Genomic DNA, 113,028 nt, shown 5'->3' with positions numbered 1-113,028 from the left:
CGGCGGCCGGCAGCCCCGCCTCGCCCGGGATGTCGAAGCACCAGCGCAGGTCGATCCCGAAGTCGCCGGCGGCGCTGCGCCGGGCGTCCTCGATGGCCGCGCAGAACTCCGCCGCCGGGATGCCCCGCCGCACGTGCGAGTACGGCGTGATGGTCAGCTCGGCGTACCGGACCTGCTGGCGGGCCAGCTCCCGGGCCACCTCGTAGGTGAGCGTCCGGACGTCCTCGTCGTCCCGGATCAGGTCGACCACGCTGAGGTAGACCTCGATGAAGTGGCCGAAGTCGCGGAACGCGAAGTAGTCGGCGAGCGCCGCCGGATCGGCCGGCACCGGGCTCTCACCCTCGTGCCGGGCCGCCAGCTCGGCGACGATGCGCGGCGAGGCGGATCCGACGTGGTGCACGTGCAATTCGGCCTTGGGCAACCCGGCGATGAACGAGGTCAGATCGGTCAACTTCTCCCCCTAAAGTTCGGCAACCACGAAGATCCGGCGGAACGGGAACGCCACAAACCCGTTCTGCGCAGGGTATTCGGCCGCCAGCCGGGCGCCGAGCGCGGCACGGAGATCGCGCCACCGCGTGTCGTCCAGCGCCGCCTTCACCGGGCGCAGCGCGGTGCCCTCCATCCAGCGCAGGACCGGGTGGTCCGGGCCCGTCTCGGGCAGCAGGTGCACATAGGTGGTCTCCCAGGCGTCGACGGCCGCGCCGGCGCCGGTCAGCAGCGCGGCGTAGCCGCTCGGATCGTCCACCGGGGCCTCCCGCACGATCTCGCCGATCTCCGCCCGGTACTGCGGGCTGCGGGCGAGCTCCTGCAGGGCGCGGTGCGACGGCGCGCCGAAGTTGCCGGGCACCTGCATGGCGAACCGGGCGCCGGACGGCAGCTCCCGGGCCCACCGGCCGATCAGGTCACGGTGGTCGGGCACCCACTGGAGCGCGGCGTTGCTGACCACCACGTCGGTGTCCGGTCCGGGCCGCCAGTCGCGCAGATCGGCGACGGCGAACTCCACCGGCGCTTCCAGGCCCCGCGCCTTCCCGATCATCTCGGGCGAGGAGTCGAGGCCGGAGACCCGCGCGCCGGGCCAGCGCGCCGCGAGGGTCGCGGTGAGCTCGCCGGATCCGCAGCCGAGGTCGGTGACGGCCCGCGGCCGCTCGGCGCCGATCCGGGCGACCAGGTCGAAGAACGGGCGCGAGCGCTCGTTGCCGAAGCGGTGATAGACGGCGGGATCCCACATGCGAGCCTCCAAACCGTACGTACGTCTTTTTTGCACCGTACCACCGGACGGATAGGGTCACGACGTGGAGAATCGCACCTTCGACCGGATGGGCCGCAGCGTCGGCGTCATCGGGCTCGGCGCCTGGCAGCTCGGCGCCGACTGGGGCACCGTCAGCGAGGACGACGCGCACGCGACGCTCGCCGCGGCGGTCGACGCCGGCGTCACGTTCATCGACACCGCCGACGTCTACGGCGACGGCCGCAGCGAGCAGGTCATCGGCCGGTTCATCAAGGGCCGGCCGGAGCTGACCGTGGCGACCAAGATGGGCCGCCGGGTGCCGCAGGAGCCGGAGCACTACTCGCTCGACAACTTCCGGGCCTGGACCGACCGCTCCCGCGCCAACCTCGGCGTCGACACCCTCGACCTGGTGCAGCTGCACTGCCCGCCGACCCCGGTCTTCTCCACCGGCGCGGTCTACGACGCCCTGGACACGCTGGTCCAGGAGAAGCGCATCGCGGCCTACGGCGTGAGCGTGGAGAAGGCCGACGAGGCCCTGGCAGCGATCGAGCGGCCCGGCACCGCGAGCGTCCAGATCATCCTGAACGCGCTGCGGCTCAAGCCCCTGGAGCGGGTGCTGCCCGCCGCCGCGGCCGCCGGCGTGGGCATCATCGCCCGGGTGCCGCTGGCCAGCGGCCTGCTCTCCGGCCGCTACGACGAGCAGACCACGTTCGGCGCCGACGACCACCGCAACTACAACCGGCACGGCGAGGCCTTCGACGTCGGCGAGACCTTCTCCGGGGTGGACTTCGGCACCGGGCTCGAGGCCGTGCGCCGGCTGCGGCCGCACGTGCCGGCGGGCGCCACCATGGCGCAGTTCGCCCTGCGCTGGATCGCCGACCAGCCCGGCGTCACCGTGGTCATCCCCGGCGCACGCAGCCCGGAGCAGGCGCGCGGCAACGCGGCGGCCGCCGCGCTGGCGCCGCTGGACGCCGCGGCGAGCGAGGCGGTCCGGGCCGTCTACCACGAGTTGATCAGGCCGCAGGTCCATGACCGCTGGTGAGGGAGTGCAGATGAAGGGGTGGACCTGGCTCACCGCGGGCGCGCTCTGCGTCGTGGTCGGCGGGCTCTGGACGGCGCAGGGCCTCGACCTGCTCGGCGGCAGCGCGATGAGCGGCGTGACGCTCTGGGCCGTCATCGGGCCGATCGTCGTGGTCGCCGGGCTCTTGATGATCGTCACCGGCGTCCGGGTCCGCGCGCGGAGCAAGCAGCAGTAACCGGCACAGAAAAACCCCGCACCCCCTGAGGAGGGATGCGGGGTCACTCAAGCCGATCTCCGCCAGGCGATCGACGGCCGGCGTCGCCACCGGCAGGTTGGTCTCAGAGCGGGCGAACCTGCTCCGCCTGCGGGCCCTTCTGGCCCTGGGCGATCTCGAACTCGACCCGCTGGTTCTCTTCCAGAGTGCGGTAGCCGCTCGTCTGGATGGCCGAGAAGTGGACGAACACGTCAGCACCCCCGCCGTCGACGGTGATGAAGCCGAAGCCCTTGTCTGCGTTGAACCACTTCACGGTTCCTTGCGCCATGCTGAACTCTCCTTCTGAAAATGCCGGCCCGGTGATGCGGGGCCGATGGTCGTTTTCGAGCAGCGGCACCGCGAGGGGGCGGCTTTTCAGAAGGACTGGCCCCTGAACCACATACACAAAAACTGGCCACACTGTACCCGAAGAAGCAGTCCGAAGGCTGCCCCTAGAGCGAATCCAGTTCGGTCCCCACCGGGCCTTAATTGGCCTTCAGCAGCGCTCAGACGGGCGCCGGAGGCCTCGACCGGGGTCTATGCGAAGTCCGGTCGAGGCCTCCGGCCACGGTCTATACGAGTCGAAATGTCAGTCCGGCCACTCGCCGGTGATGCGCCGGATGCCGGCCGCGCCACCGCGATCGACGAGCGCCTTTACCGTCGCGAAGATCGCGCCCTGCAGCGCCGCCGCGGCGATGACCTCGCCCCAGCCCCGGTCCTCGTCGGTGGCGTTCGGCGCGTCGTCGTCGCCGGAGGCCAGCCGCCAGACCTCCTTGAAGACGAAGCCCGCCACCGCGCCGGCCGCGACGCCGAGCAGCAGCCCCACGGGCTTGTACGCCACCTTCCGCAGCACGTGGCTCACCTGCGCCTCCCCCGCACGATCAGGATGGCGCCGATCAGGGCGGCGCCCGCCACGAGCGCGGCGGCGAACGGCACCGCGTTGCGCCGCACCTTCACGGACGCTTCGTGCACCTGCGCCCGCGCCCGCTGCTTGGTCTGCTCGACCTGCTCCTTCGCCCGGGCCTTCACGTCCGCCTTGGCCGCGAGGGCCTGCACGGTCTCCCCGAGATCGGCACGAGTCTGCTTGATGTCCTCACGGAGCGCGGCCACATCGGGCCGCCCACCTGCCGATCCGTTCATGTTGCTCATGCCAGGCTCCTGGTCTTGATCGCGTGCTTGACCTCGTCGACGTCCGCCTTCGCGCTGGCCATGGCGGCCGACGGCTCCGGCGGGACGGCCTTGCCGACCTGCCGCTTGCCCAACAGCGCCAGGACACCGGCCGCGGCGAACAGCACCACGGTGATGATCAACGCGGCGAGCCACAGCGGCAGGAACAGGTCGAGGACGATGATCAGCGTGGCGAACAGCGCGCCGACGCCGTAGAACGCGAACGCCGCACCCCCGCCGAACAGGCCCGCACCGATTCCGGCGTGCTTAGCCTTCTCCGCGAGCTCCGCCTTCGCAAGGGTGATCTCGTCCCGCACCAGCCGGGACAGCTGCTCGGTCGCATGCTGTACCAGTTCCGAGGTGGACTGGTCGGTCACCGGACGGGCCGGGCTACCGTTCAGGACATCGGCCATGGTGTCCTCCTTCCCAATGACGGCTTAATGCCCTGCGCAGGGCCGGATCAATCCTCGCAAACCATGGCCCGGAATTACTGCCGCATACCGGACGTGGAGGCTCTCGAGGGGTCCTCGGGTCCACCGAAGGTGGCGGCCCGCTCGTCGCCGTCGCCCGCGCCGCCGAAGACCCGGCCGTCGTCGGGGGCGTCCGGACCGGGCTGCGCCGGTACCGCGGGCTCGGCGAGCTCGGCGGGCCCCGCGTTCGCCACGTCGGCGCGCAGCCGCGGCAGCGAGTCGCGCCGGTGCTCGTACACCCAGGCGACGAGCCGCTCCCGGACCAGGCAGCGCAGGTCCCACAGCGAGCCGGCGTCGCCGGCGCTGACCAGGGCCCGTAGCCGGATCATACCGCCGACCGCGTCGGTAACCTGCAGAACGCACACCCGGCCGTCCCACAGCTCGGTGCCCTCGCAGACCGCGCGCAGCTCGGCCCGCAGGGGCTCGACCGGCGCCGACCAGTCCACGTCGAGCTCGGCGGTCCCCAGCACGGCGGAGTCGGTACGCGTCCAGTTCTGGAACGGCTTGGTGGTGAAGTAGGACGTGGGCAGAATCAGGCGCCGGTCGTCCCAGATCTGCACCGCGACGTAGGTCAGGGTCATCTCCTCGATGCGGCCCCACTCGTTCTCGACGACGACCACGTCGTCGATGCGCACCGCGTCGCTGAAGGCGAGCTGCAGGCCGGCGATCAGGTTGCCCAGCGTGCTCTGCGCCGCCAGCGCGGCGATGACGCTGATCAGGCCGGCCGAGGCCAGCAGGCTCACCCCGACGGCGCGCACCTCGGGGAAGGTCATCAGCATCACGCCCGCGGTGACCACCACGATGCCGGCCACGGTGACCCGGCGCAGCATCACCACCTGGGTCCGAAGCCGCCGGGCCTTCAGGTTGTCCGGCACGTCGACCCGCCAGCGCGCCAGCGCGACGTCCTCGAACACCAGCAGGAGCGCGCCGACGAGCCAGGCCGCCGAGGCGATCACGAGCAGCACCAGGCCGTGCAGCACGAGCTCGCGGCCGGCGAAGTCGCCCGCGAAACCGCGGACCGCCTGCTGCACCGCGAACGCGGTCAGCAGCGCGACGAAGGGCCGGTGCGCGGTCGCCGCCAGCTCGCTCAGCAGGGTCGATCGCCGGCCGAGGCGCCTGACGATCCAGTGCACGGCCTCGGCGAGCAGAAGCGCCGAGCCCGCCGCGATGACGACGGCGAGCAGGGCGGTCAGAACGCTGGTCAAGGAGTCTCCCCTTCTGGGTGCCAGCGCCTAGGTATACACGTCACACCTTGCGGTAGCGCGACTGCGAGAAGCAGTAGACGCCGTACGCGGCGATACCCAGCGCCACCAGGCCCAGCAGCCACGGCCCGTACGGCTGGCCGGCCAGCAGCTTGAGCGCGGCGTCGAGGCCGCGTGCCTTCTCCGGGTCGTAGGTGAGCGCGGCGGCCACGATCAGGGCGCCGGAGATCGTGTAGGCCACGCCCTTGGCGGAGTAGCCGGCGACGCCGAGGCGCCGGGTCGTCTTGCGCACGGTGGCGTTCATCTGGTGGGTGTTGAGGTGCTTCTCGAACTTGCCGGTGACGCCGTAGACCACCAGGCCGATGCCGATGGCGGCGACCACGACACCGATGAGGCCGATGAGCAGACGGCCGCCGGAGCCGTCCATCATGGACGAGGCGTTCTGTTCCTGGCTGTCGCCGGTCGAGGCGTTCGCGCCCTGCAGCACCTTGATGCCGATCCAGGCGAAGTAGACGTACAGCACCGCCCGGAACGCGGAGACGACCCGCTCGGCCATCGCCGTCCGGCCCCGCGCGCCGCTCTCGCCGATGACGGCCTCGAAGGCCTGCCAGACGGCCAGGGCGAACATGCCGATGACGGAGACGATGACGAGGAACCGGCCGAACGGCTGCGCGGCGAGGTGCCGGATCGCGCCGGACTGGTCGCTCTCGGCCGAGTTGCCGAAGGCGACCTGCAGCGCGAGCCAGGCGAAGAGCAGGTGGATGACGCCGTACATGATGAAGCCGCCACGGGCGAGGAGCTCGAGGGGCTTGCTCTCGGCGGCCCGTGAGGCCGTGCCGCGGACTTGCTCGGTGGCAGACATGCGACCTGGTATCACCAGCGCCGCGAGAGTTGAAACCTGCCGCACCCGCTACTGGCGTGCCACCACGAAGCTGATGTTGTCGGCGGTGATGCTGTCCAGCGAGACCTGAAGGCCACCGACGTCGACGGCCTGCTGGCCCTTGGTCAGCTGGATCTGCTCACCGGCCACGTCGAGGGTCACCGTGTTCGCGTCGGCGCTGACGAACTTGGCCTCCACGCCGAGGACGCTGGCGCTCGCGCTGGTGCTGCGCTCCAGCGTGACCGTGCACTGGTCCAGGCTGCAGTCGACGTTGTCGCTGCTGCACCCGGCGAGCAGCGTCAGGCCGAGGGTTGCGGCGGTGAACAGGGCGGCGAGGCGGCGTACCGGGGCGTTTGTCACGGGCCTAGGGTACTTCTCGCGCACCAGCCCGGGCGCTCAGGCCGCGATCGCCTGCCGGGACGGGTGCGGCACCGAGGTGCCGGCGATGATCTCGGCGGCCGCCTGGCCGCACGCCCGGGTCGCCCCGAACGTCGCCAGGTGTATCCCGCCGCTGACCGCGACCGGCACGCCCATCTCCACCACGATCGCGTCGGGCCGCGCGGCGAGGGCGTGCTCGAGCGCGGCGGCGATCCACGGGTGCCGGTGCGCGTCCCGCACGACGAGCACCAGCGGGCGGGCGCCGACCCCGGCCAGGATCAGCGCCGCGACGTCGGCGACGCCCGCCAGGTCCTCGGCGCACAGCCGCACCGAGGTGGTGCCGGGCAGCAGCGTGCTCAGCGGCGCGCCGACGCCCCACGGCGTCTCGGCGCCGATCGCGATGTTGCGCTCCGGCGAGAACTCGACGACGTGCGGCGCCCGGGTGAGCGGCAGCTCGGGGGCCGCCGCGGCGGCGGTGACCCGGACCGCGCGGCGGGCGGCGGCCTGGCCGACGGCCGAGCCGCCGATGACCGCCACCTCGTGCGCGCCGGAGCCGGCGGCGTCGGCGACGGCACGGGCGCCGATCGCGGTCTGCGTCCGCTGCGTCCAGGCGGCCAGCCGGCGTACCCGTTCGGCGGCGTCCCGCAGCCGCGCCTCGGGCAGCTCGCCGTCGCGGACGGCGGCGACGATCGCGTCCCGCAGCCGGATCGCGGTGTGCTCGTCGGCGTGGTCGCCGCCGACGCAGATGGCGTCGGCGCCGGCGGCCAGGGCCCGCACCGTGGCGCCCTCGAGGCCGTACGTGCGGCGCACGCCCTGCATCTCGATGCCGTCGGTGACGATCAGCCCGTCGAAGCCCAGCTCCTCGCGGAGCAGCCCGGTGAGGATGCGCCGGCTCAGCGTCGCGGGCAGGTCCGGGTCGTAGGCGGGCACCAGCAGGTGGCCGGTCATCACCGACTGCACCCCGGCGGCGATGGCCGCCCGGAACGGCACCAGCTCGACCTCGGCGAGGCGCTTGCGGCTGCGATCGATCAGCGGTACGGCGTGGTGCGAGTCGACGGCGGTGTCACCGTGGCCCGGGAAGTGCTTGGCGCAGGCGGCCACGCCGGACTCCTGCAGACCGCGGATCCACGCCGCGCCGTGGCGGGCGACCAGATCGGGCTCGGCGCCGAACGCCCGTACCCCGATGACCGGATTGTCGGGGTTGCTGTTGACGTCGGTGTCCGGCGCGTAGTCGAGCGTGATGCCCGCGTGTGCCAGCTCGAGGCCCAGGTCCCGGGCGACGGCGCTGGTCAGCTCGGTGTCGTCGATCGCGCCCAGGCCCAGGTTGCCGGGGCGGGAGCTGCCGTGCCGCGACTCCATCCGGGTGACGTCGCCGGCCTCCTCGTCGATGGCGACGATGACGTCCGGGCGTTCGGCGCGCAGCTGCGCGGTCAGGGCGGCGACCTGCGCCGGCGTCTCGACGTTGCGGGCGAACAGCGCGACGCCGCCCAGCCCCTCGCCGAGCGCGCGGCGGACCCAGTCGGGCACCGTGGTGCCGACGAATCCCGGCTGAAGAACCGTCGCGGCCAGCTCCGGCAGTTCCCCATGATTCGGCATAAGTCCGCGTACCTCCGGTGACGACATACGCGCTCAGCGAGCACGTCCCCCAACGTGATCGACCGGGACCGTCATGGGCGCGGCGACGACTTATGGTCACCCACTTCCGGGTTTCAGTCAACAAACCTTTCTATTAAGCCTACTTAAAGTGTTCGGTCCATCGCTCGTCCGGATAGGCTTCGGCGCGTGCAGAACGACGCGATTTCCCCGGTCCTGGCCGCCTCCGGAGTGGACTGGTCGCAGGTGCACGCCGTGAAGCTGCTCGGCGTCGCGTTGGGGGCATTGATCCTGTTCTGGGCGATCCGCCGGATGTTCGGCGGTAAGTGACGGCGGTTTGCCTGTCGCACCCCTGGGGCACAATGGCCGCTCGATGAAGCTACCCATATACGGCCCCCGCCTGCGCAGGGTCGCCCGCCGGCACTTCGGCTGGCCCACCCTGCGCCCCGGCCAGTTCAAGCCCATGCGGGCCGTGCTGCGCCGCCGCGACGCGCTCGTCGTGCTGCCCACCGGCGCCGGCAAGTCGGCGATCTATCAGATCCCGGCGGTCCTGCTGCCCGGGCCGACGGTGGTGATCTCGCCGCTGCTCGCCCTTCAGCAGGACCAGATCGCCGCGCTCAACGAGCGCGCCGACCCCCGGGTCCGCGCGGTCCGGGTCAGCTCGGCCGAGACACCCCGCCAGCAGCGCGAGGCGATCCGGGAGGTCGCCGAGGGCCGCGCGGAGTTCCTCTTCATCACCCCGGAGCAGCTCAGCAATCCGGAGTGGACGGCCGAGGTGCGCGCGCTGCGGCCCGGGCTGGTCGCGATCGACGAGGCGCACTGCATCTCCGCCTGGGGACACGACTTCCGGCCCGACTACCTGTCGCTCGGGCACCTGATCAAGGGCATCGGCCGGCCGCCCGTGCTGGCGCTCACCGCCACCGCGTCGCCGCCGGTGCGCGACGACATCATCGCCCGGCTGGACCTGCACCGGCCCGAGATCCACGTGTCCGGCCTGGACCGGCGCAACCTCTTCCTCGAGGTGGCGCACTGCCCCGACGAGGACTACCGCTGGCGCCGGCTCGTCGCGCTGCTCGACTCCGTGCCGCGCCCCGGCATCATCTACGTCGCCACCCGCCGCGCCGCCGAGGAGCTGGCCGAGCGCCTCACCGGGGCCGGCTACCGGGCCGACTTCTACCACGGCGGCATGGCCGCGGGCCCCCGCGAGCAGCGGCACGTGGACTTCACCGCCGACAAGATCGACATCATGGTCGCCACGTCGGCCTTCGGCATGGGCATCGACAAGGCCAACATCCGCTGGGTGGCGCACATGGCCCTGCCGGACTCGCCGGACAGCTACTTCCAGGAGATCGGCCGGATGGGCCGCGACGGCGAGCCGGGCCGCGCGCTGCTGCTCTGGCGCGCCGAGGACGAGGCGATCCAGCGGTTCTTCAACGGCGGCGGCCCCGACCCGGTCGAGCTGCGCGAGCTGGCGGCCGCGCTGCGCGCCGGCCCGGCCACGAAGACCGCCCTGCAGAAGAAGAGCGGTCTCAGCCCTCGCCGGCTCGGCGCGCTGCTGGGGCTGCTCGAGCAGGTCGGCGCCGCCGTCGCCGGGCAGGGCAACAAGTGGACGGTCCCGGTCTTCGCGCCGCTGCCCGCCGCCGCGGCGGAGGCCGCCGCCGCGGAGCACGAGCGGCGCCAGGTCGTGCAGCGGTCCCGCATCGACATGATGCGGGCCTTCGCGCAGACCACCGCTTGCCGCACGCAGACCCTGCTGGCCTACTTCGGCGAGCACCTCGCGAAGCACTGCGGGCACTGCGACAACTGCGCCGGTGGCGCGACCGGGCGCACCGCGCGCGACCGCGCCGACGAGCCGTTCGCCGTGCACAGCACGGTCCGGCACGCCGAGTGGGGCCCGGGCATGGTGATGGGCTACGAGGCGGAGCGCATGACGGTGCTCTTCGAGACCGTCGGCTACAAGACCCTCTCCGTGCCGGTCGTCACCGAGCAGCGGCTCCTCACGGCCGGGTAGCCGGGTTCCCGGTGCGGCGTTCTGGGTAACGTCGACATTCTGTCGACAGCGAGAGAAGCGAGGATCAGTGACGGACGCACCGCAGTACGCCGAGTTCGGCTTCACCGACAGCGAGTGGGGGCTGCTAGTCGGCCTGCCGCAGTCGGTACTGACCGCCGCGAGCGTGGCGACACACGACAGCGCCCGCAAGACCCGCGCCGAGACGGCCGCGGGCCTCGACGAGATCGCCGACGCGCGCGGCTCGGCCAGCGCGCTGGTCGCCGCGATCGCCGGGGCCGTCCTGGACCTGACCGGCGACCCGGAACGCGGCGAGGTGCTGCCGGCGATCGAGCCGGCCGACCCGGTCGGCTACGCCCAGGACGTGCTCGAGCGGGCCGCGCAGGCGGCGGTCCTGCTCTCCGGCAAGGTCCCGGCGGCGGACGCGGAGACCTACAAGCACTGGCTGGTGGAGATCGCGGAGAGCGTGGTCGGCGCGGCGTCGACCGGCGGCGTCCTCGGCATCGGCGGCGACACCGTCACCGAGGACGAGCGCACCTTCCGCGACGAGCTGGCGAAGGTCCTGGCCGGCTGACACCCGCGACCGCGCCGGCGCCCGAGGCGCCGGCGCGGTGCAGGCTCGATCAGACGCGGAACCCGGCCACGAGGGCCTGCAGCGAGCGGCTCAGCTCGTCGAGCTCGCCCGACGCGCGCCGGGACTCGTCGACCGAGGCGGTCGTGTTCCGGGCCGCGTCGGCCACGCTGCCGATGTTCACGGCGATCTGCTCGGACGCGGCGGCCGCGTCGCCGACGCTGCGGTTCATCTCGTTGGTCGTCGCGGTCTGCTCCTCGACGGCCGAGGCGATCGTGGTCTGGTAGTCGCTGATCCGGGTGATGACCTCGGTGACGTCGGCGATGGCCGCGACGGCGCTCGCGGTGTCGGCCTGGATCGCCTCGACCCGCCGGGAGATGTCCTCGGTCGCCCGGGCGGTCTCCTGCGCCAGGTCCTTGACCTCACCGGCGACCACCGCGAAGCCCTTGCCGGCCTCGCCGGCCCGGGCCGCCTCGATGGTGGCGTTGAGCGCGAGCAGGTTGGTCTGCTCGGCGATGTTGGTGATCGCCTTGACCACGTCGCCGATCATGCGGCTCGAGTCGCCGAGGCGCGACACGGTCTCGGTGGTGATCCGGACCTGGTCGACGGCGCCGGCCGCGACGGTGGCCGCCTCGTGCGCGTTGTGCGAGATCTCGCTGATCGACGCGCCCATCTCCCCGGCGCCGGCCGCGACGGTCTGCACGTTGAGGGAGACCTCCTGCGCGGCGCCGGCGACGACGTTCGCCTGTGCCGAGGACTCCTCCGCGCCACGGGCGATCTGCCCGGACAGGCCGCCGATGCGGCGGCTGGTGTCCGCCAGCCCCTCGGCGCTGTGCGTCAGCTCCGAGATGACCTTGCTGACCAGGGTCAGCGCGGCGTTCGCCGACAGGCCGAGCCGGCCGACCTCGTCGGTGGAGGTCACGTTCACCCGATGGGTGAGGTCGCCGTCCGCGACCCCGGCCAGCACGCTCGCGGCGTCGTTGATGGGCCGGGTGATGCTGTGGGTGATCCGCCAGGCGAGTACGGCCGCGACGACGGCCGCCAGCAGGCAGCCGAGCACGAGCGTGGTCACGAGGCCGTCGGCGGCGTCACGGGCCCGCGCCGCCTCGGCCGTGTCGACGGCGGCCAGCCCCTCGCTGATCCCGCCCACCTTGAAGATCGCGATCGCGGTGAGCGCGATCATGCAGAGAATCACCACGAGGAAGCCGGCACCGAGCCGGCGTCCGACCTTGAGGTTCGACAACTTCACCTGATCACCTTCGGGCAACGGTTTGCGGCCCACGGTGGGCCTTACCGCAAGGTCGACCGGACGGGGTGATACGTGAGGCTTTTATGACTCTGCCGCGCCCCGTACGGGTGAGATGCTCGGAACATGGTGGTGGACGAGTCCGCGTGGGCACGGCCGTCCCCCGCGCTGCGGCCGTACGTCGCGCACTTCTCGGGCTGGCGGCAGGCCGGTGTGCCGTGCGTCACACACCGCGGGCTGCCGTCGCCGTACGTGACGCTGGTGCTGACCCTCGACGACCCGCTCGTGCTGTGCGCGCACCCCGACCGGCGGCAGCCGGCGCGGCGCTACGACGCGCTGGTCGGCGGCCTGCACCTGGCACCGACCCTGATCGCGCACGGCGGCCGGCAGTCCGGCGTGCAGGCCGCCGTGCATCCGCTGGGGTGCCGCGCCCTGTTCGGCCTGCCCGCGGGCGAGCTGGCGGGCCTCGACCTGGACCTGGCGGACGTGCTCGGCGCGGCCGCCGCCGAGGAGCTCCGCGAGCTGACGCGGGCCGCGCCGGACTGGCCGGGCCGGTTCGCGGCGGTGGACGCCGCGCTGCTCGCGCTCGCCCGCCGCCGCGCCGCCGAGGTTCACCCGGACGTGACGCACGCCTTCGGACGGCTGCTGGCGACCGGCGGCAACCTGGGCGTCCGGGCCCTGGCCGACGAGGTCGGCTGGAGCGCCCGCCATCTCACCGACCGGTTCCGGGTCGAGACCGGGCTGGGGCTCAAGGAGGCCGCCCGGGTGGTCCGCTTCGACCGGGCCCGGCGCCGGCTCGACCCGCGGACCCGGCTCGCCGACCTCGCCGCCGACGCCGGCTACTACGACCAGGCACACCTGAGCCGCGAGTTCCGGGCGCTGGCCGGCTGCTCGCCGTCGCGCTGGCTGGCCGACGAGTTCACTTTCGTCCAAGACTCATCCGCGCGGCGCAGCGAGGATGGCACCCATGGCTGAGACGAAAACGACCCCACCACCGCAGGTGTGGCCCACGCTGCGGGCCCGCGACGCGCGCGCCCTGATCCGCTTCCTGGTCGACGCGTTCGGCTTCACCGAGACCTCGGTGCACGGCGAGGGTGACCGCGTCGACCACGCCGAGCTGTCCTGGCCGCCCGGCGGCGGCATCATGCTCGGCTCGCACCGCGACGACCCGGACGACATCTGGGCGCTGAAGCCCGGCACCTTCGGCGCGTACGTGGTCACCGACGACCCGGACGGGCTGCACGACCGGGCGCTCAAGTGCGGCGCGACGATCGTCAGGGCGCCGGCGGACACCGACTACGGCTCGCGGGACTTCGCCGCCCGCGACCCGGAGGGCAACCTGTGGTCGTTCGGCACGTACCGCGGCGAGCCGCGTTAAGCGATCGCCTCGCCGGAGCGGTAGCCGGCCACGGCCGAGTACACCGAGCCCAACTGGGAGGCGACGCGCTTCCACGAGTACGCCTGCCGGGCCCGGTCCAGCGCCGCCGTCGCGTACGCGAATCGCCGGACCTTGTCGTTGACCAGCCGCCGCACTGCGCCGCCCAGGGCACGGGGGTCTCGGGCGGGCACCAGGTCTCCGGTGAGGCCGTCCACGACGGCCTCACCGAGGCCGCCGACGGCGGTGCCGATCACCGGCAGGCCGCAGGCCATCGCCTCCAGCGAGGTCAGCAGGGACTGCTCCTGCCAGGGCGCCGCGACCAGCAGGTCGGCGGAGCGGTACCAGCGCGGCATCTCGGCGCCCGGCACGCCGCCGACCAGGCGGAACCGGTCCGCGACCCGGAAGTGCTCGGCGATGGCCCGCAGCCGCTTGGCCTGCGGGTCGGTGGCGAGCCGGTCGGCGGGCGGGCCGCCGACGACGACGTACTCGGCGCCGGGCACGTAGCGCATGGCCTGGATGACGTCGCCGTGGCCCCTGCGCTCGGCCAGCCGTCCGACGGACAGGATGCGGGTCCGCCCCGGGTCGCGCTCGGCGGCCGGCCCCTCGGGGGTGAAGAGTTCGCTGTCGACGCCCGCGGGCACCACCGTCAGCTGCGCCCGGGGTACGCCGATGCGCACCAGGCCGCGCGCCTCGTCCTGGCTCTGGGCCACCACCCTGTCGACCGCGCGGCCCAGGGCGCGCTCGTAGCCGTTGCGCGACGGCCCGTCCTGATCGGCGGCGCCGGCGCCGCCGAGCTCGTGGAACGACTGCACGACCGGGATGCCGACCCGCCGGGCCGCGGTGACCGCGGCCAGGCCGCTGGTCCAGAAGTGCGCGTGCGCGACCTCGGGGACCCAGTCGTCCTCCTGCCATTCGGTACGCAGCCACTGCGCGAATTCGCCCATGTGCGCCAGCAGCCGTTCGGCCGGCAACTCCCGCGCCGGGCCGGCGGGCACATGCACGACGCGGACGCCCTCGCCCATCGGCACGGTCTCGGGCAGGCCGGGCGCGTCCCGGCGGGTGTACACCCGCACGTCATGACCGGCGGCGGCCAGCGCGGTGGACAGGTCGGCGACATGACGCTGCTGCGCGCCGGCGGCAGCGGTGGGCAGTGGGCTCGCCTGTTCGGAGATCATGGCGATGCGCACAGGGTCCTCCTCCGACAGGTGGGTTCCGGGAGAAGACCGGATTCGAGGCTGCGTCACCCGGCGAGTCATGCCCTACCCCCGAAACCGTAAACATCACGGGGTGCCCGGTATGTACTAGCTTGCGGCTATCGTCCAGCCTACCGCTCCGGCGCCGGAGATCAGTGGTAGATCGCCCGGTGCGCGGCGCCGACCGCGGCCTGGTACAGCCGCCCGGTCAGCGCCCGGTCCCTGGCCAGCGCCGCCCGGGCCGCGTTGGCGCCCGGCGCGCCGTGCACCCCGCCGCCCGGATGCGCCGACGCGCTCGCCAGGAACAACCGCTCCACCGGGGTGTCCGCGCGCCCGAGGCCCGGTATCGGCCGCAGGAACAGCTGCTGGAACGCCGCCGCCGTTCCACCGCCCAGCGCGCCGCCGACCAGCGACGGGTTCTCCCGCTCCAGACCGGCCGGCGAGAACACGTGGCGGCCGGTGACCAGCGCGCCGAAGCCCGGCGCGTACTCCTCCATCACCGCCTCCATCCGGGCCACCCGGGCGGCGATCTCGTCCGCCGTCCAGTGCCGGCGATGCGGCAGGTGGGTGTACGCCCAGGCCGACTCCGTGCCCGCCGGCGAGCGGGACTCGTCCGCCGTGGTCATCTGCCCCATCAGCAGGAACGGATCCGGCGGCGGCTCCCCGGTCGCCAGGTGCGCGGCGTAGCGGGTCAGCCCGTTCAGGTCGGCGCCGAGGTGCACGGTCCCGGAGCCGGCCGCGGCCGGGTTGCGCCACGGTATCCGGCCGTTCACCGCCCAGTCGACCTTGATGGTCGCGCCGTCCCAGCGGAAGAACTCCAGGTCCTGCGCGACCCGCGAGGGCAGCCACCGGGCGCCGACCAGGTCGAGATAGAGCGCCGGCGCCGGCACGTCGGCGAGCACCGCCCGGCGGGCCCGCCGATCACGCCCGTCCGCCGTGCGTACGCCCATGGCCCGGCCCCGCGCGACCAGCACGCGCGTCACCGGGGTCCGGTAGGTGATCCGGCCGCCGCGCTGCGTCAGGCGCCGGACCAGCGCCGAGGTGATCTGCCCGGCGCCGCCGACCGGCACCGGCCAGCCGACCTCCTGGCCGAGCATCGCCAGCAGCCAGCCGAAGACGCCGCCGCCGGCGTCCTCCGGCGACAGGTCGGTGTGCAGCGCGCAGCCCGCCAGCGCCAGCGTCGCGCCCTCGCCCCGGAACAGCTCCGAGCCCAGCCCGCGCGCCGACAGCAGCAGGCGGCGGGCCAGCCGCAGCGAGCCGCCGGCTCCCAGCCGCCGAGCCAGGCCCAGGCCCCCGCGCACCGGCGGGAAGGGCCGGAACAGCGCCTCCAGCAGCTGCGGGGAGACCTCGCGCCACTCCTGGTACGCGCGCCGCCAGCGCTCGCCGTCGCCCGGCGCGAACCGCTCCATCGAGGCCATCGTGGTCTCCAGGTCGCGGCTGACCGTCGCCGCCCGGCCGTCCGGGAGCAGATGGGTGAACACGTCCGGCGCGTGTGTCCACTCCAGCCCGTGCTCCCCCAGCTCCAGCGCCCTGAGCACCGGCGAGGCGTAGCCGAGCGGGTAGAAGGAGCTGAACAGGTCGCTGAGGTAGCCCGGCGCGGTGAGGTGTCCGGAGCGGACCGCGCCGCCCGCCTGCGGGGTCGCCTCGACGACCTCGACGCTCCAGCCGGCGTCCGCGAGCAGGTTCGCCGCGACCAGGCCGTTGTGCCCCGCCCCGATGACTATCGCGTCAACGGCTTCCACGCCGGTTGCCTCCCTGTCGTCAGCCCCAGACGGTCACGGTGCCGACCTCGGACTCCACGTCCACCGCGTACCTGTTGCGGGCGGTGACCCATCCGGCCGGGGCGACCAGCATCCCCGCCGCCGCCCGCGCCCGCCGGGTCCAGGGCACGGCCACCAGCGCCGCGCCGCCGCGCAGGCGCAGGCCGAGCGGGGTACCCGGCGGAATCGCCACCGCGATCTCGCCGACGCCGCCGGTCAGCTTGATCGGGACGGTACCGCGCGGCGCCGGCAGCCGCATGCTCACCAGCCCGGTCCCGGAGCCGAGCTCGACCCGGCGGATCCGCCCGGCGGCCAGGTCCAGGTGCTGCTCCCCCGCGCCGGCCGGCAGCCGGATGTCCCAGCGCACGGCCCGGTTGAGCAGGATCTCGACCGTGTCGGGGCCGTCCGCGCCGGTCGGCCGCAGCCCGAGCCGCACCCGGCCGGGCGTGCCGGTGACGGCGGGCGCCAGCCCGGAGTCGGCGGGCGTGCTGATCCGGTACAGCAGCCCCGGCAGGTCCGCGAGGCGCACCTCGACCCGGGAGGCGGCGTCCCGGACGACCAGGAAGGCGCCCGTACGGCCGTGCAGGGCGCCCGCGAGGACGTGCTGCTGCGGGCCGTCACCGGCCGGCATCTGCCGCGCGCCGAGCGTCGACACCGGTGCGCAACCGGCCAGGGTGCAGCTCGCAAGCAGGCCCGCGACCAGCAGAAACAAGGTTCGCGATCCGGCAGCTGGGTGACGGCGACGCTGCGCAATGGGCACCATCGGACAACCCGAGATCGGCTGAAAGGGTGACGGCGAAGCATCCAATTCCGGTCAGACTGTCCGAATGCGTTCTGCCGGTTTCCTCTCCGAGCCTCAGCGCCGCCTCGCCTGGCTGGGCTTCCTGCTCGCCGCCTTCCAGGCCCCGGTCGCGGCCCGGCTGGTGGACGACGCCACCTGGCTCTTCGCCGTCGTCGTCGCCCTCGTGGTCGCCACCGTCATCCTGGCCGACGACGCACAGCGCCGCCGCCCGCAGGCCGAGACCGAGGCCGAAACCGAGTAGGCCGGGTCAGCGGGCCTCGTGGCCCTCGCGGCCGTGCGTGCGGCGCCGCTCCTTGAGCTCGGCCTCGTAGAGGTGCCGCCGGCCGCCGGCCAGCTCGTCGCGGACGTCCCGCTCCACCGTGCGGAACTCGGCGTAGTACCCGTCGTCGAACTCCTCGACGAGCTGGAACGTCCAGTGGCCCGGCACGATGTTGCGGCCGATCAGCTCCCGCTGGATCCGCTGGGCGATCCCGGGCTGCCCGGCCTGCATGAACAGCGACACGGCCTCGTCGAGCTTGAAGTCGGCCTGCCCGGTCAGCTGGTGCACCTCGTAGAGGCACCCGCGCACCCGTTCGATCACCTCGAGCGCCTCGCTGAGCCGACCCAGCGCCTCGACCGTCGCGTCGCTCATCCCCTCCGGGCGCCGGTGCGCGTCATCGGGTTCCTCATGGTTCACAGCCGCCTCCGTCATCGCCGGTGTTCCGGCCTGCCACCGATCTGCAACGGTCGCGGGAACCCGTTGACTACCCCAGGATCCCTAACGTTCCCCCCATGAATGGCCTGTTCAGCGGCGCTGCCGCCCGCGCTGCCCTGCGTTCCGCCCACGCCTGCCTCGATGAGCTGATGAGCTCGGTCGGCGATACCGGCCTCGCGGCCGCGGCGGAGTCGCCGGGCCTGCTCGCCACCCTCGACCAGCACGTCGCGGGCGTCCGCGACAGCCTGTCGACGGACGTACGCCCGCTCACGGCCGTCATTCTCGCCGCGTACGCCGAGGGTGTCCGCGACGCCGCCTTCAAGCACGGCTGGGAGCCGCCGGCCGGCCCGGTCGACTGGACCGAGCAGGACTGGGTGCTGCACCGCCTGCTAGCGGTCTGCTCGCTCACCCGCACGCTGCCCAAGGACCGCTGACCGCCGGGCCGGCACCGGGACCCTCAGGTCTCGTCGTCGGCCCTCCGTGCCGGGATCACCTGGGTCCGGTCCGCGTCGTCGGCCGGTCCGCCCTGCCGGGGAATCACCTGCCGCCGCTCGGTCTCCGGAATGATCGCCGTCGTGTCCGGGTCGTCGGAGTCGTCCTTTACCGGCGTCGCGTCCTCGTCGCTGCCGTCAGGATCCGCGCCGGGCCGGGCCGGGCCGCCGCCGGTATCCGCGGTCGCGTCCGGATCATCGCCGGGCCGCGCGGGGTCGCCCCCGACATCCGCCGTCGCGTCCGGATCATCGCCGGGCTTCGCCGGGCCGCCCCCGGCGTCCGGCTCCGCCGCCGGGCGGGGCCGGGCGGGTACGCCGACCGTCAGCTGGGTCGTGGTCTCCGCGTCGGCGGGTGCGGTCTCCGCCGGCCGGAGTTCGCCGAATCCCGGTACCGGATGCGGCCGGTCGTCCTGGTCGCCGCGCCGCGGCAGCGGGATGATCTGCGTGGTCTCCGCGGCCGCCGCCTGCACGGCCCGCTGCCGCTCGGCCTCGGCCGCCGCGCGCTCCGCCTCCTGCCGGGCGGTCTCGGCGAGCGCCGCCTCCCGGGCGATCCGCTCCTGCTCGGCGACCCGCGCCTGCTCCGCGCGGCGCGCCTCCTCGGCCGCCAGCGCCGCCGCTGCCTCCTCGGCCGCCTTCTTCTCGGCGGCGGCCCGGGCCCGCTCGTCGGCGTAGTTGCGGGCGTGCTCGCGGATCGCCGCCGACTCGGCGCCGGCCCGCTCCAGCCAGATCTCCCACCGCTGCTGCATCGGCCGGATCAGCCCGCCGCCGACGCCGACGATGAGCACGCCCGCGACGGTGGCCAGCACGGCGATCAGGACCGGCTGGGTGACCGCCGTGGCGATCTGCACCTGCTCCAGCGCGGCGATGACGCCGAGCGCCACGATCAGCCAGTACGCGGCCTGCGCCAGCACCCGGCCGTAGGGCAGCCCGCCGAGCGCGCTGCCGATGAGGTCGCGGACGGCGCCGCCGATCGCCGCGGCGACCACGATGATGACGATCGCCACGAACGCCCGGGGCAGCCAGGCGACGAGCGCGGTGAGCAGGTCGCTGACCGCGTTCGGGCCCCAGATGCCGAAGGCCAGCTGCAGCGCGAACAGCAGTACCGCGTAGAAGGCGATCTTCGCGCAGAGGTCGCTCGGCTCGACCCGGCCGCCCAGGGCCCGGCCGATCGCGCCGCGCTCGACCGCGCGGTCGAAGCCGACCCGGCGCAGGGTCTTGCCGACCACCGTGCGGGCGATCCGGGCCAACACGTAGCCGACGATCAGGATGGCGATGAACGCCAGCGCGATCGGCACGAACAGCAGCACGGAACTCCACATGTCGCTCAGCGCATCGCTCAGATCGGGCCCGGTCATCCGCTCTCCTTCAACGCCCGCTACCCGCCCGGCGTGGACGGCCGGCCTGTGCCGACCATAGGTCGCCCGGGGCCGTACCGCAGCTCGGCGCGGCGATGTTTTCCCCGACCGGCCGGCGACGGTCGAACATGGATTCCGGTACGCCGGCCCTTGTCGACTATGCGACACCCTCGGCGGCCGGGGGCCGTCACGACGCCGCTGCGGAGAGTAGTCGCGCGAGGAGCCCTCACCGATGGCGACGGTCCCGGGCGCGAGCCGGATCATCGCAGCTCAGCAACGTGTCCGCGGCGGCAAGGGCCCGGCCGAGGTCGCCGCCGGGCGGGCGCACCGGGGCCGGATCTCACGCACCCGGACCACGCATCGTAAGATCTCGCCGGGACTGGTCCCGAGCGACACACCCAGTCCACCTACGCGTACCGGCCATAATCGGACGACCGTATGGTGCCCACATCGTCCGAACGGCCGAGGCGGGCTACGCTCATCTCATGGCCGGCATGGGGAGCCCTTCAGCGATGACCACGCTGCCCAACCAGACCGGCGCTCCGGCGGTGCCCGCCGTCGACTGCGCCGCGCGGGTCCGCGTCCACCCCTGGGCCGCCACCTCGCTGGGGCCGGCGCAGGCGTGGGATCCGGCCGTACGGGCGACGGTCGACGTGCTCCTCGCCTCCCCCGTGCCGATGGCGCTGGCCTACGGCGACGACCACGTGCTGGTCTACAACGACGCGTACGCGGAGCTGCTCGGCGACCGGCACCCCGACGCGCTGGGCCGGCCCGGCGCCGAGGTCTTCGGCGAGCAGTGGACCGCGCCCGGCGTCGGCGGCGTCGTCGAGGACGTCTACCGGACCGGCCAGCCGTTCCTCGAGGCCGAGACGCAGATCGCGGTGGCCCGCGGCAGCGCCGGCCAGGTCGAGCAGGCCTCGTTCACCCGCGGCCACTCGGTGGTCCGGGACGCGCACGACACCGTCGTCGGCGTGCTCACCGTCGCGGCCGAGACGACCCAGGTGACCCGCCGGCTGCAGAGCCTCGGCGACCTGACCGCCAAGCTGGCGACGGCGCTGACCATCGACGACGTGGCGCGCGTCGTCCTGGCCTACGCGATGGCCTCGTTCGACGTGGACCACTGCGTCTTCGCCGTCGACGACGGGCCGCAGTTCCGCTACGTGCGGCGCATCCGCGGCGAGATGATGGACGAGGCCGACGAGCGCCTGCCGCCGCTGTGGAAGCGGATCGGCACCGACGCCGCCTCGCCCCTGGTCGCCGCGGCGCAGACCGGCCGGCCCCTGTTCCAGCCGGACGGTTCGCCGCTCGCCAAGATCGCGACCGACCGGCACGAGCGCCGCATCCGGGCCCTGGCGGCCATGCCGCTGCGCACCGCCTCGCTGGTCGGCGCCCTGACCATGGGCTACCGCACGGCGCACACGTGGCTGCCGGCCGAGCGCGCGCTGCTCTACGCCGCCGCCGAACTGGTCGCCCAGGCCGCCGAGCGCGCCCGCCGATTCGAGGCGCAGCACGGCACGGCCCAGCTCCTGCAGCGCAGCATGCTGCCCGAGCACCTGCCGGAGCTGGAGCGGTTCCGGATCGCGGCCCGCTACGACGTCGGGGTGGACGGCAACGCCGCCGGCGGCGACTTCTACGACGCCTTCGAGCTCACCGACGGCCGCCTGGCCATCGTGCTGGGCGACGTGGCCGGCCACGACGTCCGCGCGGCCGCCGTGATGGGTCAGGTCCGGGCCGCGCTGCGCGCGCTGGCGCTGACCGACCCGGCGCCCGGCACGGTCCTCGCCGGGCTGGACCGCCTGGTCACCTCGCTCGGCGCGGAGTCGCGCAACGAGGAGATCTTCGTGACCGTCGTCTACGGCGTGCTGGACCTCGCCGACGGCACGATCACGGTGGCCAGCGCCGGCCACCCGCCGCCGGTGGTGCGCCGCCCGGGCCCGGCCGGCGGGCCGGCGACCGCGGAGCTCGTCGCGTTGCCGCCGGGCGCGCCGCTCGGCCTCGGCGGGCAGTGGCGCACGACGTCCCTGCGCCTCGAGCCGGGCGACTCGATCCTGCTGTTCAGCGACGGCGTGGTGGAGCGCCGCCACCGGCCGCTGAGCGACGGCCTCGCGGATCTGGTGGCCGCGGCCGCGGCGGCGAGCAGCGGCGACCCGCGCAACCTGTGCTCGCTGGCGACGGCGGCGGTGGCCGGCCGCACCGACGACGACGTGGCCGTGCTGGCCGTCGAGCGGGCGGTGGCCCTGAGCCGCTCGGCGACGATGCTGGTGCCGGCCGAGCCGACGGGCCCGAGCCGGGTACGCCAGTGGATGTCGGCCCGCCTGCGCGAGTGGTCGGTACCGGAGCCGGTGATCGGCGCCGCGATCCTGTGCACGAGCGAGCTGACCACGAACGCCCTGCTGCACGCGGGCACCCCGGCACAGGTGCACATCGACCTGAGCGCGGAGCGCCTGCTGGTCTCTGTTGCCGACACGGGTACCCGGGGCAGCGTCACCCGGGCCCGCACCGACACGCTGAGCAGCCGGGGCCGCGGCCTCGGCCTGATCGAGGAGCTGACCGACGCCTGGGGCACCGACCCGACGGTGCGCGGCTCGACGGTCTGGTTCGAAATGCTCATCCCGCCACGTTGATCCCGGCGGCGGGCGGCATGTTTTCGCCCGTCGCGGGGCAGTCTGACTGCCGTGCAGCTTTCCGATCTTCTGTTCGCCCTGTTCGGTGTGGCGGCCCTGCTGGCCGGCATCCTGCCGCGGGTCCTGGAACGCCGCCCGCTGTCCATGCCGATCGCCTTCCTCGCGCTCGGGATGCTCGTCTTCGCGCTGCCCATCGGGCTCCCGGAGATCGACCCGTTGGCCCGGCCGGAGCTGACCGAGCACCTCACCGAGGTGTGCGTGATCGTCGCGCTGATGGGCGCCGGCCTGAAGATCGACCGCCCGCTGGCCGGCCGCCGCTGGTCGTCGACGTGGCGGCTGCTGGCCGTCGCGATGCCGGCCACCATCGCGGCGATGGCGCTGCTCGGCTGGTGGTGGGCCGGCCTGGTGCCGGCGTCGGCGCTGCTGCTCGGCGCGGCCCTCGCGCCGACCGACCCGGTGCTGGCCGCGGAGGTCCAGGTCGGCGAGCCGACCGACGAGGAGGACTCCGAGGACGAGGTGCGGTTCGCCCTGACCTCGGAGGCGGGCCTCAACGACGGCCTGGCCTTCCCGTTCGTGTACGCGGCGATCGCGCTGGCCGCCGCCGCCGCGACCCACGAGAGCTGGCTGGCCGAGTGGATGCTGGTGGACGTGCTCTACAAGGGCGCGGTCGGCGTGGTCGGCGGACTGGTCATCGGCCGGCTGCTCGGCAAGCTCTTCTTCCGGGCGCCCCGCCACGAGCTGCGCCTGGCCCGGCACGCGGAGGGCTTCCTCGCCCTCGCCGCGACGTTCCTCGCGTACGGGCTGGTCGAGGTGGCGGGCGGGTACGGCTTCCTGGCCGTCTTCATCGCGGCGCGCGCCATCCGCTCGGCGCAGCGCTCGCACGAGTACCACCAGGTGCTGCACGACTTCGCGGAGCAGATCGAGCGGCTGCTGACCGTGCTGCTGCTCCTGCTGCTCGGCGGGGCCGTCGTCGGCGGCCTGCTGCTGCCGCTGACCTGGCCGGCCGCCCTCGCCGGCCTCGCGCTGATCCTGGTGATCCGCCCGCTGACCGGCTTCCTGTCCTTGCGGGGTGCGCCGGGCCGCACCTCCGAGCACTGGGTGATCGCCGCGTTCGGGATCCGCGGCATTGGTTCGTTTTATTACCTGGCCTATGCGATGAGCCATGCGACGTTCCCGAACGTGGATGTCATATGGGCGACAGTCGCATTAGTCGTGGTCGTGAGCGTGGTGTTGCACGGCGTTGCGGCCACGCCTGTGATGCGGCTTTTGGATAGGTCCAACGAACGATCCCGGACCCCGGAAGAACGACACTCTCAGTAATGATCGCCACGCTGAGTAATGCTTGCCTCGCGAACTCGTAGTTTATTTAGGACATTGAACCCGAGTATGGTGGCGGAGCGTATTCATACCTGTAAGGTGATCGGCACCTCCCCAGGCCGAGATTCCATGATGGAACGACAGGAAAGGTGCGGCCGATGCGAATTCGGGGCTTTGCGCCGGCGACCCCCTGCTGGGTCGAACTGGCGAGTGCGGATCCCGCACGGGCGGCGGATTTCTATGCCGGTCTTTTCGGCTGGGAACCGGCCGGCGACCGTTTCAAACTGGGCGGCCGCGCCGCGGCCGGCCTGACCCGGGCGCGCCCCGACCGGCCCGTCGGCTGGCTCACCTATCTCACCGAGCACAACCTCGAGGCGTCGATCACCCGGGTCCGCGAGGCCGGCGGCCGGCTGGTCACCCCGCCCGCGGACGGGCACGGCGGACGCTCGGCGCTGATCGCCGACCCGGCCGGCGCGCTGCTCGGCCTCTGGGAGAGCGGCGACTTCACCGGCGCGCAGGTGGGTGGCGAGCCGGGCACGATGACCTTCCCGGAGCTGCTCACCGACGACGCGGTCGCGGCGGCGGGCTTCTACGGCCGCGCCTTCGGCTGGCCGCTGCGCGACGAGTACGGCAGCGACGGCACCCGAGGCGAGTGGATCACCACCGCGCACGACGCGATGGCCGGCCTGGCGCCGAGCCGGGGCGGCAGCTGGTGGCGCGCGGCCTTCCAGGTCGCGGACTGCGCGGAGACCATCGAGCTGTGCCGCACCCTCGGCGGCGGCGTCATCGCGGGCCCGACGGACATGGGCTTCGGCAGCTACGCGGAGCTGCTCGACCCGTGGGGCGTCCCGTTCTCGGTGGCGGCGCCGGCGGCCCTGCCGGTCGAGCTCAGCATGTCGTTCACCCCGACGGCGGGCATGGAGCTGACGTTCGGGGCTTAGGTACAGGTCGGACGACAAGCAAGGCGCCGGACCCGGGTCCGGCGCCTTCTTCGTGTTCCGAGGTCGATGTCAACCATGGTTGACAGATCGGCTGTGTCAACATAGGTTGACAGCCATGACCGAAGCAACCGATCTCGCCGCGGCCGCGGGCAGCGCCGACCCACGGGTCGGCCTGCGCGCGGTGGTGGCGCTGCGCCGCCTCCTGGAGGGCCTCGAGCAGCTCCAGGTGGCCAACGCCCGCCGCAAGGGCTGGTCCTGGCAGGAGATCGCGGACGCCCTCGAGGTGACCCGCCAGGGCGTCCACAAGAAGCACGCCGGCCGCATGCCGATGCCGGACCCACGGGAGGGCTGAGATGTTCGAGCGATTCACCCACGCGGCACGAACCGCCGTCGTACGCGCCCAGGAGGAGGCCCGCGACCTGCGGCAGGCCCCGATCGGCACACAGCACGTGCTCCTGTCGCTGCTCGCGGACGCGGACGGCCCGGTGGCCTCGGCGCCGGCCCTGCGGGACCGCGGCGTCGACGCCGCCTACGTCCGGGCCGAGATCATCCGCCGCGTCGACGGTGGCGAGACGCCGTACCGGGACGTGCTGGCGGAGGCGGATGCGGAGGACGCGGCGGCCCTCAAGGCGATCGGCATCGACCTGGACGCGGTCCGACGGGCCATCGAGGAGAACTTCGGCCCCGGCGCGCTGCGCCTGCCGCGGGACACCGCGCCGAAGCGCCGGGGCCTGCTGCGCCGCTTCTACGGCAGCGGGCACACGCCGTTCTCGCCCCGGAGCAAGAAGGTCCTCGAGCTCTCGCTGCGCGAGGCGATCCGCCTCAAGCACAACTTCATCGCGCCGGAGCACATCATGCTCGGCATCCTGCGCGAGGGCGCGGGCCTGGCCGTGCAGATCCTGGCGGAGGCGGACGTCGACCTCGCCCGGCTGCGCGAGGACGTGACCCGCTCGCTGCGCGAGCAGGCGGCCTGAGCCCGAGCCGGGCGCGGGCAGGCCTATTCTGGCGGTCGCCTGGGTACTACCGCCGACCTGGGCGACCGCTGGAGGCAGGATGAACTACCGCGTCGAGTACAACGGCGACGACATCGATCTACCCACCCTCGACGCCGCGCTCGACAACGCCAAGCGCGTCATCGCCTCGGATCTCGGGCCGGTCAGCGGGTGGAGCGTCGAGCACGACGAGTCGATCAACGACTGGTTCATCCAGGGCGTCGTCGACGGCGAGGCCGTCGGCGCCACCGCCGTGATCACCGGACCGGAGCCGACGCTGACCGCGCACAGTTACCCCCGGCACGCGCCGGCACCGGCCGACGATCACGGCCGCCGGCGGGTCTTCACCGGCGGCACGCCCGCCGACGTGCTCGCCATGGCGGCGAACTGGCTCGCCGGGCGGCCCGAGGTGCGCGCCGTCGACGATCTGGGCTGGCGGTCCCGCGCCGACGGCTTCGAGCTGCGCCTCTACTACCGCGGCTGACCGGCGTGGATCCGGAAACCATCGCGGCGGTGCTCTTCGACATGGACGGCACCCTGGTCGACTCCGACGCGGCCGTCGAGCGCGCCTGGCGCAGCTGGGCCGCCGAGTTCGGTGCCGACCCCGACGCGGTGCTCGCGGTCGCGCACGGCGCGCCGGCCGAGCGCACCGTCCGGCTGATGCTGCCCGGCCTGCCCGAGGGCGACGTCGCGGGCGCCGCGGCCCGCCAGCTCGAGCTGCAGTACGACGACCTCTCCGACGTCGTGGCGACCCGCGGCGCGCTCGGGTTGCTGGCGGCCCTGCGGCTGCCCTGGGCGGTCGTGACCAGCGCCGACCTGCGGCTGGCCCGGGCCCGGCTGGGCGCGGCCGGCATCGAGGCGCCGGTGCTGGTCACGGTCGAGGACGTCCGGGCCGGCAAGCCGGATCCGGAGGGCTACCTGCGCGCGGCCGAGCTGCTCGGCGTCGCGGCGCGGCACTGCCTGGTGGTCGAGGACGCGGAGGTCGGCGTCGCCGCGGGCCGGGCGGCCGGCGCCCGGGTCGCCGCGCTCAAGGGCGTCGACGGCGACCTGCGCCTCGAGGACCTCGGCGGGCTGCACCGGCTGCTGAACCCGTGACGGCCGCCACCGCCGTACCGGTGGTATTTCAGATTTGAAAGAGTTATGGTCGTGCCATGACGCGACCGCTCAGCGACAGCCAGCAGCAGGCCTGGCGGGCCTTCGTGGAGAGCAGCTGGGCGCTGCACACCCGGCTGGAGGAGGACCTGCGCGCCGCCACCGGGCTGAGCATGGCGGACTTCCACGTCATGGTCGCGCTCTCCGAGGCGCCCGGGCGCCGGGTCCGGATGGGCGAGCTCGCCAGCCGGCTGGTCTTCTCGCCCAGCCGGTGCACCTACCAGATCACTTCGATGGCCAAGCGCGGCCTGGTCCGTAAGCAGAGCTGTTCCGACGACGGGCGCGGCCAGGAGGCCGTCCTGACCGAGGCCGGCCTGGCCGCGCTCACCGCCGCCGCGCCGCTGCATCTCGCCACCGTGCGGGAAACGTTCATCGACGACCTCGACGACGCCGAGATCGCCGCCATCACCCGCGTCTTCGGACGCCTGGGTCCGCGACTGCGCTCGCTGCCGGTCACAGCCTGAGGGAGAGAAATGCCCGCGATCACCGTCGACGACGTCCTGGTCCTGCCGCGCCTGCCGCGGCTCGACCCGGCCAACAGCAGGTTCCGGCCCGTGCACCGGCTCACCACGGCGCCGTCGGGCTACGAGGGCGAGGGCTTCCCCGTACGGCGCGCCTTCGCCGGGGTGCCGGCCAACGAGCTGGACCCGTTCATCCACCTCGACCAGATGGGCGAGGTCGACTACGCGCCGGGCGAGCCCAAGGGCACCGCGTGGCACCCGCACCGGGGCTTCGAGACCGTCACCTACATGATCGACGGCCAGATGGACCACCAGGACTCCAACGGCGGCGGCGGCTCGATCACCAACGGCGACACCCAGTGGATGACCGCGGGCGGCGGCATCCTGCACATCGAGGCGCCGCCGGAGCAGCTGGTCGCCAGCGGCGGGCTCTTCCACGGCCTGCAGCTCTGGGTGAACCTGCCCCGGGCGGCCAAGATGATCGCGCCGCGGTACCAGGACATCCGCGGCAACCAGGCGGCGCTGCTGACCAGCCCCGACGGCGGCAGCCTGATCCGGGTGATCGCGGGCGAGATCGCGGGGCACGCCGGTCCCGGGTCGACGCACACCCCGATCAACCTCGCCCACGTCACCCTCCAGCCGGGCGCCGAGCTCGACCTGCCCTGGCAGGCCGACTACAACGCGCTGGTCTACGTGCTCGCCGGCCGCGGCACGGTCGGCGTGGAGGCGCGCCCCATCCAGATCGGCCAGCTCGCCGCGCACGGCGCCGGAGACACGATCCGGGTCGCCGCCGCGAAGTCGCAGGACTCCAACGTCCCCGCGATGGAGCTGTTCATCATGGGCGGCCGGCCGATCCGCGAGCCGGTCGCGCAGTACGGCCCCTTCGTGATGAACACCCGCGAGGAGCTCATGCAGGCGTTCGAGGACTACCAGAAGGGCCGCCTGGGCGTCATCCCGGCGGACCGGCTCCCGCACACCGACTGACACCGCGCCGCCGGATCACCCGGGCCGTACCTGATCGCGCCCGGGTGCCCGGGACGGCCGCGGCCCGGCGAGCCCGGCGCCGACCAGCCGGGCGGCGGCCGCGGCGCGGCGCGTGACGCCGAGCTTGGCATAGACCCGGCCGACGTGGATCGACACCGTGCCGGGGCTCAGGAAGAGCCGGTGCGCGATCTCCTTGTTGGTCAGCCCCTCGGCGACCAGGGTGACGACCTCGGTCTCCCGCGCGGTCAGCGCGGCCAGCCCGCCGGCCTTGGCGCCGTCGCCCGCCGCCGACACCGCGGCGTCCAGCCGGCGCCGGGCCTCGCCGGCGCCGAGCCCGTCGCCCGCGCCGGCGAGCAGGTCGGCGGCGAGCCGGGCCGCGTCGGCCGCGGCCTCCGGGTCCGCGCCGAGGAGGGCGCGCGCCTCGGCCAGCGCCGCGTACCCCCGGATCCGGTGATCCGTGCTTCCCGCCGCCAGCCGCCGGGCCGACGCCGCGCACGCCGAGGCGGAGGCCGGGAACCCCCGCTCCGCGCAGGTCAGGGCGGCCAGTTCGAGCCAGCGGACCCGCACCAGCGGATCGCCGCCGGACGCGTCGAGGGCGCGGCCGAGCCGGTGTGCCGCGCTCGCGTCGTCGCCGAGCAGCCGCCAGGCCCGCAGCGCGGCGGCGCCGCCGCCGACCAGCCGGGACGCCACCGGGCCGTCCTGCTCGTGTGCCTGCGCGGCGAGCCGCGCCGCCGCCGCGGCGTCGCCCTGCCACATCGACGACCAGGCGAGGCACGCCGTCGCCTCGGCGAGGCACGCCGGGCTGCCGCTGCGCCCGGCGTCGGCGGCAGCCCGGTCCAGGCTCTCGACGGCACCTTGCAGGTCGCCGCCGAGCAGCCGCGCCCGCCCCGCGATCCCGTGCAGCGTGGCGAGCACGTCGTAACGGTTCGAGTACCGGGCGAGGGCCAGCATCCGCCCGGCGTGCCGCAGGGCGGCGCCGGACCGCCCAACCGCCAGCTCGGCCTCGGCCAGCCAGCGGACGTCCTCCAGCGCGGCGACGAGCCGGTCGTCGAGCATGGCGTCGACCAGGTCGGCCGCCTCGTCGAGCAGCGGGCCGGCCTCGGCCGCATCATCGAGCGACAGGCCGGTTCCAGCCGCCTCGTCGGCGCCCGCCGGGCCGGTGATGCGGCCGGCCAGCACGTGGATCGCCGCCGCCGCGACGTGAGGCGCGCCGCCGGCGGCCCGGTCAAGGACCTCGGCGGACCAGCGCCGCGCGGCCGCGGCGTCGCCGCGCAGCATCGCACCCGCAGCGAGCGCACCGGCCAAACCCACCTCCGCCGCGGCCGCGGCCGACTCTGCGGCGCCGGACGGCTCGGGGCACGGTTCCGGGCGCGCCGTGGCGCGCGTCGCCCGGAGTTCGCTGCGCAGCAGCGCGTCGGCCTCGGTGTGCCGGCCCAGCAGCTGCTCCGCACGGGCCGCGAGCACGACCGCCTCCGCCCGGCGCCCGGCGTCGGCGGCCGGCAGCTCGGCGAGCAGCCGGTGCAGCCGCCCGCGGCTCTCCGCCGGCCGGCCGGCCAGGCACAGTGCCCGCGCGCACCGCAGGCTCAGCCCGGCCCGCCGCTCCTCGGTCTGCGGCCCGGCCGGCAGCAGCCGCAGCGCCGCGGTGAGCCAGCGCGCCGCGTCGGCGGGCGCCCGGTCGGCCGCGCCGGCGGCGGCCCGGCTCAGCGTCTCGACGGCATCCTCGTCGCCGGGTGCGGCGCAGCGCTCGAGGTGCACGGCCCGCTCGGCCGCGCCGGCGCCGCGCTCGCGCAGCGCCGCGGCGGCCCGGCCGTGCGCGGCCAGCCGCCAGCCCGAGGGCGCCGACTCGTACGCGGCGGCGCGCACCACCTCGTGCCGGAACCGGAATCCGGCGCCGGTGTGTGCCGGGCGCAGCAGGTCGTCCGCGGCGAGCCGGTCCAGCGCGCGGTAGACCACGTCCGGCTCGCACTGGGCGACCGCGGCGATCAGTTCCGGGTCGGCCGGGTCGCCGGCCACCGCGGCGGCCCACACCACCAGCCGCTCGGTCGGCGAGCCGGCGAGCAGCTCCGGCTCGAGGGCGGTCCGGACGCGAATGGGCACGGCTCCGGGCGTACCGGCAGAGGCGAGCAGGTAGAGCGGGTTGCCCGCGGCCGCCTCGTGCAGCTCGGCCCGCCGGTGCGGTGGCGCCGAGGGCAGCAGGGCCGCCGACTCGGCCGGATTCAGCGGCCGCAGGGCGACCCGCCGCACCACCGCGGCGTCCGCGTCGGTGCGGGCCAGCGCCGCGGCGAGGTCGCCGGTGAGCTGCCGCGGCCGGTGCGCGAGGACGAGCAGCACCGGCCCGAGCGGCGGGTGCCGCAGCAGGTCGGCGAGCAGCCGCGCGGACGCCGGGTCGGCCCGGTGCACGTCGTCGACGATCAGCACGTGGCGCTGCCCGGCCGGCGGGCGCAGCACCTCGGCGAACGCCTCGCCCGGCGGCCGGTCGACGGGGACCTGCTGCCACGGCTGCGGGTGCCCGGCCGGCCCGGACCGCCAGGGCAGGACCCGCCAGCCGGCGTCGGCCGCGTGCCGGGCGAAGCGGGCCAGGAGCATGGACTTGCCCATCCCCGGATCACCGGCGACCTCGGCGACGACCCAGCGGCCGCCGGGCGCGCAACGGGCCAGCGCCCGGCGCAGCGCGCCCAGCTCGGCCTCCCGGATCTCGGTGTGGTCGTGCTTCTCGTCGGATCCGTTCCCGGTCATCTGTCCCCTGCCACCTGGCCGGACCGCCCGGCGCGGTCCGCGGAACACGCTGCCAGGCGGGCAGGGGCACGCACATCCGTAAGTACACGCATTCGCGCACACGTACGTGGGGGCGTCAGGGCCGGCCGCTAGGAAAAGGCTAGCGGCGGCGGCCACCGACCGGGATAGGGCGAATTACAGATGTTCAGTTCGGGAAGGAGTTCGGGTCGATCTCGCTCGTCTTCGCGTTGCCGCCGAGCACCGGGGTGAGCGTGACCTCCCAGATCGAGTACGTCCGGGACGTCGTGGCGTACTTGAACGTGTCGTCGATCCTGCTGAACGAGCAGTCCCGGGTGAAGCCCTTCTTGGCCGCGTTCCAGTCCGCGCCGGACGCGGTGTACACCCGGTAGGTACCGTCCCGGACGCCCTTGACCGTGTAGTTGTCGCCGCCGCGGACGTAGACCGTGAAGAGCGGCTTCGGCTTCTTGCCCTTGGCCGGCACCAGGCTGATCGCGGCGTCGTCGGCGCCGTTCTTGATCTTCAGGTGGCCGAGGCCGCCCGAGCTCGAGCGCTTGATGATCTTGCCGGTCTTCAGCCGGCGGTTGGTCTCCTTCGGCGCGGCCGGCAGGAACTCGCCGAACTTGTACCGCGGGTCGGCGACGGCGAGCTTCTTGGCGTCCTCGCGGACCCCCTCGGCCCAGCCGGACTGGAGCAGCGAGTTCCACGGCGAGGCGGCCGGGCAGTCGGGCTTCGCCGCGGCGGACTCCTCGATCATGTCGCCCATGCTGCCCAGCTCGAGCGTCAGCTGCTCGTGCGCCGTCTCGGCGCCCGACGGCGGTTCGATCGCGCGCAGCTTCTCGGTCTCGGCGCGGATCGTGGTCGCGGCGGCCGGTGCGGCCTTGGCGAAGGCCGCGCTGTCCGCGGTCTTCAGCGTGCCGAAGCTCGCGCCGATCGCCGTGTCGGCGGACGCCAGGGCCTGCACGTACTGCTCCGGGTTGACCTGGGTGGGCTCCGGCGCCGCGGTCGAGGTGCCGCCGGTGCGCTTGCCGGCCTGGTTGTCGTCGTCGCCGCCGAACACCCGGACCCCCACGCAGCAGCCCAGCACCAGGACGACGGCGAGCGTGCCACCGATCAGCGCGTTGCGCCAGGCGTGGCCCGGCGCGGCCGTCGGCGGCCCGGCGTACGCCTGCGGGCCACCGAACGGCTGGCCGGGCACCGGGTAGCCCGGCATGGGCTGGCCGGGCGCCGGATAGCCGGGCACGGGCTGGCCGGGCGGCGGATAGCCGGGCACGGGCTGGCCGGGCGGCGGATAGCCGGGCACGGGCTGGCCGGGCGGCGGGTAGCCCGGCATGGGCGGGCCGGAGGCGGGGACGCCGGCGAAGGGCGGCGGCGGCGGGAACGGCGCGGAGACCCGGACGGTGACCGCCACGTTTCCGGCCGCGGTCTGCACCCAGACGACCGCGCCGTCGACGGTGCCCGGCGGCACCACGACGTTGAGCGGACCGTGTGTCGGCGACCACACGACCTTGGTGGTGCCGGCGGCCGCCTCGGCCTGCGGGACCTCGATAATTGCGCTGCTGTAACCCGGATCCCCCGTCATGACGAAGAGTATGAATGAGGCCCTCGGGCCCCCGCTGCCCCCTATCCGTCACACGTCGGTATCGACTACGGGTGCGCGGCGCCGCGGTGCGGCTTACGGTGAGGCGACGACTACCCCGGGGGAGGCTACCCAGTGTCACTGGAGGACTGGTTCCTGTCCGCGGACGAGCGCGGCAACCCGGACTCCCGGATACCCGCCTGGTGCCCCGCGAACACGGTCGAGCCGCTCATTCACGGCAGCGCGTACTTCGACCGGCTGGTCGACGAGGTGGAGGCGCTCGGCGACGGCGACCACCTGTTCTTCACCGACTGGCGTGGCGACCCCGACGAGCGGATGCGCGACGGCGGGCCGGCCGTCGCCGAGCTGTTCGCCGCGGCGGCCCGGCGCGGCGTCGTGGTCAAGGGCCTGCTCTGGCGCTCACACCTGGACAAGCTGGCCTACAGCGAGGAGGAGAACCGCAGCCTCGGCGAGGACATCGCGGCCGCCGGCGGCGAGGTGCTGCTCGACCAGCGGGTCCGGCGCGGTGGCTCACATCACCAGAAGCTGGTCGTGTTGCGGCACATCGGCGCACCGGAGCGGGACATCGCGTTCGCCGGCGGCATCGACCTGTGCCACGGTCGGCGCGACGACGCGGACCATCGCGGCGACCGGCAGCCGATCGCCATGGCCGCGGCGTACGGCAAGAACCCGCCCTGGCACGACGTGCAGCTGGCGCTGCGCGGCCCGGTGGTCGGCGCCCTGGATCTGTCGTTCCGGGAGCGCTGGACCGACCGGGCGCCGCTGGACCAGCACGGCCCGATCGCCACGGTGCAGGACACGCTGCGCCACGCCGACCTGCACCCCGACCGGCTGCCGCCTCAGCCGCCGGACCCGCCCGAATGCGGCCCGCACGACATCCAGGTGCTGCGCACCTATCCGGCGATGCGGCCGGCCTACGGCTTCGCCCGGCTCGGCGAGCAGAGCATCGCCCGCGGTTACACGAAGGCCATCAAACGGGCACGTCGGCTGATCTACCTCGAGGACCAGTACCTGTGGTCGACGGAGGTGGCCCGGCTCTTCGCGGACGCCCTCAACGACAATCCGGAGCTGCACCTGGTCGCGGTGGTGCCGCGGCACCCGGACGTCGACGGCCGTTTCGCGCTGCCGCCCAACCAGGTCGGCCGCGAGAAGGCCATCGAGCTGTGCCGCCGGGCCGCGCCCGAGCGGGTGCACGTCTTCGACGTGGAGAACCACGAGGGCACCCCGGTCTACGTGCACGCCAAGGTCTGCGTCGTCGACGACGTCTGGGCGAGCACGGGCAGCGACAACTTCAACCGCCGTTCGTGGACCCACGACAGCGAGCTGTCCTGCGCCGTGCTGGATCGCACCGCCGACGACCGGGCGCCGGCGGATCCGGCCGGGCTCGGCGACGGCGCCCGCACCTACGCCCGCGACCTGCGGCTCGCGCTGCTGCGCGAGCACCTGGACCGCGCCGACGACAAGGACCTGGTCGACCCGGCCGCGGCGCTGCGGGTGATCAACGAGACCGCGGACGCCGTACGGGATTGGCATGCCGGCGGGCGACGGGGACCGCGCCCACCGGGGCGGCTCGTGCCGCACCGCACGACCCGGCTGCCCTGGTATCAGCGACTCTGGGCGGTACCGGCATATCGGTTGATCTACGACCCGGACGGACGGCCCCTGCGGGCCCGCCGGGCCGGCGAATGGTAGTGCCAGGCATACCCCGGAACTAGCCGTGGACGGCTGGGACCGGGCGGCCCGTGCTGGCTACCGTGACGCAGTGTCAACAAACGAGGAACCCTGGCAGGCCCGCTACCTGCTCTCCGCCGGTCCGTGGCGGGCGCTGCTCTACGTCATCACCACGCTGCCCTTCGCCGCGCTGACCGGGATGGCGGTGGGCACGCTGATCCTGCCGTGGCTGGCGGCCGTGCTGCGGCTGCACGACGGCCGGATGCTGGAGGGGCCGCTGCTGTTCCTGATGGTCACCGCCCTGGTCCTGTTCGCCGGGCTCGGCCCGCTGGTGGCGATCCCCCTGGCGGCGGTCGAGCGCGGGCGCCTGGCCGTGGTCGACCGGCGCCCGATCCGCTCGGCGCACCGCGTCGCCGCGCCGAACCCGGTGAGCTGGCTGCGGCTGCGGTACACCGAGGCGGCCACCTGGCGCGAGGTGCTCTACGCGGTCATCCTCGGCCTGGTCGTCCCGGTCGTCTACGGCGTGTACGCGCTGCTGGCACTGATCGACATCGGCTGCATCGTGAGCCCGCTGTTCGCGGCGACCGGCACCGACTCCTGGCAGTTCGGCGTGTTCACGGTGAACTCGACCGCCGAGGCGATCCCGTTGTCGATCTTCGGGCTGCTGTTCGTCCCGGTGCTCGCGCACCTGCTCGGGCTGATCGCGGCCGGCCAGGCGGCGACGGCCCGGGCCCTGCTCGGCGACCGGGACGGCGCCGCCCTGCGCGAGGTGGCGCAGTCGCGGGCCCGGCTGGCCGACGCGTTCGAGGCCGAGCGCCGCCGGATCGAGCGGGACCTGCACGACGGCGCCCAGCACCGGCTGACCAGCCTTACGCTGCAGATCGGCATGGCGCGCCTGGACGTGCCGGAGGACTCGCCGGCGGCGGCGCCGCTGGCCCAGGCGCACGACGAGGCGAAGGAGCTGATGGTGGTGCTGCGGGAGCTGATTCACGGCATCCGGCCGCAGTCGCTGGCCGACCTGGGGCTGCCCGCCGCGCTGCGCGAGCTCGGCGGCCGGTCGCCGCTGCCGGTGACGGTCACGGTGGCCGACGGGATGGCCCGCCCCGCGCCGCACGTCGAGGGCTGCGCCTACTTCGTGGCCTCCGAGGCGCTGGCCAACGTGGTCCGGCACAGCGGGGCGAACCGCGCCGACCTGCTGCTCGCGCAGACCGGCGGCATGCTGGTGCTGGAGGTCCGCGACGACGGCCACGGCGGCGCCGACCCGGCGGGCGGCACCGGCCTGACCGGGCTGGCCGACCGGGTGGCCGCGGTCGGCGGGCGAGTGCTGCTGGCCAGCCCCGCCGGCGGACCGACGCTGATCCGGGCGGAGCTGCCGTGCCGGAGCTGACCCGGGTGGTGCTGGCCGAGGACGGCGTGCTGCTGCGCGAGGGCCTGGCCGGGGTGCTGTCCCGCTTCGGCTTCGAGGTGGTGGCCGCGGTCGGCGACGGCCCGGCGCTGCTGGCGGCCGCCGCGGAACACCGGCCGGACCTGGTGATCACGGATATCCGGATGCCGCCGAGCAACACCGACGAGGGCCTGCGCGCGGCGGTCGCCCTGCGCAAGGAGCGGCCCGGGCTGGCGGTCGTCGTGCTGAGCCAGTACGTGCAGGAGGAGTACGCGTCGGCCCTGCTGGACACCGGCGACGGCCGGCGGGTCGGCTACCTGCTCAAGGACCGCGTCGTCGACGTGCAGGACTTCGTGACCGCCCTGCGCACCGTCCTCGGCGGCGGAACGGTCGTCGACCCGGAGGTGGTCCGCCGGCTGCTGCGCCGCACGCGGGACCCGCTGGCGACGCTGTCCGCCCGCGAGCGCGAGGTGCTGGCGCTGGTCGCGGAGGGCCACTCGAACTCGGCGATCGCCGCGCGGCTCTTCGTGACGGAGGCGGCGGTCGGCAAGCACGTCGGCAGCATCCTGGCGAAGCTGGACCTGCCGCCGGCCGAGGACACCAACCGGCGCGTCCTTGCGGTCCTGGCCTATCTGCGCGGTTAGCGGTCCAGCGTCCAGGTGGCGGGCGCCCAGATCGGCGCCGACTGGTCGCCGGTGAGCCGCAGGCCGATCCGCCAGGCCTGCATCGGCGGCCGCCCGGCCTTCTCCCAGCGGTCGACGATCTCCACCGCCCGCTCGCCGTACTCCGCCGCCCGCGCGCCGCCGGCCAGCACCGCGCCGTCGGGCAGGACCGCCGCGCCGCCGGTGCCGGTCTCGTCCAGCAGCACCAGGCAGCTCTGGTCGCGGCCGCGCACCGCGGCGTGGGTGGCGCGCTCGCTCCACACCCCCGCCGCGTACCAGAGGTCGCGGTAGACGATCGAGTCCAGCTGGGCGCCCCAGCGCGGCGGCGCGAACTCGGCGACCTCGGCGAGGGTCCCGGACGGCGCCGGGGCCGGATGCGAGCGGGGATGCGCGGCGGTGAGCGGGCCGGCGGCGCTCATGAAGCCGGACGGGCAGATCACCGTCGCGGTCACCGGGCCGACGGCGGGGCCCCGGACCGCCAGGACGGGATGGGTGCCGGCGTGCTCGACCGGCGCCACCACGGGACCGGGCTGCGCCTGCTCCAGCCACTGTGGAGAGATCCCGGCGACGCCGACGGTGACGATCGCGCGGTCGAAGCGCTCGCCCGGCGCGCCCGCGTAGCCGTCGCCGACGACGACCCGTACCCCGTCGAAGCCCGCCGCGGCCAGCGCGGACCGGGCCCGGTCGGCGACGTCGGGTTGCACGTCCACGCTGGTCACCAGCGCGCCGAGGGCCGCGAGCAGCGCGGCGTTGTAGCCGGTGCCGGCGCCGATCTCCAGGACCCGGTCGCCGGGGCGCACGTCCAGCGCGTCCAGCATGATCGCCATCAGGGAGGGCTGGCTGGACGAGCTGACCGGCACGCCGCCGTTCACCTTGGTGATCAGCACGTCGTCGCGGTAGACGGCATCGAGGAAGCCGGCCGAGCCGGGCCGGGCCCAGGAGCCGTCGCGGCGCTGGAAACCGGCGGCGACGAACGACTCCCGCGCCACGGCGGCGAAGGCCGCGGCGAGCCGCGGCGTCAGCGGTGCGCCGTGGCTCCGGATCTCCTCCACCAGGCGTCGGCGCCGGTCGCTCACGCCTCAACGGTACGGCCGCGGCGCACTCGGGGATACGGTGGCGACCGTGACCAACTCCCGAATCGGTGCGACCCTCGGCTTCGACGTGACCGAGCCGGCCGAGCTCGTCCTGCGGATCGCCGCCGCCCGGCCGCTCGCCGAGACCCTGACGGTCGTCGACGGCGCCGGCGCCGTCGACGCGGTCGAGCTGCCCGGCCGGCTGCACCTGATCCGGGCGCCCCGCGGCCCGCTGACGGTGACGTACACGGCCGAGGTCGCGGTGTCCGGCCCCGAGCCGGCCGGCGTCACCGACGTCGAGCGGATCGTCGCGCTGCGGCCCAGCCGGTACTGCCCGTCCGACCGGCTGGGCGGCTTCGCGGCCGCCGCGTTCGGCGGCGCCGGCGACCCGGCCGCCACCGTCCGGGCGATCACCACCTGGGTGTTCGAGCACCTGAGCTACGAGGCCGGCAGCAGCGGCCCGACCACCGACGCGGCGGAGACGCTGCTCGGCGGGCGCGGGGTCTGCCGGGACTACGCACACCTCGTCGCCACGCTCTGCCGGGCGCTGAACGTGCCCGCCCGGGTCACCGCGGTCTACGCGCCCGGACTGTCCCCGATGGACTTTCACCTGGTGACCGAGGCCGCGCTGGACGGCCGCTGGACGGTCTGGGACGCGACCCGGCTCGCGCCCCGGCAGAGCCTGATCCGCATCGCCACCGGCCGCGACGCCGCCGACACCGCGCTGGAGACGACCCTGTCCGGCCGGCTGACCATGCCGGAGCTGCTCATCACCGCGGTGGCCGGCGGCGACCTGCCGGCCGACGACCACCTCTCCCTGATCGAGCTCGCCTAGGGCGAGCCCGGCTACCGGCGCACGCGGTAGGTCAGGTGCGTGACCCCGGTGCCCTCGACGACCAGCGGGTCCTCCAGCCGGACCGGGGTCTTCGACAGGCCGGAGAAGAACGAAATGCCCGCGCCGAGCAGCACCGGCACCAGCGACACCACGATCTCGTCCAGCTCGCCGGCGTCGAGGTACTGCCGGGTCAGCGTCGGCGTCGACACCGCGACGATCCGGTCGCCGGCGACCCGCTTCGCGGCCTCCAGCGCGCGCAGCGCGTCGTCGTAGAACGTCGTCGTCGAGTCCGCGCGCGGCCAGCCCGGCGGTATCGAGTGGCTGACCACGAAGACCGGCGCGCCGACCGGGTGCGCGCCGCCCCAGCCCTGCGACGCCTCGAAGTTGCGCCGGCCGGTGAGCAGGGCGCCGACCGCGCCGGAGAACGCCGGCCGCAGGTGCCCGGCGCTCGCCTCGGAGACCCGGAAGGTCAGGTGCTCGTTCGCCGTCGGCACCTCGACGGGCCCGTTGCCGTACCAGCCGAACAGCTCGTCGACCTCGCCGTGCGGGTTGCCGATGAACCCGTCCAGCGACATGGACATCTCCGCGACCACCTTGGCCATGATCCTCAACTCCTTCACCGTGGATGCTTCACCCCTGGGTCGGAGCCGGCGCGCGGTTCTCTACGTCACCGCCTCGTACCGGGCGCGCAGGACCCCGGGGTCCGGGCGTCCGATCAGCCGCAGCCGGGCCATCCCGCCGTCCGGGAAGATGTCCAGCCGCGCGTGGGTCGCGGTCGGCACCGCCGGGATCGGGAAGCGGTGCCGGGTGTCCGGCGAGAGCCGCACCTGGGGCAGCAGCTCGAACCAGTCGCCCGGCTCCTCTAGCAGCCCGGTACGGGCGTCGATGCCGCGCAGCGTGGCGCTGCCGGGCGCGTTGCCCTTGAAGTGGCTGGTGTCCAGGTCGGCCAGCTCGATCACCGAGGGCACGGCGAGCTGCACGAGCACCCAGTCGTTGCCGTCGTCGCGGCGCCGCGAGGTCTCCCAGCCGTCGCCCATCGAGCCGGCCAGGCCGGGCAGGATGAGGTTCTGCGGGTGTCCGTAGAACATGTTGCTGCAGCCGGCGATCCGGCCGCCGTGCTCGGCCGCGGCCACGTCGAAGACGCTCGGCAGCAGGGCCGGGTCGGGCACGACCTCGCCGTGCACCCGCAGCCGGGCCACCCCGCCGTCCGGGTAGATGTTCAGCCGCACGTGGGTGAAGCGCTGGCGGGAGTCGACGTTGAACAGGTTCCGGCTGTCGCCGGAGAGCGGCGAGTGCGGCACGAGCGGCACCCAGTGCGCCTCGGCGAGCTGGATCGGGTCGGGATAGCCCTGCAGCGCGCAGCCGTCGACCGAGGCGTGCGGCGGGAAGTTGCCGGTGAAGAACGACGTGTCGATGTCGACGCCGTGCACCACGCCGGGCGCGCCGAGCCGGACGATCGCCGTGTCGTGGCCCGCCTGGCGCCGCCGGCGGGTCTCCCAGCCGTCGTACACCTGGCCCTTCTGCCCGAAGGTCTTCGGCGCGAAGACCGGCGCGGCGGGCTCGACCAGGTGGTCGGCGGCGGCGAACAGCTCGTCGTTGGCGAACACCACGCCGCCGCCGAACGTGCGCGACGCCAGGTCGGGCAGGAGCGTGAACTCTTCCATCAGGAGACCTCCCGGGTCAGAAAGACGCCGCGGGGTTCGTCGCCGGTCACGGCCCGCCCGCGCAGCCAGGTCGTGCGCACCACGCCCGTCAGGACCTTTCCCGCGTACGGCGTGACGGGGTTGCGGTGGTGCAGCGCGGCGGGGTCGACGGTGAAGCTCGCCTCGGGGTCGAAGGCGACCAGGTCGGCGTCGGCGCCGACGGCGATCCGGCCCTTGCCGGTGAGCCCGACCAGGTCGGCGGGGCGCCGGGCCATCCAGTTCACCACGTCGGCGAGGGTGTGCCCGCGCGCCCGTGCCGCGGTCCAGACCACCGGCAGGCCGAGCTGCACGGAGGCGATGCCGCCCCAGGCCGCCGCGAAGTCGCCGGTCTCCCGGCGCTTGAGCTCGGGCGTGCAGGGCGAGTGGTCGCTGACGACGCAGGTGATGAGGCCGGCGGCGAGCGCGGCCCAGAGCCGGTCGGCGTTGGCCCGGTCCCGGATCGGCGGGCAGCACTTGAACTCGGTCGCGCCGGACGGGATCTCGGCGGCGTCCAGGGTCAGGTAGTGCGGGCAGGTCTCGGCGGTGACCCGCAGGCCGTCGGCCCGGGCCGCCTCGATCAGCGGCAGGGCGCCGGCCGCGGACAGGTGCAGGATGTGCACCCGGGCGCCCGCCACCCGGGCGGCCTCGATCGCGGTCGCCACCGCCGCGTGCTCGGCGTCGGGCGGCCGGGAGGCGAGGAAGTCCGCGTACGCCGGGGAGGACGCGGCGGCGTGCAGGTGATCGGGGTCCTCTGCGTGCACCACGAACTGCGCGTCGACCGCGGCGAGCGCCTCGCCCAGCTGGTCGGGGCTCAGCGGCGGGAACTCGGGTACGCCGGAGTCCGCGAGGAAGGCCTTGAAGCCGTACACGCCGGCGGCGTGCAGGGCGGGCAGCGCGGCGGCGTTGCCGGGGATCGCGCCGCCCCAGAAGCCGACGTCGACGTGGATCCGGCCGCGCGCGGCGTCCTGTTTGACCGCCAGGGCGGCGGCGTCGACGGTCGGCGGCAGGCTGTTGAGCGGCATGTCCACGATGGCGGTCACCCCGCCCGCCGCGGCCGCCCGGGTCGCCGTGGCGAAGCCCTCCCACTCGGTGCGGCCGGGCTCGTTGACGTGCACGTGGGTGTCGACCAGCCCGGGCAGCAGGGCCAGGTCGCCCAGATCGACCTCCTCGGCGGCCTCGAGCGCCGCGCCGTGATCGTCGACGGCGACGATCCGGCCCCCGCTGATCGAGACCGCGGCGGGGCGCTCGCCGCCCGCGGCGACGACGCGGCGGGACCGCAGCACGAGATCGACCATGGGCCGAGCCTAACCGCCGCGCGTCCCCGGGCGGCCAGGTCGCCGGAAGCTGCCCCACTCCTCTGGCGGCGCTGTGGCACGATGCGCCAAGATCGCGGCCGCAGGGGCGGTTCCGGCACGGACGAGGGCGGAGCACGAAGAGCCATGACCCGACGGATGGCCTCCCGGAACGTGGCGCTGACCGCCGCGTTCCTCGCGCTCGCCGCCGGTGGCGCCGCCGCCTGCGACTCCGGGTACTCCGACGACTCGGACTACGACGACGGTCCGACGTACACCTCCAGCTCCGAATACGAGGGCTCGGCCTACGACAACGCCGGCCCCTCCGGCGACGACGACTACGTCGAGGAGTCCGGCGACGGGGAGCCGGCCGACGAGGTGTTCTACTGCGCCGACGGGGTCGGGGAGATCGTCGACGAGGAGTACTGCGCGGACAACGACTGGGGCCCGACGTACTTCTTCTGGCATTCGCCCGACTACACCAGGGGGCTGGCGCCGGGCGAGCAACTGGACGGTGGCGACTACTTCCCGGCGAGCGACACCGCGGCCCGGCGCGCCTTCAAGCTGCCGTCGGCCGGCAAGGTGTCCAACGGCACCGTCAAGACCAACGTCGTCGGCCGCGGCAGCACCGGCTCCGGGCTCAACAGCTCCTCGGGCGGTTAGCCGATCGCCTCCAGGGCCGTGCGGCACAGGCTCAACAGGTCCTCGTCGTCGCGTACCGGGGTGAGGCATCGGCGGCGCTCCCGCAGCTCGGCCAGCAGCAGTGGCCGGGCCGGCGCCGCCGCGGGTCCCATGCGTGCCAACACCTCGGCGGTCGCCCGGCGGGTGTCCGCGCTCTCCCGCCACCCGTACGCGAGCACGGGCACGGTGGCGTCGACGTCGCCGGCCGCGGACCACAGTGCGCGGGCGGCGTCCATCCGTACCCAGAAGTCCTCGTCCTGGAGCAGATCGCGCAGGTACGGCGCGAAGTCGGCCAGCGGGGCGCCCACCGTGGCGATCAGCGACGTCATGTCGCGCTTGCCGTACCGGTCGTCGCGGTACCGGTCGAGCACCTGCCGGGCCGCGGTGTCGTCGCCGCTCACCCGCCAGATCGCGGCGGCGGCGAAGGCCGCCTCGACCCGGTGCCCGGTCACGAGAATCTCCCTGAGTCGCGGCTCGGCCCGCCGCGCCGCCGGGCCGAAGCCGCCCAGCGCCCGGGTGGCGCCCCGGTCCAGCGGCTCGGCCAGCAGATCGTCGGTGGTCTCGGCGGCGGCCGGACCGATCCGGATCAGCGCATCGATCAGATCCGGCCGGCGCTGGTCGTCGCCGGGCAGCTCCCGCCGGCGGCGCACGATCAGCGGGGCGAGGTCGGCGGCGCGGGCGCCGTACCGGCCCACGAGGGCGCCGACGCCGCGGGGCACCACCTCCGTCTCGAGCACCCAGGCGAGCATGGGCAGCGCGCGCGGATCGCCGGTGCCGGCCAGCGCGGACAGCGCCGGGCCGACGACGGCACCGGAGCCCGAGGCGACGACCCACGCCGCCTTTGCGTCCCGGGCGGAATCCGGAACGATCCGGTCGGCGCTCATCAGCGCGGCGACGAGCGCGTCGGCCGCGGGCGCCGCGTGCACGTCCATCATCCCGAGCGCCTGACAGGCACCGGCCCGGGCGGCCGCGCGGCCACCGGTCACCTGTTCGGCGACGAGCGCGGCGAGCGGCGCGTAGTCGGCACGCCAGCAGTTGACCAGGTATCCCGCGGCGGGGACACCGCTCTCGCGGCGCTTGCGGTCGGGCGAGCGCAGCAGCGCGACCAGCAGGTCCATCCGCGCACCGAGCCGGTCACCCATCGAGTTGCTCAGGCCGATGACCAGCTCGCCCAGGTCGGCCCGGCGCCGCCGCGGGCCGGTGCCGTGCTGTGCCAGCAGGGCGAGCGCGGTCTCCACGTCGACCGGCGGTCCGCCGTGTTCGGTCAGCGTCATCGCCTGGGTCAGCGCGGCGGCGCGTACCCCGTGGTCCGGGTCGTCGGCGAGCACCTCGGCGAGCCAGGTTCCGGTCGCGGCGCCGTCGCCCGCCCGGCGGGCGAGCTCCGCGGCCGCGGCGACGACGGCCGCGCGGACGCCGGCGTCGGGCTCCTCGTCGAAGTGTCGCCGCAGCGCGGCGCGGGCCTGCGCCGGGCGGTCCCGGCAGGCGAGCAGCGCGGTGCAGGTAGCCGCGCGGACCGCCGGCGCGCGGTCGGTCAGCAGGTCGATGAAGATCGGGTACGCCGCGCCGACCGCCGCGCCGGCCCGCGCCTCCTGCCCGGTCAGCGCCCCGGCGTGCTCGGCGTTGCCGATGCCGGCCAGCAGCTCCACCACGGCGGCGCGTCCCGGCGGGCGCCGGTCGGCCGCCACGCGCAGCAGGAACGGGACGGCGGCCAGCGTGCTGTCGTAGATGTCGCCCTGGTGGTGGACGGAGCCGTACATGAAGTCCAGGGCCGCCTCGCGCACGGCCGGGTCGGCGTCGACGAGCCCGCGCAGGCCGGCCGGCACGTCGGTCGCGGCGCCGTACGCGTGGGTCATCGACTCCCACGCCACCTCGTCGAGACCGGCGAGAACATCCACGGAGCTGGCCATGACCCGCGATCATGCCATCCGCGCGCACCCGGTCAGCGGAAGGCGGACAGCTCCTCGCGGGTGAAGCCGACGTCGTCGAGCGCGCCGCAGTCCAGGCCGCGCAGCAGGAAGCCGGCCAGCGCGCGGGCCGTCGCCGGTTCGTCCAGGATGCCGCCCGACTGGCGGTCGAGGTAGCGGCGCAGGCGCGTCGCGGCCGCGTCCGCGCCGTCGGCGAAGAACGCGTAGGTGGCCGCGAACCGGGTCGGCAGCTGCGCCGGGTGCAGGTCCCAGCCCTGGTAGTAGCCGCGCTCCAGGGACCGGCGGACGAGGCGGTGGTGCAGCGCCCAGGCGCCGTGCACGGCCGCGTCGGTGCCGACCGGCAGGATGTTGGTCGAGCCGTCGGAGAGCCGCACCCCGGTGCCGGCCGCGGCGGCCTGGATGACCGCCTTGGCGTAGTCGGCGACCGGGTGGTCCATCGCCTGGTACGCCGCCGCGACCCCGGCCGCCGCGCTGTAGTCGTACGTGCCGTAGTGCAGGCCGGTGCAGCGGCCGTCGGCCGCCGTGATGAGCCGGGCCACCGTCGCGGTGCCGTCGGCGCCCAGCACCGCCGACGGCAGCTCGATCTGGATCTCGAACCGCAGCGTGCCGGCGCTCAGCCCGTACCCGCGTTCCAGCCGCTCGCAGAGCGAGACCATCGCGGCGACCTGGTCCGGGCCGCTGACCTTGGGCAGCGTGACGACGAACGGCTCCTGATAGTGCGACAGGAACAGGTCGAGGGTGCGCAGCGCCCGGCGCCGGGTCGCGGCCTCCAGCGACTTGATCCGGATGCCGACGAACGGCGGCCGGGCGCCGCCCGAGAGCACGGCGACGGCGGCCTTGACCGCGGCGTCCTCCTGGTCGTCGTCGCGGACGCCGTAGCCGTCCTCGAAGTCGACCCGCAGGTCCTCGATGGGCTCGGTGACGAGCTTGGCCCGGACGCGGCCGGCCAGCGCGGCCGGGAACGGCAGCGGCGGATGGTCGTCCAGCGCCGCCAGCGCGATCGCGCCCCAGTCCCGGAAGCCGTCGATGCGGTCGGCCGGGATGTAGACCGTGTGCACCGGCTGCCGGCCCGGGCGCTCGCCCGGGTACCGCGTGGCCAGGAACGCGTCGTGTGCGGCGAGCCGGCCGTCCAGGGCGGCGTAGTCGTCGTCACCGAGCCGCATCGTCAGTCGATCGAGTCGTAGGCGGCCGTCGTCAGGAAGTCCGCGAAGTCGTCGGCCAGGGCGACCCGCTCGAACAGCTTGCGGGCGTCGTCGAAGCGGCTGCCCGCCCAGGCCTGGTCGCCGAGCGCCTCACGGATCTTGACGAGCTCCTCGTCCTCGAGGCGCCCGACCAGGTCGGCGGTGATCGGGGTGCCGTCGTCGAGGCGCACCCCGTTGTGGATCCACTGCCAGACCTGGGAGCGGGAGATCTCCGCGGTGGCCGCGTCCTCCATCAGGTTGAAGATGGCGACCGCGCCGTTGCCGCGCAGCCAGGCCTCCAGGTACTGCAGCGCCACCGAGACGTTGCCGCGCAGGCCGGCCTCGGTCACCGCGCCGCCGGTCGCGGCGACGTCGAGCAGCTGCGCGGCGTCGACGGACACCTCGTCACGGCGGCGGTCGAGCTGGTTGGGGCGGTCGCCGAGCACCCGGTCGAAGATCTCCCGGCAGACCGGCACCAGGTCGGGGTGCGCGACCCAGGAGCCGTCGAAGCCGTCGCCGGCCTCCCGCTCCTTGTCCTCGCGGACCTTGGCGAGGGCGACCTCGTTGACCGCGGGGTCGCGGCGGCTCGGGATGAACGCGGCCATCCCGCCCATCGCGAAGGCGCCGCGCCGGTGGCAGGTCGAGACGAGCAGCTCGGTGTACGCCCGCATGAACGGCGCCGTCATGGTCACCGCGGCGCGGTCCGGCAGCACCATGTTCGGGTTGTCCCGGAAGTACTTGATGATGCTGAACAGGTAGTCCCAGCGGCCCGCGTTGAGGCCCGAGATGTGCGGTCGCAGCGCGTGCAGGATCTCGTCCATCTCGAACGCGGCCGGGATCGTCTCGATGAGCACGGTGGCCCGGATCGTGCCGACCGGGATGCCGAGCGCCTCCTGCGCGTAGGTGAAGACGTCGTTCCAGAGCGCGGCCTCGCGGTGCGACTCCATCTTGGGCAGGTAGAAGTAGGGCCCGCTGCCGCGGCTGAGCAGCTCGGCGGCGTTGTGGAAGAAGTAGAGCCCGAAGTCGACCAGCGCGCCGACGGCCGGCTCGTCGTCGACGGGCAGGTGCCGCTCGTCGAGGTGCCAGCCGCGCGGGCGCATCACGATGGTCGGGTACGGCCCGTCGCCGAGCGAGTAGGTCTTCGCCGGCGTCTCCAGCGAGATGGTGCGCCGGATCGCGTCGTAGAGGTTGCGCTGGCCGTCCACCACGTTCGCCCAGTGCGGGGTGTTCGCGTCCTCGAGGTCGGCGAGCCACACCTTGGCGCCGGAGTTGAGCGCGTTGATGGTCATCTTGCGCTCGGTCGGGCCCGTGATCTCCACCCGCCGGTCGGTGAGGTCGGCCGGCGCGGCGGGCACCGTCCAGTCACCGGCCCGGATGTCGGCCGTCTCGGGCAGGAACCCGAGCGTGCCGCCGGCGGCGATCTCGGCACGGCGGGCGGCGCGGGCAGCGAGCAGCTCGTTGCGGCGCGGCCGGAATCGCCGGTTAAGATCGGCGACGAACGCCACGGCCTCGTCGGACAGAATTTCGGTCACGGTCTGCGACTCCCCTCGAAACGCGAATCTCCGGTTACCGTATAGGCCCCAGGGCGTTCCGCACCTTACGGACTTTCACTATCCTTTTGCGTTGGGAAAGTTCTGCGGTTCTTCCCGCCTCCGGCGCTGTGCAACCGATCACAGATACCACTCTGCAGCGGCCGGCGGCACGTCGTCCCTGGTCACCGTGCCCTCGATGAGGCCGTACGGCCGGTCGCCGGCGATGAACACCTCGTTCGGATTCTCCAGCTCGAATGGGGACAAATCAACGAGGTAATGGTGCTTGTTGGGCAGCGCGAGCCGGATCTCGGCGATCTCGGAACGGCTGTCCAGCACCCGCGTGCCCATCGCGAACAGGGTCTGCTGCAACGAGTAGCTGTAGGTGTTCACGAACGCGTTGACCATCGAGTCCTTCGCGCCCTCGAACGACTCGTCCCAGTCGGCGGTGGCCGACCGGTGCCGCCAGCGGGCGTCGACCGCGGTGGACAGGATCCGTTCGGTGGTCTCCGGCAGCGTCGTGTACCGGTCGCGCGGGAAGCCGTGGAACTCCGAGGCGGTCGAGTTGAGCAGCACCAGGTCCTTGAGCCCGGACACCACCTGCTCACCGGCCGGCGAGACGGTGACCGTCGCCGTCCGGACGAAGTCGCCCGCCCGCCGGAACGAGTGCGGGCCCAGCCGCTCCCAGCCGAACGACTCCAGGCCGACCACCGCGGCGGTGACCTGCGGCTGGGTGGCGACGAAGTGCCGGGCGAGCAGCAGCCCGAACGCCTCGGGCGAGCCGACACCGTGCTCGCGGGCGAACGCGTACACCGTGTTCTTCATCGTGTCGGTGGGCAGCACGCCGGCGTTGTCGCCGGTCAGGTGGGTCGCCGCGAGCTCGCCGGACAGCGCGATGCTCACGTTCAGGTCGATCAGAGCGTGGGTGTCGCCGGTCCGGGTGACGCGGACCAGCCGCGTCTCCGCCTTGCCGTAGCGGTTGCCGCCCAACACGATCGCCACGCGTCAGCTCCCTCGATAGGTGGTGTAGCCGTAGCGGCTCAGCAGCAGTGGCACGTGGTAGTGCCGGTCCGGATCGTGCACGTGGAACGCGACGGTGATCTCCGGGAAGAACGCGTCGCCGCCCAGGTAGTGCTCCACCTGGAAGACGAACCGGTAGCCGCCCGCCTGCCAGTCGTGCGGCGGCACCCGGTGCCGCAGGCGGCCGTCGTCGTCGGTGCGGCCCTCCCCGATCGGCCGCCAGCCGTCCGAGTCGCGCCGCTCCAGCCGCACGGGCACGTCGCGGGCCGGATCGCCGGTGACCGTGTCCAGGATGTGCGTGGAGATCGTGCCGTCAGTCGAGGGCATCCAGCAGCCTCTCCAGCCGCAGCAGGGCGATCTTGCGAAGCTCGCCGGCGACGACGGCCCGCTCGGTCTGCTCGTCGTTGCCGATCCGGGCCAGCGCCGCCGCCAGGATCTCCTCCTGGGTCCGGCCGCTCGCGAAGATCAGGAAGACGTGGCCGAACCTGTCCTCATAGGCGTGATTCGCGGCGGTCAATGCGGCCCGGGTCTCGTCGTCCGCGCTGCTCGCGGCCGCCGACTGCTCGCGGCGCGACCACGCCGCCTCCTTCGAGTCGCCCTGCGCCCGCTCACCGATCCGCGGATGCGCGGAGAGCCCCAGCAGGACCTCGTCCCAGCTCAGCTCGCGCGCGGCCGCGTCGGCCGCGGCCAGCACCGCCGCGGTCGAGGGGTACGGGCGCCGCGCGACGACCGCTCTGCCCCAGGCGGGAGCGGCGCACACGGCGAGCAGATCCGCCTCGAGCTTCTCGGCGGGCAGGGAGTTGAGAACTTGGATCCGGTCCACCGCTCACCCCCTGTTTTCCCGGACGGCCAGTCAAGCAGTCCACCATCCGATCTTGCACTGCTTTCCGCAAATTAACACGACCGGCCCGCGCCGCCGCCCGGCCGGCCGCCGTGCGCGAGACTTGTCCGGTGCTGATCGCCCCGGAGTCCCTGCCCGACCTGCCGATCCGGGCCGTGCTGCCGGCGGTGGGCGCCGCCCTCGCGGACGCGGGCGCGGCGGTGCTGGTCGCGCCGCCCGGCACCGGCAAGACGACCCTGGTCCCGCTGGCCCTGGCCGGGCCGGAGCCGGCCGGCCGGGTGGTGGTGGCGGAGCCGCGCCGGGTCGCGGCCCGGGCGGCGGCCCGCCGCATGGCGGCCCTGCTCGGCGAGCAGGTCGGCGGCCGGGTGGGCTACACGGTCCGCGGCGACCGGCGGGTCAGCGCCGAGACCCGGGTCGAGGTCGTGACGACCGGCGTCCTGGTACGCCGGCTGCAGCGCGACCCGGAGCTGGCCGGCACGGCGGTCGTGGTGCTGGACGAGTGCCACGAACGCCACCTGGACACCGACCTCGCCCTGGCCTTCCTGATCGAGGTCCGCGCCGCGCTGCGGGAGGACCTGCGGGTCCTGGCGACCTCGGCGACGGCCGAGTCACACCGCCTGTCCGAGATCCTGGGCGGCGCACCCGTCGTCGAGGCGAAGGCGGCCCTGCACCCGGTCGACGTCAACTGGTGCCCGCCACCGCGGCCCGTCGCGCCGCCGCTCGGCCTGCGCGTCGATCCGAAGCTGCTCGACCACGTGGCCGCCACCGTCCGCCGGGCCCTGGCCGACGGCGAGGGCGACGTGCTGGTCTTCCTGCCCGGCGCCCGGGAGATCGAGACGGTCGCGTCCCGCCTGCGCGGCGCCGACGCCGAGGTGGTGAGCCTGCACGGCCGGCAGCCGGCGTCCGCACAGGACGCCGCGCTGCGGCCCAGCCCGGTGCGCCGGGTGGTGCTGGCCACCGCGGTCGCGGAGAGCAGCCTGACCGTGCCCGGCGTCCGCGCGGTGGTCGACGCGGGCCTGAGCCGGGTGCCCCGGATGGACCACGGCCGGGGCCTCGGCGCCCTGGTCACGGTCGCGGTGTCCCGCGCCTCGGCGACGCAGCGGGCCGGCCGCGCGGGCCGGGAGGCGCCGGGCCGGGTGTACCGCTGCTGGTCGCAGGCGCAGCACGACCGGCTGCCGGCGCAGCCCGAGCCGGAGGTGGCGGCCGCCGACCTGACCGGCTTCGCGCTGGACCTGGCGCTGTGGGGCCACCCCGACGGCGCCGGCCTGCGCCTGCCGGACCCGCCGCCCGCCGGCGCGATGCAGGCCGCGACGGGCACATTGCGGGCGCTCGGCGCCACCGACGCGCAGGGCCGGATCACCCGACGCGGCCGGGCGCTGGCGGACGCGGGCCTGCACCCCCGCCTCGCCCGCGCCCTGCTCGACGGCGCGCCGGCGGTCGGCGCCCGGCGGGCCGCCGAGGTGGTGGCGCTGCTGGACGCCGACCGGGCGGCGGACGATCTCGTCGCGGCCTGGCGCCGCGCCCGCGCCGACGACGACGGCGGCTGGCGCGCGGAGGTCCGCCGCCTCACCGCGGCGATCACCCGTAACCCGGAACCGCCCGGCGGGCCCGGCGGGCGCGGGCGGCTGCCGGACGACCTGGCGGCGGGGCTGATCATCGGGCTCGCGTACCCCGAGCGGGTCGCCCGGGCCCGCGAACCCGGCGGCAGCGCGTACCTGATGGCGGGCGGGACCGCCGCGGAGCTCGGCGGCGGCAGCGGCCTGGCGGGCACGCCCTGGCTGGCGGTCGCGGACGCGGACCGGGCACCGGGCGCGCGCACCGCCCGGATCCGCAGCGCCGCGCCGCTGGACGAGGCGAGCGCCGTCGAGGCCGCGGTCACCCTGCGCGAGACCGGCGACCAGATCGGCTGGATCGACGGCGACGTGGTCGCCCGGCGCGTCGACCGGCTCGGCGCGATCGTCCTGAGTGAACGCCGGATCGACCGCCCGGACCCCGCCGACGTGCAGGCGGCCGTCGTCGAGGGCCTGCGCCGCGAGGGCCTCGGCCTGCTCACCTGGTCGCGGCCGGCGACCGAGCTGCGCGAGCGGCTGGCGTTCGCACACGCCGCGCTCGGCGAGCCCTGGCCGGCCGTCGACGACGACGCCCTGCTCGCACGCCTCGACGACTGGCTGCCGCTCGGCCCGGTCCGCCGCCGCGCCGACCTGGCGAAGATCGACACCGCCGGGGCGCTGCGCCGTCTGCTGCCCTGGTCGGTGGCCGGGCGGCTGGACGAGGTGGCGCCGGAGCGGCTGCCGGTGCCCAGCGGCTCGAAGGTGCGGGTGGACTACGCCGACCCGGCGGCGCCGGTCCTGGCCGTCAAGGTGCAGGAGACCTTCGGCTGGCGGGAGGCGCCGCGGCTGGCCGACGGCCGGGTACCGGTCCTGCTGCATCTGCTCTCCCCCGCCGGCCGCCCGGTCGCGGTGACCCGGGACCTGGCGTCCTTCTGGTCGACCGGCTATCCCCAGGTCCGCGCGGAGTTGCGCGGGCGCTATCCCCGACATCCGTGGCCCGAGGATCCGACCACCGCCGAACCGACCCGGCGGGTCAACCGCCGCTCGCCCTGACCGGCCGCCCGGCGCCGGTCACAGCCCGAAGGCGCCGCCCTCGACCAGGATGACCAGGCCGATCGCGATGAGGACCACCGGCAGGACGAGGTGGCCCCAGCGCGACAGGACCTTCGCGACCGGCGGCCGGGTGGCGAGGAACCAGCCGGCCGCGCACCACACCGCGACGCCGATCAGGAAGACGGTCGCGTAGACGGTCATGCCGGCGACCCCGGCGACGGCGAACACCGGCACGTACACGCCGATGTTGTCGCCCCCGTTGGCGAAGGTCACGGCGGCGACCTGCCAGATTCCCGGTCCCGCCGCGTCGCCGGGCTCCGCCGCCTCGCCGTCGTCCGGCCGATGCCGGTCGCGCCACACCGTCCACGCCGCCCGGATGCCGAGCAGCAGCGGCAGCAGGCCGAGGTACGGAATCGCGGCGTCCGGCAGCAGCCCGGCGCCGAGGGCGCCGAGCACGGAGGCCGCGAGGATGGCGAGGAAGCCCGCGTACTGACCGACCACGATCCGCCAGGCGGCCGCGTGGTGGCCGGCGGTCCGGCCGAAGTACACCGCGAGCAGGAGCAGGTCGTCGACGTTGGTCACCGCGAACATGCCTGCCGCCTGGGCGAGCACCGACAGCTGCACGGGCGTCCTAGGAGGCCAGGTGGGTGCCCGAAGGCGCCGGCTGGGTGGGGATCATCGCGGTCAGCCGGTGCAGCGGGCCGGGCTGGCCGAAGTGGTAGCCCTGGCCGAAGTCGCAGCCCAGCGCCGCCAGCGCCCGGGCCTGGGCGTGCGTCTCGATGCCCTCGGCGACCACCGAGATGTTCAGCTCGGCGCAGATCGCCAGCACCGAGCGGCACAGCGCGCCCGCGCGCTCCGGCGAGACGTCCACATCGGTCAGCGTGGAGTCCAGCTTGACGATGTCGACCGGCAGCGAGTGCAGCTGGGCCAGCGCGTTGTAGCCGCTGCCGAAGTCGTCGAGCGCCACCCGCACCCCGCGCCGGCGCAGCCGCTCGGCGACCTCGACGGCCCGCGGCATGTCCGGGATGCGGCGGGTCTCGGTGATCTCGACGACCAGCCGGGACGGCCGGACCGAGTGCCGTTGCAGCGCCCGGTCCACCGCCTCCTCCAGCCCGTGCTGGCCCAGCCGGGCGGCGGACACGTTGACGTGCATGTCGATCGGCCGGCCGTAGGTGTCGGCCAGCGCCGCGGCGTCGGCGCAGGCCCGGTCGAGCACGAAGTCGTCGATCGCCGCGACCAGCCCGGTGCGCTCGGCGACCGTCACGAAGACGTCCGGATCCACCAGCCCCGCCACCGGGTCGGTCCAGCGCGCCAGCGCCTCGACCGCGACGATCGCGCCGTCCGACAGGCGCACGATCGGCTGGTAGTGCACCTCGAAGCCGGCCTGCGCCGGGTCGCCCGACAGCGCCCGGGCCAGCAGGTGTGGCAGGTCGGCGTTCGGTCCGCCGTCGGCGCCGCCGGAGTACCGGGCGAGCGCGTTCTTGCCGCGCCGCTTGCTCACGTACATGGCGGCGTCGGCCCGGCGCAGCAGGGCGTCGGCGGACAGGTCGGCGTCGCCCGGATCGGAGAGCACCAGGCCGAGGCTGGCGCTGATCCCGACGGTGTGCCCGTCGATCACGAACGGCTCGCGCAGCGCCGCGAGGATGCGCTGCGCCGCCGGCTCGGCCTCGTCCGCGGGCCGCTCGAGCAGCGCCGCGAACTCGTCGCCGCCGAGGCGGGCGACCAGATCGCCCGCGGGAACGCAGGCGACGAGCCGGTCGCCGATCGCGCGCAGCAGCCGGTCGCCCATCGCGTGGCCGAAGCTGTCGTTGATGAGCTTGAAGTCGTCCAGGTCGGCGAAGAGCAGCGCGACGGGCACGCCGGTGTCGCGGTGCTCCGCCAGCGCCCGCACCAGCCGCTCGCGGAACAGCGCGCGGTTGGCCAGGCCGGTCAGCGGATCGTGGTACGCCTGGTGGTGCAGCCGCTGCTGGCCCTCGGAGATCCGGGCGAGCAGGACCGTGTTGTCCACGATCGTGAACATCTGCCGGGCCACCACCAGGCCGAGCCCGAGCCAGCCCAGGTACGCCTCGTACGACGTCAGCTGCCCGCCCGCGCCGGTGCGCACCGCGATGACCACGCCCGTGGCGACCACCGGCAGGTACGGCAGCAGCAGGTGCAGCCAGTCCGCCTCGGCCCGCTCGAGGGTCGGGCCCGTCGTGAGGCCCGGGTTGCTCTGCGCCGCGAGCATGAGCAGCGCCGGGCCGAGCAGATAGCCGGCGGACTCGACCGGTGACAGCGCCCCGGTGCTCAGGTGCAGCAGCCGGAGCGTGTCGGAGACCCCGAACGCCAGCAGCGCCAGGCAGATCAGCCGCAGCGGCGTCCGCCCGGCCAGCGTCGTCGGCCGGGTGGTCAGCAGCAGCGCGACCATGACGGCCAGCCAGAGGTCGGCGATCGGGTAGGCCGCCGCGGTGCCGGCCACCCAGGGGCTCGCCGACACCTCGTCGAGGATCCGGCCGGGCAGCGCCGACCAGAGCAGGGCCAGCAGCGAGCCGGCGACCAGGAGGCTGTCGATGACCAGCACCATCCGGTCCCGGCGCAGCGACGCCTGCGCGGGCCGGGGCAGCGCCATCGAGCCGGCGATCAGGGCCAGGAACGTGAAGACCGGCAGGGTCAGGAAGCCGACGTCGGCGGGGGTGGCCGCCGGGCCCCGGTCGGGATCGATGAGGTCGCGGATCGCGAACCAGAGCCGGGTGCCGGCCCAGGTGGCCAGCCCCGCGCCGATCAGCAGCCGCCAGTTGCGCCGGTGACCGCTGCGCTGCCGGCCCGCGACGACGCAGACCACGGCCGCGACCGCGCCGACGGCGAACTGCGCGGCGTCGTTGAAGAGCCGCTGGCCGGGACCGGCGGGGACCGCGTACACGCCGATCGCCGTGACGGCGGCGACGAGCACCAGCGTCACGGCTGACCGTGCCGACAGCCGTTCCGTCGTCATCACCACCCGCAGCAGAGCCGCGGCTGGCCGTCCCGCGACCGGAGTAAGGTACCGCAGCCCAGGCCCCCTGCGGAAAGTCCGCGGGCGCGCGGTTCCGCGGCGCTCACTCCGGCTCAGTCGATGGCTGTCAGATCAGCGACGATTACCGTGATGTTGTCCGGGCCGCCGCCCTGCAGGGCGAGGTCGAGCAGGCGCTCGGCGCAGGCCTGCGGGCCGTCGCCGGCGAGCAGCTCCGCCTCGATCACCTCGGCGGGGACAACGGTGGTGAGACCGTCGCTGCACAGCAGCCAGCGGTCGCCGGCCTCCGGCTCGACGATGACGTAGGACGGGCTGACCGGCTCGCCCTGCAGCGCCTGGGTGACCACGGCGCGGCGGGGGTGGCTGCCCGCCTCCTCCGGCCGGATCAGGCCCTGGTCGACCAGCATCTGCACGTAGGTGTCGTCCTTGGTGAGCTGGTTCAGCCGGCCGTCGCGCAGCAGGTAGGCGCGGGAGTCGCCGACGTGTGCCAGCGCGGCACGGTCACCGGAGAAGATCACGGCGGTCAGGGTGGTGCCCATGCCCTGCATGGTGGGGTCGGCGGCGACGGTCTCGGCGATCCGGCCGTTCGCCACCTCCAGCGCCTTGTGCAGCGCGTCCATCTGACTCTCGTTGTCGATCGCGACGTCGAGCGAGACCATCGCCTCGACGGCGATGCGGCTCGCGACGTCACCGGCGGCCATGCCGCCCATGCCGTCGGCGACGACGAGCAGCCGGTCACCGGCGTAGTACGCGTCCTGGTTGTTGCTCCGGACGTGGCCTTTATCGGTGATGGCAGCCCACCGCAGGTGCAAGGTCATGGCGTGCAGCCTGCCAGGTCACGTCCAGCCTGTCTGCACGTGGTCCGTGGCGCGTCGCGACGAGGGGTGTGCAACCGGGCAAATCCGCAGCTCGACACGGTTACCGGGGCCGTCCGAGGCAGCGCGGGTCCACCTCCGTGGCGCGCCGGGTCGGCGCGACCCACTCGAGCGCGGACTCGTCGATCGCCCATCCGCGTACGGTGATGCGGCTCTTCTGGGTCCGGACCGGCTCGGGACACAGGGTCTTGGACCGCACCTCGGCGTTGGGGATGAACACCACCTCGCCGCCGCGCTGCAGGATCGTGGTCGCGGTGTCGTCGACGGTGATCAGCTGGCCGCGGATCACCCGGACCGGCGCGCCGTCGGCGCCGGCGACCTCGACCGCGCTGTTGGGCAGCACGGGCGCGCGCAGGAAGACCACCCCGATCACGAACGGCGCGGAGATCATCGCCGCGACCGCGGGCCAGTGCGTCGCGAGCCGCGCCGCGCGCGGCGGCACCGGGCCGGTGAGCAGCCAGCCGAGCAGCGGCGGCACGACCAGCAGCAGGGCGGTGGCGGTGTCGCCCGCGGCCAGCGCGGTCTCGACACCGGGCCGGACCCAGATCAGCACGACCACGCCGAGCGCGATCGGCACCACCAGCGTGACCACGGCCAGCATCCGGCGCTCGCCCGGATAGCGCTGCACCGCGGTCAACGCGACGATGACGGCGACCAGCATGACCAGCGCGGGCAGCAGGCGCAGCTGCCAGGTGAAGCCGGCGAGCACCACCGCGACGGCGACCACCCAGTCCGGCATCCGCAGGGCGGTCAGCGCCAGCAGCGAACGCCGCGCCGCGTCCTCCGGGTCCGGCGAGCTGACCAGCAGCAGGCCGCCGAGGGCGCGCAGCACCAGGACCACCGCCGGGACGGTCCAGATCAGCGTGATGATCAACGCGCTGATCATGCCGAGCGGGCTGATGTACTGCACCAGCAGCAGCATGGTCGGCAGGTCCTGGCGGCTCAGGTACCAGAGCCGCAGCACGAGCAGCACCAGCGGGAACGCCGGCAGGGCGGTGAGCAGCCAGTTGAGCTGGGCGCGACGGACCCGGCGCGGCGCCCGGGGCAGCGACGTCACGGTCACGGCGCAACCTCCTCCCAGGGCAGCTCGCGCACGTTCGGGCGTACCGTGTCGGGCTGCTGCGGGCGGGCCAGCGGGACGCGCTGGCCGTCGGCCGTCAGGTTGTCCGGGGTCTCGGGCAGGATGTTGGCCGCGTAGGCCTGCTCCCAGCGCGGGTCCTTCGGATCCTGGAAGGACCGGTAGAGGGTGAGGTTCACCAGGTCACGCAGGGCCTCGTTGGCGCCCACGCTCACGCCCCAGGCCTCGGTCTTGTCCAGCCCCAGGTCCCAGTGGTCGTACTTCTTCGGGTCACGGGCCTTGTAGCCGCCGAGGATCGCCGCGTCGGTGGTGATCGCGTCGACCTTCTCGTTGTTCAGCTCGACGAAGCACTCCGAGACGCGGTTGCGGCGCACCAGCCGCGCGCCGGCCTCGGACGCGGCCACCGCGCTGGTGGAGGCCGACAGCGTGCAGACGTTCTTGCCCTCGAACTCGCCGAGGCTGGCCACCTTGGCGTGACCCTTGAGCGTGATCACCGACTGCTCGGTGTGCAGGTACGACTGGGTGAACATGACGTTCGGCTCGGCCTCGCGTTCCCGCGTGATGCTGTAGCTGGCGATCACCATCTTGACCGGCACCGGACTGCCGTCGAGGTCGGTCGCCTCCATCCGGGCCCGGTCCTCGCTCTCGATCCCGTAGAACCGCACCTCGTCGCGGCGGAACCCGAGGTCCTCGGCGATCATGTAGGCGACGTCGATGTCGAATCCCCGCCAGGCGCCGGTCTCGGGATCACGCTCGGCGATGCCGGGCTGGTCGTCCTTGACGCCGATCGGCAGCGTCTTCCACTCGTCGACCCCGGCGGCCCGGCGCAGGTCCTCGACCGAGGGCGGCCCGATGTGGAACAGCCACACCCAGAAGAACGTGAGCGTCAGGACGAGGACCACGCCGACGGCCACCAGGCGCCATGGCGCCAGCGAGCCGCCCCAGGTGCGTACGAGCTGCTCGGGCTGGGTGAAGGTGCGGCGCAGCCCGTCCATGGCGCGCTGGGCCCGCGCCGAGCGGGGACGGCGCCGCACCGGCACCCGCCGGTGGATCACCGCCTTGCGAAACCGGGCGTCGCCGCTGTCCTGGTCCATCTTCGGCAATGCCCTCCGTTACCCGTTGCGGAGCGGCAATGATGCCCGATCAATGTCACGGAACGGGGTCCGCGGTCCCGAACACGACACCCGGCCGGCAGCGCCGCAGCCGGGCGGCGGTCAGCCGCAGCCCGTTGCCGGTGCCGTGGCGGCGCACCGCCTCCAGGCCGTATGCGCTGCACGTCGGCGTGTAACGGCAGCGGGTGGGCAGCCGGGGCGAGACCCTGCGGTAGCCGCGGATGGCGGCGGAGACGGCGGCGTCGGTGCGCCGCGACCGGCCACGCGCACCCAGGCCGGAGAAGGCGAGCAGCACCGTGCTCAGCAGGCCGAAGTCGCAGCACGGCAGGTCGCAGAAGTCGCCGCAGCCGTCGCAACTGTCGTACCACCTGCTGTTGCGCTTGCCGCGCCTCCGTCGTCCCCACATGGCGACCATGGTGACGTACGGGCGCGACCCGACTAGGCGAGGGCGACCACCGCGGCGGTCTCCGGGGGCAGGTCGACCCGGTCCCGCTGCAGGATCACGCCCGGCCCGGTCGCCAACAGGACGTCGCGCGGCGCCGCGGGGAGGCTGACCGTCCGCGGCACCCCCGCGAGGTTCGCGGCGACCGCGCAGCCGCCGCGGCGGATCACCACATACCGGTCGCCGTGCCGGACCTCGACCCGGTCCAGGCGCGGGTCCGACAGGTCGGCCCGCTCGCGGCGCAGCGCGATGAGCCGCCGGTACAGGTCGAGGATCTCCGCGTGGCCGGGCTTGTCCCGCTCGGACCAGTCCAGCTTCGAACGCCGGAACGTCGCCGGATCCTGCGGGTCCGGCACCTGCGCCTCGGCCCAGCCGTGCGTGGCGAACTCGCGCCGCCGGCCGTTCTGCACCGCCGCGGCCAGCTCGGGCTCGGGATGGCTGGTGAAGAACTGCCAGGGGCTGCTCGCCGCCCACTCCTCGCCCATGAACAGCATCGGCGTGAACGGCGCGGTGAACAGCAGCGTCGCGCCGACCTTGAGCAGGCCGGGCGACAGGTTCGCGGACAGCCGGTCGCCGGTCGCGCGGTTGCCGATCTGGTCGTGGTTCTGCAGGTACGCGACGAAGCGGTGCCCCGGCGTCCGGGCGCGGTCGACCGGGCGGCCGTGCCGGCGCCGGCGGAAGCTGGACCACGTGCCGGCGTGGAAGAACGCGCCGGTCAGCACCGTCTCCAGGCATTCGAGCGAGCCGAAGTCGCCGTAGTAGCCCTGCCGCTCGCCGGTGAGCAGCGCGTGCAGGGCGTGGTGCGCGTCGTCGTTCCACTGCGCCGGCAGGCCGTGACCGCCGGCCTCGCGCGGGGTGATCAGCCTCGGGTCGTTCAGGTCCGACTCGGCGATCAGCGACAGTGGGCGGTTGAGGTGGGTGGAGAGGGCCTCCACCTCCGCCGCCAGCTCCTCGAGCAGGTTGACCGCGCCGTGGTCGACCAGCGCGTGCACGGCGTCCAGGCGCAGGCCGTCGACGTGGTAGTCGCGCAGCCAGGCCAGGGCGCTGTCGATGACGTAGCGGCGGACCTCCTGCGACAGCGGGCCGTCGAGGTTGACCGAGTCGCCCCACGGGTTGGCGCCGGCGCTCAGATACGGCGCGAACATCGGCGCGTACGCGCCGCTCGGCCCGAAGTGGTTGTAGACGACGTCGAGCACGACGCCGATGCCCCGGCCGTGCGCGGCGTCGACGAACCGCTTCAGCCCGTCCGGGCCCCCGTACGCCTCGTGCGGCGCGTACCAGCAGACCCCGTCGTACCCCCAGTTGTACTCGCCGTTGAAGGAGCCGACGGGCAGCAGCTCGACCAGGTCGACGCCGAGGTCGGCGAGGTGGTCCAGGCGCGCGGCGGCGGCGTCGAACGTGCCCTCGGCGGTGAAGGTGCCGACGTGCAGCTCGTAGAGGACGGCGCCCGGCAGCTGGCGGCCGGTCCAGGCGCCGTCGGTCCAGGCGAAGGCCGAGTGGTCGTACACCCGGCTGGGGCCGTGCACGCCGTGCGGCTGCCACGGCGAGCGCGGGTCGGGCAGCGGCCCGTCGTGGCCGTCCAGCAGATAGCCGTAGTCAGTGCCGTGCACCGCCTCCGGCGCGTCCGCGCGCCACCAGCCGTCGTCGCCCCGCTCCATCTCCCGGTCCGTCCCGTCGATGCGCAGCCTCACGGCCCGCTCCGGCGCCCACACCGCGAAGCGCGTCACTGCTCTCGCACCAGCAGCGCGACGGGGTACGTGTGCAGGAGCTCGGCCACCGCCAGCCGGCTGCCGCCGTAGCTGGTATTGGTGAATACTTCCGTCCAGGTGTGGCCGTCCAGTGACAGCGACGTGTCGCGCCACCCGCCGTGGCGTGACAATCCGACCGGCAGGCGGGTCGCCACCGCCACCGCGCCGCCACGGTCGAAGGCCAGCACGTGTTCGCGGACCGAGCCGTCGGCGAAGGCCGGCCGGTAGCCGGTGAACAGCTCGGGCCGGCGCCGGCGCAGGCGCAGCGTCCGGCTGGTGACCAGCAGCTTCGCGGCGCCGGTCGCGTCGATCGGCGGCTGCCAGCCGTCGTCGATGCGGCCGAGCAGCTCGCGGCGCAGGCCGAAGTCGACCGGCCGCCGGTTGTCGGGGTCGACCAGGGAGAAGTCCCAGAGCTCGGTGCCCTGGTAGGTGTCCGGCACCCCGGGCATGGTGAGCTGGACCAGCTTCTGGCCCAGCGAGTTGGACCAGCCGGGCGGCGTGATCGAGGCCGCGAAGTCGGCGACCTCGCGGTGCAGGGCCGGGTCGTCGTAGATCCGGTCGACCATCTCCCGCAGCGCGGTCTCGAACTTCTCGTCGGGGCGCCGCCAGCTGGTGACGGCGCCGCTCTCCCGCGCGGCCTTGAGCGCGTACGCCCGCAGCCGGTCCCGCTCGATCGGCCAGGCGCCGACGGCCGCCTGCCAGATCAGGTGCGCCAGCGCCGGGTCGGGCAGCGGGGCGGTACGCACCCAGCGGCGTACCACCTCGGTCCAGTCGCCGGGCAGCTCGGAGAGCACGGCGAGCCGGGCCCGGACGTCCTCGCTGCGCTTGGTGTCGTGGGTGGAGAGCGTGGTCATGCCGGTCGGCCACCAGTGCTGCCGCTCCTGCGCGTGGTCGTGGAACCCGTCCGGGCGCACGCTGAACCGCGACGGGTCGTTGCCGACCTCGTTGCGGGCGGTGAACCGGGTCCACCGGTAGAACGCGGTGTCCTCGACGCCCTTGGCCATGACCGCGCCGGTGAACTGCTGGAACCGCACGGCCAGCTCGTCGCCCGGGTCCCGCAGCCGGGCGGTGAGCTGGTCGAGGACGCCGATGAGCCCGGGCTGGCGGCGGCCGGCCTCGGACCGGGCCTCGGCCAGGTGCCGGGTGCCGGTCGGCAGGTAGGAGCGGTAGACCGGGAAGCAGGCGGCGAGCTCGGCGAGCGCCCGCGGCGCGGCCTCGATCTCGGGCACCAGCCGGCACATCCGGTCCAGCTCGGCGGCGAGCTGCACGGTGGCGACCTGCAGCTTGGCCCGGTGCACCAGGTCCTGCCAGCTGGTCTCGCCCCCGATCAGGTGATGGTCGAGGGTGTCGAAGAACGCCTCGGTGCCCGGGTCGACGAAGACGCCGCAGACCTCGCTGAGCGCGTCGTAGCCGGTGGTGCCGGCGACCGGCCAGCGCGGCAGCTTCTCGCCCGGCTCGAGGACCTTCTCGATCACGATCCAGGCGTCCGGCGCGGCCTCGCGCAGCCGGTGCAGGTAGCCGCCCGGGTCGCGCAGGCCGTCCGGGTGGTCCACCCGGATGCCCTGCACGCCGCCGTCGGCGTACCAGCGCAGGATCTCGCGGTGGGTGGCCTCGAAGACCTCCGGGTCCTCGACCCGCAGCCCGGCGAGGTCGACGATCGCGAAGAACCGGCGGTAGCCCAGCTCCGAGTCGCCGCGGGTCCAGGCGACCAGCTCGTAGTGCTGACGGTCGTGCACCTCCCGCGGGGTGCCCTCGCCGGTGCCGTCGGCGATCGGGTAGCGCCGGTCGAAGTAGCGCAGCTCCCGCCCCTGCCCGGAGTCCTCGATGGTCAGCTTCTCGAGGGCGTCCGGCTCGTCGGCCAGCACCGGCAGCAGCAGCCGGCCCCGGGACCAGTCGATGTCGTAGAACTTCGCGAACTCCGAGGACCGCCCGTTGCGCAGCACGTCCCACCACGTGGGGTTCGCGGCGGGCATCGCGACGCCGGCGTGGTTGGGCACGATGTCGATCACCAGGCCCAGCCCGGCCGCGTCGAGGGCCGCCTTGAGCGCCAGCCGGCCCTGCTCGCCGCCGAGGGCGGGGCTGACCTGGCCGTGGTCGACCACGTCGTAGCCGTGCGTGGAGCCGGGCACCGCGGTGAGCAGCGGCGCGGTGTACAGGTGACTGACGCCGAGATCGGCCAGGTAGTCGACGAGCTCGGCGGTGTCCTTGAGGGGGAAGCCGGGGTGGACCTGGACGCGATACGTGGCAGAGGGGTGCAATTTAGACCATCCTGTCCAAGACGACTAGCGAGCGGTCCGGCACGAGGATGGCGGTCCCCGACTCCACGATCGACGGGCGATCCGGCGACGGCTCCGCCGTCTCGATCACCCGTTCCCACTTCTCGCCGTACTCCGCGGGCGGGGTGCGGAACTCGATCGGCGCGTCGTGCGCGTTGAAGAAGAGCAGGAACGAGCTGTCGACGTGGCGCTGGCCGTACTGGCCGCGCTCGCGGATGCCCTCGCCGTTGACGAACAGCGCCACCGCCCGGCCGAAGTCGTTGCCCCAGTCGTCGCCGGCCATCTGCCGCCCGTCCGGGGTGAACCACTCCAGGTCGGGCAGCGGGTCACCGCCGCCGCGCGCCGTCACCGGCAGCCCGGTGAAGAACCGGCGGCGCTGGAACACCTGGTGGCGGTGCCGGAACGCGGTCAGCTTGCAGGTGAACTCGAGCAGCGTCCGGTCGGCGTTCTCCCAGTCGATCCAGCTGATCTCGTTGTCCTGGCAGTACGCGTTGTTGTTGCCGAGCTGGCTGCGGCCCAGCTCGTCGCCGTGCGAGATCATCGGCACGCCCTGGCTGAGCATCAGCGTGGCCAGGAAGTTGCGCCGCTGCTTCGCCCGCAGCCGCAGGATCTGCTTGTCGTCCGTCGGTCCCTCGGTGCCGCAGTTCCAGGACCGGTTGTGGCTGTCGCCGTCCCGGTTCTCCTCGCCGTTGGCCTCGTTGTGCTTGTCGTTGTACGAGACCAGGTCGTTGAGGGTGAAGCCGTCGTGCGCGGTCACGAAGTTGATCGAGTGGAACGGCTTGCGGCCGTCGTCCTGGTACAGGTCGGCGGAGCCGGTGATGCGGCTGGCGAACTCCGCGAGGGTGGCGGGCTCGCCGCGCCAGAAGTCGCGGACCGTGTCGCGGTACTTGCCGTTCCACTCGGTCCAGTTCGGCGGGAAGTTGCCGACCTGGTAGCCGCCGGGCCCGACGTCCCACGGCTCGGCGATGAGCTTGACCTGCCCGACTACCGGGTCCTGCTGCACCACCTCGAAGAAGGTGGACAGCCGGTCGACGTCGTAGAACTCGCGGGCGAGGGTGGACGCCAGGTCGAAGCGGAAGCCGTCGACGTGCATCTCGGTCACCCAGTAGCGCAGCGAGTCCATGATCAGCTGAAGGCTCTGCGGGCTGCGCACGTTGAGGCTGTTTCCGGTGCCGGTGTAGTCCATGTAGAAGTTGGGCTGATCGTCGACGAGCCGGTAGTAGGTCCGGTTGTCGATGCCCTTGAGGCTCATCGTCGGCCCGAGGTGATTGCCCTCCGCCGTATGGTTGTAGACGACGTCGAGGATCACCTCCATCCCGGCCGCGTGCAGCGCCCGGACCATGCCCCGGAACTCCTGGGTCTGCTGGCCGAGCGAGCCCATCGCCGAATAGCCGTGGTACGGCGCGAAGAAGCCGATCGTGTTGTAGCCCCAGTAGTTGCGCAGGCCCAGGTCGGCGAGCCGGTTGTCGTGCACGAACTGGTGCACCGGCATCAGCTCGACCGCGGTGACGCCGAGCTTCTTGAAGTGCTCGATGATCGCCGGGTGGCCGATGGCCGCGTACGTGCCGCGCAGGTCGTCGGGCACGTCGGGATGCCGCTCGGTGAGGCCCTTGACGTGCGTCTCGTAGATCACCGAGTGGTGGTACGGAATGTCCGGCCGCCGGTCGTTGCCCCAGTCGAAGTACGGATTGACGACGACGCCCTTGGCCATGTGCGGCGCCGAGTCGAGATCCGACATCTCGTCGGGATTGTCGAAGTCGTAGGCGTAGAGCGACGGATGCCAGGCGACGTCGTCGTCGACGGCCCGCGCGTACGGGTCAAGGAGCAGTTTGTGCGGATTGCACCGCAGCCCCCGCGACGGGTCGTACGGCCCGTACACCCGGTAGCCGTACCGCTGCCCCGGCTCGACGCCCGGCAGATAGGCGTGCCACACGAAGGCGTCCTGCTCGTGCAGCTGGACCTTCCGCTCGTTGCCCGACGGATCGAAGAGGCACAGCTCGACCGCCTCGGCGACCTCGGAGAAGATCGCGAAGTTGGTGCCCGTGCCGTCGTACGTCGCGCCCAGTGGATACCGGTGACCCGGCCACACCTGCATGTGCCGCTCCCGCCCTCGACCGTCGGTGTGCCCGGCGGTCGCGAGGGCCTCGCCGCGGGCACGTCTGCGGTAATTCTTCCCGACGGCACCGGCGAGGGCCCCGCGACTGTCCGGTTACCCGCCGATACTTCCCGCTTAAGCCGTGAGCGCCGTCACTGCGCGGCGCGGCCCGGACCACTGTCGAGCATAGGGCCGTTCAGGCCTGCCTGCCGCGGGCGTAGATCGACAGGCCGGTGTACGCCGCCGCGAACAGCGGCGCGTCGACGCCCAGCCGCTGAGCGTGCGCCACCAGGTCGCCGACGATCTCGTCGGCCTCCACCGGCCGGCCCGCCCGCATGTCCCGGTACAGCGACGAGGTGGTCGGCACGTCGCGGGCCGTCAGGCCGGAGCGCAGGAACTCCGCCGCCGCCGGCCGTGGCGGGTGGCCGGCCGCCGTGCCGATCGCGATCGCCTCGTCCACCACCCGGTCGGCGTACTCGGGGCCACCGGGCGCCGCCGTGATGTCGCCGACAGTGCCGCGCAGCAGCGTCGTCGCCACCCCGAGTCCGGCCAGGAACAGCCACTTCTCCCACATCCGCGCGACGATGTCGGTCGCCGGCTCGGAGGCGAAGTCCGCACCCGACAGCGCCTCGCCCACCGCCGCCAGCCGCGGGTCCGCGCCGCCGTCCAGCGGCCCGTACGCGAGCCGGTGCAGGCCGGTGAGCTGCACGACGTCGCCGTCGTCGTCGAGCGTGCTCGCGATCATGCAGACGCCGCCGTACACGTGCCCGGCGCCGAACGCCGCCGTCAGGGCGTCGAGGTGCCGCATGCCGTTGAGCAGCGGCACGATCACCGTGTCCGGCCCGACCGCCGGCCGCAGGTCGGCGATCGCGGCGCCCAGCCCGTAGCCCTTCACCGCGACCACGACCAGGTCGAACGTCGTGTCGAGCGCGTCCGCGGTCACCGTGCGCGCCTTGACGACGCTCTCGCCGCCCGGCGAGTGGATCCGCAGGCCGCGCTCGGCGAGCACCGCCGCCCGGGCGGGCCGGACCAGGAACGTGACGTCCCGGCCGATCTCGGCCAGCCGGCCGCCGAAGTAGCCGCCGGTCGCGCCGGCGCCGACGAACAGCGTCCTCATCCGAGCGCCTCGTCGACGAAGCACCACCGCCAGGTCTCGCCCGGCTCGTACGAGCGCATCACCGGGTGGCCGTCGGTCTCGTGGTGCCGGGACATGTGCCGGCGCGGCGAGGAGTCGCAGCACGCCACGTACCCACAGCCGAGGCAGAGGCGCAGGTGCACCCAGTCGTGGTGGCCCTCGGCAACGCACTCCGGGCAGCCGCCGTCGTAGGGCGCCTCCGGTTCCGGCGCGCCGGCTTCCTTGAGATGCTGGCAGATCAATCGTCACTCCGGTTCAGCTGGGATTCCTCGAGGTCGAGCTCGCGCTGCGCGCGGTTGAGCACCTCTTCGGAGATGCGCCCCTCGTTGCGGGCGACCTTGAAGACGTGGCGCTCCGCGGAAATCATCTCCCGCCGCAGCCGACCGTACGCGGCCGACGGGGTCTCCTGGTCCTGATTGCCCAGCCGCTCCCAGGCGACGTTGGCCCGGCTGCCGGTCAGCGCCCGCAGCCGCTCGACCACCGAGCTCGGCGCGCCGCCGGCCTGCTCCTCGAGCCGCTCCAGCGCCGCCCGGCTGGCCGCGTGCTGCACGCCGGCCTCGGCCAGCGCGTCCGCGGCGCTGCTGTCCTCGACCACGCCGAGGCGGCGGGCCAGCATCGGCAGGGTGGTGCCGTGGATCAGCAGGGTGAGCACGATGATCGCGAACGCGACGAAGACGAACAGCTCGCGCGGCAGGCCGTGGCCCGCCTCCAGGGTCAGGGCGGCGGCCAGGGTGACCACGCCGCGCATGCCGGCCCAGGCGATGACCGTCGGCACCGCGATCGGCGGCCGCTCCTCCCGGGCCCGGATCCGGGGCACCAGCCGGGCCAGATAGGTGGCCGGATAGATGTAGGCGAACCGGACCACGACCAGGGTCACGAAGACCGCGACGGTGACCCTGATCGTCGTCGACCACTCCTCCTCGAGGTGGCCGATGATCTCGCGCAGCTGCAGGCCGACCAGAAGGAAGACGACGCCCTCCAGCAGGAAGATCACCAGCCGCCAGACCGCGTCCATCTGCAGCCGCGAGGTCGCCGACAGCAGGTACGGGATCCGGTGCCCGAGGTAGAGCCCGGCCACCACGACGGCCACCACACTGGAGGTCTCCAACCGCTCGGCGACGATCACCACGACGAACGGGGTGAGCAGCGAGACCGCGTCGTCCAGCAGCGGATCCTCGATCTTCTTGTGCAGCCACGCGGCGCCGAGCGCGAAGGCGAAACCGATCAGCAGCCCGCCGCCGGCCTTCAGAGCCACCTGGCCGGCGATGTCCCAGAAGCCGACGGCGGTACCGAGGACCGCACCGGTGGCGATCCGGAGCAGCACCAGCGCGGACGCGTCGTTGAGCAGGCTCTCCCCCTCCAGGATGGTCACCACCCGGCGGGGCAGGCCGATCCGGCGGGCGATCGCGGTCGCCGACACCGCGTCCGGCGGCGCCACCACCGCGCCGAGCGCGACGCAGGCCGCCAGCGGCACGCCGGGCAGCAGCGCGTGCACCACGAAGCCGACGGCGAACGCGGTGACCACCACGAGCCCGACCGCCAGCAGCAGGATCGGGCGCAGCGCGCTGCGGAACGCGATGACGCTGGTCTGCAGGGCCGCGACGTAGAGCAGCGGCGGCAAGATGCCGATCAGCACCAGCTCGGGTTCGACCTCGAAGTGCGGCAGCCCGGGCATGTAGGACAGACCGAGGCCGGCCACCAGCAGGACCAGGGGCGCGATGAAGCCGAGGCGCCGGGCCAGCGCGGCGCCGAGCACGGCGATCGCCACCAGCACCACCGTGTCGGCGATGGGTTCCATGGCTCGCAAGCTTAGAGACCATTCCGGTCGCGTCCTGTGGGATCAGCCACGTCCCGCGGCCCTGTGCCTGAGCGCCGGACCTCGAAAGAATGAGCAGCCCTACTCACGCCGCGGACCCCGGCATTCACGAAGGCTGGCGCCCATGACATCGATCGCTACCCGCGTGGGTATCACCCAGGTGGCCAGCTGGCTGCCGGAACAGCAGGTGACGACCGCCGAACTGCAGCGGCGCGTCACGGTCGCAAGTGGCCTGCCGCTGCCGGCCGGCATGTTCGCGCAGACCACCGGGATCAACACGCGCCGGGTCGCCGCCGACGACGAGTACGCGTCCGACCTGGCCATCGGCGCCGGCCGGCTGGTCCTCGAGCAGGCCGGCCTGGACGCGCTCGACGTCGACCTGCTGCTGTACGCCTCGGCGACGCGGGACATGATCGAGCCGGCCACCGCGCACGTCGTGCAGGCGGCGCTGGGCGGCCGGGCGCACGCGCTCGACGTGACGAACGCCTGCAACAGCTTCCTCAACGGCATCGACCTGGCCCGCTCGATGATCCTGGCCGGCCGGGCGCGCCGGGCGCTGGTGGTGACCGGCGAGACGCCGACCCGCGCGATGCGGCCGCGGCTGGACGGCATGGTCCAGGCCCGCCGCGCGTTCGCCGGCTACACGTTCGGCGACGCGGGCGCGGCCGTGCTGGTCGAGCCGGTGGCGACCGGCGGGATCCTGGACGTGGACGCCGAGACGCACTCGCGGCACTGGGAGGCCGGCGGCATCTTCGGCGGCGGGTCGCGGCATCCGCGCGGCGACGAGCACACCTACTTCACCGGCGACGGGCACCGGCTGCGCGGGGTCTTCGAGAAGATCGGGCTGGGCCTGATCGAGCGGGTGCACCACCGCACCGGCCTGAGCTGGGACGACTACGCCCGGGTGCTGGTGCACCAGGTGACGATGCCGTACCTGCAGCGGTTCGTGGAGGTCGCCGGGGTGCCGGCCGACAAGCTCGAGGTGACCGTCGGTGAGCTGGGCAACATGGCCAGCGCGACGCTCGGCGTGCAGCTCGCCCGGGTCCGTCCGCGGCTGCGGCCCGGCGACCGGGTCCTGCTGGTGGGCCTCGGCGGCGGGGTCAGCCTGATGACCATGGTCTGGGAGGTGTCATGACTGACCTGTGGGTGATCGTTCCGGCGTACAACGAGGCGGCGCGGATCCGGCAGACCCTCGACGCGCTCGCCGCGCAGACCGACCGCGCGTTCGAACTGCTGGTGGTCGACAACGGCTCGACGGACGGCACGGCCGGCATCGCCCGCGCGTTCGCCGCGCCGTTCCCCGTGCATGTGCTGGTCGAGCCGGAGAAGGGCGTCGGCTGCGCGGTCGACACCGGCTTCCGGCACGCGATCGCGGCCGGGGCGACGATGCTGGCCCGCACCGACGCGGACTGCCTGCCCCGGCCCGGCTGGGTAGCGGCCGCCCGGGCCGGGCTGGCCGGCGGTGCCGGGCTGATGTGCGGCCGGATCACCGCCCGCCGCGACGAACACGGCCCGCTCGGCCGGGCGTTCTTCCGCGCCCTGGTCGCGCTCGCCGCGGCCTTCGGCCGGCTGCGCCCGGCGCACCGCGGCGCGGGCTACCTGGCGCCCTACCGGATGCACGCGGGCAACAACATGGCCATCACCGCGCGGCTCTACCTGGCCTGCGGCGGGATGCCGCGGCGGCCGTCGCCGACGGACCGGGCCTTCCTCAACCGGGTACGCGCGAGCACGCCCGCGATCCGGCACAGCCGCGCCATGGTGGTCGAGAACTCCACCCGGCGGCTGGCCGCGTACGGGGTCGTCGGCACCGCGAAGTGGTATCTCGACGGTGGCAGCGGCGCGCTGACGGCGGACCCCCGCTGATGCTCGACGAACTCATCGCCGGCCTGCGCGACGACGACGACCGCCCGGCCGTTCTGTCCGCCCGGCGCAGCGGCCGGACCGTGGTGCGGGCGACCCGCGGCGACCTGTCCCGGCTGATCGGCGGCTACGCGACGGCCCTGCACGCCCGCGGGCTGACGGCCGGCGAGACGGTGGGCGTCGCCGTGCGCCCGGGGCCGCGCTCGCTGGCGGTGGTGCTGGCCGCGTACCGGCTGGGCCTGCGCGTCGCGGTGCTCGACCCGACCGCCGGGCCGGACGTGCTGCTGGCCCGCCTCGGCCTGGCGCGGCCGCGGCTGGTGCTGGCCGACGCGGCCGCGCAGGCGGTCGCCGGCTGGGCCGCGCCGCTGGCCCGCCGGGCGCACCTGGCCCTGCCCGACCTCGCGGCGCTGGCGCCGACCGTCACGATCGGACGGCGGCTGCCCGGCTCCGCGCCGGTCCTCGCGCCGGCGGGCGGCCCGCGGCCGCGTGATCACGACGGCGACGGCGACGCGGTCGTGGTCTTCACCTCCGGCACCACCAGCCGGCCGCGGGCGGTGGTGCACACCCGGGCGAGCGTCGCCGCGGGCATGCGCGCGGTCCGCGACCTGTTCGAGCCGGCGCCCGGCCGGGCCGTGCTGGGCGGCACGTTCTTCGTGCTGGTGCCGTCGCTGGCGGGCGGCGCGCCGGTGGCACTGCCCGCCCGCCGGCCCGCCGTCCTGGCCCGGCAGCTGGCCCGGCTGGCGCCGCAGGCGACCTACCTGACGCCGCCGGAGCTGCGCGCGGCCCTCGCCGCGTCGGCGCCGTTCACCGGCCGGGTGTACAGCGGATCCGCGCCGGTGAGCGCGAACCTGCTGGCGGCGGTCCGGCGGGCCGGCGCCGCGCAGGCCTGGTGCGTGTACGCCCTGACCGAGGCCTTCCCGGCCGCGGCGGTGGAGAGCGCCGCGAAGGGCGCCTTCACGGGCGAGGGTGACCTGGTCGGCGAGCTGCTGCCGGGCCTGCGCGCCCGGGTCGGCGCCGGCGGCGAGCTGCTGCTGGCCGGGCCGAACGCGGCGGACCGCTACCTGGGCGAGGAGCCGATGGAGTGGGTGGCGACCGGCGACATCGGCCGGGTGGCCGGCACCACGGTGGTGCTCGGCGGCCGGCTCAAGGACATGATCCTGCGCGGCGCCGAGAACATCTACCCCGGCCTGTACGAGCCGGGCCTGCACGTGCCCGGCGTCGAGCTGGCGGTGATCGTGGGCGTGCCCGCCGGCGACGGCGACGAGCGGGTCGTCGCCGTGGTGCAGCCCGCCGCGGGCGCCGCGCCGGACGCGGTCCGGGCCGCGCTGCGCGAGCCGCTGAGCCGGATGGGCTCGGCACGGCCGGACGCGGTGGTCCTGGCCGAGATCCCGCTCTCCGGCCGCTCCCGCAAGCCCGACCGCGCTGCCGCGTCCCGGCTGGCGGGGTCCGCGCCGTGAGGCACCTCGCGGTGATCCTGCCCGCCTACAACGAGGCCGCGCTGCTGCCGGGTGCGCTCGCCGCGCTCGCGGCACAGTCCGATCGGGACTTCACGCTGGTCGTCGTGGACAACGGGTCGACGGACGGCACCGCGGCGCTGGCTGCGGCGTTCCCCGGCGACGTCGAGGTGGTCCGCGAGCCCGAGCCGGGCGCGGGCACGGCGGCGGACACCGGCTTCCGGCACGCGATCGCGGGCGGCGCGACCCGGCTGCTGCGCACCGACGCCGACTGCCTGCCCGCCGCCGACTGGGTGGCGACCGGCCGGTCGTTGCTCGACGGCGCGGAGCTCGCCTGCGGCCGCAGCGTCCCCCGCCGCGACGAGCGGCCCGGCCTCGCGGAGCGCCGGCTCTACCCGGCCGTGGTCCGGCTCGCCGCCCGGTACGGCCGCCTGCGCCACCGCTCCCCCGCGTACCGATGCCCGTTCGTGCTGGTGCACGGCCACAACCTGGCGATCACGGCCGAGCTGTACGTGCGCTGCGGCGGCACCCCGCGCGAGGCCCTCGGCGACGGCTCGGAGGACGTGACGCTGCTGAACCGGGCGCGCCGGCACAGCGACCGGATCGTCCGCGCCGAGCACCTGGTGGTCGAGTCGAGCCTGCGCCGGCTGCGCGCCTGGGGACCACGCCGGACGCTGCTGTGGCACTGGGATCGGCGCTACCGCCCGGCCGACGAGGCGGTGCACGTCCGATGAGGGCCCGGGCCCGTGATCGGCGGGTTTATCTGGGCAGTCATCCGGTCCTGTTCGCGGTGCTCGCGGGCACCCGGCGGCGGGCGGTCCGGCGGCTCGGCGGCACCCTGCTGGTGCACGACCGGGCGGACTTCACCGCCGGGCTCACCCGGATACCACTGGACCGCACCGCCGAGGGCACCACCGGCGGCGCCGCCAACCGGCTGGCCGGCGACGGCCTGCTCTTCGACCAGCACGGCGAGGAACACCGGCGGGCCCGGCGCGGCGCCGCGGACTCGCTGGGCGCCGCCGCCGTCGCGCGGCTGCGTCCGATCTGGACGGAGATCCTGGACCGCGGCCTCAAGCCGCTGGCCGACGGCGACACCGTCGACCTGGTTCCGCTCGCCGCCGAACTGGCCGGCACGACGACGGCCGCGCTGCTCGGCATCGCGGCCGACGGCGTCGAGCTGGCGGCGGCGGCCCGGGCGGCGGCCGCCGCCGCGGCCCGCGCGCACCTGCCCGGCCTCGCCCGCCCCGGCGCCGCCCGCCGGGCCCGGGCGGCGGCCGACCGACTGTCCACCCTGGTCGCGCCGGACGGCGGCCCGGACGCGGGCCGGGCGACGATGCTGGCGGTCGCCGCGATCACCACGACGGTCGCGGCCCTGCCGCGCAGCGCGGCCTGGGCCGCCGACGCCGACCTCTGGGGGTACGCGGGGAGCCCGGCGCTGGTCGACGAGCTGCTCCGGGTGACCGCGCCGAGCCCGCTGCTGCCCCGGGTCGCCGCGGCGCCCGGCGTGCTGCCCGGCGGCTGCCCGGTGCGGTCCGGCGACCGGATGCTGCTGGTCGCGCGCCACGCCGTCGGCGCGCACAACCTCGACCCCGACCCGGTCTCGCCGGTGCCGCCGCGGATCGCGCACCTGGTCTTCGGCGCCGGCCCGCACGCCTGCCCCGGCGCCCGGCTCGCCCGCGCCCAGCTCGCCGACCTCCTGCTGGCCCTGGCCCCGCTGCGCCCTGCGGTGGTCCGGGCCCGCGTGGACCGCCGCGCCGCGCTGCCGGGCTGGCGTTCCCTGGAGGTGCGCGCGGCATGAGGCTCGTCGTCACCGGCGCGTCCGGCTTCTGCGGCGCGGCCGTCGCCCGGCTCGCCGCCGCCCGCGGGCACGACGTGCTCTGCCTCGGCCGGCGCCCCGGGCCGGTCGGCCGGCATGTCGGCTGGGACGCCACCGGTCCGGCGCCCGACCTGGCCGGCGCCGACGCGGTCGTGCACCTGGCGGCGGCCGTCGGCGACCCCCGGCCCGGTCGCCGTGCGCAGCGGCTCTTCCGCGCGGTGAACGTAGACGGCACCGCCCGGCTGCTCGACGCCGCGGCCGGGCGGCCGGTGGTGCTGGTGAGCAGCGCGAGCGTCTACCGGCCCGGCCCGTACCCCGAACCCGTCCGCGAGGACCACCCGGCCGACGGCCAGCGCGGCCCGTACGGGCGGACCAAGGCGGACGGGGAGCGGCTGGCGCTGGCGGCGGGCGCGGTGGCGCTGCGGCCGAGGGCGGTGTACGGCGACGGCGACCGGCACCTGCTGCCGCGGCTGGGCCGGGTGGTGCGCGGCGGCCGGGCCTGGCTGCCGGGTCCGGACGTGGCGATGAGCCTGACCGCGGTGGAGAACCTGGCGGCGGCCTGCCTGGACGCGCTGGGCTGGCCGGGCGGGGCGTACAACATCGCCGACGAGCGGCCGTACTCCCGCGACGAGGTCTTCGGGCAGGTGCTGGGCGTCGCGGTGCGGCACGTCCCGGCCGGGCTCGCCCGGGCGGCGGCCGCGGTGTCGCCGACCCTGACCCGGTACGCCGTCGACCAGCTGACCGACGGGATGGTCCTCGACCTGGGCCGGGCCCGGGCACGGGGCTACCGGCCGGTGCGCACGCTGGCGGACTACTTGGTGTCGATCGGGGACGAGCGGAAGACCGTCGCGGCGTGCGTGCCGTCGCCGCTGCGCCGGACCACGACCGCGTCCACCGAGATGACGTAGCTGGTCTTGCGCTCCAGGTTCGGCAGCGTCACGGTCACGTAGCCGCACGGCTTGCCCGGCTTGGTCACCACGGTGTCCACCTCGCGCTGCCGGCCGATGCGCAGGTCCTGGCTGATCGCCGTGACCCGGTACTCGACGAGGTTGTAACCGCCGACGTTGTACCAGCGCACCTTCGCGGAGGTGGTGCCGGGCGCGACCTGCAGGGCGTTGATCTTGTTGAAGTGCGGGGTGTCCCGGACGCAGGTCGCGGTCGGGGTCGGCCGGGGCGTCGCGGGTGGCAGCGGAAGGAAGCCGCTGCTCCTTGTCGGCTCGGGCCGCACGCCGCTGCTCGGCTTCGGCGTCGGCGTCGGGCTGCCCTGCGCGACGATCAGCCACTGGTCGCCGGCGGTCACGCCGGCGTCGCTCTCCCCGCCGGTGCCGCCCTTGGACGCGGTGAACATGGCGCAGCCGGAGAGCAGCAATGGGAGCGCGAGCAGCACGAGCCAGCGCCCGGGCGGCGTCCTGCCCCGGATCTGCGCCGACTCTCTGACCTTCACGCAGGACCCAATCGGCGCCGGAGCGGCGATTGTTAGGACCTTAGGCCTGCCGCACGTGCATATGCACGTGCTGGCCAAATTTTTCGAGTGAGTGACGCCCGCCGCGTGGCTTTCCGCTCATTCCGGACGCGCCTCGACCGATTGGCCCTGCGAGACAGGCAGGACACTCGGCGGGAGGACCACGCGACGATGACCACCGGCAACGAACGGCGGGTGGAGCGGCTGCGCCCGACTCCGCTGCTGATCGCGGCCGTCGCCGTGCTCGCCGGGTCCGTCATCCTGCTGGCCGTCAACGCCACCGAGCAGCGTACCCAGGCCGTCTGGGGCTGGCTGCCCGCGATCGCGGGCACCGCGATCGCCGGATGGGCCTGCTGGCGTGCGGCCTCCTCGCCCGGCCTGGACCCGAACACCCGCCGGGTGTGGCGCTCCCTGTCCGCCGTCTGCGTCCTGATCGTGCTCGGCGTCCTGGGCGACACCCGCCTGGCCGTGGCGAACCCGCCCCGGACGGACGGCCTGGACTACCTGCCGACCTCGATCTGCTACGTGCTGGCGATGATCGTCCTGCTCGGGGCCCTGCTGCGGGTGCCGATCCAGGACCGCGAGGAGCGCGACCGCATCGTGGTCCGCTTCGTCCTCGACGCCGGCATCGTCGCCGTCACCGCCACCATCTTCGTCTGGTATCTCGCCACCCAGGTGCGGGACCCGTGGAACTCGAGCGGCACGGCCGCCGTACCCATGATCATGCTGATGGCCCTCGGGCTGGTCGGCTCGCTCGCCTTCATCAAGGTCGCGATCAGCGGCTCCGGCGGCTCGGACCGCGTCGCGCTGCGGCTGCTGGCGACCGCCGCGGCCGTCGGCGTCGCCGGCGGCGCACTGTTCCCCCTGCTGTTCGACCTGGGCCCGGGTCAGAGCGGCTCGCAGATGTTCATTCCCGGCACCCTGCTCTTCGTGGTGTTCGCCGCCGACCGGCAGCGCCGGGCCGCCGGGGTTCCGCTGCCGGAGCAGCGCCGCCGAACCTTCAGCTACGTGCCCTATGTAGCCGTCGCCGCCACCGACGCGCTGCTGCTGATCATCGGCCACGCCGCCGGCGGCACCGTGTTCACCGTCGCGCTCGGCGCCGTCCTGCTCACCGCCCTGGTGGTGTTCCGGCAGGTCAACGCGCTCTGGGAGAACGGCCGGCTGCTGCGCCGGGTGGACGCCAACCTGGTGCAGCTCAACAGCTACCAGTCCCAGCTCACCCACCGCGCCAGCTACGACGACCTGACCGACCTGGCCAACCGGACCCTGTTCGAGCAGCAGACCGGCGACGCCCTGTACGCGATCGCCCCGGGCGAGACGCTCAGCCTGGCACTGATCGACCTCGACGACTTCAAGACGATCAACGACCGGCTCGGCCACGCCGTCGGCGACGCCCTCCTGATCGTGGTCGCGCAGCGGCTGCGCGAGGCCGTCCGCGAGGGCGACGTGGTGGCCCGCCTCGGCGGCGACGAGTTCGGCCTGCTGCTGCACGGCCTGCGCAGCGACGAGGCCACCGAGGTGCTGGACCGCATCGCCGAGTCCCTCACCCGCCCGGTGCACGCCCTCGGCCACGACCTGCTGGTCAACGCCAGCATCGGCCTGTCCGAGGTGTGGCCGGACGCCAGCCCCCAGGAGCTGCTGCGCCGCGCCGACCTCGCCATGTACGCCGCCAAGGAACGCGGCAAGGGCCGGCACGCCGTCTACGACGCCCGGCTCGAGCGGGACCAGGCGGCCGACGCCCAGCTCGGCGCCGAGCTGCGCCAGGCGCTCGACAACGGCGACTTCTCGCTGGTCTACCAGCCGATCGTCGCGCTGCCGGGCGGCGAGTGGACGTCGCTGGAGACCCTGATCCGCTGGAAGCACCCCGAGCGCGGCTTCATCGGCCCGGACGTGTTCATCCCGATCGCCGAGCGCACCGGCCAGATCGTGCCGCTGGGCGACTGGATCCTGCGCACCGCGCTGGCACAGGCCGCGCAGTGGCAGGCGACGTTCGGCGACCGCGCGCCCGGCGAGATCGGCGTCAACGTCTCGGCCCGTCAGCTGCGCGAGCCCGGCTTCGCCGCGGACGTGCGTGCGGCGCTCGCCGACACCGGCTTCGACCCGGAGAAGCTGGTCGTCGAGGTCACCGAGACCGCGGTGTTCGACGGCGGCATCGCCCTGGACACGCTGCAGAACCTGGTCACGCTGGGCGTACGCATCGCGCTGGACGACTTCGGCACCGGGCACTCCTCGCTGGGGCTGCTGCGCACCTGCCCGGCGGACATCCTCAAGGTGGACAAGTCGTTCGTCGACGGGATCGGCGGCCGCTCCGAGGAGGCGGTCATCGCCACCGCGATGATCCAGATCACCAACGGCCTGCACCTGCAGGCGATCGCCGAGGGCGTCGAGACCGCCGAGCAGGCGGAGACCCTGCACCGGCTGGGCTACCGGTACGCGCAGGGCTACCACTTCTCCCGGCCGCTCTCCCCCGAGCAGGTCAGCGAGCAGTTGCGGGCGGCGAGCGTCCTGCCGGTGTAGTCCTGAACATACGGATATCACCTCGGTGAACCCGTATGGCAGTCGATAGTGGGAAAGGGACGATCCGTTCCCGCCGGACTACTCACGAGGTTGCCCACCGATGACTGCCGACGCGCCCAAGCCCTCCGCCCGGAAGCGCTGGAAGAACCCGGCGAGGCGCTGGATCGCCAACCGGTCGCTGAACGCGAAGATCCTCATCATCGTCGGCACGACGACCCTCGTCACGGCGCTGGTCGGCGCGGCGGCGATCCTGGGCATGTCGACGCTGAACAAGGCGGTCAGTGACCTCTACGACGAGAGCTTCGTGGCGTCGCAGCAGCTGAACAGGATCACCTCGGACGTCGGCAGCCAACACTCCGCCGTTCTCAACTACGGACAGACCCCCGACGCGTCGTGGCTGCCGACCATCAAGGCGCTCGACGCGCAGATCGACGCCGACAACGCCGCCTACCGCGAGAACACCGTCAACCCGCAGCTGATGGACCAGACGATCCTGCTCTGGGACAAGTACACGGTCGCCCGGGACACCTATCTGCAGACGGCGCGCGGCGGCAACCCCGCCGCCACCATCGCCGTGCGCGACTCCCAGCTCACGCCGGCGATCATCCGGGCCAAGTACAACCTCGAACAGCTCGCCGCGCAGGAGAACGAGGCGGCGGCGGCGAACAAGGCCGACGCCGAGGCGGCGTACAAGTCGGGCCGCAACTTCGTCATCATCGTGCTGGTCGTCGGCCTCGTGCTCGCCACGGCGCTCGGCCTCGCGATCGCACGCGGCATCGTGAAGCGGGTCGGCACGGTCGCCGACGTCATCGACCGGATCGCCGAGGGCGACCTGACCGCCAAGATCGGCGCGACCAGCACCGACGAGATCGGGCGGATGGGCGCGCAGCTCGACCGGGCCACGGCGACCCTGAGCAGCACCATCTCGCAGATCAGCGGCAGCAGCCACACCCTGGCCGGCTCGGCGCAGGAGATGACCGAGCTCAGCGGCCGCATCGCGGTGAACTCCGAGCAGACCAGCACCCGGGCCGGACACGTGAGCACCGCCGCCGAGCAGGTCAGCGCCAACGTCGCGACGGTCGCCGCCGCCTCGGAGGAGATGAGCGCGTCGATCCGGGAGATCGCCACCAGCGCCGCCGACGCCGCCGACGTGGCCCGCGGCGCGGTCGAGGTGGCGCAGTCGGCCAACACCACCGTCGCCAAGCTCGGCGTCTCCTCCGCCGAGGTCGGCAACATCGTGAAGGTGATCACCTCGATCGCCGAGCAGACCAACCTGCTGGCCCTGAACGCGACCATCGAGGCGGCCCGCGCCGGCGAGGCCGGCAAGGGCTTCGCCGTGGTCGCCAGCGAGGTGAAGGACCTGGCACAGGAGACCGCGAAGGCCACCGAGGAGATCTCCAGCCGGATCCAGGCGATCCAGACCGACACCTCGGCCGCGGTCGACGCGATCGCCCAGATCGCCGAGGTCATCGAGCGGATCAACGCGTACTCCGACACCATCGCCTCGGCCGTCGAGGAGCAGACCGCGACCACGACCGAGATCGGGCGCAGCGTCTCCGAGGCGGCCGGCGGATCGACGGAGATCGCGCAGACCATCACCGCCGTCGCCGACGCCGCGCAGAGCACCAACGACAGCGTCGGCGAGTCCCGGCGTACGGCCGCGGAGCTGGCGCGCCTCGCCGACGAGCTGCAGAGCCTGGTAGCCCAGTTCCGGGTCTGAGACGCGTTTGCGAAGATCATCCGCAGCGGCCGGAGGCGGACGGGCAGGAATGAACGCGCGGGCTCCGGTGTTGACACCACATTGCCCGCCGATGGGCGGACGCATTCTGAGGAGGTCAAGAGCGTGCTCGACCCACACGGGCTCTACGAGTTGGCCGACGACCTGCCTGAGCTGGACGCCCCGGTGCTTCTGCAGGCGCTCACCGGCTTCGTCGACGCCGGGAGCGCGATCCAGCTTTCCCGTGAACACCTGCTGGAGCAGCTCGACGCCCGGGTCCTCGCGACCTTCGACGTCGACCAGCTGCTCGACTACCGCTCCCGCCGCCCCTCGATGATCTTCGTCGAGGACCACTGGGAGAGCTACGAGGAGCCGAGCCTCGCGCTGCACCTGCTGCGCGACCAGCTCGGCACGCCGTTCCTGATGCTCGCCGGCCCCGAGCCGGACCTGCAGTGGGAACGCTTCATCGGTGCCGTCACCGCCCTGATCGAGCGGCTCGGCGTGAAGCTCACCGTCGGCCTCAACGCCATCCCGATGGCGGTGCCGCACACCCGCCCGGTGAGCATCACCGCGCACGCCACCGACCAGCGCCTGCTCGGCGACCGCGAGTCGTGGCTGCAGCGCGTCCAGGTGCCGGCGAGCGTCGGCAACCTGCTGGAGTTCCGGCTCGGCAAGGCCGGCCACGACGCGATGGGCTACGCCGCACACGTGCCGCACTACCTGGCGCAGACCACCTACCCGGCGGCGGCCGAGCTGCTGCTGGACTCCGTGTCCCGCACGACCGGCCTGGCCCTGCCGACCGGTCAGCTGCGCGAGGCCGCGGAGCTGGTCCGCGAGGAGGTGGACAAGCAGATCGCCGCCGACGAGCAGGCGGGCCGGCTGGTGTCGTCGCTGGAGGCGCAGTACGACGCGTTCCTGCGCGGGCGCCGGGGCAACCTGCTGGCCGAGTCGGACGGTCCGCTGCCCACCGCCGAGGAGCTCGGCGCCGAGCTGGAGCGGTTCCTGGCCGAGCAGGCCCGCGACACCGACTGAGGCCGCCACAGCTTCGCCATTACGGCCCGTCACCGGCCCGCGCTGTCCCATGATTAGTGGATTGCGGTGTGGTGCCGGACATTGGAGCGACAGGGTGGCCCCTTTTCGATCACGGCCTGCGGCCGGCGCGACGGTGCGTCCCGTACCGCAGGACGTCGAGAGCCTCGAGAAGCTGATCACGGATCTCGAGCAGGTCACCGACGGGCCGTCCACCTGGCGGATCACCGTCGACAGCACCGTCGCCTCGCACAACTTCAGCTACGGCGCGGCCTGGCTGCCCGACGGCGACGGCAACCTCGTCGTGGCGTACGAGACCGGGCCGATCACGCCCGAGCTGCGGGCGGTCGTGGCGGACCGGCCCGTACCGGCCGACGTCGGCCTGGTCGGCAAGGCCTGGAGCACGAAGCGCTTCGTCTACCTCGGCGCGCTGGCGGGCTGCGAGGACTGCCTGCGCTGCCAGGCCGCCGGCCGGGCCGGCATGGCCGCCGCCGTCGTCATTCCCGTCCTGCACCGCGACCAGCAGATCGCGGTGCTGGAGTACTACTCCGCCGAGCCGCTCTACATCGACGGGCCGCGGGGCGAGAAGTGGGCGTCGATCGCCCGCATCGCCGAGCAGGCCCGGTTCAGCGCCGTCGCCGCCGCCGAGCTGCGGCAGGCCGCCGTCGACCGCGCCGCCGTCACCAACGTGGTCGCCGTGCTCGGCGACTCGGCCGACCTGGCGTCGGCGCTGCGCAACACGCTGGACTCGGTGCGCACGACGTTCGGCTGGTCCTACGGCTCCTACTGGCAGGTCGACGAGGAGCAGGAGGTGCTGCGCTTCAAGGTCGACTCGGGCACGGTCAGCGACGAGTTCCGCAAGGTGACGCTGGCCGCCACGTTCGCCGAGGGCGCCGGCCTCTCCGGCCGGGCCTGGCGCGCCGGTGACCTGGTCTTCGCCCGCGACATCGGCGAGCTCACCGATTGCGTACGGGCGCCGGCCGCCCAGCGCGCCGGGGTGTGCTCGGGCGTGTGCTTCCCGATCCACAGCAACGGCCGCATCGTCGGCACGATGGACTTCTTCACCAACGAGTTCATCGAACTGTCCGAGTCGCGCGCCTCGGCGCTGCGCAACGTGGCGCAGCTGGTGTCGCAGCGGCTCGAGATCGTCCGCGCGGTGGAGAACACCGCGGAGAACGCGCAGGCCCTGCTCGACACGGTCTCGCGGCTGCGCGCGGCCAGCGACGACGCGACCCGGGTCGCGCAGGACGCGGTGAACCGTGCCTCCGACATGACCAACGAGGTCGAGGCCCTGGGCAACGCGTCGACCGCCATCGGCGACGTCATCAAGATCATTTCGTCGATCGCCGAGCAGACCAACCTGCTGGCGCTCAACGCGACCATCGAGGCGGCCCGCGCCGGCGAGGCCGGCAAGGGCTTCGCCGTGGTGGCGGGCGAGGTCAAGGACCTGGCCCGGGAGACCGCCGAGGCCACCCAGCGGGTCTCGGAGCAGATCACCGGGATCCAGAACAGCGCGCGTACGGTCTCCGCCGGCATCCTCACCACGAGCGAGACGATCGGCCAGATGGACGCCGTCCAGGCACGCATGAACGAGGTCCTCGAGGAGCAGGCCCGGATGGCGAGCAGCCTGCGGTCTTAGTTCTTCAGGGGCAGCCAGTCGAGGACCGTGCGGATCTGGGCGTCCCAGTAGGACCACACGTGCTCGCCCGGGCCGAACGCGGCGTCGATCGCGACGCCGTGCTCGTGGCAGGCCGCCACGAAGCGCTCGTTCTGCGCGACCAGGTGGTCGCCGTCGCCGCAGCGCAGCAGCAGCCGCGGCAGGTCGCCTTGGTTGGTGGCGAGCAGGTGCAGCAGGTCGTCGTCGGTGCCGGCGACCGGGCGGCCGGCGAAGACCCGCGCGACGAGGGCGGTGATGTGCGGGCGCTTGTCCCACTGGCTCACATACGCCAGGTCCAGCGCGCCGGAGAGGCTGGCGGCGGCCGCGAACCGGCCCGGATCGCGCAGCGCCCACTTGAAGGCGCCGTAGCCGCCCATGGACAGGCCCGCCACGAACGTGTCCTCCCGGCGGGTCGAGACGCGGAAGAACGACGACACCACGGCCGGCAACTCCTCGGACAGGAACGTCCAGAACCGGGCGCCGTACACCTCGTCGGCGTAGAAGCTGCGGTGCACCTGGGGCATGACCACGGCCAGGCCGCGCTCGGCCGCGTACCGCTCGATGGAGGTGTAGCGGGTCCAGGCGGTGTCGTCGTCGGTCAGGCCGTGCAGCAGGTAGAGCACCGGCGGCGGCGCGTCGGTGTCGTGCCCGGTGAGCCCGATCTGGGCGCCCGCGCGCTCGGGCAGCAGCACGGTCATGGAGGTGCCGAGCTCGAGGGCCTCGGAGGAGAAGTCGCAGCGGATCAGTGCCATGGTCCCCAGTATTCATCGACCACGTTCCGGCGGCCGGGCGCGCTCTTCATACCCCGGCGCCGCGTGGCGACATCGTCAGCCGGTCCGGGCGCGCAGGCTCCGCGTCAGGGCGGGGATCATCACCGCCGCGGGGACGAGATGCAGCACGACGAGGGCGGCGACGGTGCCGGTGTCCGCCCCGGAGACGAGGGGCGGGACGAACGAGATCACGGTCAGCGACACCGCCGTCCACACGAACCGCGCGGCGGGGCGAGCGCTCCAGCGGAGCAGGACCGCCGCGATGACGACGCCGACGACCGAGAAGAAGCCGGTCACCACGGCGAACCCGGCCAGCGGGATGGTCTCGCCCCCATCGGGGATCTCGAAGTCGACGCCGACGCCCTTGGCGAGCGCGGCGGCGAGGGTGGTGGCGACCACCGCCACGAGCGTGGCGACCAGTCCGGTGACGGCCAGCCCGCGGAGCCTGCCCGGTGCCTGACCCGCCACGACCCCGGTGTCATCCCTGCCGTTCATGCCGTTCCTCCATGGTGGGGGTGTCCCTGCCTGCTGTTCATGTCGTTCCTCCGTAGTCGGGGTGTTCCTGGGCTTGGGCGTGATGATGCATACCGTCGCGGTGCGGCGGCCGGGGTTGCGCAGGGCGCGGACGCCGGTGCCGCGCAGCCAGAACCCGGCGTCGCGGCCGAGGACCGGCCCGGGCTCGCCGTCGCGCAGTTCCAGCTGCACCCGCCCGCGGGTGACGACGCCGAACGCGTCGCGCCACTGCGCCGCGACCACCGCGACGCGCGCGCCGCCGCGCAGCGCGAGCGTCCACACGGGGACTACTCGGTGCCGTACGCCGGCAGGCGCTCCGGCAGGCCGAGCCGCGGGAACCGGTCGGCGTGGAACGTGAAGATCTCGGCGATCGCCCCGCCGGCGACGCGCAGCACGTCGATGGTCAGCGGCAGGTAGGCGCCCTCCCGTTCCCGCCAGTGGTAGAAGGCGACGGCCGGCTGCCGGTTCACGGACGTGGGTACCGTGCGCAGGTTCGTCATCTCCCCGAAGCCGCTCTCGACCCAGTCGCTGACCACCGCGTCGCGGCCGACGAACAGTCCCGGCGTCGGCGGCATCGAGCAGCGGACGTCGTCCCGCAGCAGCGCGGCGACCCGGTCGATGTCCGTGGCGACGCTGGCGTCGGTGTAGCGGCGCACCAGCTCGCGCGTCTCGGCGTCCTGCTCGCCGCCGGTCCAGTCCTGCCGCTGCGCGGGCAGGTGCTCCCGCATGCCGGCGCGGGCCCGCTGCAGCGCGCTGTTCACCGAGTTGACGGAGTCTCCGAGAAGCTCCGCGACGTCCCTCGCCGGCCAGCCGAGCACGTCCCGCAGGATCAGCACGGCCCGCGGCCGCGGCGCCAGATGCTGGACCGCGACCAGGTACGCCAGCTCGATCGTCTCCCGCGCGAGCGCGACGGCCTCCGGCTCGTCCGCGCCGCCCGCGGGCAGCTCGTCGAGCAGCCGATCCGGGTACGGCTGAAGCCATTGCACCTCGCCGCCGGTAGCGGGCTCCGGCCGGCACTTGGCGAGCAGGTCCAGGCAGGCGTTGGTGGCGATCCGGTACAACCAGGCCCGGAACGTCGAGCGCCCCTCGAAGGTCTCCCGCCGCCGCCAGGCACGCAGGAACGTCTCCTGCACGGTGTCCTCGGCGTCCTCGAACGACCCGAGCATCCGGTAGCAGTGCACGTGCAGCTCCCGCCGGTGCCGCTCGACCAGCCCCGAGAACGCGAGCTCGCCCTCCTCGCCGAGACCGCTCACGCCCGTCTCCCCCAGCCGCGTGTCCGCACCCATCACGTCATCCTTCCGCCTTGTCATGTCCCGTCGTAGGTGTGACGGGTCCGGACCCGAAAACTCATCACCAACCGTTGATCACTCAGCGCATCCGCACGGTCACCGCAGCGTTTGGGGAATGTCGTACCCGTCGATTAGTATGTGTGTACTAAAACCAGCGCTGAGCTGCGGGGAGATCATTGTGACGACGCCTGTTTTGTCCACGATTCCGCCATACACCACGATGCTCGGGTTCACCCGCTATGTCGCGCGGACGGGCCCGGCCAAGGCCACCTTCGTCGGCGGACTCCGGCGCCAGCGCGAACGCCGCTCCGGCTTCAACCCGCACGGCCAGCTGGTGAAGGCGCTCAAGGCCGACATCGCCTTCCGCACCGGCGGCAGCTACCTGGGCGGCGTCCCCGATCTGGTCAAGCCGCGGTGGAAGCCGCTCTACGAGGCGGTCAGCGCCGGAGCGACGACCTACCTGCACTCGCTCGGCGACCCGGAGGAGATCAGTCTCGCGCAGACCCGGGATGCCCTGGCCTCCGTCGGCCCGCTCGCGGTGAAAATCAACCCTCACTTCGGGCTGCGCTACACGGACGGCCGCCGCGAGGCGGTCCGGCTGCACTTCGACGAGCAGCCGCCGACCACGGAGGCGATCACGGCGACGCTGCACCTGATGGCCCGGCACATGGACCAGGTCCTGCCCGGCGCGGAGCCGGTCCTGGTCGACCTGCGCCGCGGCGTCTCACACCGGATGGACCCGGGCGCGAAGGCCGGTGACGTCGAGCGCTGGCTGGCCGGCGAGGCGGCCGCGTTCATCGCGATGTGGGCGGCCACCGCCGCCTGATCAAGGCCCGCTGACCCGAACGGTTCCGATTTTTCTTGGTTTCGGCGTGGGAACTGCTTAGTTGCAGCCTGGTTGCGACGATCGTTGAGGTACAAGCAGGTACTACGTCGGGGGGCGTCGGTCATGAGGGCAGTCACGCGGTTCGCGGGCAACACGGTGGTGGCGATGGCGGGGGTCGCGGCGGGGGCGGCCTTCCAGGCGGCGCCCGCCGCGGCGGCCACCCCGACGACGCCGAGCCTGGTGGCATACGTCCGCTCCGGCGACGTGTACGCGAGCAGGGGCGCGACCGAGTCGCGGCTGACCACCGGCGGCGGCTGGTCGCGCCCCCGCTTCTCGCCCGACGGCAAGTCGATCGCCCTGCTCAAGGCCGGCCAGCTGTGGACCATGAAGGCCGACGGCAGCGCCAAGCGCCGGCTGACCACCCGGCCCGCCGCCGGCCCGTCGTGGGCGCCGGACGGCAGGACGATCGCCTTCGCGTCGCTGTCCTGCACCGGCGGCCCGGGCGTCTACCGGATCTCGGCGACCGGGACCGGCGCGAAGCCCGCGGTGGTCTTCCCCAGCTCCTGCAAGGAGCAGGACCTGCCGGACGAGTCCGCCGCCACGAAGGCCGCGGCGACCGGCTCGCTCATTGACCGGCTGCGCTACGACGACGCGGTGGCCTGGTCGCCGGACGGCGCGAGGGTCGCCTTCCGCGGCGGCGACTGCGAGTCGACGTACGACGCCTGCCTGAGCATCGGCACGGTGGCGACCGGCGCCGAGAAGACGGTCGCGGCCTACGGCGGCGGCAGCCTGCAGAACTCCGGCTTCGCGGTGGTGCCCAACTGGCGCCCGGACGGCGCGAAGCTGGCCTGGACCGCGTGGCAGCAGGGCGAGACCACGGCCGAGAACCAGCCGGTCCACGTGGTCGAATACGACGTCGCGACCGGCGCCAAGCGCAACCTCGGCGCCGTCCAGGACCGCGAGCTGGCGTACGTCGACAAGGCCCGCGGAGTCCTGACGGCCAACCACGGCGGCAGCTCCTGGGTCATGGTCATCAACCTGACCACGGGCACCCGCACCCCGTTCCACCCGGGCTCCCAGCCGACCGTCCAGCCGACGCGGTAACCCTTTCCCGAACGACCACGGGCCGACCCGGCACCCCGGGCCGGCCCGCACACCCACCTGAAGCAGCGACAACCGACAGCCGCAGCCCGTCCCGGCTCTCCCACACCAGCCCGGCACTCCGAGACCAGCCTGGCGCTCCCAGACCAGCCCGGGCTCCCACACCAGCCCGGCACTCCCACACCAGCCCGGCGCTCCCAGACCAGCCCGGGCTCCCAGACCAACCCGGCACTCCCAGACCAACCCGGGCTCCCACACCAGCCCGGCACTCCCACACCAGCCCGGCGCTCCCAGACCAGCCCGCACTTCTGGTTAAGACGGCGGCAACGTGACGGTCACGACCCGGCCTGGCATTCCCGGTCCGGGCCAACCGCCCAGCTCCCGCAGGTCGACCCAGCGGCCCGCTGGAGCTGGTGTGACCGACCGGTCGCGGGCTGGGCCGGGCCGGGCGTTCGGGTCGGCCTCCGCGTATCGTGGGCGGCCTGATGAGCGACACGACAGAACGCCCGATCCGGACGTTCCATCCCCGGCGCGGGCGGATGGGTGCCCGGCACGCGGACGCGATGACCGAGCTCTGGCCGGCATACGGCCTGACCGTGCTCGACGGCGACCGCGTGCCCCTCGACCTGGGGGAACTGTTCGGCCGCGAGGCGCCGCGGGTGTTGGAGATCGGCTTCGGGATGGGTGACTCGGCGGCGGCGATGGCCGAGGCCGACCCGGGTCGTGACCTGCTGGCGGTGGAGGTGCACACGCCGGGCATCGGCAACCTGCTCGCGCTGATCGGCGAGAAAGGTCTGACCAATGTGCGGGTCGTGCACGGCGACGCGATGGAGCTGGTCCGCAAGATCCAGCCGGGGGTCTTCGACGCGGTGCATGTCTTCTTCCCGGACCCCTGGCCCAAGGCGCGCCACCACAAGCGCCGCCTGATCCAGCCGGCCAACGTCGCCCTCCTGCGGGACCGCCTGCGCCCGGGCGGCACGCTGCACTGCGCGACGGACTGGGCGCACTACGCGGAGTCCATGGCGCAGACGCTGTCGGCGGATCCGGGCCTGATCAACGCACACGAGGGTTACGCCCCACGCCCGGCCTACCGCCCAGAGACCAAGTTCGAGCGGCGCGGGGTCACCGCGGGCCGCGAGGTCTTCGACCTGATCTATCGCCGCAGGTAGGCCTTAACCTCCGGTTTGCCGTTTTTACGGCTTTGCCGCCCGTAGGCTTGAGGGCGGAGGTCGGAGCATGCGGCAAAGTGATCTTGGCCTCGGGCGCCAGCCCGGTCCGGGAGCGCTGAGCGCCGGGTCCGCCGGACCGGATCCGGATCCGGATCCCTCGCCCGCACCGACCCCCGGACCCGGCCCGGCCGCGCCGGAATCACCCACGCCTGGCTCACCCACGCCCGGACCACCCACGCGCAGATCACCCGCGCCCGGTTCACCCCCGCCTGGCTCACTCACGCCCGAATCACCCACGCCCGGAACACCCACTTCCGGAACACCCACGGCCGGACCGCCCAAGCGCGGAACGCCCAAGCCCGAATTACCCACGCCCGAACCACCCGCGGCTGAACTGCCCACGGCCGGACCACCCAAGCCCGGACCACCCGCGCCCGGACCACCCGCCGCTGGACCGCCCACGGCCAGACCACCCAAGCCCGGACCACCCACGCCCGAACCACCCAAGCCCGGAACACCCACGGCCGTAACACCCGCCGCTGGACCGCCCACGCCCAAACCACCCACGGCCAGACCACCCAAGCCCGGACCGCCCAGGGCCGGAACGGCCAAGGCGGGAACACCCAATGCCGGGCCGCCCACACCCGGGCCGCCCGAGTCTGAATCACCCGTGGCTGGATCACCCACGCCCGGATCGCCCGAACCCGAGTCAACCCCGCCCGGATCACCCCAGCCTGCATCGCCCCAGGCTGGATCGCAGGCGGTGGGCTCGTGGACTCCGCGGACGGCGGGATGGCAGGGTGACTCGGCGCCGCGGCGGAATCTGCTTACCAGCGGTGCCGCCGATCAGCTTGCCGCGCTCATCGCCCGCGCCGCCAACGCGCCCGCCGGCCTGGTGCACTTCGTCGAGGGTGGTCGGCTGCGCAGCTACGGCGGCTACGGCATCAGCGTGCGGTGGGAGGACGTCGCCGACGTCAGCCTGGACGACACCCTGGCCGGCATCCTGATCACCAGCGGCCGGCCGCTGGTCATCGAGGATCTCCGCGCCGACCCCCGGGTCCCGGCGGGCTCCCCCATACACCGGGTCGGCATGACCGGCGCCTACCTGGGTCATCCGGTCCGGGACGAGGCCGGCGTCATCGTCGGCGTCTGTTGCGCCCTCGACACCGAGCCGCGGCCGTGGAGCGACGCTGACGTCGCCGCCGTCGGCGACGCGGCGTACGTCGCCAACCTGCTCATCACCGAGCAGCTCAGCCGGCTGGAGATCGATCGGCAGCACCGCTTTCTCGACGCCGTGGTCGACAGCCTGCACGACGGCGTCACCGCCTGCGACGCCGACGGGCGGATCGTGCTGGTCAACGCGCGCATGCACCGGCTGTGGGGCAGCGCGCCGTTCCCCGGCGACCTGGACGACGATGCGGCGTTCGCCGGGCTGACCGACGCGCAGGGCAACCCGCTGCGGCGCGAGGATCTCGCGTTGTTCCGGGCGCTGCGGGGCGAGCGGCTGCGCGACGAGGAGATGGCGTTCCAGCTCCGGGGGCGGCGCACCCGCCATTATCTGGTCGACGCGCAGCCCATTCTCGGGCCGGACGGGCGGACCGTCGGCGCGGTGCAGGCCATCCAGGACGTGACCCGGCGCAAGCGGGCCGAACGGTTCCGCACCTGCGAGCTCGCCGTGATCACCGCCCTGGCCGCCGAGCCCACCGTCGAGGCCGCCGGGCCGCGGGTGCTGGAGGCCGTGGTGACGACGCTGGGCTGGACGCATGCCGAGCTGTGGGTCGCCGACGACGCCGCCGGGGTGGTGCGCTCCGCCGCGAGCTGGCACTCCCCGAGCTGGCAGGCCGACATCGAGGTGCCCGGCGAGCTGGCGTACGGCACCGGCCTGGCCGGGCGGGCCTGGCAGGCCGGCAAGCCGCTGTGGATCCGGGACGTCGGGCGGCCGCAGAGCCTGATCTCGGCGGCGACCGCCGAGGCCTCGCAGCTGCACACGGCGTTGGCCGTGCCGGTCCGCAACGGGCTCGAGACGCTCGGCGTCCTGGTCGCGTTCGCCGACACCATCGAGGATCCCGAGGACGAGCTGGTCGCGCTGATGTCCGGCATCTCGGCGCAGATCGCCCAGTTCATCGAGCGGCGGCTCGTCGAGGACCTGCAGCGGCAGCTGGCCCGCAGCAAGAGCGAGTATCTGTCGCTGGTCGGCCACGAGCTGCGGACCCCGCTCACCTCGATCGCGGCGTACACCGAGCTGCTGCGCGACGCGGACGCCGAGGGGCTGGTCAAGGACGGGCCGCGGCTGCTCGAGGTCATCGACCGCAACGCCACCCAGCTGCGGCACATCATCAACGAGCTGCTCGAACTGTCCGCGCTGGACACCGGGCACGCCTCGGTGCGGCTGTCGCCGGTCGACCTGGCCCAGATCGTCCGCGAGTCGGTGGAGCGTACCCGGGAGGCGGTCGCCGACGAGCCGGTCACCATCGTGGACGAGCTGCCCGAGCGGCTGGTCGTGCCCGGCGACCGCGAGCGGCTGCGGCAGGTCGTCGACAATCTGCTGAGCAACGCCGTGAAGTACAGCCCGGACGGCGGGGAGATCGGCGTGACGCTGCGCAGCGTCGGCCGGACCGCGGAGCTCGCGGTCACCGACACCGGGATCGGCGTCTCGCAGGACGAGCGCGAGAAGATGTTCACCGGGCTCTACCGCACCAGCCGGGCCCGGGACCAGGCCGTAACCGGCAGCGGGCTGGGGCTGACCCTGAGCCGCGCCGTCGTGCAGCGCCACCACGGCAGCATCGAGGTCACCGAGCACGAGGGTCCAGGGACGACGGTGCTGGTCCGGCTGCCGTTGAACACCCGTTGACAGGTCCTTGACAGTTGTGACCCTGTTCACAGCCCGGCCGCGGTAGCAGGATTACGGACATGACCAGGTGGACCCCCGATCCGACGTTCTACCCGTCCGCACGCGATGCTGCCGGCGCGCCCGCCGAACAGCTGGCGTACGTCGCCGCGTTCGACCGCTCGGCCGAGCTGCCGGACGCCATCGCCGTCGTCGACACCGATCCCGACTCCGCCGCGTACGGCACGGTGGTCGGCTGGACCGACCTGCCGCACACGGGCGACGAGCTGCACCACTTCGGGTGGAACGCGTGCAGCAGCGCCCTGTGCCCCACCGCGCCGCACCCGCACGTCGAGCGGCGCTACCTCATCGTCCCCGGCCTGCGCTCCTCGCGGATCTACGTGCTGGACACCAAGGCGGACCCGCGCAATCCCGTACTGGTGAAGGAGATCCCGGCCGAGGAGCTGGCCGGCAAGGCCGGCTATTCGCGGCCGCACACGATCCACTGCGGCCCGGACGGCATCTACGTGTCCGCGCTCGGCGGCGGCTCGGCCGAGGGCCCGGGCGGCATCGCGGTGCTGGACCACACCACGTTCGAGGTACGCGGGCCGTGGGAGAACGACCGCGGCGACCAGTACCTGGCGTACGACTTCTGGTGGCACCTGACCCGCGACGTGCTGGTCTCCTCGGAGTGGGGCACGCCGTCCATGATCGAGGACGGGCTGGTACCGGAGCTGCTGCTGGGCCGCAAGTACGGCCACCGCCTGCACTTCTGGGACCTGGCCAAGCGCACCCTGGTGCAGACGGTCGACCTCGGCGACCAGTACCAGATGACCCTGGAGCTGCGCCCGGCGCACGATCCCCGCCGGGAGTACGGCTTCCTCGGCGTGGTCGTCAGCGTCGAGGACCTGTCGGCGTCGGTGTGGGTGTGGCAGCGCTCGGGCGGCGAGTTCACCGTCACCAAGGTCATCGACGTGCCGGCCGAGCCCGCCGACGCCGCGGACCTGCCGCCGGCGCTGCAGCCGTTCGGCGCCGTGCCGCCGCTGATCTCCGACATCGACCTCTCCGTCGACGACCGCTTCCTCTACGTCTCGTGCTGGGGCACCGGCGAGCTGAAGCAGTTCGACGTCTCCGACCCGCTGCATCCGGTGGAGACCGGCTCGATACGCCTCGGCGGCATCGTCGGCCGGGTGGCGCACCCGTCGTTCCCGCAGGAGCGGCTCGCCGGCGGCCCGCAGATGGTCGAGGTCTCCCGCGACGGCCGCCGCGTCTACGTGACCAACTCGCTCTACGGCGCGTGGGACGACCAGTTCTACCCGGACGGCGTGGGCGCCTGGATGGCGAAGATCGACGTGGATCCCGAGGCGGGCGGCATGACGCTGGATCCGCGCTTCTTCCCGCACGGCGACGACTTCAGGGGCCGGCGGGTGCACCAGACCCGGCTGCAGGGCGGGGACGCCTCGTCCGATTCGTACTGCTTCCCGTGACGGCGGGCCAGCTGGCGGTGCTCGCCGGGCTGGGTGCCTTCCACGGGCTGAACCCGGCGATGGGCTGGCTCTTCGCGGTGGCCCGCGGCATGCAGGAGCGCAGCCGGCCGGTGCTGCTGTACTCGCTGCCGCCGATCGCCGCCGGGCACCTGGCCTCGGTGGCGATCGTCGCGGCGGTGGTGTCGGCGACGGAGTCGGTGGTCGCCGGGAACGTGGTCGCGATCGTCGGCGGCGTCGTCCTGGTCGGCTTCGGGCTGTGGCGGCTGCTCTCGGCCCGGCACTTCCGGTGGGCCGGCATGCGCCTGTCCGCGGCGCAGCTGGCCGGCTGGTCGTTCCTGATGTCGTCGGCGCACGGCGCGGGGCTGATGCTGCTGCCCGTACTGGCGACGACGGCGCCGGCGGCGCGGCCGGCCGGGCACGGGGCGCACCTGGCCGCCGCCGCGCCGGCCGGCCTGGCGGGCACGCCCGCCGCGGCCCTGGACGGGCTGCTCGCGGCGGGCGTGCACACGGTGGCGATGTTCGCGGTGATGGCGGCCTGCGCGGTGCTGGTCTACGAGTTCGTCGGCCTCGGCGTGCTGCGCCGGGCCTGGTTCAACGTGGACAAGCTGTGGGCCGCGGTGATGGTCGCGGCGGGCGCCCTGACCATCGCCCTGACGACCTGACTCAGCCGCGGGGCCGGACCACCCCCGCGGCGCCGCCGCCGCGCCGGGCCGGCTCGGCGGCGGCGATCATCGCACCGCCCGGCCGGAACTCGATCGCGGTCGCCGCGCCCAGCTCCGGAACGTCGGCCGCGAAGCTGTGGCCGAGCTCGGTCAGCCCCGGCCCGTACCGCAGGTGGAAGGCCGGCTCGGACTGGATGCCGGCGGAGTTGCGCTGGGAGGCCCGCGGCGCGGCCATCGCCTCCGGCAGCGTCATGCCCAGGTCGACCCGGTTGATCAGCACCTGCAGCACGGTGGTGATGATCGTGGCGCCACCGGGCGAGCCGAGCGCCAGGAACGGCTTGCCGTCCTTGAGCACGATCGTCGGCGACATCGAGCTCCGCGGCCGCTTGTTGGGGCCGGGCAGGTTCGGGTCGGGCGCGCTGCCCTGCGTCGGCGTGAAGTTGAAGTCGGTCATCTCGTTGTTGAGCAGGAAGCCGCGGCCGGGCACGACCATCGCGTTGCCGCCGGTCTGCTCGATGGTCAGGGTGTACTCGACGACGTTGCCCCAGCGGTCGGCGACGGTGAGGTTGGTCGTGCTCTGGCCGTCCTCGACCGGCCCGCCGACGGCGGCCGGCGTGCACCCGGAGGCGTTGAGGTCGCCGGGCGGCACCGGCTTGACGAGCGCGTGCGCGGGATCGATCTGGCAGGCGCGCTGACCCGCCCACGCGTCACTGATCAGCCTGTTCAGGACGGACCGGGGGGTGTACGCGCCGACGTACCGGTTGCGGTCGGCGAACGAGAGCGCGGTCGCCTCGGCGTACTGGTGCAGCGCCTGGATCGTCGGCACCCGGGACAGGTCGGTCCGCTCGAGGATGTTGAGCGCCTCGCCGACGGCGGTGCCGCCGCTGGACGGCGTCGACATGCCGTAGACGTCGAGCCCGCGATAGCCGGACCGGGTCGGCGCCGGGAACCGCAGCCGGTAGCCGGCCAGGTCCGCCCGGCTCAGGCCGCCGGGGCGGATCGGGTAGGCCCAGGTGCCGGTCGGATGCTCGGAGACCGGCGGGCGCCGGACGGTCCGTACCAGGTCGGCGCCGATCGGGCCGCGGTAGAAGACGCCGGTGCCGCGCTCGCCGATCAGCCGGTAGGTGTCGGCCAGGTCGGGATTGCGCTGCGTCGAGCCGACCGCCGGCGGCGCGCCGCCGGGCAGGTAGAGCTCGCTGGTGGCGTCGAACTGGCCGAACGCGGCGGCGTTGTCGGCGATCTGCTGGCGGAAGGTGGCGTCGACCGCGAAGCCCCGCTCGGCGACCCGGGCGGCGGGCGCGAGCAGGCTGCGCAGCGACCGCGTGCCCCACCGGTCGGCGGCCGCCGCCCAGGTGGCGACGGTTCCCGGGGTGCCGACGGAGAGGCCGCTGACCCGGGCCTCCTGGAAGTCGTACGGCAGCCCGTCCGCGGGGTCGACGAAGATGTCCTCGGTCATCGTCGCCGGCCCGGACTCCCGGCCGTCGATGGTGTGCACCCGCCGCTGCCCGGCGTCGTAGTAGACGAAGAACCCGCCGCCGCCGATGCCGGCGGAGAACGGCTCGGTGACGCCGAGCGTCGCCGCCGCGGCCACGGCGGCGTCGACCGCGTTGCCGCCGCGCCGCAGGACGTCGAGCCCGACCGCGGTCGCGGTCGGATCAACCGTCGAGACGGCGCCGCCGTAGCCAGTTGCGGTGGGGTCCCGCGGCGGCGCGCCGGCCTGCGCGGTCGCCGCGGTGGGCACCAGCACGGCCGTGGTCAGGGTGAGCGTGGCCGCCATGGCCAGCGCGGACGGGCGCATCATGCCTCCGGGTGATAGACAGTGGACAGACCTATCCTGCCTACCGGCACGCGTCGCCGTGCACAACCCGAGACGCGGTCTTCACATCGGGTTACCGAACATCAGGGGTTGCACCAGCGCGATGGCGCCGATCCCGGCCGGCTTGGGCTCGATGCCCGGGCAGCTCGCCCCGGCGGGGGCCGGCCGTAGCTCGATCAGGTAGCGGTCGACGGCCGCGTTCACGCAGCCGCTGCGGCCGTACACGACGTGGCCCCAGCCCTCGTAGGTCAGCTGGGAGGCCTGCGGGCCGAGCTGGTCGGCGACGCTGCGGGCCCAGGCGTACGGGGTCGCCGGGTCGTGCCGGGCGCTGACCAGCAGCACCGGGCCGGTCCGCGCCGGCGGCAGCGGGGCCTGCGGGTTGGCGGTGCCCCGGTTCCAGCCCAGGCAGCCGTTGACCGAGGAGAGCGTCGACGGGGAGAACAGCATCCCCGGCGCCCGGGCCGCGGCCCGCTTCAGGTGCTTGCGCAGTTTCCGGTACCCGGTGACGGGCACCGCCCAGTCGTTGCAGAACACCGCCGGGTAGTTGTGCTCGCTGACCTCGACCGGGTCCAGCCGGCCGAGCAGGCCCAGGCCCAGGTCACCGCCCGCCTCCGCGTCCCGCAGATAGCGGCCGAGCGCGTGCCACTGCGGTTCGTACAGGGAGTCGACGGCGATCTTGACGAGCTCGTAGACGGTCAGCCGGTCCGTGCGCACGTACGGGTCCCACAGGGCGCCGTCGCGGGCGGCGGCCAGCAGGGAGCTCCAGAGCCCGCGCACGTCACGCCCGTGCGCCGCGCACTCGATGCTGCGCTCGCACCACCGGACGAACTGGTCGAAGGAGTCCTCCGCGGCGGCGGCGCCGCCGCCGAGGAAGCCGTCCACGTCGACGCTGTGGTCCACGACGCTGTCCAGGACCAGGGCGCGGATCCGGTGCGGGTAGCGGCCGGCGTACTGCTCGCCCAGCAGCGTGCCGTACGAGGTGCCGTAGAAGCTGATCTTCTCCTCGCCGAGCGCGGCCCGCAGCGCGTCCAGGTCCCGCACGACGCTGAGCGTGTCGACGTGGCCGTAGAGCGGGCCGGTGCGCTCGGCGCAGTCGTCGGCGAGCCGGCGGTTGTAGGCGACGGCCTCGCGGTACTGCCGGGCGTCGTCGACGGTGATCGGCGGGCCCGCGGCCAGCAGCGCGGTGGAGCAGACGATCGGGTTGCTGCGGGAGACGCCGCGCGGGTCGAAGCCGACGATGTCGAACCGGCGGAGCAGCTCCGGGCTGAAGAAGGTGACGCCGCCGAGGGCGAAGTCGACGCCCGAGCCGCCGGGACCGCCGGGGTTGACGATCAGCGTGCCGATCCGCGCACCCGGGTCGGCGGCCGGCCGGCGGGCGACAGCGACCCGGATCGTCGGCCCGTCGGGGTCCGCCCAGTCGACCGGGACCTCGAGCCAGGCGCACTGCGCGCTCGCGTCGTCGGCGCAGGCCGACCAGTCCGGCTCCGCACCCCGCACCGCGCGTGCGGGGGCGGCGGCCAGGGCCGATGCCGTCAGGACAGTCAGGAACGAGGCCAGGATCGGCCGCGTGATCGCTCGCACCGGTTGTCTCCGCCCTGCACGGCAGGCGCGCCGCGCGCCTCCTGTTTAGGGCAAGCGCGCGGCGCGGTCTGCAGTATCGGGCGATTTCCAGCCTAAAGTGATTAAACCTTCAGGTGACGCAGCACCCGGCGCATCAGGTCGGCCCGGTCCGCCTCGGGCAGCCCTTCCAGGCCGAAGCCCAGGTAGACGCTGTCCCGGGTGGTCACGGCCGCGCCCGAGTCGAAGGCGAGCTGGCTGCGCGCCCAGTCGGTGCTGTTCATGCCGGAGCCCGGCGGCGGCCCGGCGACGGCCCAGCCGCCGAGGTCGGCCTCGAACGAGGTCTGCTGCGACACGACGCCGTCGGTCTCGATCTGGACCGCGTCCAGGAAGACGCCCAGGCCCTGGGTGCCCCAGTCGGACATGTAGGAGATCGAGATCTCGACCTGCTTGCCCGCGTACGCGGACAGGTCGGCGTCGAACGCCTTCCAGCCCGCGCTGTTGCCGGTCGCCGCGTTCCACGTGCCGGTGGTGCCGGTCGGGGTGCAGTCGGCGCCCTGGTAGTGGGCCAGGAACGGGTGGATGGTGGTGATACCGGACTGGCAGCTGTCGCCGGTCTCGGTGGTGGTCAGCCCACCCGCGTCGGGCAGCGTCGTCCACTCGTCGGTCCCGACGACGTGCGCCTCGACGAACAGGAAGTCCCAGTTCGCCTCGACGTCGAACGACGTCTGGAACTTCAGGTGCGCGGCGCTCGCCGACGTGAGGTCGACGGTCTTGGTGAGCCGCTTGTAGGAGACGTCCGCCTGACCGCTCCACAGGTACCAGTCACCGTCGAACGGCTCGTACGGTGCGGCGCCAGGCAGCTGCCAGTCGAGCGGTGCCGAGCTGCGGAACTGTGGGAACTGTGAGCTCGGCAGGAAGCTCGAGGTGGACAGGAAGGCGGCGGTGTGGTCGCCGGTCGGGGTGGCCGAGAAGCCGGCGAAGGCCCCGCTGGTGCCGGTCAGCGGGTACGGCGTGCCGTCCGGTCCGGTGCCGCCGTCGCTGACGTAGGAGTACGCCCCCAGCCAGTACTGCTGGAAGTCGTTGAAGATCGGCAGACAGGTGGGGTCGGTCGCGTTGGTGCACTCGGCCGGGCCATTCGGCTGGTACACGTACGCCCCGTTCGCACCCTGCGCGAAGCCCGCGTACTTCCCGGCGAGCAGCAGCCTGCCGCCCTCGTTCAGGTAGTCGCGGACGGCGAGCTCGGTCTCCAGGGCCGAGCGGGCGATCGTGCCGCCGACCTGGCCGGTTGCGCGCGGGATGATGTCGTCGCCGGTCTCCCAGACGACGGCGTCGTAGTGCGACAGCACGCCCAGCGGGTGTGGTGCCTTGCGGCCGTTGGTGTCCATGTCGTACACGTCGGCCGTGCGGCCGGCGGCCCTGATGGCCGCGACGTGCTCGTCGGCGTACCGGGCGCTGGTCGCGCCGTCGGCGTTCGCCGGCGAGATGCCGGTGACGTCCTCGGCGGCGAGCACCAGCACGTCACCGCCGATCTTGTCGGCGACGGTGTAGGTGAACGCGGCAGACCGCACGGTCTCCCGGCCCTTGCGGGCGGTGAACCAGACCTCCACCTTGTCCTTCGCCTTGGCCTTGGCCGTGCCGCGGCGCTCGGCGAAGTACTGGTCGAGGCCGTCGCCATACCGCTCGCCGTCGTCCCACTCCCGGGTGCCGTCGGTCCGCTCCCGGCCGCCGTTCACCTTGTAGTGCAGGGTGACGTCGCGCAGGCTGCGCCGGGCGGTCACGGCGACCTGCTGGCGCGAGCCGTACGAGGTGTCGAACGCGTCGACGGTCAGGTCGGCGGTGCTGCGGCCGACGACCGAGACCGGGTTGTCCGGGTTCTGCGCCGACTTGCCGACCGAGAGCGCGAACGGCAGGTTCTTGAGGAACTCATCCTGGATCAGCTTCTCGTCGTCCGGGAAGTTGAAGCCGCTCTCGCAGTCCGCGGCGTTCCACTGGTCGTCCGGGTACAGGTTCGAGATGGTCTGGCACGTGCTCATCTCGGGCGTGAAGCCGATCGCTCCGGTACGCACCTGTGCGTGGAAGTCCGTGTCGCCGTTGGTGGTGTACAGCTCGGCCGAGATGTCCGGGTCGTAGCCGGGCACCGCCGGGTGCGCGTCGTCGCCGACCATGGCGATCGCGATCTGGTCGTCCGGGCTGGGCGTGCTGACCTGCCAGCCGATGCCGTAGAGCAGCAGCTCGGCGGCCGAGTGGTAGTTGATCAGGAACTCGAAGCCGACCCGCTTGAACAGGGCGTCGAGCGCCTTGGTCTCGGGCTCGGAGTTCGGCGCGGGGCCGCGGTAGGTCTCGCTGGCCGGGTCGGGCGACGAACCCTCGTTGTCGTAACCCCACTTCTCCGCGAAGTTGCGGTTGAGGTCGACGCCGTCGCCGGCGGTGATCTCGCCGTCGCCGTTGTTGTCGCGCAGGTTCTTGCGCCACAGCCGGTTGCCCTCGGTGAAGGTGAAGTCGTAGCCGTCCGGGTTGACCACCGGCAGGAACCACAGCTCGGTGGTGTTGATCAGCCGGGTCAGCTCCGGGTTCGTGCCGTAGCCGTCGATGACGTGGTGCAGCAGGCGCCGGTTCATCTCGGGCGTGATCCACTCCCGGGCGTGCTGGCCGCCCAGGTAGATCACCGCGGGGCGGCGGCCGTCGGGGACCACGCGCGCGTCGCGCGTGACCTTCACGGCCTGGATCGGCACGCCGCGCACCGTCTTGCCGACGGTGACCAGCTTGGCGATGCGCGGGTTGGCGGCGGCCGTCGCGGCATATTCTTCGCGGAGGCCGCCGGGCGCGTTGTACTGCCGGAACACCGTCGGCGCGGCGGCGGCCTGCCGGCGCATCGCCGTCGTGGCCCGCTTCTGGGTCAGCGGCACGCCCGCGGCGACGAGCCGTTCGGCCTGGCGCCGGCCGAGGATTGTCTCGACGGTGACCTTGCCTTCGGCGGCGGCGGTCACCGCGCTCTCGTCGTGGTCGATGCCGACCGCACGCAGTCGTTCGAGCTGTGGTGCGTCGAGGGTGCCGACGTACACCGCGAGGTTGTCCTCCGGTGCCGCGGCGGCCGCCGGCGTGATGCCGGACAGGACCGTGGCGGCCGCTGTCACGAGCGATAACGCGCCGGCGGTAACCCAGCGAATTGAGGTCATGGTTGGAGCCTCCATGGGTGGGAAGGTCGTGTGTGGACCCTCCCGGCCCGCGCGAGAGGCTGTCAAGGATGCAAATCAGTAGATCTCGTCACTGTTCAGGTTTTTCTCAGGACGGCAGGGCACGGTATGCGGATGTCAACCGCCATACGGACGAGGGCACGCCGGTCGATCGGGGTGGCTACGGCGAGTGCCGCGCTGCTGACCGGCTGTTCGGGCGACGCGCCGCCCACCGGACGACCCCCTCGGCCACGCCCACGACCGCGTCCGCCGCCCCCGCGCCGGCGGCACCCTCCGCGCGCGGGGGCGTACCGGATCTGAGCGCGCCCGAGACCGTCGCGACCGGCCTGGACGTGCCGTGGGGGCTGGCGTTCCTGCCCGACGGCGGCGCGCTGGTCGCCGAGCGGGACCGGGGGCGGGTGCTGCGGGTGGCGGCGGGCGGCGGCGCGCCGAGGCAGGTCTTCGAGGTGCCGGGCGTCGCCGCGGCCGGCGAGGGCGGCCTGCTCGGCCTCGCGGTGGCCCGGGACTACGCCGAGACCGGATGGGTCTACGCGTACCACACCGCGGCGGACGACAACCGGATCGTGCGCTTCAAGCTCGGCGGCGGCGACCCAGAGGTGATCTTCGACGGCATCGACAAGGCCGGCATCCACAACGGCGGCCGGATCGCCTTCGGCCCGGACGGAATGCTCTACGCCGGCACGGGCGACGCGGGCGAGGGCTCGGCCTCGCAGGACCCCGGCGACAGCAACGGCAAGATCCTGCGGCTCACCCCGGAGGGCCGGCCCGCGCCGGGCAACCCGACGCCGGGCTCGCCGGTCTGGAGCCTCGGGCACCGCAACGTGCAGGGCCTCGCCTGGGCGGCGGACGGCACGATGTACGGCATCGAGTTCGGACAGAACCGGTTCGACGAGGTCAACGTGATCAAGCCCGGCCGCAACTACGGCTGGCCCGAGGTCGAGGGCAAGGGCGGCGGCTCCCGGTACGCCGACCCGATCGTCACCTGGCGCACCGACGAGGCCTCACCGTCCGGAGCGGCGATCGCCGGCGACACCCTGTACGTCGCCGCGCTGCGGGGTCAGCGGCTGTGGACCGTGCCGCTCGGCGGCGGCAAGCCGAGGGCCGAGTTCACGGGGCGGTACGGGCGGCTCCGGACGGTGGCCGTCGCGCCGGACGGCGCGCTCTGGCTCACCACGTCGAACACCGACCGCGGCGAGGGGCGGGAGGGCGACGACAGAATTCTGCGCTTCACTGCTCGGCCCCGCCCGTGAGGGGTCACGGGCGGGGCCGGCGTGGGGGGATAAACGGGGATCTGAGGGGGGATCAGGCGTGGCTGGTGGGAGGCATCTCCGGCAACTGGCTGATCACTGCCGCATACTGGGCGACCTGCCTCCAGTTCGGCACGACGCCGACACTGCGAAGCTGTTCCTGAATGGCCTGGGCAACCGCATCCTCGGACTGACCGCGATGCGTCTGCATGACCCTGCTGACCGCGAAGTCAACACGTAGCTGCATCTGCCAGCCAGCGGGCCGCTGACCGGCACCGCTGGCGAGGCTTACAGAGGCGACGGGTTCCATGCATTGAGTATCGGTAGCACGTGATCAGATTCGGAAGGAACCGGGGGCCCGCGCAACCAGCTTGCACCCGAGCCGCACCGCCCTATCCATCAGACGGTCGGCCGGTGCGGCCGTTCAGTCCCCGGCGGGCTCCTCCGGGCCGGTCTCCGGCGCCGATCTCCCGTGTCGTCCGTGCACACCGGCAGGCCGCAGCCGGAGCCAGATCAGGAAAAAGGCACCCAGGGCCAGCATCGCCAGACCCATCCAGAGGTTGATCCGGACACCCTGTGCCTTGGCGATCTCCGCGCTGCCGTCGAAGACGCCCACCAGCGTGACGATGAGCCCGTACACCAGGAAGAGCCCGCCGATCACCCGGCGCACGTCGAACAGCCGGGCCGCCGCCGAGACCTTCTCCTCGTCCGGGCGGTTCCTGTCCTCGTCCATGACGCCTCCTTACCAGACGGGTATGTAGAGCAGCAGGGCGAGCGCGACGGCGGTGACGCCGAGCAGGACCGGGTTGCGCCACCAGACCTTGTCGGCCGCCAGGATCGTCTCGCCCGAGGTCGACGTGCCGGCCAGGCCGTAGACGAGCCCGCGCAGGTCGTCCTCCGGCTTAGGCCGGGTCAGCGGCGTGACCACGGCGGCGACCACGAGCGCGACGATGAAGGCCAGCCCGGCGCCCCAGAAGCTCTCCTCGAGATCGGAGTCGAACCTGGCCACGTCGCCGAGGTAGAGCAGGTAGAGCGTGAGCGACGACAGCGTGCCGAGCAGCAGCGACCAGAAGCCGGCCCAGGCGGTCATCCGCTTCCAGAACATGCCGACGATGAAGGTGGCGAACAGCGGGGCGTTGAAGACCGAGAACAGCGCCTGGATGTAGTTCATGATGTTGCTGTAGCCGGCCGCGATGAACGCGGTGCCGATGCCGATGATCACGCCGCCGACGGTGGCGATCCGGCCCACCCGCAGGTAGTAGGAGTCCGAGCGGTCCCGGCGCAGGTAGGCCTGCCAGATGTCGTAGGTGAAGACCGTGTTGAAGCCGCTGACGTTCGCCGCCATGCCGGCCATGAACGCCGCCAGCAGGCCGGTCACCGCGACCCCGAGCACGCCGTTGGGCAGCAGGTCGCGCATCAGCAGCGGGATCGCGTTGTTGTACATCAGGTCGCCCTCGTCGGCGCCGAGGCCCTGGATGGTGACGAGGGCGATCAGGCCCGGCACGACCGTGACGACCGGGATGAGCAGCTTCGGGTACGCGCCGATGATCGGGGTGCGCCGGGCCGCGCTCATGTCCTTGGCCGAGAGCGCCCGCTGCACCTCCGCGAAGTTCGTCGTCCAGTAGCCGAAGGAGAGCACGAACCCGAGGCCGAACACGATGCCGATCCAGCTCGCGCCCAGCGGGTTGTCCGAGGTGGCCGTGCCCTGCCAGGTGTGCAGGCCGGCCTCGCCGAGCTTGCTGTCGCGGACCGCGTCGAACAGGCCGTCGACGCCGCCGACCTTGACCAGGCCGACGATGGTGATCGGGATCAGGCCCGCGAGGATCACGAAGAACTGCAGCACCTCGTTGTAGATCGCCGAGGAGAGGCCGCCGATGGTGATGTAGGCCAGCACGATCGCGGCGCCCGTGACGATCGACACCCAGAGCGGCCAGCCGAGCAGCGCGTCCAGCACGAGCGCGAGCGCGTACAGGTTGACGCCGGCGATCAGCACCTGGGCGACCGCGAAGCTGAGCGCGTTGAACAGGTGGGTCGGCCGGTTGAAGCGCAGCCGCAGGAACTCCGGGACGCTGCGGACCTTCGAGCCGTAGTAGAACGGCATCATCACGATGCCGAGGAAGACCATGGCCGGCACCGCGCCGATCCAGTAGTAGTGCAGGGTCATCAGGCCGTACTGCGCGCCGTTGGCCGCCATGCCGATGATCTCGAGCGCGCCGAGGTTGGCCGAGATGAAGGCGAGGCCGGTGACCCAGGCGGGCATCGCCCGGCCCGACAGGAAGAAGTCCGCGCTGGTGCTGATCGCCCGCCGGGCGGCGACGCCCACGCCGAGCACGGTCACGAAGTAGATCGCCAGGATCAGGTAATCGAACACGTCGAGATCGAGCCGTAGTCCCTCGGCAGCTAGCGTCTCCACGGGCACCTCCGAAATGGTCGGAGAAGCCGATACCCCGCTGTGGCGGTGGTTACACCCGCCCGATCCGACGGACGATCAGGCTCTCCAGGCCGTCGAGGATGCGGTCCCGGCCGAACGCGAACGCCAGGTTCTGACCGCCCTCGGCCGCCGTCTCCATCATCGCCGCGGTGAGGTACGGGAAGCGGTCGCCGTGCTGCCGCATGACCTCACCCATCGCCGCGGTCATCTCCGCCTCGTCCGACTGCTGGGCCAGCATCCGGGCGTGGCCGGCCAGCACCGCGACGGCGTCGAGGCGCTCGGCGCCGGTGAGCCCGCAGTCGCGGCCGAGCCGGGCCAGCGCGCACTCCATCCAGCCGAGCTCGCGCGGGCCGAGCGGGCGGCTCCCGACGGTGGCCCCGATCGTCCACGGGTGCCGCAGGAAGGCCTCGTACAGCAGCTCGGACCATTCGGCGAGCGCCTCGCGCCAACCGCCCGCGCGCAGCTCCGGCGGCTCGCCGAGGGCGCGCTCCACCATCACCGCGACCAGCTCGGCCTTGCCGGGCAGGTAGCGGTAGAGCGACATCTTCGTGAATCCCAGCTCGCCGGCCACCCGCTGCATCGACACCGCGGCCAGGCCCTCGGCGTCGGCTACGGCGATGGCCGCGTCGGCGATGGCCGCGAGGCTCAACGCCGGCTTCGGCCCGCGCGTCGGCGCCGCGCGCTCCCCCCACAGGAATTCCACCGACATCCGTCAACCCTCTTGCGTCCCGGCGACAACTGTATCTACCGTACACAGAGAAAAACTGATTCCCATGGACACAGTTTGGAGCCGCCATGACCGGCAGGACCGTCCTCATCTCCGGCGCGAGCATCGCCGGGCCCGCGCTGGCCTACTGGCTGGGCCGGCACGGCTTCCGGCCGACGATCGTGGAGATCGCCCCGGCGTTGCGCACCGGCGGCCGGGCCGTCGACTTCCGCGGCCCGGTGCACCTGGGGCTGCTGAGCCGGATGGGGGTGCTGGAGGAGTTGCGCGCGGTGCAGACCGGCGGGACCGCGATGCGCTTCGTCGACGAGCACGACCGGCGCCTGATGGAGATGCCGGCCGACTTCGCCGGCGGCGACGTCGAGATCCTGCGCGGCGACCTGTCGCGGATCCTCTGCGCCGCCGGGGCCGAATGGACGGAGTACCTGTTCGGCGACAGCATCGCGGCGCTGGACGAGACGCCCGACGGCGTCGAGGTCACCTTCGCGAGCGGCGCCCGGCGCACGTTCGACCTGGTCATCGGGGCCGACGGCGTGCACTCCAACGTGCGGCGGCTGGCCTTCGGGCCGGAGCGGCGCTTCGTGCGCCACCTCGGCTACTACGTGGCCGGCTGGGAGCTGCCGAACGAGCTCGGCCTGGGCCGCGACACGCTGAACTACAACGCGCCCGGCCGGCTGGCCTCGATCGGCGGCGACCACCGCGATCCGGACACCGCGGGCGCGTTCGTCGCGTTCGCGTCGCCGGAGATCGCGTACGACCGGCGCGACCTCGCCGCGCAGAAGCGGATCGTGCGCGCGCGGCTCGCGGGGCTGGGCTGGCGGGTGCCGCGCCTGCTCGACGCAATGGACACCGCGGACGACATGTACTTCGACCAGATCTGCCGGGTCGACGTCGACACCTGGCACCGCGGACGGATCGCGCTGGTGGGCGACGCGGCGTGCGGCGCGACGATCGGGGGCATGGGCAACGGCACGGCGCTGGTCGCGGCGTACGCGCTGGCCGGCGAGCTCGCCGCGGCGGGCGGCGACCACGCGGTGGCGTTCCCCCGCTACCAGGCCCGGGTCGGCGCCTTCGCCCGGCGGGCGCAGCGCGGCGGCAACGGCGTCGGCCGGTTCCTCGCGCCGCGCCGGGCGTACGGGATCCGGGTCCGGAACTGGCTGCACAACCAGGGCTGGTTCATGACCCTGACCTACCGGGTCGCGGGCGACCGGAGCGCCGGCATCGACCTGCCGGACTACGAGGCCACGCTGGTGTGACCGTCAGCGCAGCTTGCCGACCGCCTCGACGGTCAGCTCGTCCAGGCCGCCGATGACCAGGCTCGCCAGCGCCAGCGCGTCCTCGGCCGGCGGGTAGACGCCGTGCGGCACCGCGATGACCGCGAGCCCGGCCGCGCCGGCCGACCGCAGGCCGTTGCTGGAGTCCTCGACGGCCGCGCACTCCTGCGGGGTCAGCCCGAGGCGCTCGACCGCGGCCAGGTACACGTCCGGCGCGGGCTTGCCGCGCGGCACCTCCTCGGTGGACAGCGTCACCCGGAAGGTCCCGGTCAGCCCGGCCGTCTCGAGGACCTGGTCGATGAGGATCCGCGCGGACGAGCTGGCCAGGGCGACCGGGAAGTGCCCGGCGATCCGCCGCACCGCCTCGACCGAGCCCGGGATCAGTGGCAGGTCCTCGCGGTAGCGCGCGGCCATCCGGTCGAGCACGTCCGCGGCCACCTCGCGCGGGCTGCGCGGCACGCCCAGGTCCGCGCTGAGGTGGGTGGACCACTCGGGCGTGCTCATGCCCATCATCCGGCTCTGGCTGTCGGGCAGGAAGCTCCGGCCGTGCTCGGCGACGTAGCCGCGGCGCACCTCCTCCCAGACCTCCTCGGTGTCGATGATGACGCCGTCCAGGTCGAAGACCACCGCCCGCACCGTCACGACACTCCCCTCGATCGACAACCCGCGGACATAATCTAACCCTCCGTAATTCTGAGACCGGTCGTATCCACCTAGTTGACTCACCGTAATCGATTGGTAAGTTGATGACGGTCTCCACACCCGTAGACCCCCGCGCCCGCCCCCGCCGAGGAGCCACCGCCATGCCTCCCGCGCCGTCCCCCACCGTGACCGTTGTCATCCCCGCCCTCAACGAGGAGCACAACCTGCCCCTCATCCTGGAGAACCTGCCGCCCGTCGACGAGGTGATCGTGGTCGACGGCCGCTCGCAGGACGACACCGTCGCGGTCGCCCGCGAGGTCCGCCCCGACGTGGTCGTGATCCGGCAGACCCGCTCCGGCAAGGGCAACGCGCTCGTCTGCGGCTTCGCCGCGAGCACCGGCGACATCGTGGTCACCCTCAACGCCGACGGCTCCGCCGACCCCGGCGAGATCTATCGTTTCGTCGACGCCCTGCTCTCCGGCGCCGAGGCGGCGCACGGCTCCCGCTTCCGCACCGGCGGCGACCACCGCGACGGCGGCGCGCTGGAACGGGTCGGGCACTTCGTGCTCAGCCGCGCGGTGAACCTGCTCTTCGGCACCCGCTTCACGGACCTCACCTGCGGCTACGACGCCTACTGGCGCGAGCTGATCCCGGAGTTGGAGCTGCCCGCTCCGGAGGTGCGCGGCCCACGGCGCGGCATCGCCTGGGGCGAGGGACCCGAGATCGACACCCTGACCACGATCCGGATGGCGTCGCAGGGGCTGCGGGTGGTGGAGGTGGCGACGGTCGGCTACCCGCGGATACACGGCGACCGGCCGCGCCGGCTGCTCCCGGCCGCGCTGCGGGCGCTGCGCACCGTCGGCTCGGAGTACATACGCCGGTGGCGGTTCGCCCGCCGGCCGCAACGGCATCTCGAGACCGCCCGTCACGACGCGGCGCCGGCCCGCTACGAGGCGCCGCGCCCGTTCCGCCGCGCCGACGAGCCGACCGGGCGCCACGCCGCCCGTCCGCCGGCCCGGGACCGAGCCCGGGACCGGACCCGGCGCGGGGCCGGCTCGCGCCGCCCCGACCTCACCGTCATCCAGGGCGAGGGCCGGGACGAGCGCAGCGGCCCGTCGCACCTGCGCGCGGTGCCCGGCGAGAACTACTGACGGCTAGAGGTTCTTCGCCCGGTCCCGGAGCCGGGGCAGGATCTCCTCGCCGTACACGCGCAGGAAGCGGTCCTGGTCCGGGCCCGGCGCGTGGAAGACCAGGTGCTTGAAGCCCATCTCCAGGTACTCGGCCACCTTCGCCACGTGCTCCTCCGGGTCGGAGGAGACGATCCAGCGGGTCACCGTGCGGTCGACCGACAGCGCGTCCGCGCGGCGCTGCATCTCGATCGGATCCTCGACGCCGGTCTTCTCCTCCGGCGAGAGCGCCAGCGCACCCCAGTAGTGGGTGTCGTTGCGCGCCTTCTCCAGGTCCGGGTCGAAGGAGACCTTCACCTCGATCATCAGGTCGAGATCGTCCAGCGGGCGGTCCGCCTTCTCCGCGCCCTCCCGTACGGCCGGGAGCAGCGTCTCTGTGTACAGCTCGTGGCCCTTGCCGCTGGTGGTGATGAAGCCGTCGGCGATGCGACCGGCGAGCCGGGTCGCGGCCGGCCCGGACGCGCCGATGTAGATCGGCACCGGCTGCTCGGGCTTGTCGTAGATCGTGGCGACCTCGGTGCGGTAGAAGGTGCCCTCGAACGTCACCCGGTCCTCGGTCCAGAGCCGGCGGATGAGGGTGACCGCCTCCTTGAGGCGCGCGAAGCGCTCCTTGCCGTCCGGCCAGCTCAGGCCGAGCGGAACCTCGTTGAGCGACTCGCCGGAGCCGACGCCGAGGATGACCCGGCCGGGCGCGAGGCAGCCGAGGGTGGCGAAGGCCTGCGCGACGACGGCGGGGTGATAGCGGAAGGTCGGGGTGAGCACGCTCGTGCCGAGCAGCACCCGCTCGGTGCTTGCCGCGAGCGCGCCGAGCCAGGGCAGCGCCGCGGGCGCGTGCCCGCCGTCGTGCCGCCAGGGCTGGAGATGGTCGCTGACGAAGACCGAGTCGAAGCCGAGCCGCTCCGCCTGCACGCCGTAGCCGAGCAACTCGCGCGGGGCGAACTGCTCCGCCGATGCCTTGTAGCCGAACCGAATCATGGTCCGACCCTATCCTGCGGCCCGGTACGCCCTGCCCGCTTCGGTCGGCGTCGAGGCGTCGGAGTAGAGGCCGAAGTCGACGCTGTCGCCGACGGCGGGCAGGCCGAACCAGGCGTACCGCTCGACGAAGGAGCGTCGCTGCATCGCGGCGGTCGTGCCCTTGATGAACCTCGCCTGCTGCGCGCCCGTCGGGTACTTCGGCGCGCCGGTGAAGTTGATCAGGCCGTACTCGGTGACCCAGATCGGCAGGCGGTATCTGGCGTGGACGGCGTCGACGTAGCCGAGGAACTGTGCGACCGCGGCGTCGCTGAAGTCGGAGCCGTACCAGTGCAGGGTGATGAAGTCGACGCGCAGGTTCCGGGCCTTCGCGCCCTTCATGAACCGGTCCAGCCAGCCGCCGGGTGTGTCGCCGCCGAACGCGACGGCGGGGCTGCCGAGCCGCATGCCGGTGCCCTCCAGCCCGGGCCAGGCGCCGAGCGCGTCCTCGACGCTCATGTCGGCCTGCCCGGCCATGTCCGGCTCGTTGAAGCCGAGCAGCACCTCGCCCTCCCGCTTCGCCTTGGCGAGGGTCGCGGCGTCGGCGTTCTCGCGGCCCCAGATCATCGGCACGAACTCGACGCCCGCGGGACCGGGCATGGTGTCGTCGTCCGGCGACCAGTTGTAGTACCAGCCCGCGCCGACGTCCCGCAGCGCGCCCTTGATCCCGTCGAATCGCCAGGTGCCGACGCCCTTCTTGGGCGAGTCGCCGGCCGGCGGCAACGGCGCCGCGGGCGTGCGGGTCCGCGACCTGGCCACCGAGGGCCGGGCCGACGGCGACGCCGAGGTGGCGCCGGGCGCCGGCAGCGAGAGCCGCGGCGCGGGTGCCGACGTCGACACCAGCGCCGGCGCGCCGGCGACCGGCTCCTCGCCGCCGGTGTACACGACCGCGGCGGCGCCGGCGCCGGCCACCGCGCCGGTCGCCAGCAGGGCGGTCAGCACCCGCCGGCCGACGCCGGCGGCGCCCCGGACCGCGGCCTGGCCGGCGACCGCCTTGCCTGGGGCCGCCGACGCGGCGGCGTGCGCACCGGTGGCGGCCGGCCCGCCGCCGTACGCGTGCGGCAGCGGAACGAGCGCCATCCCGACCAGCAGCCGCTCCGCCGCGACCAGGTTCGACCAGGCCGGCGCGCACTGCCGGCAGTCCCGGGTGTGCCGGGCGATGCGCTTGCGCCAGAGCGGGCCGGGCCGGCGGTCCCAGTCGACGATGACCAGGCCCAGCTCCGGGCAGGGCGGCGCCGCCGCCAGCGCCCGGACCACCACCCGGGCCGTCTCCAGCTGGCCCTTCATGCGCTGGATGCGGACCGCGGCGTGCTGCCGGGTCACCTCGATCGCCGAGACGATCTCGTCGCGGGTGAGCTCGCCGGACGCCTCCAGCCACCACAGCGAGAGCAGCTCGCGGTTGTCCTCGTCCAGCCAGCGGGTGGCCTCGGCGGTCTCGCGGCGCTGCCCGGACAGCTCCAGGCGGGTGATCGCCAGGTCGGTGAAGTCGGCGCCCGGGTCGCGCACGTCGTCGGGGAGCAGCACGTCCGGCGCCGACCGGCGGACCCGGTGCCGGTCGCGGATCCGGCGCACGGTGATCGCCACCAGCCAGGACCGGAACGCCGCGGGGTCGCGCAGGTCGCCGAGGCTGCGCAGCACCCGGAGCATGGTGTCCTGCACGACGTCGTCGACGTCGGCGTGCCCGTCCAGGGCCCGGCCGACGATCGTGTACACCAGCGGCAGGTACCCGGCGACGAGGCGATCGACCGCGGCCGGGTCGCCCGCGCGGGCGGCGACCACCGTCGCGGTGTCCGGTTGAAACGCCATGGGTGTGGTGACCTCTCCGTGGGGCATCGATCATCGCTCGGGTTGGGTCGTTTGTTGACTGCAGGAAGGGAGACCGGCCGAACGGCCGGGGATAACAGGAACTTCGGGCGGCCGGTTCCGGACCCGCCCGACGGTTAGGTCCGGCCCCGAGCGGGCACATACCCGAGTCGAGGCCGACGAAGGAGGCAGAAGCCTGATGCGTATCTCGGTACGACTCGCTCTGCCGCGCGAGGCCGACAGCGTCCCGACGGTCCGCCGGCTGCTGCGCTGCGCGCTGTCGCTGTGCCACCTCTCCCGCGACGACGGCAACGACCTGGAGATCGCGCTGACCGAGGCCTGCGCCAACGTGGTCGAGCACGCCGCGGGCGCCGACCGGATCGAGGTCGACCTCGACGTCGCGGAGGACCGCTGCGCCATCGACGTCCGCGACAACGGGGTCGGCTTCGATCCGTCCGCGGCGGCCGGGCCGGGCCGCGGCGGCGAGCGCGGACGGGGCCTGTCCCTGATCAGGGCGCTGGCCGACAACGTACGGATGCAGTCCAGCCCGCGCCGCGGCAGCCTGATCCACTTCGAGAAGTCGCTCGCGGGCGCCACGGTGCGGTGAATCCGCGCGTGCGAGCGCGGTGTGCCGGACGCGCCTGCGGCCCGCCGCCCGGCCGGTCGGTACGGTGACGCTCACACATTCTCGTACACAGAGGACCGGCATGGAGCCCCTCACAGACGTCGCCGCGGCGGTGGAGTCGACCGTCGAGTCGCTGCTGGGCGTCCTGGAACGCGCCCGGCTGGCCCAGTCGCCGGTGGTGCCGCCGGCGCAGCTGCGCGTCCTCACGATCGTCTCCCGTAACCCGCACACCAACATGAGCCGCCTCGCGGAGGCGCTCGAGGTGGTCCCCTCGTCGGCGAGCCGGCTCTGCGACCGCCTCGAGGCGACGGGGCTGCTGAGCCGGGTTCCGGATCCCCGCGACCGGCGGGAGGTCCGGCTGCTGCTCACCCCGGCGGCCCGGCGGCTCCTGGACGAGCTGCGGGACCGCCGCCGCGCGGCGCTGCTCGAGGTGCTGGAGCGGATGAGCCCGGCCCGCCGGGCCGGCCTGGTTCTGGCCCTCGAGGCGTTCGACGCGGCTGCTGATCTTGATACGGCGGGTCGTGAGCAGGGGCTGCGTTCGGCGTGAGATAGCGTCCTGACGTGCGCATAGGCATCGCGATCCTCCCCGACGAGCGCTGGTCCGTGGCCTCCGGCCGCTGGCGCCGGGCCGAGGAGTACGGCTTCGACCACGCCTGGACCTACGACCATCTGGGCTGGCGTGATCTGGTCGACGGGCCGTGGTTCGACGCCGTGCCGACCCTGACCGCCGCGGCGACGGTGACCGGCCGGATCCGGCTGGGCACCTACGTGGCGTCGCCGAACTTCCGGCACCCGGTGCACTTCACCCGGGAGATCACCGCGCTGGACGACATCTCCGAGGGCCGGCTGATGGTCGGCGTCGGCTCGGGCGGCATCGGCTTCGACGCCGAGGTGCTCGGTCAGCCGGAGCTGACCCCGCGCCGCCGGGTCGACCGGTTCGCGGAGTTCCTGGCGCTGCTCGACCTGCTCCTGAGCAACGACCGGGTCGACTTCGCCGGCGACTACTACCAGGCGGTCGACGCCCGCAGCACCCCCGGCACCGTGCAGCGCCCGAGGCCGCCCCTGCTGGTCGCGGCGAGCGGCCCGCGCGCCCTGCGCCTGGCCGCCCGGTACGGCGACGGCTGGGTGACCACGGGTGAGCGCTTCCTGGACGACCCGCAGGCCTGGTGGCGCTCGGTCGAGGAGGTGAGCGACCGCTTCACCAAGGCGGAGGCCGAGGCGGGCCGCACGCTCGACCGCTACCTGAACCTGGACACGTCGCCGGTCTTCTCGCTGAGCAGCCCGGAGGCGTTCGCGGACGCGGTGGGCCGGGCGGCGCGGCTGGGCTTCACCGACGTCATCGCGCACTGGCCGCGGGCCAGCGGCTGGTATGCCGGCGATGAGAAGGTGCTGGAAATGGTCGCCTCGATGCTGCCGGAACTGCGTACTTCCTGAGCCGCAGGCGGGTCTTCGCCGGAATCCTTGCGGCCCTTTCCGGTCGCGGCACCGGGCCGGATCGGGCGGGGCGCGGGAAACCCGAACGCCGCCCGGCTCCGGCACCCGGCCGCGGGCGTTGCCGGGGCCGTCATTGACGGCGCCGCCCGGTCCGGCGCGACGTTACGGTGGCGGCCTTTCGCCCCGGCCCGGACTTACCGGGCCGGGCGGCCCAATACGCGCGCCGGGTCCTCCCCTATACGCCACGCTGGGCAATGCTTTACACACGCTGGGCCATCGTTAACGGGCGCCGGGCCGGACTTTACGCACCACCGGCCCGTGTTAACACTCGCGAAGACTTTCCGGCCCATAGGAGGCGGGCCTTTCCGGCGTCCGGGTGGGCTCTTTGCGGGGGCGCCGGGCCTATTGCGGCGCGGCCCGGACCGCCTGGCGGACTCGCGCCAGAACGGCGCGGCCGGGAGTATGCCCGCGGCGGGCACGCGCCACAAACGGCCCGGCCCGGAGTACGCCCGGACCGGGCACGCGCGAGCGGACCGGGCGCCCGCCGATTCCGGCGCGGCCCCCGGCCTCCCTGGTAGCGGACACGACGCATCGACCGCGGACATAGCCGCGGTCGATGCGATCAGGATCCGCCGTCGGTCAGCGGCCGTGCGCCGCCCGGTACGCACTGCTGACGCTCTGCGGGATGCGGCCGCGCTCGGAGATCTGGTGGCCGTGCTCGGCCGCCCATTCCCGGATCAGCCTGTTCTCGTCGCGGCTGCCCGCCGTCCGGGTGCCGCTCGCCGGCCGGCCCGGGCCGCGGCCGGAACCACCGCGACCGATACGGGTACCCGCGTTGATGAACGGGTCCAGCGCCTTACGAAGCTTGCCGGCATTGGCCTCGGAAAGGTCGATGGTGTAGCTCGTCCCGTCGAGGCTGAACTCGACTGTCCGGTCAGCCGGCTTTCCGTCGAGGTCGTCGATGAGAGTGGTGATTACCTGCCGCGCCATAACGACTCCTGACGTAATCCGAAGAACCGCGCCCAGTCTCGCCTGTCGCGACTCCGTACGCAACAGTTCTCCGGGATTTCACAGACTATCGCCGACTCGGGGCAATTAGCGAGCCGCCTTCCCTAATTGCGACCTTGCTATTCCGGGGTAATCGGCCCCGGACCGATCCGGATGGGCGGCCGCTAAACCCGGGTGGCTGTGTGCGCCAGGGTGCCGTTAGGGTCGTCGCCATGAACGCCGACGACGAGCGTGCCGCCTGGCACGAGCAGCGCCGGCAGGCCGTCGCGGGCCAGGCCGCCGCCCTGGACGCCGGCCGCGCCGCGGAGGCCGAGCAGGCCGGCCGGCTGCTCGCCGACTTCGTGCGGGCGGCCGCCGAGCGCGGCGTGGCGCCGACCGCGCTGCGCGCCCGCGCGTTCGACGGCCGCGCGACCTACCGGACGCGGCTGCGCGGCTGGTACCTCAAGGCGAACCAGTCGGTCGCCGTCGGCGAGGACGGGCACTACTACGTCCTGGCCGTGCCCTCGTCGCTGCGGGCCCGCTTCGCGGGCGCCGACGTGTCGCCCAGCGCACCCCGGCTGATCGTGGGCGCCGGCGGCGGCGACGGCGAGACCATGCCCCTTGCCGAGCTGCTGCGGCGCCGGCTCGACGCGGAGGCCCGGTGACCGTGATTCGGCGCTACACCCCTGCCACCACCCGTCGGCGCGTCGTGGCGGCCGTGACCGCCGTGGCGACCGCGTTCCCCGCGGCGGCCGCCCTGCCCGGACCGGCCGACGCGGCGCAGCCCGTCGCGAGCAAGGTCGAGACCATCCCCTGCCCCCGGCCCAAGGTGAAGCCGCCCAAGGGCCGCCCGGCCCGGCCCACCCCGCCGCCGGACGACCCGGTGCTGCGCGCGGTCGGCGGCGACGGCCTGGCCACCGACGGCCTCGTCGTGCCGGCGGGCAGCCCCCGGCCGCCCGCGCTCACCGCCACCAGCTGGCTGGTCGCCGACCTGGACACCGGCGAGGTGCTCGGCGGCTGCGGTCCGCACGTGTACGGCACCCCGGCCAGCGTGCAGAAGCTGCTGCTGGTGGCGACCGTCCTGGACAAGCTCGACCCCAAGCAGGTCATGACCGCCACGGCCGGCGACCTCGACATCGAGGCGAACAGCTCCGCGGTCGGACTGGTCAAGGGCGGCAGGTACAACGTCGAGACGCTCTGGCTCGGCCTGCTGCTCAACTCCGGCAACGACGCGGCGAACGCGCTGGCCCGCCTCGGCGGCGGCGCGGGCGGGCTGCCGGCCACGATCGAGGACATGAACGCCGAGGCGAAGCGGCTGGGCGCGTACCAGACGCATGCGGTGACGCCGTCCGGGCTGGACGGGCCCGGGCAGTTCACCAGCGCCTACGACCTGGCGCTGATCGCCCGGGCGTGCTTCGACAAGCCCGACTTCCGCAAGTACGCGCTGGCGCGGACCGCACAGATCCCGGCGCAGAAGAAGCTGAAGCGCGGCGGGTTCCAGATCCAGAATGAGAACAAGCTCATCTACAACTACAAGGGCGCGCTGGGCGGCAAGACCGGCTTCACCACCCTGGCCCGGCACAGCTACGTCGGCGGCGCCGAGCGCAACGGCCGGCGCCTGGTCGCGACCGTGCTCGGCGCCGAGGCCGCGCCGCTGCGTGGCTGGCAGCAGGGCGCCGCGCTGCTGGACTGGGGATTCGCCCTGCCCAAGGACGCCTCGGTCGGCAAGCTCGTCACGCCCGAGGACGCCGCCGCGCAGGTCACCGCCGTCGACGGCAGCGCCGCGCCGGCCGCGCCGGCGCCGGGCCGGGCGGACGCCGCGGCCGCCGGGACGACGACGGACCGCGGCCTGTCGCTAGGCCTGGCCGCGGTGCTCGCGGTCGTGCTCGCCGCCACCCCGCTGCTGCTCCTGCTCACCCAGCGGCGCCGCCGCCGGGTGCGGCGCCGCTAGGCCGCGACGAGGCCGAAGACCCAGATCACCGCGATGCCGAGCGCCGCGGCGAACTCCACCAGCAGGGACAGGCCCACCGCGGCCAGGGCCTGCCGGCTCGACGGCCAGGCCTGACCCGGGCCGAGCCGCACCCGCTCGGCCAGCCAGAGGCCCAGGACGAAGCCGAGCACCAGCCCCACCACCGGCACCACGAAGAAGCCGACGATGCCGAGCAGGCCGCCGGCGAATATCGAGGACGTGGGCACGCCGGTGCTCTTCAGGCGGCGGCCCGGCCACAGGTACTTCACCACCGTGCCGCCGATGGCGACGACCGTGGCCAGCGCCAGCACCACCCAGCGCCCGCCGCCGACCTCGCCGAGGATCGCCCAGAGCAGCACCGCCAGCCAGCAGAGCAGCAGCCCCGGCAGCACCGGGATCACGACCCCGAGAATCCCGGTGAGCATGGCCACGCCGGCGATCAACGTGACAACGGTCCCGGTATCGGTCAGATCCATACCGACCAGCCTGCCGCAGCCGCGCCATAACCCTCAACCTGAGCGCCCGCCGG

The 113,028-nt window shown here is 73.7% G+C and carries 104 protein-coding genes (1 of these 104 only partly in view); 48 read left to right on the top strand and 56 right to left on the bottom strand.

The genetic code is table 11. The annotated features are described in order from the left end of the window. Together ACIBSW_RS30800 and ACIBSW_RS30795 are read right to left on the bottom strand one after the other, a co-directional pair. On the bottom strand, positions 1 to 451 hold the 5' portion of the coding sequence (locus tag ACIBSW_RS30800) for an adenosine deaminase (protein WP_354727654.1). 572 nt of this gene lie to the left of the window's left edge; only the first 451 of its 1,023 coding nucleotides appear in the window; its start codon is at positions 449 to 451; the stop codon falls past the left edge of the window. Positions 452 to 460: 9 nt separating this feature from the next. Beyond that, the gene (locus ACIBSW_RS30795) at positions 461 to 1,228 is read right to left on the bottom strand and encodes a trans-aconitate 2-methyltransferase (RefSeq protein WP_354727656.1); all 768 of its coding nucleotides are present in this window, start codon (positions 1,226 to 1,228) and stop codon (positions 461 to 463) included. Positions 1,229 to 1,292: 64 nt separating this feature from the next. On the opposite strand from ACIBSW_RS30795, the gene ACIBSW_RS30790 reads away from it, so the two are divergent. Beyond that, positions 1,293 to 2,270, top strand: coding sequence for an aldo/keto reductase (locus ACIBSW_RS30790; RefSeq protein ID WP_354727658.1), 978 nt, complete (start codon positions 1,293 to 1,295; stop codon positions 2,268 to 2,270). 10 nt (positions 2,271 to 2,280) lie between these two features. Then, positions 2,281 to 2,484, top strand: a complete 204-nt coding sequence (locus ACIBSW_RS30785; RefSeq protein ID WP_354727660.1) for a hypothetical protein — start codon at positions 2,281 to 2,283, stop codon at positions 2,482 to 2,484. Positions 2,485 to 2,587: 103 nt separating this feature from the next. Here ACIBSW_RS30785 and ACIBSW_RS30780 read toward each other — a convergent pair whose 3' ends face one another. The 8 genes from ACIBSW_RS30780 to ACIBSW_RS30745 all read right to left on the bottom strand — a co-directional run bounded on the left by ACIBSW_RS30780 (position 2,588) and on the right by ACIBSW_RS30745 (position 8,195). Beyond that, positions 2,588 to 2,791: a cold-shock protein gene (locus ACIBSW_RS30780; RefSeq protein ID WP_011905669.1), complete on the bottom strand. Its 204-nt coding sequence runs from the start codon at positions 2,789 to 2,791 to the stop codon at positions 2,588 to 2,590. Positions 2,792 to 3,091: 300 nt separating this feature from the next. Beyond that, on the bottom strand, positions 3,092 to 3,364 hold the full coding sequence (locus ACIBSW_RS30775) for a DUF4235 domain-containing protein (RefSeq protein ID WP_354727662.1): 273 nt from the start codon (positions 3,362 to 3,364) through the stop codon (positions 3,092 to 3,094). Further along, positions 3,361 to 3,651, bottom strand: coding sequence for a DUF3618 domain-containing protein (locus tag ACIBSW_RS30770; protein ID WP_354727664.1), 291 nt, complete (start codon positions 3,649 to 3,651; stop codon positions 3,361 to 3,363). The genes ACIBSW_RS30775 and ACIBSW_RS30770 overlap by 4 nt, the downstream gene beginning before the upstream one ends. Further along, positions 3,648 to 4,082, bottom strand: a complete 435-nt coding sequence (locus tag ACIBSW_RS30765; protein WP_354727666.1) for a phage holin family protein — start codon at positions 4,080 to 4,082, stop codon at positions 3,648 to 3,650. Before ACIBSW_RS30765 ends, ACIBSW_RS30770 begins: the two co-directional genes overlap by 4 nt. Positions 4,083 to 4,156: 74 nt before the next feature. Next, entirely contained in the window at positions 4,157 to 5,344 is a 1,188-nt protein-coding gene (locus ACIBSW_RS30760) for a mechanosensitive ion channel domain-containing protein (RefSeq protein WP_354727668.1), read from the bottom strand. A 40-nt stretch (positions 5,345 to 5,384) separates the two neighbouring features. Then, complete coding sequence (locus tag ACIBSW_RS30755) at positions 5,385 to 6,203, bottom strand: DUF1206 domain-containing protein (protein ID WP_354727670.1); 819 nt, start codon at positions 6,201 to 6,203, stop codon at positions 5,385 to 5,387. A gap of 48 nt (positions 6,204 to 6,251) precedes the next feature. After that, on the bottom strand, positions 6,252 to 6,581 hold the full coding sequence (locus tag ACIBSW_RS30750) for a hypothetical protein (protein WP_354727672.1): 330 nt from the start codon (positions 6,579 to 6,581) through the stop codon (positions 6,252 to 6,254). Positions 6,582 to 6,617: 36 nt separating this feature from the next. Further along, entirely contained in the window at positions 6,618 to 8,195 is a 1,578-nt protein-coding gene (locus ACIBSW_RS30745) for a glycoside hydrolase family 3 protein (protein WP_354727674.1), read from the bottom strand. 186 nt (positions 8,196 to 8,381) lie between these two features. On the opposite strand from ACIBSW_RS30745, the gene ACIBSW_RS30740 reads away from it, so the two are divergent. The 3 genes from ACIBSW_RS30740 (at position 8,382) to ACIBSW_RS30730 (ending at position 10,774) form a co-directional block, all read left to right on the top strand. Continuing rightward, on the top strand, positions 8,382 to 8,522 hold the full coding sequence (locus ACIBSW_RS30740) for a hypothetical protein (RefSeq protein ID WP_354727676.1): 141 nt from the start codon (positions 8,382 to 8,384) through the stop codon (positions 8,520 to 8,522). Between the two features lie 43 nt (positions 8,523 to 8,565). Then, a complete protein-coding gene (locus tag ACIBSW_RS30735) occupies positions 8,566 to 10,203 on the top strand; it encodes a RecQ family ATP-dependent DNA helicase (RefSeq protein WP_354727678.1) in 1,638 nt (545 codons plus the stop codon). A gap of 67 nt (positions 10,204 to 10,270) precedes the next feature. After that, on the top strand, positions 10,271 to 10,774 hold the full coding sequence (locus ACIBSW_RS30730) for a hypothetical protein (RefSeq protein ID WP_354727680.1): 504 nt from the start codon (positions 10,271 to 10,273) through the stop codon (positions 10,772 to 10,774). Positions 10,775 to 10,823: 49 nt separating this feature from the next. Here the strand turns inward: ACIBSW_RS30730 and ACIBSW_RS30725 are convergent, their stop codons facing one another. After that, the gene (locus ACIBSW_RS30725) at positions 10,824 to 12,020 is read right to left on the bottom strand and encodes a methyl-accepting chemotaxis protein (RefSeq protein WP_354728141.1); all 1,197 of its coding nucleotides are present in this window, start codon (positions 12,018 to 12,020) and stop codon (positions 10,824 to 10,826) included. Between the two features lie 123 nt (positions 12,021 to 12,143). Between ACIBSW_RS30725 and ACIBSW_RS30720 the strand changes: the two genes are divergently transcribed. Continuing rightward, a complete protein-coding gene (locus ACIBSW_RS30720) occupies positions 12,144 to 12,992 on the top strand; it encodes a helix-turn-helix transcriptional regulator (RefSeq protein WP_354728139.1) in 849 nt (282 codons plus the stop codon). Further along, entirely contained in the window at positions 12,985 to 13,395 is a 411-nt protein-coding gene (locus tag ACIBSW_RS30715) for a VOC family protein (protein WP_354728137.1), read from the top strand. Before ACIBSW_RS30720 ends, ACIBSW_RS30715 begins: the two co-directional genes overlap by 8 nt. Here ACIBSW_RS30715 and ACIBSW_RS30710 read toward each other — a convergent pair. The 3 genes from ACIBSW_RS30710 to ACIBSW_RS30700 form a co-directional block, all read right to left on the bottom strand. Further along, complete coding sequence (locus tag ACIBSW_RS30710) at positions 13,392 to 14,582, bottom strand: glycosyltransferase (protein WP_354728135.1); 1,191 nt, start codon at positions 14,580 to 14,582, stop codon at positions 13,392 to 13,394. The genes ACIBSW_RS30715 and ACIBSW_RS30710 overlap by 4 nt on opposite strands. Before the next feature lie 158 nt (positions 14,583 to 14,740). Continuing rightward, positions 14,741 to 16,330 (bottom strand): NAD(P)/FAD-dependent oxidoreductase, encoded by a 1,590-nt coding sequence (locus ACIBSW_RS30705; protein WP_354728134.1) that lies wholly within the window; start codon positions 16,328 to 16,330, stop codon positions 14,741 to 14,743. A 19-nt stretch (positions 16,331 to 16,349) separates the two neighbouring features. Further along, complete coding sequence (locus ACIBSW_RS30700) at positions 16,350 to 17,060, bottom strand: hypothetical protein (protein WP_354728132.1); 711 nt, start codon at positions 17,058 to 17,060, stop codon at positions 16,350 to 16,352. 115 nt (positions 17,061 to 17,175) lie between these two features. Here ACIBSW_RS30700 and ACIBSW_RS30695 point away from each other — a divergent pair, with 115 nt between their 5' ends. Continuing rightward, positions 17,176 to 17,391, top strand: coding sequence for a hypothetical protein (locus ACIBSW_RS30695; RefSeq protein WP_354728130.1), 216 nt, complete (start codon positions 17,176 to 17,178; stop codon positions 17,389 to 17,391). Positions 17,392 to 17,397: 6 nt separating this feature from the next. Here the strand turns inward: ACIBSW_RS30695 and ACIBSW_RS30690 are convergent, their stop codons facing one another. Then, positions 17,398 to 17,841, bottom strand: coding sequence for a hypothetical protein (locus ACIBSW_RS30690; protein WP_354728129.1), 444 nt, complete (start codon positions 17,839 to 17,841; stop codon positions 17,398 to 17,400). An 80-nt stretch (positions 17,842 to 17,921) separates the two neighbouring features. On the opposite strand from ACIBSW_RS30690, the gene ACIBSW_RS30685 reads away from it, so the two are divergent. Next, a complete protein-coding gene (locus ACIBSW_RS30685) occupies positions 17,922 to 18,278 on the top strand; it encodes a DUF6401 family natural product biosynthesis protein (RefSeq protein ID WP_354728127.1) in 357 nt (118 codons plus the stop codon). 23 nt (positions 18,279 to 18,301) lie between these two features. Here ACIBSW_RS30685 and ACIBSW_RS30680 read toward each other — a convergent pair whose 3' ends face one another. Beyond that, positions 18,302 to 19,690 (bottom strand): hypothetical protein, encoded by a 1,389-nt coding sequence (locus tag ACIBSW_RS30680; protein ID WP_404799505.1) that lies wholly within the window; start codon positions 19,688 to 19,690, stop codon positions 18,302 to 18,304. Positions 19,691 to 20,175: 485 nt separating this feature from the next. On the opposite strand from ACIBSW_RS30680, the gene ACIBSW_RS30675 reads away from it, so the two are divergent. The 9 genes from ACIBSW_RS30675 to ACIBSW_RS30635 all read left to right on the top strand — a co-directional run bounded on the left by ACIBSW_RS30675 (position 20,176) and on the right by ACIBSW_RS30635 (position 28,161). Continuing rightward, positions 20,176 to 22,314 (top strand): SpoIIE family protein phosphatase, encoded by a 2,139-nt coding sequence (locus tag ACIBSW_RS30675; RefSeq protein WP_354728125.1) that lies wholly within the window; start codon positions 20,176 to 20,178, stop codon positions 22,312 to 22,314. Positions 22,315 to 22,365: 51 nt separating this feature from the next. Beyond that, the gene (locus ACIBSW_RS30670) at positions 22,366 to 23,634 is read left to right on the top strand and encodes a cation:proton antiporter (RefSeq protein WP_354728123.1); all 1,269 of its coding nucleotides are present in this window, start codon (positions 22,366 to 22,368) and stop codon (positions 23,632 to 23,634) included. Positions 23,635 to 23,789: 155 nt separating this feature from the next. After that, a complete protein-coding gene (locus ACIBSW_RS30665; protein ID WP_404799504.1) occupies positions 23,790 to 24,572 on the top strand; it encodes a VOC family protein in 783 nt (260 codons plus the stop codon). Between the two features lie 115 nt (positions 24,573 to 24,687). Continuing rightward, the gene (locus ACIBSW_RS30660; RefSeq protein WP_354728121.1) at positions 24,688 to 24,924 is read left to right on the top strand and encodes a helix-turn-helix domain-containing protein; all 237 of its coding nucleotides are present in this window, start codon (positions 24,688 to 24,690) and stop codon (positions 24,922 to 24,924) included. Position 24,925: 1 nt separating this feature from the next. Then, positions 24,926 to 25,546 (top strand): Clp protease N-terminal domain-containing protein, encoded by a 621-nt coding sequence (locus ACIBSW_RS30655; RefSeq protein ID WP_354728119.1) that lies wholly within the window; start codon positions 24,926 to 24,928, stop codon positions 25,544 to 25,546. A gap of 79 nt (positions 25,547 to 25,625) precedes the next feature. After that, positions 25,626 to 26,048: a hypothetical protein gene (locus tag ACIBSW_RS30650; RefSeq protein WP_354728117.1), complete on the top strand. Its 423-nt coding sequence runs from the start codon at positions 25,626 to 25,628 to the stop codon at positions 26,046 to 26,048. 5 nt (positions 26,049 to 26,053) lie between these two features. Further along, positions 26,054 to 26,659, top strand: a complete 606-nt coding sequence (locus ACIBSW_RS30645) for an HAD-IA family hydrolase (RefSeq protein WP_354728115.1) — start codon at positions 26,054 to 26,056, stop codon at positions 26,657 to 26,659. A gap of 56 nt (positions 26,660 to 26,715) precedes the next feature. Next, positions 26,716 to 27,180 (top strand): MarR family transcriptional regulator, encoded by a 465-nt coding sequence (locus ACIBSW_RS30640; protein ID WP_354728113.1) that lies wholly within the window; start codon positions 26,716 to 26,718, stop codon positions 27,178 to 27,180. A gap of 9 nt (positions 27,181 to 27,189) precedes the next feature. Beyond that, positions 27,190 to 28,161, top strand: a complete 972-nt coding sequence (locus tag ACIBSW_RS30635; protein ID WP_354728111.1) for a pirin family protein — start codon at positions 27,190 to 27,192, stop codon at positions 28,159 to 28,161. Positions 28,162 to 28,176: 15 nt separating this feature from the next. On the opposite strand, the gene ACIBSW_RS30630 is transcribed toward ACIBSW_RS30635, so the two are convergent. After that, entirely contained in the window at positions 28,177 to 30,897 is a 2,721-nt protein-coding gene (locus ACIBSW_RS30630) for a LuxR C-terminal-related transcriptional regulator (RefSeq protein ID WP_354728109.1), read from the bottom strand. Positions 30,898 to 31,081: 184 nt separating this feature from the next. Then, on the bottom strand, positions 31,082 to 32,476 hold the full coding sequence (locus ACIBSW_RS30625; RefSeq protein ID WP_354728107.1) for a hypothetical protein: 1,395 nt from the start codon (positions 32,474 to 32,476) through the stop codon (positions 31,082 to 31,084). A gap of 132 nt (positions 32,477 to 32,608) precedes the next feature. On the opposite strand from ACIBSW_RS30625, the gene ACIBSW_RS30620 reads away from it, so the two are divergent. The 3 genes from ACIBSW_RS30620 to ACIBSW_RS30610 all read left to right on the top strand — a co-directional run bounded on the left by ACIBSW_RS30620 (position 32,609) and on the right by ACIBSW_RS30610 (position 36,193). After that, positions 32,609 to 34,186, top strand: a complete 1,578-nt coding sequence (locus ACIBSW_RS30620) for a phospholipase D-like domain-containing protein (protein ID WP_354728105.1) — start codon at positions 32,609 to 32,611, stop codon at positions 34,184 to 34,186. 70 nt (positions 34,187 to 34,256) lie between these two features. Next, entirely contained in the window at positions 34,257 to 35,552 is a 1,296-nt protein-coding gene (locus tag ACIBSW_RS30615) for a sensor domain-containing protein (protein ID WP_354728103.1), read from the top strand. Further along, a complete protein-coding gene (locus ACIBSW_RS30610) occupies positions 35,540 to 36,193 on the top strand; it encodes a response regulator transcription factor (protein WP_354728101.1) in 654 nt (217 codons plus the stop codon). Before ACIBSW_RS30615 ends, ACIBSW_RS30610 begins: the two co-directional genes overlap by 13 nt. Here ACIBSW_RS30610 and ACIBSW_RS30605 read toward each other — a convergent pair. Further along, a complete protein-coding gene (locus ACIBSW_RS30605; protein WP_354728099.1) occupies positions 36,190 to 37,287 on the bottom strand; it encodes a methyltransferase domain-containing protein in 1,098 nt (365 codons plus the stop codon). The two genes, ACIBSW_RS30610 and ACIBSW_RS30605, sit on opposite strands and share 4 nt — an antisense overlap. A 46-nt stretch (positions 37,288 to 37,333) precedes the next feature. Here ACIBSW_RS30605 and ACIBSW_RS30600 point away from each other — a divergent pair, with 46 nt between their 5' ends. Next, a complete protein-coding gene (locus ACIBSW_RS30600; protein ID WP_404799503.1) occupies positions 37,334 to 38,119 on the top strand; it encodes a transglutaminase family protein in 786 nt (261 codons plus the stop codon). 11 nt (positions 38,120 to 38,130) lie between these two features. Here ACIBSW_RS30600 and ACIBSW_RS30595 read toward each other — a convergent pair whose 3' ends face one another. The 3 genes from ACIBSW_RS30595 to allB are packed head-to-tail and all read right to left on the bottom strand — an operon-like array spanning position 38,131 to position 41,096. Then, on the bottom strand, positions 38,131 to 38,721 hold the full coding sequence (locus tag ACIBSW_RS30595; RefSeq protein WP_404799502.1) for a dihydrofolate reductase family protein: 591 nt from the start codon (positions 38,719 to 38,721) through the stop codon (positions 38,131 to 38,133). A gap of 60 nt (positions 38,722 to 38,781) precedes the next feature. Then, a complete protein-coding gene (gene alc / locus ACIBSW_RS30590) occupies positions 38,782 to 39,783 on the bottom strand; it encodes an allantoicase (protein ID WP_354726265.1) in 1,002 nt (333 codons plus the stop codon). Further along, on the bottom strand, positions 39,783 to 41,096 hold the full coding sequence (allB, locus tag ACIBSW_RS30585) for an allantoinase AllB (RefSeq protein WP_354726267.1): 1,314 nt from the start codon (positions 41,094 to 41,096) through the stop codon (positions 39,783 to 39,785). The genes alc and allB overlap by 1 nt, the downstream gene beginning before the upstream one ends. A 144-nt stretch (positions 41,097 to 41,240) precedes the next feature. Here allB and ACIBSW_RS30580 point away from each other — a divergent pair, with 144 nt between their 5' ends. Next, a complete protein-coding gene (locus ACIBSW_RS30580; protein ID WP_354726269.1) occupies positions 41,241 to 41,756 on the top strand; it encodes a hypothetical protein in 516 nt (171 codons plus the stop codon). On the opposite strand, the gene ACIBSW_RS30575 is transcribed toward ACIBSW_RS30580, so the two are convergent. The 6 genes from ACIBSW_RS30575 to uraD all read right to left on the bottom strand — a co-directional run bounded on the left by ACIBSW_RS30575 (position 41,753) and on the right by uraD (position 48,252). Beyond that, complete coding sequence (locus ACIBSW_RS30575; RefSeq protein WP_354726271.1) at positions 41,753 to 43,681, bottom strand: HEAT repeat domain-containing protein; 1,929 nt, start codon at positions 43,679 to 43,681, stop codon at positions 41,753 to 41,755. The genes ACIBSW_RS30580 and ACIBSW_RS30575 overlap by 4 nt on opposite strands. Positions 43,682 to 43,713: 32 nt before the next feature. After that, positions 43,714 to 44,862: a DUF6986 family protein gene (locus ACIBSW_RS30570; protein ID WP_354726273.1), complete on the bottom strand. Its 1,149-nt coding sequence runs from the start codon at positions 44,860 to 44,862 to the stop codon at positions 43,714 to 43,716. Positions 44,863 to 44,864: 2 nt separating this feature from the next. Beyond that, positions 44,865 to 46,412 carry a malate synthase A gene (aceB, locus tag ACIBSW_RS30565; RefSeq protein WP_354726275.1) on the bottom strand — a complete coding sequence of 516 codons (1,548 nt, stop codon included), beginning with the start codon at positions 46,410 to 46,412 and terminating at the stop codon, positions 44,865 to 44,867. 138 nt (positions 46,413 to 46,550) lie between these two features. After that, positions 46,551 to 47,411 carry a factor-independent urate hydroxylase gene (gene pucL / locus ACIBSW_RS30560; protein ID WP_354726277.1) on the bottom strand — a complete coding sequence of 287 codons (861 nt, stop codon included), beginning with the start codon at positions 47,409 to 47,411 and terminating at the stop codon, positions 46,551 to 46,553. Positions 47,412 to 47,414: 3 nt separating this feature from the next. Beyond that, positions 47,415 to 47,756 (bottom strand): hydroxyisourate hydrolase, encoded by a 342-nt coding sequence (uraH, locus tag ACIBSW_RS30555; RefSeq protein WP_354726279.1) that lies wholly within the window; start codon positions 47,754 to 47,756, stop codon positions 47,415 to 47,417. Beyond that, the gene (gene uraD, locus ACIBSW_RS30550; protein WP_354726281.1) at positions 47,743 to 48,252 is read right to left on the bottom strand and encodes a 2-oxo-4-hydroxy-4-carboxy-5-ureidoimidazoline decarboxylase; all 510 of its coding nucleotides are present in this window, start codon (positions 48,250 to 48,252) and stop codon (positions 47,743 to 47,745) included. Before uraD ends, uraH begins: the two co-directional genes overlap by 14 nt. A gap of 134 nt (positions 48,253 to 48,386) precedes the next feature. On the opposite strand from uraD, the gene hrpB reads away from it, so the two are divergent. Beyond that, on the top strand, positions 48,387 to 50,873 hold the full coding sequence (hrpB, locus tag ACIBSW_RS30545; protein ID WP_354726325.1) for an ATP-dependent helicase HrpB: 2,487 nt from the start codon (positions 48,387 to 48,389) through the stop codon (positions 50,871 to 50,873). Positions 50,874 to 50,891: 18 nt separating this feature from the next. Here the strand turns inward: hrpB and ACIBSW_RS30540 are convergent, their stop codons facing one another. From ACIBSW_RS30540 to ACIBSW_RS30485, 12 genes are all read right to left on the bottom strand, one after another. Continuing rightward, positions 50,892 to 51,464, bottom strand: coding sequence for a cadmium resistance transporter (locus ACIBSW_RS30540; RefSeq protein WP_404799513.1), 573 nt, complete (start codon positions 51,462 to 51,464; stop codon positions 50,892 to 50,894). 40 nt (positions 51,465 to 51,504) lie between these two features. Then, positions 51,505 to 53,811 (bottom strand): EAL domain-containing protein, encoded by a 2,307-nt coding sequence (locus tag ACIBSW_RS30535; protein ID WP_354726285.1) that lies wholly within the window; start codon positions 53,809 to 53,811, stop codon positions 51,505 to 51,507. 146 nt (positions 53,812 to 53,957) lie between these two features. Beyond that, positions 53,958 to 54,680, bottom strand: a complete 723-nt coding sequence (locus ACIBSW_RS30530; protein ID WP_354726287.1) for a PP2C family serine/threonine-protein phosphatase — start codon at positions 54,678 to 54,680, stop codon at positions 53,958 to 53,960. A gap of 100 nt (positions 54,681 to 54,780) precedes the next feature. Next, positions 54,781 to 55,800 (bottom strand): hypothetical protein, encoded by a 1,020-nt coding sequence (locus ACIBSW_RS30525; RefSeq protein ID WP_354726288.1) that lies wholly within the window; start codon positions 55,798 to 55,800, stop codon positions 54,781 to 54,783. Beyond that, positions 55,797 to 56,909 (bottom strand): transporter substrate-binding domain-containing protein, encoded by a 1,113-nt coding sequence (locus ACIBSW_RS30520; protein WP_354726290.1) that lies wholly within the window; start codon positions 56,907 to 56,909, stop codon positions 55,797 to 55,799. The genes ACIBSW_RS30525 and ACIBSW_RS30520 overlap by 4 nt, the downstream gene beginning before the upstream one ends. A gap of 55 nt (positions 56,910 to 56,964) precedes the next feature. Next, on the bottom strand, positions 56,965 to 57,333 hold the full coding sequence (gene yidD, locus ACIBSW_RS30515) for a membrane protein insertion efficiency factor YidD (RefSeq protein WP_404799501.1): 369 nt from the start codon (positions 57,331 to 57,333) through the stop codon (positions 56,965 to 56,967). Between the two features lie 32 nt (positions 57,334 to 57,365). Further along, on the bottom strand, positions 57,366 to 59,096 hold the full coding sequence (gene treZ / locus ACIBSW_RS30510; RefSeq protein ID WP_354726292.1) for a malto-oligosyltrehalose trehalohydrolase: 1,731 nt from the start codon (positions 59,094 to 59,096) through the stop codon (positions 57,366 to 57,368). Continuing rightward, a complete protein-coding gene (gene treY / locus ACIBSW_RS30505) occupies positions 59,093 to 61,375 on the bottom strand; it encodes a malto-oligosyltrehalose synthase (protein WP_354726294.1) in 2,283 nt (760 codons plus the stop codon). Before treY ends, treZ begins: the two co-directional genes overlap by 4 nt. A gap of 1 nt (position 61,376) precedes the next feature. Continuing rightward, entirely contained in the window at positions 61,377 to 63,488 is a 2,112-nt protein-coding gene (glgX, locus tag ACIBSW_RS30500; RefSeq protein WP_354726296.1) for a glycogen debranching protein GlgX, read from the bottom strand. 196 nt (positions 63,489 to 63,684) lie between these two features. Continuing rightward, on the bottom strand, positions 63,685 to 64,605 hold the full coding sequence (locus ACIBSW_RS30495; RefSeq protein WP_354726298.1) for a ketopantoate reductase family protein: 921 nt from the start codon (positions 64,603 to 64,605) through the stop codon (positions 63,685 to 63,687). After that, the gene (locus ACIBSW_RS30490; RefSeq protein ID WP_354726300.1) at positions 64,602 to 64,865 is read right to left on the bottom strand and encodes a UBP-type zinc finger domain-containing protein; all 264 of its coding nucleotides are present in this window, start codon (positions 64,863 to 64,865) and stop codon (positions 64,602 to 64,604) included. Before ACIBSW_RS30490 ends, ACIBSW_RS30495 begins: the two co-directional genes overlap by 4 nt. Beyond that, on the bottom strand, positions 64,862 to 66,421 hold the full coding sequence (locus ACIBSW_RS30485; protein ID WP_354726302.1) for a Na+/H+ antiporter: 1,560 nt from the start codon (positions 66,419 to 66,421) through the stop codon (positions 64,862 to 64,864). Before ACIBSW_RS30485 ends, ACIBSW_RS30490 begins: the two co-directional genes overlap by 4 nt. A 142-nt stretch (positions 66,422 to 66,563) precedes the next feature. Here ACIBSW_RS30485 and ACIBSW_RS30480 point away from each other — a divergent pair, with 142 nt between their 5' ends. From ACIBSW_RS30480 to ACIBSW_RS30455, 6 genes are read left to right on the top strand one after another with little or no spacing between them, the layout of a single operon-like run. Next, positions 66,564 to 67,574, top strand: a complete 1,011-nt coding sequence (locus ACIBSW_RS30480; protein WP_354726304.1) for a 3-oxoacyl-[acyl-carrier-protein] synthase III C-terminal domain-containing protein — start codon at positions 66,564 to 66,566, stop codon at positions 67,572 to 67,574. Then, entirely contained in the window at positions 67,571 to 68,302 is a 732-nt protein-coding gene (locus ACIBSW_RS30475) for a glycosyltransferase (RefSeq protein ID WP_354726306.1), read from the top strand. The genes ACIBSW_RS30480 and ACIBSW_RS30475 overlap by 4 nt, the downstream gene beginning before the upstream one ends. Next, complete coding sequence (locus ACIBSW_RS30470) at positions 68,302 to 69,756, top strand: class I adenylate-forming enzyme family protein (RefSeq protein ID WP_354726308.1); 1,455 nt, start codon at positions 68,302 to 68,304, stop codon at positions 69,754 to 69,756. The genes ACIBSW_RS30475 and ACIBSW_RS30470 overlap by 1 nt, the downstream gene beginning before the upstream one ends. Continuing rightward, positions 69,753 to 70,487 (top strand): glycosyltransferase, encoded by a 735-nt coding sequence (locus ACIBSW_RS30465; RefSeq protein WP_354726310.1) that lies wholly within the window; start codon positions 69,753 to 69,755, stop codon positions 70,485 to 70,487. The genes ACIBSW_RS30470 and ACIBSW_RS30465 overlap by 4 nt, the downstream gene beginning before the upstream one ends. Continuing rightward, the gene (locus tag ACIBSW_RS30460) at positions 70,484 to 71,551 is read left to right on the top strand and encodes a cytochrome P450 (RefSeq protein WP_354726312.1); all 1,068 of its coding nucleotides are present in this window, start codon (positions 70,484 to 70,486) and stop codon (positions 71,549 to 71,551) included. Before ACIBSW_RS30465 ends, ACIBSW_RS30460 begins: the two co-directional genes overlap by 4 nt. Further along, the gene (locus tag ACIBSW_RS30455) at positions 71,548 to 72,477 is read left to right on the top strand and encodes an NAD(P)-dependent oxidoreductase (protein WP_354726314.1); all 930 of its coding nucleotides are present in this window, start codon (positions 71,548 to 71,550) and stop codon (positions 72,475 to 72,477) included. Before ACIBSW_RS30460 ends, ACIBSW_RS30455 begins: the two co-directional genes overlap by 4 nt. Here ACIBSW_RS30455 and ACIBSW_RS30450 read toward each other — a convergent pair. Then, positions 72,381 to 73,013 (bottom strand): hypothetical protein, encoded by a 633-nt coding sequence (locus tag ACIBSW_RS30450; RefSeq protein ID WP_354726316.1) that lies wholly within the window; start codon positions 73,011 to 73,013, stop codon positions 72,381 to 72,383. The genes ACIBSW_RS30455 and ACIBSW_RS30450 overlap by 97 nt on opposite strands. A 189-nt stretch (positions 73,014 to 73,202) precedes the next feature. On the opposite strand from ACIBSW_RS30450, the gene ACIBSW_RS30445 reads away from it, so the two are divergent. From ACIBSW_RS30445 to ACIBSW_RS30430, 4 genes are all read left to right on the top strand, one after another. Next, positions 73,203 to 75,548 carry a bifunctional diguanylate cyclase/phosphodiesterase gene (locus tag ACIBSW_RS30445; protein WP_354726318.1) on the top strand — a complete coding sequence of 782 codons (2,346 nt, stop codon included), beginning with the start codon at positions 73,203 to 73,205 and terminating at the stop codon, positions 75,546 to 75,548. A gap of 100 nt (positions 75,549 to 75,648) precedes the next feature. Next, a complete protein-coding gene (locus tag ACIBSW_RS30440; protein WP_354726320.1) occupies positions 75,649 to 77,268 on the top strand; it encodes a methyl-accepting chemotaxis protein in 1,620 nt (539 codons plus the stop codon). 123 nt (positions 77,269 to 77,391) lie between these two features. Further along, complete coding sequence (locus ACIBSW_RS30435) at positions 77,392 to 78,297, top strand: PAC2 family protein (RefSeq protein WP_354726321.1); 906 nt, start codon at positions 77,392 to 77,394, stop codon at positions 78,295 to 78,297. Between the two features lie 49 nt (positions 78,298 to 78,346). After that, the gene (locus ACIBSW_RS30430) at positions 78,347 to 79,933 is read left to right on the top strand and encodes a methyl-accepting chemotaxis protein (RefSeq protein WP_404799500.1); all 1,587 of its coding nucleotides are present in this window, start codon (positions 78,347 to 78,349) and stop codon (positions 79,931 to 79,933) included. Here ACIBSW_RS30430 and ACIBSW_RS30425 read toward each other — a convergent pair. From ACIBSW_RS30425 to ACIBSW_RS30415, 3 genes are all read right to left on the bottom strand, one after another. Then, complete coding sequence (locus ACIBSW_RS30425; protein ID WP_354729109.1) at positions 79,930 to 80,703, bottom strand: alpha/beta hydrolase family protein; 774 nt, start codon at positions 80,701 to 80,703, stop codon at positions 79,930 to 79,932. The two genes, ACIBSW_RS30430 and ACIBSW_RS30425, sit on opposite strands and share 4 nt — an antisense overlap. A 75-nt stretch (positions 80,704 to 80,778) precedes the next feature. Beyond that, positions 80,779 to 81,516: a DUF6069 family protein gene (locus tag ACIBSW_RS30420; protein WP_354729107.1), complete on the bottom strand. Its 738-nt coding sequence runs from the start codon at positions 81,514 to 81,516 to the stop codon at positions 80,779 to 80,781. 5 nt (positions 81,517 to 81,521) lie between these two features. Then, the gene (locus tag ACIBSW_RS30415; protein WP_354729105.1) at positions 81,522 to 82,520 is read right to left on the bottom strand and encodes an RNA polymerase subunit sigma-70; all 999 of its coding nucleotides are present in this window, start codon (positions 82,518 to 82,520) and stop codon (positions 81,522 to 81,524) included. Between the two features lie 175 nt (positions 82,521 to 82,695). Here ACIBSW_RS30415 and ACIBSW_RS30410 point away from each other — a divergent pair, with 175 nt between their 5' ends. The 6 genes from ACIBSW_RS30410 to ACIBSW_RS30385 all read left to right on the top strand — a co-directional run bounded on the left by ACIBSW_RS30410 (position 82,696) and on the right by ACIBSW_RS30385 (position 90,595). Beyond that, positions 82,696 to 83,349: a hypothetical protein gene (locus tag ACIBSW_RS30410; RefSeq protein ID WP_404799512.1), complete on the top strand. Its 654-nt coding sequence runs from the start codon at positions 82,696 to 82,698 to the stop codon at positions 83,347 to 83,349. A gap of 123 nt (positions 83,350 to 83,472) precedes the next feature. Continuing rightward, complete coding sequence (locus ACIBSW_RS30405; RefSeq protein WP_354729103.1) at positions 83,473 to 84,453, top strand: hypothetical protein; 981 nt, start codon at positions 83,473 to 83,475, stop codon at positions 84,451 to 84,453. Between the two features lie 482 nt (positions 84,454 to 84,935). Continuing rightward, positions 84,936 to 85,619: a tRNA (guanosine(46)-N7)-methyltransferase TrmB gene (gene trmB / locus ACIBSW_RS30400; protein WP_354729101.1), complete on the top strand. Its 684-nt coding sequence runs from the start codon at positions 84,936 to 84,938 to the stop codon at positions 85,617 to 85,619. A gap of 763 nt (positions 85,620 to 86,382) precedes the next feature. Continuing rightward, positions 86,383 to 88,470 (top strand): ATP-binding protein, encoded by a 2,088-nt coding sequence (locus ACIBSW_RS30395; RefSeq protein WP_354729099.1) that lies wholly within the window; start codon positions 86,383 to 86,385, stop codon positions 88,468 to 88,470. A 59-nt stretch (positions 88,471 to 88,529) separates the two neighbouring features. Beyond that, on the top strand, positions 88,530 to 89,933 hold the full coding sequence (locus ACIBSW_RS30390) for a selenium-binding protein SBP56-related protein (protein ID WP_354729097.1): 1,404 nt from the start codon (positions 88,530 to 88,532) through the stop codon (positions 89,931 to 89,933). Continuing rightward, a complete protein-coding gene (locus tag ACIBSW_RS30385) occupies positions 89,930 to 90,595 on the top strand; it encodes a hypothetical protein (protein ID WP_354729095.1) in 666 nt (221 codons plus the stop codon). Before ACIBSW_RS30390 ends, ACIBSW_RS30385 begins: the two co-directional genes overlap by 4 nt. Position 90,596: 1 nt before the next feature. Here the strand turns inward: ACIBSW_RS30385 and ggt are convergent, their stop codons facing one another. The 3 genes from ggt to ACIBSW_RS30370 form a co-directional block, all read right to left on the bottom strand. Further along, entirely contained in the window at positions 90,597 to 92,393 is a 1,797-nt protein-coding gene (gene ggt, locus ACIBSW_RS30380) for a gamma-glutamyltransferase (RefSeq protein WP_354729113.1), read from the bottom strand. 81 nt (positions 92,394 to 92,474) lie between these two features. Then, complete coding sequence (locus ACIBSW_RS30375; protein WP_354729093.1) at positions 92,475 to 93,992, bottom strand: alpha/beta hydrolase; 1,518 nt, start codon at positions 93,990 to 93,992, stop codon at positions 92,475 to 92,477. Positions 93,993 to 94,093: 101 nt separating this feature from the next. Continuing rightward, positions 94,094 to 97,147 carry a M14 family zinc carboxypeptidase gene (locus ACIBSW_RS30370; RefSeq protein WP_354729091.1) on the bottom strand — a complete coding sequence of 1,018 codons (3,054 nt, stop codon included), beginning with the start codon at positions 97,145 to 97,147 and terminating at the stop codon, positions 94,094 to 94,096. Positions 97,148 to 97,497: 350 nt separating this feature from the next. Between ACIBSW_RS30370 and ACIBSW_RS30365 the strand changes: the two genes are divergently transcribed. Further along, positions 97,498 to 98,415 (top strand): PQQ-dependent sugar dehydrogenase, encoded by a 918-nt coding sequence (locus ACIBSW_RS30365; protein WP_354729090.1) that lies wholly within the window; start codon positions 97,498 to 97,500, stop codon positions 98,413 to 98,415. 52 nt (positions 98,416 to 98,467) lie between these two features. Here ACIBSW_RS30365 and ACIBSW_RS30360 read toward each other — a convergent pair whose 3' ends face one another. The 4 genes from ACIBSW_RS30360 to ACIBSW_RS30345 all read right to left on the bottom strand — a co-directional run bounded on the left by ACIBSW_RS30360 (position 98,468) and on the right by ACIBSW_RS30345 (position 101,552). Further along, complete coding sequence (locus tag ACIBSW_RS30360; RefSeq protein WP_354723299.1) at positions 98,468 to 98,722, bottom strand: hypothetical protein; 255 nt, start codon at positions 98,720 to 98,722, stop codon at positions 98,468 to 98,470. A gap of 114 nt (positions 98,723 to 98,836) precedes the next feature. After that, on the bottom strand, positions 98,837 to 99,145 hold the full coding sequence (locus ACIBSW_RS30355) for a hypothetical protein (protein ID WP_354723297.1): 309 nt from the start codon (positions 99,143 to 99,145) through the stop codon (positions 98,837 to 98,839). A gap of 9 nt (positions 99,146 to 99,154) precedes the next feature. Further along, positions 99,155 to 100,825: a sodium:solute symporter family protein gene (locus ACIBSW_RS30350; RefSeq protein ID WP_354723296.1), complete on the bottom strand. Its 1,671-nt coding sequence runs from the start codon at positions 100,823 to 100,825 to the stop codon at positions 99,155 to 99,157. A 49-nt stretch (positions 100,826 to 100,874) separates the two neighbouring features. Further along, positions 100,875 to 101,552 (bottom strand): TetR/AcrR family transcriptional regulator C-terminal domain-containing protein, encoded by a 678-nt coding sequence (locus tag ACIBSW_RS30345; RefSeq protein WP_354723294.1) that lies wholly within the window; start codon positions 101,550 to 101,552, stop codon positions 100,875 to 100,877. An 86-nt stretch (positions 101,553 to 101,638) separates the two neighbouring features. Here ACIBSW_RS30345 and ACIBSW_RS30340 point away from each other — a divergent pair, with 86 nt between their 5' ends. Further along, complete coding sequence (locus tag ACIBSW_RS30340) at positions 101,639 to 102,823, top strand: FAD-dependent monooxygenase (protein WP_354723292.1); 1,185 nt, start codon at positions 101,639 to 101,641, stop codon at positions 102,821 to 102,823. A gap of 3 nt (positions 102,824 to 102,826) precedes the next feature. Here ACIBSW_RS30340 and ACIBSW_RS30335 read toward each other — a convergent pair whose 3' ends face one another. Continuing rightward, positions 102,827 to 103,483: an HAD family phosphatase gene (locus tag ACIBSW_RS30335; protein ID WP_354723290.1), complete on the bottom strand. Its 657-nt coding sequence runs from the start codon at positions 103,481 to 103,483 to the stop codon at positions 102,827 to 102,829. A gap of 161 nt (positions 103,484 to 103,644) precedes the next feature. Here ACIBSW_RS30335 and ACIBSW_RS30330 point away from each other — a divergent pair, with 161 nt between their 5' ends. After that, positions 103,645 to 104,634 carry a glycosyltransferase family 2 protein gene (locus ACIBSW_RS30330; RefSeq protein ID WP_354723288.1) on the top strand — a complete coding sequence of 330 codons (990 nt, stop codon included), beginning with the start codon at positions 103,645 to 103,647 and terminating at the stop codon, positions 104,632 to 104,634. Positions 104,635 to 104,637: 3 nt separating this feature from the next. Here the strand turns inward: ACIBSW_RS30330 and fgd are convergent, their stop codons facing one another. Together fgd and ACIBSW_RS30320 are read right to left on the bottom strand one after the other, a co-directional pair. After that, positions 104,638 to 105,645, bottom strand: a complete 1,008-nt coding sequence (gene fgd / locus ACIBSW_RS30325) for a glucose-6-phosphate dehydrogenase (coenzyme-F420) (RefSeq protein WP_354723286.1) — start codon at positions 105,643 to 105,645, stop codon at positions 104,638 to 104,640. Positions 105,646 to 105,654: 9 nt separating this feature from the next. Further along, entirely contained in the window at positions 105,655 to 107,487 is a 1,833-nt protein-coding gene (locus tag ACIBSW_RS30320) for a sigma-70 family RNA polymerase sigma factor (protein ID WP_354723284.1), read from the bottom strand. A 196-nt stretch (positions 107,488 to 107,683) separates the two neighbouring features. Between ACIBSW_RS30320 and ACIBSW_RS30315 the strand changes: the two genes are divergently transcribed. The 3 genes from ACIBSW_RS30315 (at position 107,684) to ACIBSW_RS30305 (ending at position 109,543) form a co-directional block, all read left to right on the top strand. Continuing rightward, positions 107,684 to 108,091 (top strand): ATP-binding protein, encoded by a 408-nt coding sequence (locus tag ACIBSW_RS30315; RefSeq protein WP_354723282.1) that lies wholly within the window; start codon positions 107,684 to 107,686, stop codon positions 108,089 to 108,091. 100 nt (positions 108,092 to 108,191) lie between these two features. After that, a complete protein-coding gene (locus tag ACIBSW_RS30310) occupies positions 108,192 to 108,656 on the top strand; it encodes a MarR family transcriptional regulator (RefSeq protein ID WP_354723280.1) in 465 nt (154 codons plus the stop codon). Between the two features lie 14 nt (positions 108,657 to 108,670). Further along, positions 108,671 to 109,543 carry an LLM class flavin-dependent oxidoreductase gene (locus ACIBSW_RS30305; RefSeq protein WP_354723278.1) on the top strand — a complete coding sequence of 291 codons (873 nt, stop codon included), beginning with the start codon at positions 108,671 to 108,673 and terminating at the stop codon, positions 109,541 to 109,543. 639 nt (positions 109,544 to 110,182) lie between these two features. Here the strand turns inward: ACIBSW_RS30305 and ACIBSW_RS30300 are convergent. Further along, positions 110,183 to 110,533 carry an Lsr2 family protein gene (locus ACIBSW_RS30300; RefSeq protein ID WP_184991273.1) on the bottom strand — a complete coding sequence of 117 codons (351 nt, stop codon included), beginning with the start codon at positions 110,531 to 110,533 and terminating at the stop codon, positions 110,183 to 110,185. Between the two features lie 230 nt (positions 110,534 to 110,763). Between ACIBSW_RS30300 and ACIBSW_RS30295 the strand changes: the two genes are divergently transcribed. Both ACIBSW_RS30295 and ACIBSW_RS30290 read left to right on the top strand, forming a co-directional pair. Next, positions 110,764 to 111,195, top strand: coding sequence for a hypothetical protein (locus tag ACIBSW_RS30295; protein ID WP_354723276.1), 432 nt, complete (start codon positions 110,764 to 110,766; stop codon positions 111,193 to 111,195). 2 nt (positions 111,196 to 111,197) lie between these two features. After that, complete coding sequence (locus ACIBSW_RS30290) at positions 111,198 to 112,481, top strand: D-alanyl-D-alanine carboxypeptidase family protein (protein WP_404799511.1); 1,284 nt, start codon at positions 111,198 to 111,200, stop codon at positions 112,479 to 112,481. Here the strand turns inward: ACIBSW_RS30290 and ACIBSW_RS30285 are convergent. Then, positions 112,478 to 112,975 (bottom strand): DUF456 domain-containing protein, encoded by a 498-nt coding sequence (locus ACIBSW_RS30285; RefSeq protein ID WP_354723274.1) that lies wholly within the window; start codon positions 112,973 to 112,975, stop codon positions 112,478 to 112,480. The two genes, ACIBSW_RS30290 and ACIBSW_RS30285, sit on opposite strands and share 4 nt — an antisense overlap. Positions 112,976 to 113,028: the final 53 nt, after the last annotated feature.

This window comes from Actinoplanes sp. NPDC049668 (assembly GCF_044465445.1).
GTDB lineage: Bacteria > Actinomycetota > Actinomycetes > Mycobacteriales > Micromonosporaceae > Actinoplanes.
This window is presented reverse-complemented; position numbering and strand designations above follow the sequence as displayed.

Bases quoted from the DNA above. Each gene is read 5' to 3' on its own strand.
- ACIBSW_RS30635 (WP_354728111.1), top strand. From the start codon at position 27,190: ATGCCCGCGATCACCGTCGACGACGTCCTGGTCCTGCCGCGCCTGCCG.
- ACIBSW_RS30345 (WP_354723294.1), bottom strand. From the start codon at position 101,552: ATGTCGGTGGAATTCCTGTGGGGGGAGCGCGCGGCGCCGACGCGCGGG.
- ACIBSW_RS30475 (WP_354726306.1), top strand. From the start codon at position 67,571: ATGACTGACCTGTGGGTGATCGTTCCGGCGTACAACGAGGCGGCGCGG.
- ACIBSW_RS30295 (WP_354723276.1), top strand. From the start codon at position 110,764: ATGAACGCCGACGACGAGCGTGCCGCCTGGCACGAGCAGCGCCGGCAG.
- ACIBSW_RS30370 (WP_354729091.1), bottom strand. From the start codon at position 97,147: ATGACCTCAATTCGCTGGGTTACCGCCGGCGCGTTATCGCTCGTGACA.
- ACIBSW_RS30595 (WP_404799502.1), bottom strand. From the start codon at position 38,721: ATGGCCAAGGTGGTCGCGGAGATGTCCATGTCGCTGGACGGGTTCATC.
- ACIBSW_RS30795 (WP_354727656.1), bottom strand. From the start codon at position 1,228: ATGTGGGATCCCGCCGTCTATCACCGCTTCGGCAACGAGCGCTCGCGC.
- ACIBSW_RS30770 (WP_354727664.1), bottom strand. From the start codon at position 3,651: ATGAGCAACATGAACGGATCGGCAGGTGGGCGGCCCGATGTGGCCGCG.
- yidD (WP_404799501.1), bottom strand. From the start codon at position 57,333: ATGTGGGGACGACGGAGGCGCGGCAAGCGCAACAGCAGGTGGTACGAC.
- ACIBSW_RS30355 (WP_354723297.1), bottom strand. From the start codon at position 99,145: ATGGACGAGGACAGGAACCGCCCGGACGAGGAGAAGGTCTCGGCGGCG.
- trmB (WP_354729101.1), top strand. From the start codon at position 84,936: ATGAGCGACACGACAGAACGCCCGATCCGGACGTTCCATCCCCGGCGC.
- ACIBSW_RS30455 (WP_354726314.1), top strand. From the start codon at position 71,548: ATGAGGCTCGTCGTCACCGGCGCGTCCGGCTTCTGCGGCGCGGCCGTC.
- ACIBSW_RS30460 (WP_354726312.1), top strand. From the start codon at position 70,484: ATGAGGGCCCGGGCCCGTGATCGGCGGGTTTATCTGGGCAGTCATCCG.
- ACIBSW_RS30765 (WP_354727666.1), bottom strand. From the start codon at position 4,082: ATGGCCGATGTCCTGAACGGTAGCCCGGCCCGTCCGGTGACCGACCAG.
- ACIBSW_RS30530 (WP_354726287.1), bottom strand. From the start codon at position 54,680: ATGACCTTGCACCTGCGGTGGGCTGCCATCACCGATAAAGGCCACGTC.
- ACIBSW_RS30625 (WP_354728107.1), bottom strand. From the start codon at position 32,476: ATGACGGGGGATCCGGGTTACAGCAGCGCAATTATCGAGGTCCCGCAG.
- ACIBSW_RS30720 (WP_354728139.1), top strand. From the start codon at position 12,144: ATGGTGGTGGACGAGTCCGCGTGGGCACGGCCGTCCCCCGCGCTGCGG.
- ACIBSW_RS30320 (WP_354723284.1), bottom strand. From the start codon at position 107,487: ATGGCGTTTCAACCGGACACCGCGACGGTGGTCGCCGCCCGCGCGGGC.
- ACIBSW_RS30440 (WP_354726320.1), top strand. From the start codon at position 75,649: ATGACTGCCGACGCGCCCAAGCCCTCCGCCCGGAAGCGCTGGAAGAAC.
- ACIBSW_RS30655 (WP_354728119.1), top strand. From the start codon at position 24,926: ATGTTCGAGCGATTCACCCACGCGGCACGAACCGCCGTCGTACGCGCC.
- ACIBSW_RS30300 (WP_184991273.1), bottom strand. From the start codon at position 110,533: ATGGCGCGGCAGGTAATCACCACTCTCATCGACGACCTCGACGGAAAG.
- ACIBSW_RS30495 (WP_354726298.1), bottom strand. From the start codon at position 64,605: ATGAGGACGCTGTTCGTCGGCGCCGGCGCGACCGGCGGCTACTTCGGC.
- ACIBSW_RS30675 (WP_354728125.1), top strand. From the start codon at position 20,176: ATGGCCGGCATGGGGAGCCCTTCAGCGATGACCACGCTGCCCAACCAG.
- ACIBSW_RS30695 (WP_354728130.1), top strand. From the start codon at position 17,176: ATGCGTTCTGCCGGTTTCCTCTCCGAGCCTCAGCGCCGCCTCGCCTGG.
- ACIBSW_RS30685 (WP_354728127.1), top strand. From the start codon at position 17,922: ATGAATGGCCTGTTCAGCGGCGCTGCCGCCCGCGCTGCCCTGCGTTCC.
- ACIBSW_RS30575 (WP_354726271.1), bottom strand. From the start codon at position 43,681: ATGGCCAGCTCCGTGGATGTTCTCGCCGGTCTCGACGAGGTGGCGTGG.
- ACIBSW_RS30520 (WP_354726290.1), bottom strand. From the start codon at position 56,909: ATGGACCAGGACAGCGGCGACGCCCGGTTTCGCAAGGCGGTGATCCAC.
- ACIBSW_RS30360 (WP_354723299.1), bottom strand. From the start codon at position 98,722: ATGGAACCCGTCGCCTCTGTAAGCCTCGCCAGCGGTGCCGGTCAGCGG.
- ACIBSW_RS30665 (WP_404799504.1), top strand. From the start codon at position 23,790: ATGCGAATTCGGGGCTTTGCGCCGGCGACCCCCTGCTGGGTCGAACTG.
- glgX (WP_354726296.1), bottom strand. From the start codon at position 63,488: ATGCAGGTGTGGCCGGGTCACCGGTATCCACTGGGCGCGACGTACGAC.
- ACIBSW_RS30445 (WP_354726318.1), top strand. From the start codon at position 73,203: ATGACCACCGGCAACGAACGGCGGGTGGAGCGGCTGCGCCCGACTCCG.
- ACIBSW_RS30570 (WP_354726273.1), bottom strand. From the start codon at position 44,862: ATGCGGCTCGGTGACGACGACTACGCCGCCCTGGACGGCCGGCTCGCC.
- ACIBSW_RS30480 (WP_354726304.1), top strand. From the start codon at position 66,564: ATGACATCGATCGCTACCCGCGTGGGTATCACCCAGGTGGCCAGCTGG.
- ACIBSW_RS30735 (WP_354727678.1), top strand. From the start codon at position 8,566: ATGAAGCTACCCATATACGGCCCCCGCCTGCGCAGGGTCGCCCGCCGG.
- ACIBSW_RS30755 (WP_354727670.1), bottom strand. From the start codon at position 6,203: ATGTCTGCCACCGAGCAAGTCCGCGGCACGGCCTCACGGGCCGCCGAG.
- ACIBSW_RS30540 (WP_404799513.1), bottom strand. From the start codon at position 51,464: ATGTTCGCGGTGACCAACGTCGACGACCTGCTCCTGCTCGCGGTGTAC.
- ACIBSW_RS30630 (WP_354728109.1), bottom strand. From the start codon at position 30,897: ATGACCGGGAACGGATCCGACGAGAAGCACGACCACACCGAGATCCGG.
- ACIBSW_RS30785 (WP_354727660.1), top strand. From the start codon at position 2,281: ATGAAGGGGTGGACCTGGCTCACCGCGGGCGCGCTCTGCGTCGTGGTC.
- ACIBSW_RS30780 (WP_011905669.1), bottom strand. From the start codon at position 2,791: ATGGCGCAAGGAACCGTGAAGTGGTTCAACGCAGACAAGGGCTTCGGC.
- ACIBSW_RS30680 (WP_404799505.1), bottom strand. From the start codon at position 19,690: ATGACCGGGCCCGATCTGAGCGATGCGCTGAGCGACATGTGGAGTTCC.
- ACIBSW_RS30330 (WP_354723288.1), top strand. From the start codon at position 103,645: ATGCCTCCCGCGCCGTCCCCCACCGTGACCGTTGTCATCCCCGCCCTC.
- ACIBSW_RS30690 (WP_354728129.1), bottom strand. From the start codon at position 17,841: ATGACGGAGGCGGCTGTGAACCATGAGGAACCCGATGACGCGCACCGG.
- ACIBSW_RS30650 (WP_354728117.1), top strand. From the start codon at position 25,626: ATGAACTACCGCGTCGAGTACAACGGCGACGACATCGATCTACCCACC.
- ACIBSW_RS30660 (WP_354728121.1), top strand. From the start codon at position 24,688: ATGACCGAAGCAACCGATCTCGCCGCGGCCGCGGGCAGCGCCGACCCA.
- ACIBSW_RS30310 (WP_354723280.1), top strand. From the start codon at position 108,192: ATGGAGCCCCTCACAGACGTCGCCGCGGCGGTGGAGTCGACCGTCGAG.
- ACIBSW_RS30405 (WP_354729103.1), top strand. From the start codon at position 83,473: ATGAGGGCAGTCACGCGGTTCGCGGGCAACACGGTGGTGGCGATGGCG.
- ACIBSW_RS30425 (WP_354729109.1), bottom strand. From the start codon at position 80,703: ATGGCACTGATCCGCTGCGACTTCTCCTCCGAGGCCCTCGAGCTCGGC.
- ggt (WP_354729113.1), bottom strand. From the start codon at position 92,393: ATGCGCCCGTCCGCGCTGGCCATGGCGGCCACGCTCACCCTGACCACG.
- ACIBSW_RS30430 (WP_404799500.1), top strand. From the start codon at position 78,347: ATGATTAGTGGATTGCGGTGTGGTGCCGGACATTGGAGCGACAGGGTG.
- fgd (WP_354723286.1), bottom strand. From the start codon at position 105,645: ATGATTCGGTTCGGCTACAAGGCATCGGCGGAGCAGTTCGCCCCGCGC.
- ACIBSW_RS30315 (WP_354723282.1), top strand. From the start codon at position 107,684: ATGCGTATCTCGGTACGACTCGCTCTGCCGCGCGAGGCCGACAGCGTC.
- alc (WP_354726265.1), bottom strand. From the start codon at position 39,783: ATGGAAGAGTTCACGCTCCTGCCCGACCTGGCGTCGCGCACGTTCGGC.
- ACIBSW_RS30470 (WP_354726308.1), top strand. From the start codon at position 68,302: ATGCTCGACGAACTCATCGCCGGCCTGCGCGACGACGACGACCGCCCG.
- uraH (WP_354726279.1), bottom strand. From the start codon at position 47,756: ATGCCCTCGACTGACGGCACGATCTCCACGCACATCCTGGACACGGTC.
- ACIBSW_RS30640 (WP_354728113.1), top strand. From the start codon at position 26,716: ATGACGCGACCGCTCAGCGACAGCCAGCAGCAGGCCTGGCGGGCCTTC.
- ACIBSW_RS30745 (WP_354727674.1), bottom strand. From the start codon at position 8,195: ATGCCGAATCATGGGGAACTGCCGGAGCTGGCCGCGACGGTTCTTCAG.
- ACIBSW_RS30580 (WP_354726269.1), top strand. From the start codon at position 41,241: ATGACCCGACGGATGGCCTCCCGGAACGTGGCGCTGACCGCCGCGTTC.
- ACIBSW_RS30340 (WP_354723292.1), top strand. From the start codon at position 101,639: ATGACCGGCAGGACCGTCCTCATCTCCGGCGCGAGCATCGCCGGGCCC.
- ACIBSW_RS30390 (WP_354729097.1), top strand. From the start codon at position 88,530: ATGACCAGGTGGACCCCCGATCCGACGTTCTACCCGTCCGCACGCGAT.
- ACIBSW_RS30285 (WP_354723274.1), bottom strand. From the start codon at position 112,975: ATGGATCTGACCGATACCGGGACCGTTGTCACGTTGATCGCCGGCGTG.
- ACIBSW_RS30415 (WP_354729105.1), bottom strand. From the start codon at position 82,520: ATGGGTGCGGACACGCGGCTGGGGGAGACGGGCGTGAGCGGTCTCGGC.
- ACIBSW_RS30485 (WP_354726302.1), bottom strand. From the start codon at position 66,421: ATGGAACCCATCGCCGACACGGTGGTGCTGGTGGCGATCGCCGTGCTC.
- allB (WP_354726267.1), bottom strand. From the start codon at position 41,096: ATGGTCGATCTCGTGCTGCGGTCCCGCCGCGTCGTCGCCGCGGGCGGC.
- ACIBSW_RS30715 (WP_354728137.1), top strand. From the start codon at position 12,985: ATGGCTGAGACGAAAACGACCCCACCACCGCAGGTGTGGCCCACGCTG.